Genomic DNA, 112,068 nt, shown 5'->3' with positions numbered 1-112,068 from the left:
GCTGTCCGTCAGCCACTGCCGCGTCTGCGTTCGGCGGCCCAGCAAACCGCCCACGACGACGCCGAGCAGTGTCGTGACCACACCACCCGCCGATGAAACCGCCAACGCCCACGGAGCACTGTCCATCGCGGCTCCCCTGTGCGCCGCAACCGAACGTTCCACTGAACATGTTCACCCGAATGGGGATTGCTCGGCCGACCTGCCGGTAGCGTGATCGACATGACGGCTGAGGGCGAGACGGCAGAGGGCGCGGCCCTGGTCGGCGGCATGGTGAACGTGGGCGCGGTCTTCCGCCACGGTGCCCTGGTGGAACGCCCGGCGCCGCGCACCGCGCGCGCACTCCATGCCCATCTCCTCGCGCTCGAAGCGCACGGGTTCGGCGCGGCTCCGAGGCCGGTCGGTCTCACCGCGAGCGGCCGCGAGCAACTGACCTTCATCCCCGGCGACGTTGCTCTGCCGCCGTTCCCGCGCTGGGCCATGACCGAGACCGCGCTGAGATCAGTGGGAAAACTGCTGCGGCGCCTGCACGACGCCAGCTCGGCCATCGCGGTCGACACATGCGTCGAGTGGCCCCGATCCCTGGCCGACCCAGCTGGGGGAACGATGCTGTGCCACAACGATGTGTGCCCGGAGAACGTCGTCTTCCGCGACGGCCGTGCCGTGGCCCTGATCGATTTCGACATGGCGGCCCCCGGCCGAGCAGTGTGGGACGTCGCCATGACCGCCCGCTACTGGGTACCCATGCTCGATCCCACGTCCGCGGCAGTTCTCCATCCCACGGGACTGGACGCCCCGACGCGACTGCGGATCCTCGCCGACGGCTACGGCCTCTCCCCACAGGACCGCGCTGAACTGCCCGGCGTCATCGAACAGGCCACCGCATCCTGCCGGGCCTTCGTCGCCGACCGAGTGGCCGACGGCGACCCCGTCTACACCCAGGCGCTGTCGGAACACGGTGGTTGGCAACGTTGGGACCGCATCCAGGGGTGGCTGGCGGCACACCACGAGGTGTTCACAGCTGCCTTGTTGGACTGACGAGGCCTGCGCCCATGGTCAAACACCCGGCCGAATAGCTCACATAGCGGGGGGCAACAGGTCAGAGCGTGTATTGATCCTGGCCAGCTTCGTGAACCGAGTCGGCAACGGGCTCTTCAATACGGTGTCGGCGCTCTACTTCACGTTGGTCGTGGATCTACCGGCAGTGCAGGTGGGTGCCGCCCTCACAGTCGCCGGCTTGATCGGCCTGCTCGCGGGGATACCGGGAGGTCACCTGGCCGATCGACGTGGGCCGCGCACGATCATGATGCTCGCTTTGACGGTTCAAGCAGTGGCGATGTCTGCTCTCGTGCTTGTCGAGAGCTGGGCTGCCCTCACGGTCATCGCTACCGTTGACCAGCTTGCCGCAGCCGCTGGCGGCGCAGCCTGGGGAGCCCTCGTGGTCCGGGTCGGTACTGACCGCCCAGCGCTGTTCAGGGCAAAGCTCCGTGCTTACGTCAATTTGGGTGTCGTCCTGGGGACCGTGGGCGCCGGATTTGCGGTTACAGCGAATACCAGTACCGCCTACATCGTGCTGATTCTCGGCAACGCGGCCAGCTTTGCGCTGTGCGCTCTCCTCCTGTTCTTGCTCCCTCATTACAGGGCATTGGCGCCACCGGCGCAGCAGCGTCGCTGGATCGCTCTCACCGACCGTCCGTTCGTGACCTTCACAGCCCTCTATGGTGCGATGGGGCTGCAATACCCGACGGTGTCCCTGCTTCTGCCGATATGGATCTCGGAGCACACAAACGCACCGAGATGGACCGTGGCCGCGGTATCCGCGATCAATTCTGGAGTCTGTGCCCTTTTACAGGCCAGAATCGGATCCCGCATCGAAAGCCCTCATGATGGCGGCAAAGCGTTTCGCACGGCAGGACTGCTCTTCCTCCTCAGCTGTCCGATGATGGCCCTGACCGCGCGCGCTCCCGTGTGGGCGGCCGCCGGCCTCGCGGTCGCAGCGATCTTCGTCCACAGCCTCGGAGAGATATGGGAGTCCTCGGCCGGCTTCGCCCTTGGCTTCGGCCTGGCACCGGACCATGCCCAAGGCCAGTACCAAGGGCTTCTCGGGCTTGGCTTCAACGCGGGCCAGGCACTCGCCCCCGCCATCCTCACCACCGTCGTGCTCGGACTGGGCACGGCCGGCTGGCTGCTCCTCGGCGCGTTCTTCGCCGCTGTGGGCGCTGTCGGCCCATCACTTGAACGCTGGGGCACGCGAACCCGATCTCGGCAGGAAGCTGCAGCTGCGGGACCCAGCGGAGAACCAGACGAGGCGCACGCATAGCCGCACGGAGTTGGGTGTGGGTGGCGATCACGAGCCAGGTTTGCGGGCGTGTGCGATGAGAGGTCAGCTTCTGGACGGCTCATCGATGGCGGGCATCGGCTTTCCGCCCGGATGCCACCTGTTGAGGAAGCCGGCCTGCCTGCCGACGTCTACGAGTTCGATCCGTGCACCGATGCTGTCCATCTGGTGATAGGCGAACGGCCGGCCATAAGGACAGCCGGAGAAGTCCACAGGCATGCCTTCTTCCTCCAAACGCCGGGAACCGTGCCGCACATCGCTGGTCCAGAAGCCGATGTGATCGAACCTGGCTCCCTCGGACGCGTCCCAGGGGCTGCCCGACGGCCCTTCAATGAGCTCGATGAAGGGCGGCCCGCCTGTGGTGAAGACGATGCGGTAGTCCCACTCGCCAAGCCGGTCGGACACAGGATCACTCCACTCGACCCCGGCCGCACGCTGAAAGTCATGCATCGCCTGCTCGATGTCCGGGACCACGAAGCACACATGGTAAAAGGCAGTCATCCACCCATGATCGAGCACGTCATCCCAGAGGCCCAGGGATTAAAGGGAAAGGTGGGAACGGCGGCGTTATCGTGTCCTGGCTACGGCTACTTATGGGCTGCGGGCGCGAAGCCGGTGACCTTCTGCGGTGTGATCCGGACGATCAGGCGGACCACCTCGTCCGACTCGGGCGGCGGCTCCTCGCCGCGGTACTTCTGCGAGAGCCTGCTGGGCAGCGACTTGTCAGGGTCCTCGATCAGTTCGGCGGTGCCCCGGATGTCCACGGAGAGGTATGGGTTGCCGGTGTCGAAGACCGTGAGGCTGACCCTTGGGTCCCGGGCGAGGTTCCGGGCCTTCAGGCGTCCCGCTGTGGTGGAGAACAGCACCGTGTCCCCGTCTCTCGCTATCCAGACCACTGAGGTCTGCGGGCCGCCGTCCCGGTTGAGCGTGGCGACGGTGGCGAAGTTCTTCCCGTCCAGGAGCTTGCGTGTCGCGTCGTTGAACTCCACTGGCATGGCTTCGTCCTTCTGTCGGGATCATGAGTTCACTGCATGCGCAGAACACGGGGGAGGGCCGATGTCTTCCCGTCCTGCCGAAGCCGATCGGCCTGCGCGCGGGTGTGCGACCGTTCCCCGGATCGTGGGACGGTCGCGGTCAACGTGCCGTTCGTGCGCGCGAGTTCGCATAGCGTGCGAGAACGAAACGACCCCCAGCACCGGCTAGCGACCAGTGATGGGGGTCTGACACCACCAGAGTCAGGAGCTCCGGCGATGCTGCGCCACGTTATCCCACCCTCGGGCCGTTTCACGCAAGTGCCGAACGAGATCATCCGCCACCCCCGCCTCGGCTCCGACGCCGTACGCCTGCTGCTGTGGCTGCTTTCCCTGCCGGACGGCACGGACCTTTCGCTGTCCGCGGCGGCGGAAAGGGCAGGGATGAAGAACACCGCCTTTCAGCGCGCCAAGCGGGAGTTGACGGCGGAGGGATTCACCCACGAGTGGCGGCGGCAGGGGGAGCGCGGCCAGTGGTCTACCACTCAGCTGATCTCGAACGTACCGCTCACGCGGGACGAGGCGGCCGCGATCCGCGATGGCTTCCGGCCGAGTGCTGTGAAACCGACGGTCGGTGAACCGGCTATCCGGTCGGTCGGTCGTCACCCAGAAAAACACTCTGGAGAGAACACGAACCTCCCGCCCTCCCGACCCTCCCAACCGGAGGCCCCGCCTCATCCGTTGGCGGAGAAGGGTGCCCTGGCCCTGGCGGCGGTCACGCACTCCGAGCGGCAGTTGAGACTGACCGGATGTGAGGTACGGGGCCTCGCCCCGCTCGCGGGCGAATGGCTCCTGCGCGGTGCGTCCGTGCGCGATCTGCGCGAGGCGCTGACGCTCGGGCTGCCGCAGCCCGTCCACTGCGCGGCGGGGCTCGTACGCGACCGCCTCACCCGCAAGATGCCCGACGTCCCGCCGATCCAGCGGATCGTGTCGTCGCCCGCGCCGACTCCGCGGCCGCTGCGCTCGTGCGCAGGTGGCTGCGGGCGCGTGATCCGGCCCGTGGCGGACGAAACCCAGTGTCGGGACTGCCGGTTGGCTGCCTCAGCCGCGCAGGATGCCTCCGGCTCCGTCGATGCCACCCAGTGCGGCGCGGCGGCTGTGCGTGCCGCACTGGGTGGCATCGGGAGCCCCATGTGCGGTTAGTGGTCGAGCGCGACTTCCTTGTGCACGTTGCCGTCCTTCGTGCCGCCGTTGGCCTTGAGGATGGACGCGCCGAGGGTGCCCGGGTCGCCGACCTTGCCGTCGTGGCCCGTGATGGCCTTGAAGATCTGCTCGGACAGCTTCTTGTCGATGCCCGGGAAGGGGGAGATGCGCGTCTCGACCTGCCAGTCGAGGTGCTCGGCGGTGGCGATCTCCCAGGCGCGGCCCGCGAAGTTGGTGCAGTTCTGGTCGGGGGCGTACGCCTTGCCGCGCTGGGAGTCGACGAAGTCGAAGAACGCGGTCTTCCCCTGCTGGGTGATCGGCTTGCAGCGGCCGGTGCGCGTCTTGGTGGGGTGGTCCTCGTCGTGGGCGCCGATCGACTTCAGGTGGTCGGCGGGGGTGCCGCGGCTGAACTTGTCGGCGGCGTCACCGTTGGCGTCATTGCCCCAGTCGTCCGGGTAGTCGACCGCCAGGCCGCCGGGGAACTTGCTCTCGGTCCAGAACTTCGGGTTGTAGGCGAGGCCGTCCCAGGGGGACTGGAAGGAGTACGTACCGACCTTGCCGTCCGGGGCCGTGTAGACGGTCCAGGAGTGGCCCAGGTCGCCGCTGCCCATGATCTCGCCGGCGATGTCACCGATCCCCTTGGTGGGGTGCTTGAGCTTCTGCATCGCGATCTGCTTGACGATGCCCTTGACGTCGGCCGGTTCCTGCCGCTCGCTGAAGACGCAGAGCGCTCCGCCGTCCCCGAGCTTGAGGTTCTCGGGGCCCTTGATGGCGCCGACGCCGCCGTCCGTGACCACCCCGGCGGAGGGGGTGGCCGTGGCCGCGGAGGCGGTGGCGGCGGTGGTGAGGGTGAGCAGCAGCGCAGCACTAGCGCCTGCGGAGAGCCAGCCGTTCACGCGCACGGTGGTGTCCTGTTCTGTGGTGGTTCATGGGGGTCGAAAGCTCGCCTTTCGACCCTGTTTCATGATCACCCTACTGGCTGGTAAGCGGAAGCTTCCCTTCAGTTTTCAGCCTTCAGTCGATGTCGGTGCCCCGGCTGACCGTCTCCCATGCCTTCGCCTCCGCGAGGGAGGTGTCGAGGTGGGCGAAGATCGCGTCGGCGGCGTCGTTGCCCAACGCCAGCCGCAGCGGCGTCCGTTCGGCGTCGAGCGCGGCGAGGATCGCGGCGGCGGCCTTGCCGGGGTCGCCGGGCTGCTTGCCGTCCGAGCCGGAGAGCCCGGTGCGGACGGGGCCGACCGTGTCCTCGTACGCCGCGAGGGGCGCCGACTGCTGCAGCGCCCCGCCCCCGGCGAACCCCGTGCGGAACGCGCCTGGTTCGACGATCAGCACCTTGATGCCGTGCGGCGCGACCTCGGCGGCGAGCGCCTCGGAGAGGCCTTCCAGTGCGAACTTGGTCGCCGAGTACGCGCCCACCCCCGCGAAGGACAGCCGGCCGCCCATGCTGCTCATCTGCACGACGGCGCCGGAACCCTGGCGCCGCATGTGCGGCAGCACGGCCCGGGTGAGCGCGGCGGGGCCGAAGACATGCAGATCCATCAGGTCGCGCAACTCGCGGTCGGTGGTCTCCTCGACGGCCCCGACCAGCCCGCGGCCCGCGTTGTTGACCAGCACGTCGATGCGCCCGTACCGCTGCACCACTTCGGTCACGGCATCGGCGATCCGCGCCTGGTCGGTGACGTCCAGGGCTACGGGCGTCAGCCGGCCGGGGTGCTCGGCAGCGAGGTCGTCCAGAGACTCCGGGCGGCGGGCCGCGGCGACCACGGTGTCGCCCGCGGCGAGGGCGGCCTGGGCGATCGCCTGGCCGAAGCCGGAGTTGGCACCGGTGATCAGCCAGACGCGGCCCTCTGTGGTGGGGGCGGAGGAAGGGGTGATGCTCATCTTCCGTTTCTCCTGGGGTGGTTGGGGCTGGAGAGTTGATCGCCTCAGTTATCGCAGGAGCAGTCCGTGGCGTCCAGCACGAATTCGCGTGGGTCATAGAGGAGATGAGCCCGGTGGCACGGCATCACCGGGTGCTATGAGGCCGGTTCGGCGATCAGTGCGGTACCGATGCGGCGGAAGCCCGCCCGGGCGTAGATCCGGGCGACGTCGTCGTCGCCCGCCGACAGGAAGACGGTTTCCGCGCCCCGGCGTGACCGCGCGTCCGCCACCAGCGCCGCGGTGACCGCGAGACCGAGGCCGCGCCGCCGCGCGGCCGGCAGGGTGCCGACACCGGCGATCTCGCTGACGGATCCCACGGGTTGGTGCTGTCCGGAGCACAGCACCGCGCCGTCGTCGTCCAGGGCGGCGACGAGCACCGACAGCCCGTCCCGGATGCGCGCGGCCAGGCGTGCCACCGAGCCGTCCTCCGTGAGGGCACGCGCCTTCCCGGGCAGGTGCGCAGGGCCTGCCGTACCGATACGGGTGCCCGGCTCGGCGAAGGCGAGGTGGGCGGCGGCGAGGGCGTCGGGCAGGGCCGGGTCGTCCGGGCCCACGGTGCGTACCGTCACACCGCTGGCCGTGACGGGCGGGGGAGGGGCGTCCGCGGCGAGCACCATCAACGGGTGCTCGTGCACGGCGAGTCCCGCCGCCTCGGCGGCGGCCCGGAGGGAGGGGGTCGTCTCGGCGACCCACTCGAAGCTCTCGGGCACCCCGAGTTCCCGCTGCCGCGCGCGGACGCGGGCCACGTCCTCGGGGCGGACCGCGCCGGACCGCCCGAGCGCGGGGCGGGCGTAGTACGGCCAACTGCCCCGGCCCTCCTGCACGAACAGGGTCAGCGGACCGAAGTCCTCGGCCCGGGCGCCGGAGCGCGGGACCGCGTCGTAGTAGGCCTCGAGCCGGTCGAGGTGGTCGGAGGTCACGGCGGTATCCAAGCAGGCACGAATGTCACGTGCCAGTGGATTTCACGGAATTCCGGGCGCCACCGTCGGCAGCGCGAAGGCCTCGCCCACCATCGCGGACGAGGCCTCGCACACCCGCCCCTCAGGGCACCTGGCGCGCCCGGTCGACCACCGCTCGCTCCAGGACCGCCCTGGCCGAGACCAGGTCGCCCGCCTTGCCCCACTCGCTGGTCCTGGTGAGGTAGGTGCGCTGGCCGAGGAACGTCAGGGCCTGCTTGTCGAAGACCCACTCGGTGCGCTGGGCGAGTTGACGGTCCTCGCGGGCGATGCCGACGCCGTGCCGGCCGTCCGCGTCGACGGCGTCCCGCATCTCCACCACACCCGGGATCTTCGCCGCGGCCTTGTAGAGGGCGGCCTCGGTCCTGGCCGGCATGACGCCCTGCGACAGGAGCCAGCCGAAGGAGTCGAAGACGGTCTGGTCGAAGTCCTGGCCGTTGATCGGCTGCGTCTCCTTGCGGATCCGCTGGTACAGGGCGTCGGGGTCGGTGGGCAGGGAGGCCAGCCACTTGTAGGTGGGCCGGCGGACGCCCGCCGGAACCTTGTCGCCGCCGTGAATGGGCACGAACTCCCCGTCGCTGCGGAAGACCCCGAGGTCATCCGTCGGACGCGGATCCTGCGGCAACCAGTCCTCCCGTTCCTTGAGCCCTCCCGCCTTGACCGGCTTGATGTGCACGGTCTCGGTGAACACGCTGCGGAGGTAGACGTACTGGTCGTCCCGCACCGGCCGGGTGCTGGTCTTCAGGGCCACGGCGGCGATCCGGTCCAGCAGCACCACCGCCCCTCGCGTCGTGCCGGCCTCGGCCAGCGGGACGCGCGGAGCGGCGGGGGCGTTCTCATGGCCCCCGGGCAGCACGGTGATCACCAGGGCGGCCGCGGCGGCGGTCGCGGCGGCGGGCAGGACGAAGGCGGGGCGCGTCAGCCGACGGCGCGAGCGGCGCCGGTCGTCGTCGATGGTGCGCAGCAGCAGCTCCTTGTGGTGCCGGTGGCGGCCCGGCGGCAGGTCCCGCTCGGGCGGAGCGGGCAGCAGCTGGGCGAGCTCCTGGTGCTCAGAGGTCTTCATCGGGCTTCCTCCTGGACTGCCAGGGCCGCCGGGGCGACCGTGCTTGCTCCCACTGCGCCGAGCTGTTCGTCGGTCAGCCGACGGAGGCGGGTGCGGGCGCGGGAGAGGCGGGAACGCACCGTGCCCACCGGGACGCCCAGGGCCTGTCCGGCCTGGGCGTAGTCGAGGCCGGACCACACGCACAGCGCCAACACCTCCCGTTCCGGGCGGCGCAGTGCCGTCAACGCTTGGCGTACGGCGGCCAGTTCGCGGCTGTCGTCGATGCGCGAGACGGACTCGTCCGCGAAGTCCGCGACCGAGTCCGCCACCGGGCGGCGGGCCAGGAAGGCCAGTCGGCGGAGCGCACCCCGGTTGATGTTGCGCGCCTTGTTGGTGGCGATGCCCAGCAGCCACGGCAGCAGCGAACCGCCTTCCTGCTCCACCTTCGCGCGGCCGCGCCACGCCTCGAGGAAGGTGTCGGACATCACCTCCTCCGCCGTCGACCAGTCGCCGGTCAGCCGGAAGGCGTGGTTGTAGACCTTTCTCGCGTGCTCCTCGTAGAGCTCGGCGAACGCGTCGCGATCACCGGTTCGTATGCGGTCGCGCATGCACGCCCCTCGATCCGTTTCCGTTCATGTCCAGTCCTCTCCGCGGACCGGGGACGGTTCCGGTGATGCGCGTCACATGCGGCGGGGTTGTTGCGGGTGCGATGCCCGATTCACCCGGGAATGGTAACCAGTCCTTCCGGCGGACCGGTGCGGACCGGTGCGGATCAGGCGGCCGGGGCCGGGCCGACCGGGCGGGAGTCGAAGTGCCGCAGCGTGGGCTCCCGGTCGAAGAACCGCTCGATGGCGTCGGCGAACCGGCCGGCCTGCTCGCTCTTGGGGAACTTCTCCACGTGGTCCTCCAGGCTGTCCCAGCCCACCCGCAGGAGATAGGAACCGCCGGTCTCCACGTCGCGGTACAGGTCGACGGACCGGCAGCCCTCGGCGGACTTCAGGATCGGGCTCGCGGTGAGCAGGGCCTGCTCGAACTCGTCCTCACGGCCGGGGGTGATGTAGAGGTAGGCGTACTCGTAGATCATGAAATCCTCCGAGGGAGTAGGTGGTTACCGCACTGTCCTGATCCGGGTCACGGTGAGGGCCCCCGCGAGGCCGACGACCATCGTGAAGAGGTACAGAGCGGTGTAGTTGCGGCCCGAGCCCAGGGCGAGCAGGAGCGGTGCGAGGGCCGGGCCGATGGACTGGGGGAGGACGTCGGCGCTGTTGATGACGCCGAGGTCCTTGCCGATGTCGGCGGAGCTGGGCAGCACTTCGGTCGCCAGCGCCATGTCCACGGCGAAGTAGAAGCCGGAGCCGACGCCCAGCAGCGCCTGGGCCACGCAGACCCAGGGCATCGAGGTCGCGGTGGCCAGGATGCCGAGGCCGGCCGCGAGGACGAGGGCGGACGCGGTCACGAACGGTTTGCGGCGGCCCATCCGGTCGGACAGCCACCCGCACACGGCCGATGTGACCGCGCTGAGCCCGTAGTTGAGCGTGGTCAGCAGCGCCACCGTCCCGGCCACCGAACTCCCGGACACGTGCAGCCGGGAGCCGAGGTAGTACGCGAGGTACGGGACGGGGGCGACGGACGCGAAGTACGTCAGGAACCGGGTCAGCCACACCCAGCCGAAGTCGGGATGGATGCGCGGATCGGTCCAGAAGCTGCCCAGGAACTCCCGGACGGAGAACGGCGGTTGGTCGGCCGACCCCCGGGTGTCGCGCAGCGGGACGGCGAACAGCACGATGACCGCCACCGCCACCGCGGCCGGTATCAGGAACCCGGCGGCACCCGCCGAGAACACGGCGGCCCCGGCCATGCCGAGCGGTACGGCCAGGCGCTGGCTGAAACCGACGACGCCGGAAACCGTTCCGCGCTGCCGCACCGGAACCTGTTCCGGCACGGTGGCGGCCAGGGCGGCGATCGTGGCGTTGAAGGACAGCTGGGCCAGACACCACCCGGCCGCGACCGCGGGCACGGACGGGACCAGGGCCACCACCGCCAGCCCCGCCGTGCCGCCGAGCACTCCGCCGATCAGCCATGGCCGCCGCCGCCCGAACCGCGACGTGGTGCGGTCGGACAGCCTGCCCGCCAGCGGATTGGCCAGGAGGGCGACCAGGGCACCGAGGCTCGAGACGACCGCCAGGCTCGTCTCCTTGTGCCGCGGGTCGATGTCCTCGATGCGCAGCGCCAGCGTCACCAGGGCCACGGACAGCACCGCACCGTACAGGCCGAGATAGCCCAGCCCCAGCCGGACCACGAAGGAACGTTCCACCCGTGGTCCGGCCGCCCCGGCGGCGGAAGTGGCCGCCGACACCGTGGGCTTGGCCTCAGGCAAGACGGGCCAGCGACTGCTCGACACTCTCGAGCAGCGACTTCCAGGAGCTTTCGAAGGCACTGACGCCTTCGTCCTCCAGCACCTGGACGACGTCGTCGTAGTCGATGCCCGCCTCGGCCAGAGCGGCGAAGACCTCGGCGGCGTGCCCGTAACGGGTACGGACCGTGTCGCCGGTGATCTCACCGTGGTCGGCCACGGCGTCCAACGTGGCTTCCGGGAGGGTGTTGACCGTTCCCGCGGTCACCAGGCCGGTGACGTAGCAGGTGTCGGGGTAGGCGGGGTTCTTCGTGCTCGTCGAGGTCCACAGGAGCCGCTGCGGATTGGCCCCGGCGGCCTCGAGGGCGCGCCACCGCGGAGAGCCGGCGATCTCCTCGTACACCTGGTGCGCCAGACGGGAGTTGGCCAGGCCCGCGGTGCCCCGCAGCGCGAGGGCCCCGGGGCTTCCCGCCTTCTCCAGGCGCCGGTCGGTCTCCGTGTCCAGCCGGGAGACGAAGAAGGAGGCGACCGACTCGATGCGGGACAGGTCCAGCCCGGCCACACGGGCCTGTTCCAGTCCGGCGAGGTAGGCGTCCGCGACGGCCCGGTACCGCTCGATGGAGAAGATCAGCGTCACATTGACGCTGATGCCTTCGGCGATGCACCGGGTGATCGCCGGAAGGCCCGCCCGGGTGGCGGGAATCTTGATCAGGACGTTCGGCCGGTCCACCATCCACCACAGCTGCCGGGCCTCGGCGACCGTGGCCTCCGTCCGGTGGGCGAGCCGCGGATCCACCTCGAGGGAGATCCGTCCGTCGCGCCCTGCCGTACGGTCGAAGACCGGGCGCAGGATGTCGGCGGCCTCGCGGACGTCCGCGGTGGTCAGTTCGCGTACGGCTTCCGCCGCGCTCACGCCGCGCAGGGCGAGGTCGCGCAGTTGTGCCTCGTACGCGGACCCCGTTCCGCCGGCGATGGCCCGGTGGAAGATGGACGGGTTGGTGGTGACGCCCACCACCCCCTTGTCCCGGACGACGGCGGCGAGACTGCCCGAGGAGATACGGTCGCGGCTGAGATCGTCCAGCCAGATCGACACGCCCGCCGCGGCGAGTTGTCGCAAGGGCTCCACCATGACGTGAAGTCTCCCTTCTTCCCGAGGCCGTTCAGGCCTTGATCGCGGCACCGGCGTCCACCGGCAGGGTCGCGCCGGTGACGTAGCGGGCCTCGTCGGACGCCAGCCACAGGACGGCGTTGCTGATGTCGACGGACTCCACCCACGGCACGGGGATGACGCTGAGCTCGGCGGCGGCCGCGGCGAACTCCTCGCGGGTCGGGTTCTCCACGTCCGGCAGGAGCAGCTTGCGGCCGGTCACGTTCTGGACCATGTCGGTGTCCACGTTGCCCGGGTGGATGCTGTTGACCCTGATGTAGTAGGGGGCCAGTTCGTTGGCCAACGACCGCATGAGGCCGACCAGTCCGTGCTTGGACGCGGCGTAGTGCGCCATGTTGGGCCGCCCGAGCGTGCCGGCGACCGAGTTGGTGAAGATGATCGAACCCCCGCGCCCGGCTTCGATCATGTGCGGGATCACGGCCTTGACGGTGTTCCACGCACCGGTCAGGTTGACGTCGATCATGTCGTGCCACTGCTTCTCGGACAGCTCCCAGGCACGTCCGAGCGAGCCGATCCCGGCGTTGGCGCACACCACGTCGATGTGCCCGAACTCCGCCAGACCGGCCGCGACCGCCGCCTTCAGCTGCTCCGGCTCCCGTACGTCGGCGTTGACAGTGAGAATCCTGCCGCCCGCCTTCTCGACGAGCCGCCTGGTCTCCTCCAGGTCACTGCTCGTGGCGAGCGTGTAGTGCGTACTGCCGATCTCCTGGCAGATGTCGGAGGCGATGATGTGCGCCCCCTCCTGCGCCAGCCGGACGGCGTGTGAACGCCCCTGCCCGCGGGCGGCTCCGGTGATCAGCGCGACCTTGCCCTCGACACGTCCCATCGCATGCATCCTTCTCGTCAAGTGGTGGGGAAACGGCGGCGGTTCAGCGGTGGTTCAGCACGCCTCGGCCTGCACCGGCCGTGCCGCCATCGCCTTGGCGCGCAGCGCGCGCACGGCGGCCGCGGGGTCGGCGGCGGCGTACACCGCGGAACCCGCCACGAAGGAGTCCGCGCCCGCCTCGGCGCACCGCGCGATCGTGCTCTCGTTGACGCCGCCGTCGACCTGGAGCCACAGCGGGATGTCACGGCCCGTCAGACGACGGAGCGCGTCGATGGCCTCGCGGGCCTGCCGGACCTTGTCCAGGGTGAAGTCGAGGAACTGCTGGCCCCCCAAGCCCGGTTCGACGGTCATCACCAGGAGGGTGTCCGCCTCCGCGAGCAGTCCCTCATAGGGGAGAAGGGGGGTGGCGGGGCTGAGGGCCAGGCCCGCCTGCGCCCCGGCCGCGCGGATGGCGCGCAGGGTACGGACCGGCGCATGGGTGGCCTCGGCGTGGATCGTCACGCTTCCCGCGCCCGCCTCGGCGTACACAGGGGCCCAGCGGTCGGGGTCGGCGACGCCGAGATGAAGGTCGAGGGGCAGCCGGACGTTCTTCGCCAGCGACTCGACCACGGGAAGCCCGACCGTGAGGTTGGGCACGAAGTGGTTGTCCATCACATCGACATGGAGCAGGTCGGCCGCGTCCGCGACCGCCTCAGCCTCGTCGGCAAGGCGGGTGAAATCCGCCGCGAGAATGCTGGGGGATATCCGTAAGCTCATAACTGAACTCCTGGAATGGTGAGGGAGATTCCGTCCTCGCGTGCTTCGAATACGAACGAACCGACGCCGTCGGCCACGGCGTGCGCATCCTGCAATTCGCCGTCGTCGTGCCGGAACCGCACCGCGACGACCGTCATGCCGGCGTCCTTGGCGGCGTGCACCCCGATGGGGGAGTCGTCGACTCCGATGCAACGCGCGGGATCGGCGCCGAGCTTGCCGGCGGCGAGGAGGAAGCCTTCCGGATGCGGCTTGGGGTGGACCACGTCGTCCGCGCTGACCAGCACGTCGGGGACAGGAAGACCCGCGGCGCGCAGCCGTGCCTTCGCCACCTCGGTGTCGTTCGACGTGACGATTCCCCAGCGCTCGGGGGGAAGCGATCCGAGCACCTCCGCCACACCGGGCAGCGCCACCACCTTGGAGACGCGGGCCCGTTCGGCGAGTCTGACCCGCTCGGCGTGGTCCAGGATTTCCTGCTCGGACAGATGGGGAAGGAGAGTGCGGACGATATCGCTGCGCTTCTGCCCGTAGAACCGCGACAGATCGAAGACGTCGCCCACACCGACGGACTCCGCCCATTCGCCCCAGCAGTCCTCGGCGTCACCGTAGGAATCGACCAGGGTGCCGTCCAGATCGAAAAGCACCGCGCTGATGTGCATGTTGCTCATGTACGCCCTTCCGCGGAAGGAGATATTCCAAAGGCATTTGCACTCTACGGTGGCCCTCGCGGTAACCCGGCGAGGGGAATCAGCCGTTCCGCTTGGGCTGTTGCGCGCCGCCCGCCTGCGCGGGGGCCCTGCACGTGGGACGTGTGTTCGGATTTGGCCCGCCTTGGGCGATGGCCGGGAATCGCCGCTCGGGCGGGCGGGCCGTGAGGCTGTTGTGAATGAAGTGACGTTATTTCAGCCGCACTTGAAGCCTTGAAACTTTGAAGGCTTGAAGGCTTGGGAGAAGGCGTCGGCTGTCGCGCGGGCTGCGCGACAGCCGAGCGTGCTCAGCTGTACGTGTAGAACCCGGCGCCCGTCTTGCGGCCGAGGCGGCCCGCGTCGACCATGCGCTGCAGCAGCGGGGGAGCGGCGTAGAGCGGCTCCTTGTACTCGGCGTACATGCTGTCCGCCACCGACGCCACCGTGTCGAGGCCGATGAGGTCGGAGAGCTTGAGCGGGCCCATCGGGTGGGCGCAGCCGAGCTCCATGCCGTTGTCGATGTCCTCGCGGCTGGCGATGCCCGACTCGAACATCCGGATCGCGGACAGCAGATACGGGATCAGGAGGGCGTTGACGACGAAGCCCGAGCGGTCCTGGGCGCGGATCGCGTGCTTGCCCAGGATCTGGCCGACCAGGCTGTCGGCGCGCTTGATCGTCTCCTCGGAGGTGGTCAGCGCCGGGATCAGCTCGACGAGGTTCTGGACCGGGGCCGGGTTGAAGAAGTGGATGCCGATGACCCGGTCGGGGCGCGAGGTCGCCACGGCCAGCTTCACCAGCGGAATGGAGGAGGTGTTGGAGGCCAGGATGGCGTCGGCGCGGGTGACGACCTGGTCGAGAACCTGGAAGATCTCCGTCTTGACCTGCTCGTTCTCGACGACGGCCTCGATCACCAGATCGCGGTCGGCGAACTCGCCCAGGTCCGTGGTGAAGCTCAGGCGGGCCAGTGTCTCGTCCCGCTCCTCCTCGGTGATCTTGCCGCGCTCGGCGGCCTTGCCGAGGGAGTTGGTCAGCCGGGTGCGGCCCAGCTCCAGGGCCTCGCCCGTGGTCTCGGCGACCTTGACGTCCAGGCCGGCCCTGGCACATACCTCCGCGATGCCCGCGCCCATCTGGCCGCAGCCGACCACTCCGACGCGTTCGATATCGCTCACAACGTGCCTTTCCCTGATCTTCTGCTGCTCTTCGGACCGGCGGGTGCCCGGGGCGCCCCGCCGTGGTGAAACCGTACTCCGCGGCATGCGGTGCCGAAGGCGCCGGGGAGGGCATGCTGGGCCCGGACAGTGTGACGCATCCGACAAGGAGTGAGCGGCATATGGGGCGTATGACGCGAAGAGGGTTCACTGTGACCGCCGGTGGCGCGGTGGCGGCGATGGCGCTGGACGGAACACCGGCCCGGGCCGCCGCCGACGCCCACCGGAAGAGGGAGTTCCGGGGCATGTGGACGGCGACCGTGGTCAATCTCGACTGGCCCTCGAAAGCCGGCCTGCCGCCCTCCCGCCAGCGGGCCGAACTGCTCGCCCTCTACGAGGCCGCCCTCGAGCGCAAGTTGAACGTCGTCATCCTCCAGATCCGCCCCACCGCGGACGCGTTCTGGCCGTCGCGTCACGAGCCCTGGTCGGAGTACCTGACCGGCACCCAGGGCAGGGACCCGGGCTGGGACCCGCTGGAGTTCGCGGTGCGCGAGGCGCACCGGCGCGGCCTGGACCTGCACGGCTGGTTCAACCCCTACCGGATCGCCAACCACACGGACCCCGGACGGCTCGTCCCGTACCACCCGGCCCGTGTGCACCCCAACTGGGCGGTGGCGTACGGCGGAAAGCTCTACTACAACCCCGGCCTGCCCGAGGTGCGGCACTTCGTCGAGGACGCGATGCTGGACGCGGTCCGGCGCTACGACCTCGACGGCGTCCACTTCGACGACTACTTCTACCCCTATCCGGTGGCGGGGAAGGAGTTCGACGACGCGGCCGCCTACCGTCGCCACGGTGCGGGGTTCCCCAGCCGGGCCGCCTGGCGGCGCCACAACATCGACCGCCTGGTGTACGAGACGGGGGAGCGCATCAGACACCTCAAGCCCCATGTGCGGTTCGGCATCAGCCCGTTCGCGGTCTGGCGCAACAGAAGCACGGACCCGCGCGGCTCGGACACCCGGGCCGGGGTGCAGACCTACGACGACCTGTACGCCGACACCCGCGGCTGGGTCCGCAAGGGCTGGATCGACTACATCGTCCCGCAGATCTACTGGCACATCGGCAACCCCGCGGCCGACTACGCCAAGCTCGTGCCGTGGTGGGCCGAGGCCGTACGCGGCACGCACGTGAACCTCTACATCGGTGAGGCGCTCTACCGCCAGGGCGACCCCTCCCAGCCCGCGCCCTGGCAGGACCCCGCCGAACTCTCCCGCCACCTCACCCTGGGCCACCGCTTCCGCGAGGTGCGCGGCAACGTCTACTTCTCCGCGAAGCAGGTGGTGGCCGACCCGGTCGGGGCGATGGCGCGCGTGGTGAGGGACCACTACCCCCACCGCGCGCGCCCGCCGCGCTGAGCGCTACTTGGTGTCGGCGGCCCTGCGGTGGTCCACCACGCTGTCGGGGCCCGGCGACATGATCGTCTCGTGTCCCTTGTCGTCGCGGACGCGATACGGCGGTGTGCCATCGCGACCCAGAACCTCCACGATCTCCACGGTGTGGTCTTGCTGTCCGACGACCCTGCCGTGCACGACCAACCGGTCGCCCTTGCTCGCATGCATCGAGGAGCCCCTTTCGTTCGCGTTGCGTTCGAGGCCGGACACGTGCTGTGCGGAATGTCCCAAGTCTAGGGTCGTGGCACCCGTTCCGGCTCGGGTTACGGCGCAATCGGGGTGCGGACGGGGTGCGGACCGGAGGTGGACGCTCAGGACCTCTGGGTCACCGCGATGCACACCAGGACTGTCACGGCGGCGAGCGGCGCGACGGGGGAGAGGGTCTCGCCGAGCAGCGCCACCGACCAGAACAGGGTGAGCAGCGGCTGCGCGAGCTGGAGCTGGCTGGCCTTGGCGACCCCGATCGAGGCCATGCCCCGGTACCAGACCCACATGCCCACGAACGTCGAACTCGCCAGCCACAGCATGCCGGTGACCATCTTGCCGGTGAAGTGGACGGGCTCGGCCTGCAGTGCGACGGCCGCACCGACCACGGCAGGCGGCAGGGACAGGACGAGCGCCCAGCCGATGACCTGCCACCCCGGCATCTCACGTGCCAGCCTGCCGCCCTCGGCGTAGCCCGCCGCGCACACCACCAGGGCGGCGAACAGATACAGATCGCCCGTGGACGGGCTGCCGCCGCTCTGCTGGAGCGCGAACGCGATGACCACGGCGGCCCCCGTCAGCGCCGCCGCCCAGAACATCCGGGAGTGCCGGGCCCCGGTCCGCAGGGTCGAGTACGTCGCCGTGGTCACCGGCAGCAGGCCCACGACCACCGCCGCGTGCGAGGTCGACGAGGACTGCAGGGCGAGCGTGGTGAGCAGCGGGAAGCCGAAGACGCACCCGAGGGACACCGCGGCCAGCCCGGCCCAGTGGTGGCGCGCGGGAAGACGTGCGCGCCCCGCGAGCAGACAGGCCCCCGCGATCAGCGCCGCCAGGGCCGTCCGGCAGGTGACCACCGACCAGGGGCCGAGCCCGTCCAGGGCCCAGACGGTCGCGGGGAACGTCAGCGAGAACATCAGGACGCCGAGGCCGGCGAGAAGCGTTCCGCTGCTCACTGCTATCGAAGTCGGGCGAGTAGCGCTATCTTGTGCTGTCATGCATGAGCGTAGCAGCGTCGCTGAACTGGCAAGTGTCCTGCGGGGAGAACTGAACCGCTACTCTCCTGGTGAGAAGCTGCCGTCCAGCCGTACCCTCGTCGACCGGTTCCGCGTCAGCCCCGTCACCGTCTCGCGGGCACTGGCGGCCCTGACCGCCGAGGGCCTGGTCGTCACCCGGCCCGGCGCCGGTGCCTTCCGCGCCCAGGCGCGCGGCCCCCGCACCCGCCCCGGGGACACCTCCTGGCAGCAGATCGCCCTCAGCGCCGAGGCGGGCGAGGAGGGCGTACCCCGGTCCGTGGACGCCACCGGCGTGCTCTCCACCCTCGCCGAACCCCCCGCCGGCGTCATCGAACTCAGCGGCGGCTACCTGCACTCCACGCTCCAGCCCGAACGCCCCCTCGCCGCCGCCCTCGCCCGCGCCGGACGGCGTCCCGGCGCCTGGGGGCGCCCGCCGCTCGAGGGCATCGGCGAACTGCGCGCCTGGTTCGCCCGGGAGATCGGCGGCCCGCACGGCACACTCGCCGCCTCCGACATCCTCATCACCGCCGGCGGCCAGAGCGCGCTCACCACCGCCCTGCGCGCCCTCGCCCCGCCCGGTGCGCCCGTGCTCCTCGAATCCCCCACCTACCCCGGCCTGCTCACCGCGGCCCGCGCCTCCGGGCTGCGCCCCGTACCCGTCCCGGTGGACGCGCACGGCGTCCGCACCGACCTGCTGGCCGAGGCGTTCCGGGCGAGCCGCGCGCGGGTGTTCGTCTGCCAGCCGCTGTACCAGAACCCGACCGGAACGGTCCTCGGCGAGGACCGGCGGCGCGAGGTGCTGCGCATCGCCCGCGAGGCCGGGGCCTTCGTCGTCGAGGACGACTTCGCGCGCCGCCTCGTCCACGAGGACGCCCCGCCGCTGCCCGCCACGCTCGCCGCCGAGGACCCGGACGGGGTCGTGGTGCACGTGTGCTCGCTGACCAAGTTCACCTCGCCCAGCCTGCGGGTGGGCGCGCTCGCCGCCCGCGGGCCGGTCCTCGAGCGGCTGCGCGCCATCCAGGTCGTCGACAGCTTCTTCGTGCCCCGCCCGCTCCAGGAGGCGGCGCTCGAACTGGTCGGCTCGCCCGCGTGGGCCCGCCACGCGCGGACGGTCGCGGCCTCCCTGCGCACCCGCAGGGAGGCTCTCGTCTCCGCGCTGCGGCGGGAACTGCCCGGGATGGACGTGGAGTTCGTGCCCTCCGGCGGCTTCCACCTGTGGCTGCGGCTGCCCCGCGGAACCGACGACGTGGCCCTGGCCGCGGCAGCCCTGCGGGCCGGTGTCTCCGTCGCGTCCGGCCGTCCGTACTACTCGGCGGAGCCGCCCGCGCCACATGTGCGGTTGTGCTTCGCGGCGGCCGCGGGGGTGGCCGAACTCGCGGAGGGAGTGGCGCGGTTGCGGGCGGTATGCCCCGAAGATGCCTGATCTGCCGCGATGCGGGCCAGTGTTGCCCGTAGCCACCGGTGCACCGGATCCGTGTCATGGCGCGCGTGCCAGGCCATGGCGGTGGGGACCGGGGGGAGGGGCAGCGGAATGTCCTGGACGGCCAGCGCCATCGCGCGGGCCGTACGGTCGGCCAGGGGGCGCGGCAGCAGGGCCAGGGCGTCCGACTCCAGCACCAGGAAGCACGCCGCGGTGTGGCTCGGTACGGTCGCCAGCACCCGCCGGGTCAGCCCGAGTTCACCGAGCAGGTCGTCCACGACGTTGTGGAACCGGCCCCGGCGGGACCACTGGACGTGCGGGACGGCGGCGAAACGTTCCGGGGTGAGCGGGGCGGCCGTGTGAGGAGCCCCGGGGCGGGAGACGGCCACGTAGTCGTGGTCGGCGAGCGGGCTGCTGCGGATGTCGCGCGGAAGTTCGGGCAGCACGCTGATGTCGAGGTCGACGCGGTCGCGCAGGTCGGCGGGGTCCTCGTCGCCCTCGGGCAGGATGCGCAGCTGGATGCCGGGTGCCTCGGCGGCGATCCGGGCGGCCAGCGCCGGGCCGAGGACGATGGCGTGGGAGTCGTTCATGCGGAGCGTGAACTGCCGCTCCACGCCCGTGACGTCCACCGGCTGCGCGGGCCGCAGCGCGGCCAGCGCGTCGGTCAGGGCCGCCTCGGCCAGGGGGCGCAGCTCCAGCGCGCGCGGGGTGAGCACCATGCCGCGGCCGGCCGGGACCAGCAGCGGATCGCCCACCACACGGCGCAGCCGCCCCAGGGTGCGGCTCATCGCGGAGACCGACACCCGCATCTCGGCGGCGGCGCCGGTCACGCTGCCCTCCCGCAGCAGGGCGCCGAGCGCGGGGAGCAGGTTCAGATCGGGCAGTTGCATGGGAGTCAACTCTAGCTGAACCACTGGGAACTTGTGGTCAACAGTTGTGCGGGACACGATGGGCGCATACCGAGAAAGCGATGGTCACGATGATCGACACCACACGGCGCAACACCGCACTCCTGGTGGCGGGTTGCTTCTTCATGGAGATGCTGGACGGCACCATCGTGTCGACCGCGGCCCCGCGGATGGGCGCCTCCCTCGGGGTCGCCCCGACGGCGATCGGCCTGGTCGTCACCGCGTATCTGGTGACTCTGGCGGCCCTCATACCGCTCAGCGGCTGGCTGGCCGCCCGCTTCGGGGCCCGGCGCGTCTTCCTCGCCGCCATCGTCGTGTTCACCCTGGCCTCCCTGGCCTGCGCGCTGAGCGACGGCCTCGGCGAACTCGTGGCCATGCGCGTGCTCCAAGGCGCCGGCGGCGCCCTGATGGTGCCGGTCGGCCGGCTGATGGTCATGTCCGGCGCGGCCAAGCCGGACATACCGAAGCTCGTCAACTACGTGGTGTGGCCCGGTCTGCTCGCCCCGGTGCTGGCGCCGCTGCTGGGCGGTCTGATCACCACGTACACGAGCTGGCGCTGGATGTTCCTCGTCAACATCCCGCTCGGCATCGTGGCGTTCGCCGTCGCCGCCCGCGTGCTGCCCGTCGTGCCGCCCGCCGCCGCTCCGCCACGCCTGGACCTGGCGGGCGTCCTCCTCACCTGCACCGGCCTCGGCGCGCTCACCTGGACCGCGCACCTGCTGTCCGAAACCGGCGCGGCCTGGCCCGAGGTGACCGCCGCCGCTGCCCTCGGCGCGCTGCTGCTGGCAGGTGCCGTATGGCATCTGCGGCGTACGCCCGAGCCGTTGATCGACCTGCGGACGCTGCGGATCGCCACCTTCCGGGCGTCGGTCGGCGGAGGGTCGCTGTTCTGGATCGCCGTCGGCGCGATGCCCTTCCTGCTGCCGCTGCTGTTCCAGGAGGTGTTCGGCTGGAGCGCCGTGGAATCCGGGGCGGTGGTGCTGTGCGTCTTCGTGGGCAACGTCGGGGCCAAGACCGTCACCACACCGCTGCTGAACCGTTTCGGCTTCCGGCCGCTCCTGCTGGTCTCCACTGTCGGCCTCGCCGTGACCACGGCCGCCTGCGCGCTCCTCACCGCCGCGACGCCGATCGTGTTCACCGTCGTCCTCACCGTGGCCTGCGGGGCCGCCCGTTCCCTCGGCCTGACCTGCTACCAGGTCATCGCCTTCGCCGACATGCCCCAGGAGCGGATCGGCCACGCCAACACCCTGCAGTCCACCGCGCAGCAAGCGGCGGCGGGCCTCGGCGTCGCCGCCGCCACGGTCGCCCTGCGCGCCGGAGGCCCGATCGGTGAGTGGCTGCCCGGCCACGCCACGCCCGCGACCGCCTACGGCGTCGCCTTCTGCCTGCTCGGCCTGACCGCGCTCGGCGCGGTCGCCGGCGCCCTGCGGCTGCGCCCGGGAGCGGGCGACGCCGTCCGCCGGACCGCTGCCCCGCGCCCCGAACCGGTACGGGCCGGTACGAAGTAGGCTCCGCTGTCGGTAGAGCCCCGCCCTCAGCCGCGGGCGGGGCTCTGCTGCACGGCCCAGCGGTTGCCGTCGGGGTCGCTGAAGAAGACGAACGAGTTCCACTCGCCGCCCGGCCCCGAGGCCGGAACGCCGTGTTCCATGTGCTGGATCCCGCTGACCTCCACCCCCCGCTCCAGCAGCTGCGCCCGCGCGGCCCCGAGGTCGTCGACGACCAGCTGGAGTCCGGGGACCGAACCCGGCACGCCCTCGGCGATCCCCGTCCCCACGACGATCGAGCAGGAGGAACCGGGCGGGGTCAGCTGCACGACGCGCACCTTCTCGCTGACCTGGGTGTCGTGGTCGACGGTGAAACCGATCTGCTCGCTGTAGAAGCGTTTCGCCCGGTCCACGTCGGAGACGGGGAGCACCACCACTTCGAGCTTCCAGTCCATGCCCGCCGTCCTCTCGCCCGGACCAGTATCGGCCGGGACCCCGGCCGCCGCCGTGCGGTGGGCGCCCGTACGGCGGAACCGCCGCGCCGCTCAGGCTCCTTCAGGCCCCTTCCGGCAATGCCCGCTCCAGTGCGTCGAAGGTGCGGTCCACCAGGGCCCGGTGATCCTCCAGGACGGTGCGCTCCTGCTCACCGGCGACGATCCGGGCGAGGGAGCCCGTGGCGACGGTGCGGTAGGCCGCGATGGCGAGCGCGGCCGTCAGCCGGGGCCGGACATCGCGGGCACCGGCGCCCGTCGTCTCGGCGATCGTGGCGGCGAGCGCCGTCTCCAGCTCCTCCAGCGCCTCGCGCCCCCGGGCCCGCAGTGCGGGCGAATCGCGCACGACCTGCCAGAAGGGAAGGAAGCGCTGCCTGACGCCTGTCAACGGGTGGCCCTGGTCGAGGAGTTCGAGAGCGACGCGGCGCAGGGCGGCCAGCGGGGTCTCGTCGCCGCGGCGGTACCGCACGGCGCCCGTGAACAGCTCGACGGCCTCGGGGATCCGGTCCAGGAAGAGGTCTTCCTTGCGCGGGAAGTGGTTGAAGACCGTCATCGTCGACACGTCGGCGGCCTTGGCGACCTCGGCGACCGTCACGTTGTCGAAGCCGTGCTCCAGGAACAGCGCCGACGCGATGTCGGAGATGCGGCGGCGCGTCTGCTGCTTCTTCCGCTGGCGCAGCGGCAGTTCGTGTCCCTCGGGTTCCTCGCTCATGTGACCAATAATATATCGACCATAAATTTTTAGTCGCTACAGTGAACTCATGAAGAGCGACGAAAGCATCCACAGCATCGACAGCTACGACGTGGTGGTGGCCGGGGGCGGGCCCGTGGGTCTCCTCCTCGCCTGCGAACTCGCCCTGGCGGGGGTGGAGGTGCTCGTCCTCGAGCGCCTCACCGAGCCGGATCTGACCATCAAAGCGGGCGCCATCAACTCGCCCAGCTCCGAGGCCCTCTACCGGCGGGGGATGCTGCCGGAGCTGGCGGAGGCGCAGCAGCGCTCGTACGAGAGGTTCAGCTCGTTCGTGACCGCGCGCCAGGCGCAGGGGGCGGACAGCGTGAAGACGGCGCCGAAGTTCGCCGGCCACTTCGCCGGCATCATGCTGCGCGCCGACCGCCTCGACGCGTCCGACCCCGACTTCGGCGACAAGGGCCCGGCGGCGGACGTCGGGCTCGTGCCGCAGCAGGACGTCGAGCGCCTGCTCGCCGAGCGCGCGGAGAAGCTCGGCGTCGACCTGCGCCGCGGCGTCGAACTCACCGGCTTCGACGCGGACGACGACGGTGTGACCGTCCATACGGCCACGGGGCCGGTCCGCGCCGGCTGGCTGGTGGGGTGCGACGGCGGACGCAGCACGGTCCGCAAGCTCAGCGGCATCGCCTTCCCCGGCACGGACCCGGAGACCACCGGCCACCAGGCCATCGTGGAGATGGAGGGCGCGGAGAAGCTGGGCTCCGGCTGGATCGCCACGGAGTACGGCCAGTACGTGCACGGTCCGTTCCCCGGCCGGATCCTCACCGTCGAGTTCGACGGCCCGCCCGCCGACCGCGACGCGCCCATCACCGCCGAGGAGTTGCAGAAGAGCCTGCGCACCGTCTCCGGCGTGGACGTCACCGTCACCAAGGTGCACTCCGCCACCCGCTTCACCGACAACACCCGCCAGGCCGTCACCTATCGCGAAGGGCGGGTGCTGCTGGCGGGCGACGCGGCCCACGTGCACCCGCCGTTCGGCGGCCAGGGGCTCAACCTCGGCATCGGCGACGCGATGAACCTCGGCTGGAAACTCGCCGCCACGATCAAGGGCCGGGCACCCGAGGACCTGCTCGACACCTACACCGCCGAGCGGCACCCCATCGGCGCCTGGGTGATGGACTGGACGCGGGCCCAGATAGCCCTGATGCGCCCGCAGCCGCGCGAACGCGCCCTGCGCGGCGTGGTCGCCGAACTGATGGAGACGACCGCGGTCACCACACATCTGGTCAAGAAGATCTCCGGCGTGTGGCAGGAGTACGACATCCCCGGCGACCACCCCCTGACCGGCCGCAGCGCCCCGGACCTCGAACTCGCCGACGGCACACGGCTGGCCGACCACCTGCACGCCGGCCGCGCGGTGCTCTTCGACCTGCACGACGACCCGGCCCTGCGGGCGTGCGCCGAGGGGTACGACGGACGGGTGGACGTCGTCACCACCGCCGCGCCGGACCGCCCCGGGCTCGCCGGGCTGCTGGTCCGCCCCGATGGGATCACCGCGTGGGCGGCGGACGCGGCCGGTGACACAGAGGCCCTGGGCACGGCGCTGAGGCGGTGGTTCGGGCTCAGTTCATGTGGCGGATGAAGACGTCCGGCACAGTGCACCGGTCAAGGGCGGGTCGGCGCCAGACCCGTCTCCCAGGCCCACGCGGCGATGCCCACCCGGTTGCGGACCCGCAACTTGGCCTGGATGTTGGCGAGATGGGTCTTCGCCGTCCCCGGGGAGATGAACAGCTCGGCGCCGATCTCGGCGTTGGTGCAGCCGCGGGCGACCAGCCGGACGATCTCCCGTTCGCGGTCGGTGAGCGGGTCGGTGAGCGGGTCGGTGAGCGGATCCGGGACCGGGCGGGAGGGCTGCTGCGGCGGAGTGGACAGCCCGCGCAGCAGCCGTACGGTGATCTGCGGGCTGATCAGCGCGTCACCGGCCATCGCCGCCCGGACACCCTCGATCAGCAGCGCCGGCCCGGAACGTTTCAGCAGGAAGCCGCAGGCACCGTTGCGCAGCGCCGTGTGCACATAGTCGTCGAGGTCGAAGGTCGTGACCACGACCACCCGGATCGGAGGACCCGACGCGTCCCCGGCCAGCAGGCGGGTGAGCTCCAGGCCGTCGAGCCGCGGCATGCGGATGTCCGCCAGCACGACGTCCGGCCGCAGCCGGCGGGCCAGTTCGAGCGCCGTGGCACCGTCGGCGGCCTCGCCGACGACGGTCATGTCCGGCTGGGAGTCGAGGACGAGCCGGAAGCCGCTGCGGATGTCGTCCTGGTCGTCGGCCAGCAGCACCCGGATCGGCCCGCCGCTCACGACGCCCGCCCCGCGGGCTCCGGCGCCTGCGGCAGGACGGCCACCACGCGCCAGCCGCCGGCGTGCGGCCCGTACGACAGGGTGCCGCCCGTCGCGCGTACCCGCTCGTGCATGCCGCTCAGGCCGCGCCCGCCGTGCCCGTCGCGCTCGCGCCGGACGGCCGTACGGGCGGATGCGCCGCCGTCGTCGGCCACTGTGACCTCGATGCCTGTACGGGTGCGGGTGACGGTCACGTCGACACGGCGGGCCCCGGGGGCGTGGCGGCGGACGTTGGTGAGCGCTTCGACGACGACCCGGTAGGCCGTCGAACCGGCGTCGCGGGACATGGCGTCCGCCGCGCCGGAAGTCATGTGCAGACGTGCCTCGGCGGTCCCGGCGGACGTGAAGCGCTCGACGAGGCCGGGGAGTTGCTCCGGTCCCGGCAGGGGCTCGACGTCGTCCGGCCGCGGTGTGCCGTCGCCGTCCGCCTCGTGCAGCATGCTCACCATGCGGTCCATCGACGCGAGCGCGTTCAGCCCCGCCTCCTCGATGCGTTCCAGGGCCACCACGGCCCGGCCGGGGTCGGAGGCGGCGACGAACCGGGCGGCCTGCGCCTGCACCACGATGCCGCTGACGTCGTGCGCGACGAAGTCGTGCAGATCGCGGGCGAGTTCGAGCCGCTGGGCGCGCCGGATCCCGGCGACCAGCTGCCGCCTGCGGTGCTCCACCAGCCGCGGATAGCCGCCGACGGCCGCCGCGCCCAGCACGGGCAGCGACCAGAACGCGGCAGCACCGGCCAGTGTCAGCGGTGAGGGAGCCGGGAGCAGCGGCAGCGTCCATGTCGCGACCGCCGTGCCCGCCGCCGCGCCCGCTCCGCCCGCCTGTCGCAGCGGCGCCCGGTGGACCACGAGTGCCAGCAGCACCAGCAGCGCCGCCATCTCGGCGAGCCGCCACCGTGACCCGGCGGACGTCGTCGGCGGGTCGGCGATGACCGTGACGGCCAGGGAGAGCAACCCCGCCAGTGCGACGGGGAGCGCCAGCCGCTCCCGTGAACGCGGCCGGCAGGCAAGGGCCCACAGCAGCAGTGCGACGGCGGCGACCGCCGGCACGGTTCCGTACGGGGCCGTGAACGTGCCGCCGGTGACGACGCCCGCGGCCGTAACGCCCGCCCCGGCGGCGATCACGGCCAGGACCGTGTCACGACGTTCCACGCCGCCCCCCCCTTGTTCCGCGTGCTCGTGATGATCTTACGGAGGGCTTGGTGCGGTGTCCTCTGCCGAACGGCAGAGACGGTGGTGCGGCGACATCGCCGGATCGGCAGATGGTCGTGGAACCCGGCTCCGGGCGAGAGTTGCGGATGTCAGCACAACACACCCACCGATCAAGGGAGTCCGACATGCCGGGCATCATCTCCACCTCTCGTCGCAGGACCACGGCCGCGGCCGTCGCCACAGCGGGCGTATTCGCCGTGCTGGCCGGATTCCTCGCTCCGGGCTCGTCCCAGGCCGCCGTCGCGGATCCCGCGGCGGCGGCGAAGAAACCGGCCGGTGTGGCCCGGGTGAGCGGGCAGGGACGTATCTTCTACGCCTACTCGTCACACGACGACATCCGTTTCTCCGTCGATGCCCAGGGCGCGCCCTTCACGCGGCCCATCCCCGGGATGAAGCTGGGGATGCCCACCGACGCCCGGGGCAAGGTGACGTGGTCCCACTGGGTGGCGGAGACGAAGGAGACCCGGCGTGCGGAGGCCGCGGTGGACTGCCTGGTCACCGCGGGCGATACCGCGACGTTCACCGCCGTCGTCACCAAGTCCCAGGACCCGAAGGAGATCGGGCAGCGGAAGGGGTTCAGCGTCAGGACCGGCGGACCGGACAAGGGCCGGTTCGGGTTCCACTGGGGCGTCAGCGACGTCGACGTCGTCAAGGGCCAGGCCGTACCGGCGCCCGTCGGCACCTGTATGGCCCCCGCCCCCTTCGCGCCGGTGACGAAGGGCGGCTTCACCGTCCAGCACGCGGACCTGCCCGCACTGCCGCCCGGGTGGCCGAACGGGGTGGCCGGCGGCCGCTGATCCGGCCGTGACACTTCCTTGACGCCGCTCGGGGGAATGAGTCACGGCCTCCGGAGGAAAAGCAAGTACATGGACCATCTCCCCCATTTCCACCGGGAAGTACGGGACTTCGAGGCCGCTGTGCGCCGGGCGGTGGGCGCCGGCGGGGCGCCCCTGGTCCCGTCCTGCCCCGACTGGTCGGTGTCCGACCTGGTCGCGCACCTGGGCTGGGTGCACCGCTATGTGGCCCGCATCGTCGGGGAGCGGCTCGCACAGCCTCCGGACGCCGAGGACGTCGGCTTCCTCGGTCTCCCCGAGGACCGCGAGGGCTGGCCGGACCTCAGGGAGGCGACGCCGCACCGCGGACCGGTGCCGAAGACCCTGGTCGACTGGTTCGCCGACGGGGCCCGTGCGCTGGAAGCGCTGTTCGGGACCCATGACCCGGGCGAGCGGGTGTGGACGTGGGCGCCCGAGCAGACCACCGGGTTCTGGCTGCGGATGCAGACCATCGAGGCGGCGGTGCACCGCTGGGACGCCGAGAACGCGGTCGGAACGCCCGCGCCTGTCGATGCCTCCCTCGCGGCGGACACCGTCGCCCTGAACTTGGAGGTCCTGGCACCGGCCTGGCGCTCGCGGCAGGACGCGCCGGCCGGGGCGGGCGAGCGGTTCCGGTTCCGGCGGACCGACGGCACGGACTGCTGGACGGTCGGCTTCGAGGGCGACGACGTCCGGCTCACCGGGAACACCGGCCCCTGCGACGTGGAACTGGCCGGTAAGGCATCGGACTTGATGCTGTTCCTCTGGCACCGCGTCCCCGCCGCCCGGCTCGACGCGGTGACGGGCTCCCGGGAGGTGCTGGACCGCTACTTCACGCTGGTCCCGCCTGTGTGAGCCGTGAGTCCCGGGGCAGGGGTGAACACGAGGGAGGCGTTGTGACCGCCGAAGCCGAAGGAGTTCGTCAGGGCGGCCGTCAGTTCGCCGTGCCGGGGCGCGCCCGTCACCACGTCGAGCTTCACCTCCGGGTCGAGCGTCTCGAGGTTGAGGGTCGGCGGGATGACGCGGTCGCGCACCGCGAGGATCGCGGCGAGCGCGCCGACCGCCCCGGCCGCGCCGAAGAGGTGACCGGTCATCGACTTGGTCGCGGTGACGGCCGGATGGGTGCCGATGGCCTCGGCGACGGACTGGGCCTCGATGAGGTCGCCCTTGGGCGTGGAGGTCGCGTGGGCGTGGACGTGCCCGATCTCGCGCGGGGACAGCCCGGCGGAGGCGAGGGCCAGGCGCATGGCGCGGATCTGCCCGTCCGGGTGCGACGCGGTGATGTGGTGCGCGTCCGAGGTGACTCCGGCACCGGCGAGCGTCGCGTGGGCGCGGGCCGCCCGGGCGGCGGCGAAACCGGCACGCTCGAGGACGACCACGGCCGCTCCCTCGCCGATGACGAAGCCGTCGCGGCCGGTGTCGAAGGGCCGGGAGGCCGCCTCGGGCGCGTCGTTGCGCCGCGAATGGGCCTTGGCCTGCGCGAACCCGGCGAGCGTCAGCGGGCAGATGCAGGCTTCGGTGCCGCCCGCCACGACCACGTCGGCCCGGCCGAGGCGGATCAGGTCCAGGCCCGTCGCGATCGCCTCGGCGCCGGACGCGCAGGCGCTGACCGGGGTGTGGGCGCCGCCGCGGGCCCCGAGGTCGATGCTGACCCAGGCCGCCGGACCGTTCGCCATCAGCATGGGGACCGTGTGGGGCGACACGCGCCGCACCCCGGAGGCCTCGAGCACGTCGTCCTGGCCGAGCGTGGTCAGGACGCCCCCGGTGCCCGTACCGATCACCACGGCCAGCCGCTCGGGATCGACGCCGGGGCGGCCCGCGTCGGCCCACGCCTCGCGGGCGGCGACGAGCGCGATCTGCTCGCACCGGTCCATGCGGCGGGCCTGTACCCGGTCGAGAACCTCGCCCGGCTCGGCCTTGAGCCTGCCCGCGATCCTGACGGGCAGCTCCGCCGCCCAGTCCTCCTCGATCGCGCCGATCCCGGACCGACCGGCCAGCATGGCCGACCACGTCGAGGAGACGTCCCCGCCGAGCGGCGTGGTGGCCCCGAGGCCCGTGACGACGACGCCGTCGATGTCCGTGTTCACCAAAACCCCCTTTGTAGTGGTGTTACAACTCGCCCCGCCCAGAAACTGCGGGGGAGGAGTGCTTCACGAGCCACCCTGCCACGGGAAATACGGTCGATTGTGTGCCGCCATCGACGGAGTGCGGCGCCGAGGATTTGTGGGATTCCGGCATTCCCAAGAAGAGCATTGCATAAAAGTGCCACTCACCGTATAGTCATGCCATCACTGAGGAGGGCCGATGACCATACGTGCGGCAGTCGCCGGAGCGAGCGGATACGCGGGCGGGGAAATACTCCGCCTGCTGCTCGGCCACCCCGAGATCGCCATCGGCACCCTGACCGCGAACTCCAGCGCCGGACAGCGGCTCGGGACCCTGCAGCCGCACCTGCCGCCGCTCGCCGACCGCGTCCTGGAGCCGACCACGCCCGAGGCACTCGCCGGGCATGACGTCGTCTTCCTCGCGCTGCCGCACGGACAGTCCGCGGCGATAGCCGGTCAGTTGGGCGCGGACACGCTCGTCGTCGACTGTGGCGCGGACTTCCGGCTGGAGGACGCGGGCGCATGGGAGCGGTTCTACGGCTCGCCGCACGCGGGGACCTGGCCGTACGGCCTGCCGGAACTGCCCGGCGCGCGCGAGGCGTTGCGCGGCAGCAGGCGGATCGCCGTCCCCGGGTGCTACCCGACGGCCGTCTCGCTCGCGCTCTTCCCGGCGTACGCCGCGGGGCTCGCCGAACCCGAGGCGGTGATCGTCGCCGCGTCCGGCACCTCCGGCGCGGGCAAGGCGGCGAAGCCGCACCTGCTCGGCAGCGAGGTCATGGGCTCGATGAGCCCGTACGGGGTCGGGGGCGGCCACCGGCACACGCCGGAGATGGCACAGAACCTCTCCGCCGCCGCGGGCGAGCCGGTCACCGTCTCGTTCACCCCGACCCTGGCGCCCATGCCCCGCGGCATCCTCGCGACGTGCAGCGCCACGGCCCGGCCGGGCGTCACGGCCGAGGGCCTGCGGGCCGCGTACGAAAAGGCCCTGCGCGACGAGCCGTTCGCCCGGCTGCTCCCCGAAGGACAGTGGCCCGCCACCGCCTCCGTATACGGCTCCAACACCGCGCTGATCCAGGTCGCCCTCGACGCCGCCGCCCACCGCGTCGTCGCGGTCAGCGCCATCGACAACCTCGCCAAGGGCACCGCGGGCGGCGCGGTGCAGAGCATGAACATCGCCCTCGGGCTCCCCGAGGAAACCGGACTTCCGGTTACCGGAGTGGCGCCGTGAACCCGGGCCCTTCGCAGAAACCCGCACCGGACCAGAAACCCGCACCGGACCAGGAATCCGCACCGGACAAGGAGAAAACAGCGTGAGCGTCACCGCACCGAAGGGTTTCACCGCGGCGGGCATAGCCGCGGGAATCAAGCAGAACGGCACCCCCGACCTCGCGCTGGTCGTCAACCAGGGCCCCCGCCTGGCCGCCGCCGGCGTCTTCACGGCCAACCGCGTCAAGGCCGCGCCCGTCCTGTGGTCCCAGCAGGTCCTCAAGGGCGGACGGGTCTCCGCCGTCGTCCTCAACTCCGGCGGCGCCAACGCCTGCACGGGACCGCTCGGCTTCCAGGACGCCCACGCCACCGCCGAGAAGGCGGCCGAGGCGCTCGGGGCGGAGGCGGCCGAGATCGCGGTCGCCTCCACCGGCCTCATCGGCCTCCGGCTGCCGATGGACAAGGTGCTGCCCGGCATCGAGAAGGCGGCCGGCGAACTCTCCGCGCACGGCGGCGAGAAGGCCGCCATCGCCATCAAGACCACCGACGCCGTGCACAAGACCGCCATCGCCCAGGGCGAGGGATGGACCGTCGGCGGCATGGCCAAGGGCGCGGGCATGCTCGCCCCCGGCCTCGCCACCATGCTGGTCGTCCTCACCACCGACGCCGACGTCGACGCGCAGACGCTCGACGGCGCCCTGCGCTCCGCCACCCGCACCACCTTCGACCGGGTCGACTCCGACGGCTGCATGTCCACCAATGACACCGTGCTGCTCCTCGCCTCCGGGGCCTCCGGCGTCACCCCCGCCACGGACGACTTCGCCGAGGCCGTACGGGCCGTCTGCGACGACCTCGCCCGCCAGCTCATCGGCGACGCCGAGGGGGCCAGCAAGGACATCCGCATCGAGGTCGTGGGCGCGGCCACCGAGGACGACGCCGTCGAGGTGGGCCGGTCCATAGCCCGCAACAACCTGCTCAAGTGCGCCATCCACGGCGAGGACCCCAACTGGGGCCGGGTGCTCTCCGCCATCGGCACCACCTCCGCCGCCTTCGACCCCGACAAGCTCAACGTCGCCATCAACGACATCTGGGTCTGCAAGAACGGCTCCTTCGGCGAGGACCGCGACCTGGTCGACATGCGCTACCGGGAGGTCCGCATCACCGCCGACCTCTCCGCCGGCTCCGAGACCGCCGTCATCTGGGCCAACGACCTCACCGCCGACTACGTCCACGAGAACAGCGCCTACGCCTCATGAGCCACGTGAGCACCCGGAAAAACACCGCCCTGCCCAAGGCCCGCACCCTCGTCGAGGCACTGCCCTGGCTGACCCGCCATCACGGCAGGACCGTCGTCATCAAGTTCGGCGGCAACGCCATGGTCGACCAGGACCTCAAGGCCGCCTTCGCCCAGGACGTCGTCTTCCTGCGCCACGCCGGGCTGCACCCCGTCGTCGTGCACGGGGGAGGGCCGCAGATCAGCGCGCACCTCGAACGCATGGGCCTGGAGAGCGAGTTCAAGGCCGGGCTGCGGGTCACCTCGCCCGAGGCGATGGACGCCGTACGGATGGTCCTCGCCGGGCAGGTGCAGCGAGAACTCGTCGGGCTGCTCAACCAGCACGGCCCGCTCGCCGTCGGCATGACGGGCGAGGACGCGCACACCATGACCGCCACCAAGCACTACGCGGAGGTCGACGGCGAGCGCGTCGACATAGGCCGCGTCGGCGAGATCATCTCGACCGACACCGGCGCGATCCGGGCCCTCCTCGCCGACGGGCGCATCCCCGTCGTCTCCTCCATCGCCCGCAGCGCCGACGACGGCCACGTCTACAACGTCAACGCCGACACCGCGGCCGCCGCCCTCGCCGCCGCCCTCGGCGCGGAGACGCTGATGGTCCTCACCGACGTCGAGGGCCTCTACGCCGACTGGCCGCACAGTGACGACGTCATCAGCCGCCTCACGGCGAGCGAGCTCGAGGAGCTGCTGCCCGAGCTGGCCAGCGGCATGGTCCCCAAGATGGAGGGATGCCTGTACGCCGTGCGCAACGGCGTCGCCACGGCCCGGGTGATCGACGGGCGGGTGCAGCACTCGATCCTGCTGGAGATCTTCACCGACGAGGGCATCGGCACGATGGTCGTGCCCGACAAGGCTGTTCCCGAGGGGGAGTCGTGACCAACGCGGAACTGACCAGGCGCTGGCAGGGCGCGCTGATGGACAACTACGGCACGCCCCGCATCCCGCTCGTGCGCGGCAAGGGCAGCACGGTCTGGGACGCGGACGGCAGGGCGTACCTCGACTTCGTCGGCGGCATCGCCGTCAACGCCCTCGGCCATGCGCACCCCGCCGTGGTGCGGGCGGTGTCGGACCAGATCGCCACGCTCGGCCATGTCTCCAACCTCTTCACCGCCGAGCCCACGGTCGAACTCGCCGAGCGGCTGCTGCGGCTCGCCGGCCGCCCCGGGCGCGTCTACTTCGGCAACTCCGGTGCGGAGGCGGTCGAGGCGGCCGTCAAGATCGGACGGCGCACGGGCCGCCGCCACATGGTCTCCGCCGCCGGCGGCTTCCACGGCCGCACCATGGGCGCCCTCGCCCTCACCGGCCAGCCCGCCAAGCAGGAGCCCTTCCGGCCGCTGCCCGGCGACGTCACCCACGTCCCGTACGGGGACGCCGACGCGCTGCGTGCCGTGGTCACCACCGACACCGCGCTGGTCGTCCTGGAACCGGTGCAGGGCGAGAACGGCGTCATCGTGCCGCCCGCCGGCTATCTGGCCGCCGCCCGCGAGATCACCAGGGCCACCGGGACGCTCCTCGTCCTGGACGAGATCCAGACAGGAATCGGCCGCACCGGACACTGGTTCGAGCACCAGGCGCACGGCATCGAACCCGATGTCGTCACCCTCGCCAAGGGCCTCGGCGGCGGACTGCCGATCGGCGCGACGCTCGCCTTCGGCACCGCCGCCGACCTGCTGACGCCAGGTCAGCACGGGTCCACCTTCGGCGGCAACCCGGTCGCGTGCGCGGCCGCACTGGCCGTTCTGGACACCCTCGAGGCCGATGGCATCCTTGAACAGGTGGGACGCACGGGTGCCCTGTTGCATGACGGGATCGCTGCGCTCGGCCATCCCCTCCTGGACCACGTCCGTGGTGCGGGCCTGCTGCTGGGTATTGTCCTTGCCGAGCCTCTCGCGCCGAAGGTGCAGCAGGCGGCGCAGGACGCCGGGCTCCTGGTGAACGCGGTCGCGCCCGACGTGGTGCGGCTGGCCCCTCCGCTGATCATCACGGAAGATGAGGTGGAGACGTTCCTCCAGGTGCTCCCCGGTGTCCTCGACGCCGTCGCGGCCTAGGCGGGGGCACAGCAGGCCGACCAGGCCGGCGGGGTACGACGATCCGGAGACTGACAAGACGATGACCGAGGCGCAGGAGACCGAACCGCCGCACGGCGGACAGGCCGTGCCGCAGACCCGTACCGCACGGCACCGGAGGATCGTGGACATCCTCGGCCGGCACGCCGTCCGGTCGCAGAGCCAGCTCGCCAGGCTGCTCGCGGACGACGGTCTCTCGGTCACCCAGGCCACGCTCTCGCGCGACCTCGACGAACTGGGTGCCGTCAAGATCCGCAACACGGGCGGTGAGCTGATCTACGCCGTCCCGTCCGAGGGCGGCGACCGTACGCCCCGGGCCCCGCTCGGCGAATCGGCGACCGAGGCCCGCATGGGCCGGCTCGCCGCCGAACTGCTGATCTCGGCGGAGGCCTCGGCCAACCTCGTGGTGCTGCGCACCCCGCCGGGCGCCGCCCAGTTCTTCGCGTCGGCGATCGACCAGGCGGGGGTGCACGAGATCATCGGCACCATCGCGGGCGACGACACGGTGCTGCTCATCAGCCGTGACCCGGGCGGCGGCCAGGCACTCGCCGACCATCTGTTGCGGCTGGCGCAGAAGGAACGCTGAGCCCGTGGACAGCAGCCCCCTGCCGCCGGTCCGGCGGCAGGGGGCTTGTTCCTGTCGGCAGTTGAACGACAAGGCGGTTGAACTCGGCAGTTGAACGACAAAGGGCCGGTTGTCCGCGATCTCTCGCGGACAACCGGCCCTTACGTCACCGTCGGGACGGCGGGATTTGAACCCACGACCCCTTGACCCCCAGTCAAGTGCGCTACCAAGCTGCGCCACGTCCCGGTGCCGTTTCCCCCCGGGGCGTTCTTCCCGGTGGGGCGTGCAGAAAGAAAATAACCTGTTTCGCCTCGTGATCCAAAATCGGGCCCCCGGACCGGTCTCGTGGGGCATTGACGAAACATACGGCATGCTGCATAGTTATACCCATCAGCGCATGCACAGTAAGGAGAATCCCGTGACCGAGCGCGTCGTACTCGCCTATTCGGGCGGCCTGGACACCTCCGTCGCCATCGGCTGGATCGCCGAGGAGACGGGCGCCGAGGTCATCGCCGTCGCCGTGGATGTCGGCCAGGGCGGCGAGGACCTGGACGTCATCCGCAAGCGCGCGCTCGCCTGTGGTGCCGTCGAGGCGGAGGTCGCGGACGCCAAGGACGAGTTCGCCGAGGAGTACTGCCTCCCCGCGATCAAGGCCAATGCCCTCTACATGGACCGCTACCCGCTGGTCTCGGCGCTCTCCCGGCCGACGATCGTCAAGCACCTCGTCGCCGCCGCGCAGAAGCACGGGGCGGACACGGTCGCCCACGGCTGCACCGGCAAGGGCAACGACCAGGTGCGGTTCGAGGCGGGCATCTCCTCGCTCGCGCCGGACCTCAAGTGCATCGCCCCGGTGCGGGACTACGCGATGACCCGGGACAAGGCGATCGCCTTCTGCGAGGCCAAGGGCCTGCCGATCGCGACCACCAAGAAGTCCCCGTACTCCATCGACCAGAACGTCTTCGGCCGGGCCGTGGAGACGGGCTTCCTCGAGGACATCTGGAACGCGCCGATCGAGGACGTCTACGACTACACCGCCAACCCGGCCACCCCCCGGGACCCCGACGAGGTGGTCATCACCTTCGAGAAGGGTGTCCCGGTCGCGATCGACGGCCAGGCGGTCACCCCGCTCCAGGCGATCCAGCAGCTCAACGAGCGGGCCGGCGCGCAGGGCGTGGGCCGGATCGACATGGTCGAGGACCGGCTGGTCGGCATCAAGTCCCGCGAGGTCTACGAGGCGCCCGGCGCGATCGCGCTGATCACCGCGCACCAGGAGCTGGAGAACGTCACCGTCGAGCGCGAACTCGCCCGCTACAAGCGGCAGGTCGAGCAGCGCTGGGGCGAGCTCGTGTACGACGGCCTGTGGTTCTCCCCGCTCAAGCGGGCCCTGGACGGCTTCATCGCCGAGGCCAACGAGCACGTCTCCGGCGACATCCGGATGACGCTGCACGGCGGCCGGGCCGTGGTCACCGGGCGGAAGTCCGCGCAGTCGCTGTACGACTTCAACCTCGCCACCTATGACACCGGTGACTCCTTCGACCAGTCCATGTCGAAGGGCTTCATCGAGATCTTCGGGATGTCGAGCAAGCTCGCGGCCCAGCGGGACCTCGTCCAGTAGCCTGCGGCCGCACCGACGACCGACCATCCCCGCCCGGACGCCGGGCGGGGGTCATCCGCCCGGCGCCGGACGATCCGCGCGCCGGGCAGACGAGGAGCAACCCGATGACCACCGGATCGCAGGAACCCGCCGGAGGCGTACGGCTCTGGGGCGGCCGGTTCGCCGACGGACCGGCCGAGGCCCTGGCCCGGCTGTCGGCCTCCGTCCACTTCGACTGGCGGCTCGCCCCGTACGACATCGCGGGCTCCCGAGCCCACGCGCGGGTGCTGCACAAGGCGGGGCTCCTGACGGACGGCGAGCTGCGGCAGATGCTCGACGGCCTCGGCCTGCTCGAGGCCGACGTCGCGGCCGGCACCTTCACCGGCACCATCGCGGACGAGGACGTGCACACCGCCCTCGAGCGCGGGCTGCTGGAGCGGCTCGGCCCCGAGCTGGGCGGCAAGCTGCGGGCCGGACGGTCCCGCAACGACCAGGTGGCCACGCTGTTCCGGATGTACCTGCGCGACCACGCGCGGATCATCGGCGGCCTGCTCACGGACCTCCAGGAGGCCCTCGTCGCGCTGGCGGAGGAGCACGCGGACGTCGCCATGCCCGGCCGTACGCACCTCCAGCACGCCCAGCCCGTCCTGTTCGCGCACCACGTCCTCGCCCATGTGCAGGCGCTGTCCCGTGACGCGGAGCGGCTGCGGCAGTGGGACGAGCGCACCGCGGTCTCCCCGTACGGCTCGGGGGCGCTCGCCGGGTCCTCGCTCGGGCTCGACCCGGAGGCGGTCGCCGCCGACCTCGGCTTCGAGCGCGGCTCGGCGGGCAACTCGATCGACGGCACGGCCTCGCGCGACTTCGTCGCCGAGTTCGCCTTCATCACGGCGATGACCGGCATCGACCTGTCGCGGATCGCCGAGGAGGTCATCATCTGGAACACGAAGGAGTTCTCCTTCGTGACCCTCCACGACGCCTTCTCCACCGGCTCGTCGATCATGCCGCAGAAGAAGAACCCCGACATCGCCGAGCTGGCGCGCGGCAAGTCGGGGCGGCTGATCGGCAATCTGACCGGACTGCTGGCCACGCTCAAGGCGCTGCCGCTCGCGTACAACCGCGATCTCCAGGAGGACAAGGAGCCCGTCTTCGACTCCTGCGACCAGCTGGAGGTCCTGCTCCCCGCCTTCACCGGGATGATGGCGACCCTCACCGTCAACCGGGCCCGGATGGCGGAACTGGCTCCCGCCGGTTTCTCGCTGGCGACCGACATCGCCGAGTGGCTCGTCCGCCAGGGCGTGCCGTTCCGGGTCGCGCACGAGGTCGCGGGGGAGTGCGTCAAGGAGTGCGAGAAGCACGGCATCGAGCTGGACGAGCTGACCGACGAGCAGTTCGCCGCGATCTCGCCGCACCTGACCCCCGAGGTGCGCACCGTCCTCGACGTCCCCGGCGCGCTCGCCGCCCGTAACGGTCGCGGCGGTACGGCACCTTCGGCGGTCGCCGTGCAGCTGGGCGAACTGAAGGAGGACCTGGCCGTCCAGCGCCGGTGGGCGGAGGCGAAGCAGGGCTGACTCGTCCGAGACGTCGGCGCCTGAGACATCGGCAGCCCGGATGAGACATCAATGTCTCATCCGGGTTATCGTCGTCTCATGAGTGTCGACCGCGAACAGGTACTGGGAGCAGCAGCGGCCCTGCTCACCCGCAAGGCGACCGCCTCCATGGACGAGATCGCCAAGGCCGCCGGCATCAGCCGTGCCACCCTCCACCGCCACTTCGCGGGGCGCGACGCGCTCGTCCGGGCCCTGGAGGAACTCGGCATCCGGCAGTTCGAGCACGCCCTCGACACGGCCCGGCCGGAGGAGGGCGACGCGGCGGAGGCCGTACGGCGGCTGATCGCGAACTCCGAGCCGGTCTCGGGCATCCTCGCCTTCCTCTTCACCGAGAACCAGCTCTACGAGGGCGGGTGCAACGAGGGCTGGGACCGGCTCGACGCCCGGGTCCACGCCCTCTTCCGGCGCGGGCAGGAGGAGGGCGTCTTCCGCCTGGACCTGTCCGCCGCGTGGCTCACCGAGGCGCTCTACGGGCTGATCGGCACCGGCGCGTGGGCCGTGCACGACGGGCGGGTGGCCGCGAAGGACCACACCCGCATGGTCTCCGAGCTGCTGCTCGGCGGCGCCCGGCGGAGGATGGAGCGATGAGCGGCGAGACGATCACCCCGCTGCCGGGCGCGCGGGAGAAGGCGGAGCTGCCGCGCCCGGGACGCTGGCTGGCGCTGGGCGTGCTGGTGCTGGCCGTGCTGCTCGTCGCGGTCGACGCGACCGTGCTGGGCCTCGCCACGCCGTTCCTGAGCGAGGACCTGCGGCCCTCCGGCGCCCAGCTGCTGTGGATCGGCGACGTCTACTCCTTCGTCATCGCCGGACTCCTGGTTTCCATGGGAAGCCTCGGCGACCGCATCGGCCGCAAGAAGCTCCTGCTGACCGGGGCGCTGGCGTTCGGCGCCGTCTCGGTGCTCAACGCCTACGCGACCAGCCCGGAGATGATGATCGCCGCCCGGGCGCTGCTCGGTGTGGCGGGCGCGACGCTGATGCCGTCCACCCTGGCGCTGATCCGCAATCTCTTCCACGACCCGGGGGAGCGCAGCCTCGCCATCGGCATCTGGGGCGCGATGGCGTCGGCCGGCGCGGCGGTGGGCCCGGTCGTCGGCGGCTTCCTGCTGGAGAACTTCTGGTGGGGGTCGGTCTTCCTGATCAACCTCCCGGTGATGGCCGTCCTCGTCCTCGTCGGTGCCCGGCTGCTGCCCGAGTCGCGCGACCCCGCGCCGGGGCCGTGGGACCTGCTCAGCGTGGTCCTGTCGATGGTGGGCATCGTGGCGGTCGTCTTCGCGATCAAGGAGGGGGCGACGCACGGCTTCGGCGTGCGGACCGTGATGGCCGCCGTCGTGGGCGTGGTGGCGCTCGTGTGGTTCGTACGGCGTCAGCTCAGGCTGCCCGCGCCGCTGTTGAACATGCGGCTGTTCCACAACCGGGGCTTCTCGGCGGCCGTCCTGGCGGATCTGCTGACCGTGCTCGGTCTGTCGGGGCTGGTGTTCTTCCTGTCGCAGTTCCTGCAACTGGTGCAGAACCGCGATCCGTTGGAGGCAGGCCTCGCCGAACTGCCCTCCGCCATCGGCGCGGTGACGGCCGGACTGCTCGCCGGCCGGGCGGCCCGCCGCTGGTCGGTGCGGTCGGTGGTGGCCGCCGGGCTCGCGGCGATCGGTGCCGCTCTCGCGGTGCTGGTCTGGCTCGGTACGGAAACCGCGTATCCGGTTCTCGGCGCCGTCCTGCTGGTCGTCGGGATCGGCGCGGGCCTGTCGTTCACCGTCACCGCCGACGTGATCCTCTCCAGCGTGCCCAAGGAGCAGGCGGGCGCCGCCTCGGCGGTCTCCGAGACGGCGTACGAACTCGGGGCGGCACTCGGCATCGCCCTGCTCGGCTCGATCGTCACCGGCGTCTACCGGGGCTTCGACGTGCCGCCCGGCGTCACGGGCGACACGGCCGCCCAGGCGCACGAGTCCCTGGGCGGCGCGCTCGAGGCGGCGGTCGCCCTGCCCGCGGACCGCGGGGAAGCGCTGCTGTCCGCGGCGCAGCACGCCTTCGTCGACGGGCTGCGGATCGCCTCGGGCCTCGCCTCGGTCGTCCTGCTGGGCACGGCGGTCGCGGCCTGGTTCCTGCTGCGCGGCCAGCGGCTCGAGGACGGCGGGCAAAGCGGGCACTGACCCGCGCGGGCCGAGGGGCATCCACAGCGCACACACACGGGCCGGGGCGGCAAGCCCCGGCCCGTGTGACATATGCCGGTGAAATTTTCTCTTGACTGGATCCTTACGTTCCTGCGTACATTTTCAGCCAACGGTCGGCATTGCCGAACGGCTGTCGGACGAGAGTCCTTGTGCAAAGGAACCCCCCATGCGTCTGCACATCACCCTCAGAACCCTGGTCATGGCCGCGGCCGCCGCGGCCCTCGCCTTCACGGGCCTGTCCGCCCCGGCCTCCGCGTCGGTCCTCGACACCGCGCCCAAGGGCGCCAACGACTGGTCCTGCAAGCCGGATTCGGCCCACCCCCGGCCGGTCGTGCTGGTCAACGGGACGTTCAAGCTGATGGCCGAGAACTGGGCCGCGCTCTCCCCGAAGCTCAAGGAGGCGGGCTACTGCGTCTTCGCCTTCAACTACGGGAACATGGAGACCGCCCCCATACCGCAGGCGGCGGCCGAGCTCCGTGACTTCGTCGAGAAGGTCCGCGGCGCGACAGGCGCGGCCAAGGTCGACATCGTCGGCCACAGCCAGGGCGGCATGATGCCGCGCTACTACGTGAAGTTCCTCGGCGGCGCGGACAAGGTCGGGGACCTCGTCGGCATCGTGCCCTCCAACCACGGCACGAAGAACCCCCTCGCGATCCCCCTCGGCTACACCGTCTGCCCGGCCTGCCTCGACCAGCGCGCCGGCTCGGACCTGCTGGCCAAGCTCAACGCGGGCACCGAGACCCCGGCCGGGCCCGACTACACGGTCATCACGACCAAGTACGACGAGGTCGTCATCCCCTACACCAGCGCCCTGCTGACCGGTCCCGCCGAGCACCTCACCAACGTCGTCCTCCAGGACAAGTGCCCGCTCGACCCGTTCATGCACGACCAGGCGACCAAGGACCCGGTCGTCGCCCAGTGGGTGCTGAACGCACTGGGCCGCAAGGGCCCCGCCGATCCGTCCTTCCAGCCGCGCTGCTCCGGCTGAGCACCTGAGCACCGGAGCACGACAACAGCGGAGGGGGCCGGCGAACCGGCCCCCTCCGCATCGGCGCGTACGGCCGTCAAGCGGCCTTGTCCTGCCGGGCCTTGGTGGCGTAGACGTCCACGTACTCCTGCCCCGACAGGCGCATGACCTCGCTCATCACCTCGTCCGTGACGGCCCGCAGCACATAGCGGTCGCGGTCCATGCCCTCGTACCGCGAGAAGTCCAGCACCTCGCCGAAGCGCACCGTCACCGGGCTGATGCGCGGCAGGCCCTTGCCGCTCGGCTGCACCTTCTCGGTGCCGATCATCCCGAACGGCACCACCGGCGCACCCGTCATCAGCGCCAGCCGCGCGACGCCCGTACGCCCGCGGTACAGACGGCCGTCGGGGGAGCGGGTGCCCTCCGGGTAGATGGCGAAGATGTTGCCCTCCTCCAGGACCCGGCGCCCGGTCATCAGCGCGGCCACACCGCCGCGACCGCCGTCGCGGTCCACCGGGATCATGCCCGACGCCCCGAAGAACCAGGCCATCAGCCGCCCCTTGACGCCCTTGCCCGTGACGTACTCGTCCTTGCCGATGAAGAACACCTGCCGCTTGACGATCAGCGCCAGGAACAGGGAGTCGATGAACGTGACGTGGTTCCCGGCGAGGATCACCGGCCCCTCGCCGGGGATGCGCTCGGCTCCCTCCACCTTCGGGCGGTACAGGACGCGCATGAGGAATCCGAGGAACGCCTTGAGCAGGATGCGGGACAACGGGTCCTCCGGGTCGGGTGACGGACGATGCGCATGCCTGCGCAGGGCAGGACGATACTCGCGGGTAGAGCGAATATGCACGCGGGGTTCATCACGTCGGTACGCAGTGTTGACGTGAGTTATCCCTCCGTTTGAGCTCAGTCCTTCTGTACGAAAGTCGCCCGTGTCTACGATCTTGCGCGTCCGGCGGCTGCCGGACACGTCTCGGTGCACGGAGCGAAGGAGCGTACATGCAGCAGGAGCAGCGGCCGGGCAGGCGGACGGTGCTGGGGGCCGCGGCGGCCCTCGGGGCGGGCACGGTCGTGTTCGGCGGCGCCGGAACGGCCGCGGCGGCGCCGGGCACCGGGCATGACGAGCGCGCGGCGAACCGGCACCGGCAGCCGTACCACGACCTGCCGGTACCCACCATCATCGGACACCGCGGCGCCTGCGGCTACCGGCCCGAACACACGCTGGGCTCCTACGAGTACGCGCTCGCCAACGGCGCGGACGTGATCGAGCAGGACGTCGTGCCCACCAAGGACGGCCACCTGGTGTGCCGGCACGAGAACGACATCACCGCCACCACCGATGTCTCCTCGCACCCGGAGTTCGCCTCCCGCAAGACCACCAAGACCGTCGACGGCGAGTCCCACACCGGCTGGTTCACCGAGGACTTCACCCTCGCCGAGCTCAAGACGCTGCGCGCCAAGGAGCGCATCCCGGGCAACCGGCAGCACAACACCCTCTACGACGGCCGCTGGCAGGTGCCCACCTTCGAGGAGGTCCTCAAGTGGGCCGACGCGCAGGGCCGCAAGCGGGGCCGCCGCATCTGGCTGCACGTCGAGACCAAGCACCCCACCTACTTCCGGGGCATAGGCCTGGGCCTGGAGGAGCGCCTGGCCCGGCTGCTGCGCCGCTACGGGCGCGCGGGCCGCGACGGGCACACCTTCCTGCAGTCCTTCGAGCCCAGCAGCCTGCAGCGGCTGGGGAAGCTCGGCGTGGACGGGCCGAAGATCCTGCTGCTGGACGATCTGCCCACCCGCCCCTGGGACTTCACCGTCGCCAAGGACCCGCGCACGGTCGCCGACCTCATCACCCCCAAGGGCCTGAAGTGGGTCTCCGGCTTCGCGCAGGGCATCGGCCCCTGGTTGAACCTGATCATCCCCCGGGACAAGAACGAGAAGCTCACCAAGCCCACCACGCTCGTGCGTGACGCCCATGCCGCCGGGCTGGTCCTGCACCCGTACACCATGCGCAACGAGAACTCCTTCCTGCCCGCCGACTTCCGGCGCGGCAGCGACCCGAACGCCTACGGCGACGCCTTCGGCGCGTTCAAGACCTACTTCGCCACCGGCATCGACGGCATCTTCTCCGACAACTGCGACACCGCGATGCTGGCGCGAGAAGCCCTTCGATGAATCGCGACGCCGACACGGACGGGTGACTGCCGCCCGTGCCGGCAACCGGCGGGACGCACGGCCACGTCCCGCCGGTCATGACGCCGAACGATCTCCTGACCTCGCTGCGCCCCCTGCTGGCCGCGGAGTGCGCGGCCGAGGCCCCGGCGGCGGGTGTCGACGCCGCCGACCTCGAACAGGCCGTCTGGGTGCGGCTGCTGAGCGACGGCAGCGCCTGCCACGGCGCACGGCATCGCACGGCCGAGTCCGCGGTGCGGCTGCGCGCCGCGGTACGGGCCGAGGCACGCGCCGCACGCCGCCGGGCCCGTCGCGAGGTGCCGTACGACCCGACCGTCACCGACCCCTCGGACGGCCAGGAATCCGGTGTGGAACGGGCGGTGCTGGCCGCGGAGTCGGGCCGGGAGCTGCGCGCGGCCGTCCGGCGGCTGCCCGGCCGCTGCCCCGGCCTGCTGAGCGCCCTGCTCTCCGCGGGTGATCCGACCTACCGCGAAATCGCAGGGGAGTTGGGAATCTCACAAGGATCTTTGGGGCCGGTCCGTTCCCGCTGCCTGGGATGCCTGCGCAGAATGCTCACGGCGGCGATTGCGGCTCCTGGGCTCGGGGGAAAGGAGCGTTAGACGACCGGCGCTGCGAAGACGGCGTGCACTGCGGCGCCTTTCGTCGGTGTGGACCGGAACGGGCCGAACAGGGGAGGCATGCGGACATGGGCATGAGCGTGACCATCGCGGCGGCGGGCGAGGACGATGCCGAGCAGATCCTCAAGCTCCAGTACCTCTGCTATCAGAGCGAGGCCGAACTCTACGGCGACTACTCCCTCGAGCCGCTGACCCAGAGCCTCGCGGCGCTGCGGGCCGAACTGGCCGGAGGCCGGGTGCTGGCGGCCCGGCTCGGTACCGAGGTCGTCGGCTCGGTGCGGGGCGCGGTGGGCCCGGACGGCACGGCCGTCATCGCGGGGCTCATCGTCCACCCCCGCCTGCAGCGGCACGGCCTGGGCGGGCGGCTGCTCGCCGCGGTCGAGGAGCAGCTGGCGGAGGAGTCCGCGAAGCGCTACCGGCTCGCCGTCGGCCGGCGCAGCGAAGGGACCCTGCGTCTGTGCCGCGAGGCGGGATACGTCCCGACAGGCGGCACCGAGCAGATCACGAGCGCCTTCACCCAGGTGACCCTGGAGAAGGCCGCCGCGGTGCCCGCTCTCGCGGCCGGCCGTTAGCAGCTGGCCGTCAGCGCTGGTCCTGGGCCTTCCGCAGCCAGAACATCGCGGTCACCGGCAGGATCACGGGGATGAACAGGTACCCCATGCCGTAGTCCGACCACACCGTCGCGTCGGGGAAGGCGGACGGCTCGGCGAGCGTCCAGGTGCCCACGACGAGAACGCCGGCCAGCTCCGCGGCACAGCACACCAGTGCCGCCCGGCGAGCCGTCTCGCCGCCGCGGACCAGGGAGTACGTGATGAACGCGTACACCACCGCGGCGGCCGCCGACAGCGAGTAGGCGAGCGGGGCATGGCCGAAGTGCAGGATCGTCTGGACGATCGAGCGGGATGCCGCCGCGACGGTGAACACCCCGTACAGCCACACCAGCAGCCGGCCGGGGCCCTGCCCCAGATCGAAGCCGGACTTCGCCGGTCGGTCGGTGTCCGTGGACTGTGTCATCGTCAGCCTCCCCAGATGTCGTACAGCCGCACTTCGAGCACGGCGAGGATCACGGCGCCCGCCGACACCGTGGCCGAGCCCCAACGGGTGCGCTCGGCGAGGGACATGAAGCCCGCGGCCGGTACCGCCGCCGCGGCGCCGATCAGATAGGCCACGAAGATCGCCGTGCCCTGGGAGGGCTTGTCGCCGCCCGCGAGCCGTACCACGCCGATGACGAGCTGGACGAGCGCGAGCACGCAGACCACGGCCATGCCGATGAAGTGCCAGTCCTTGGTGGACTGGTCGCGGGAGAAGGCGATACCGCACCAGGCGGCGAGCGCGAGGGCGGCCACGCCGACCGCGAGTGTCAGCGCGTCGATCACCGTGACCGCCGGACGGCACCGGTGTGCGGATGGGGCATGACAGGCATGGGACGACTTTAGAGGGCGCCTCCCGCCCCACCGCACGCGCCCCTGCGCGGCGGCGGGGTGTCCACGGGATGATCAGGCTTGTCCGCTATTCGGACAGGCTTGGCTCAATCGCACCGGTGTCTGTTTTACTGGCTCGCATGACCACGACGAGCAGCCGCACCTTTGCGACCGAGGCGATGACGACGCCCGGTGCTCGTTGCATGTGTCGAATGTGTGACCGCTGAGGGCCCCTGTTCTGAGCCTCGCGCCCCGAAGCGAGACCCGTCGAGCCCGAGTCCCCCCGAGGACCCGGACCGCTCCGCCCCGCGTCACGAGAAACCCCGAAGCCGCGCACCCGCGCCCCGCCGGGGCTCTCCCTGCCGCGTTCCGCAATGAATGCCCGTGCGCCGGCGCATCCCTGCCGCGCACTCGACAGTGACGGAATCCCCTGTGATCACCACTACGGGCCTGACAAAGGTCTACCGCTCACGCGGCCGCGAGGTCACCGCCCTCGACGGCGTCGATCTGCACGTACGCGAAGGCGAGGTGTACGGCGTCCTGGGCCGGAGCGGTGCCGGGAAATCGACCCTCATCCGCTGCGTCAACCTCCTCGAGCGCCCCAGCTCCGGCACGGTCACCGTGGCAGGCCGGGACCTCACCGCGCTCGCCGGCCGGGGCCAGCGCGCGAACGCCGCGCTGCGCGAGGCACGCAGCCGCATCGGCATGGTCTTCCAGCACTTCAACCTGCTCTCCTCGCGCACCGTGCAGGCCAACGTCGAGCTGCCGCTCGAGATCCTCGGCCTCTCCGGCACGGAGCGCAGCCGCAAGGCCCTCGAGCTCCTCGACCTCGTCGGCCTCGCCGACAAGGCCAAGGCCTACCCCGCCCAGCTCTCCGGCGGCCAGAAGCAGCGCGTCGGCATCGCCCGGGCGCTCGCCGGCGACCCCAAGGTGCTGCTCTCCGACGAGTCGACCTCCGCGCTCGACCCGGAGACCACCCGCTCGATCCTCCAGCTGCTGCGCGACCTCAACCGGCAGCTCGGCCTGACGATCCTCCTCATCACCCACGAGATGGACGTCGTCAAGACCATCTGCGACTCCGCGGCCCTGATGAAGGCCGGCCGCATCGTGGAGTCCGGCACCGTCTCCGAGCTCCTCGCCACCCCCGGCTCGGAGCTGGCGGCCGAGCTCTTCCCCGTCGGCGGAGAGCCCTCCGGCCCCGACCGCACAGTCGTGGACGTCACCTTCCACGGCGAGGCGGCGACCCAGCCCGTCATCTCGCAGCTGTCCCGCACGTACAACATCGACATCTCGATCCTGGGCGCCGCGATGGACACCGTCGCGGGCAGGCAGGTCGGCCGGATGCGCATCGAACTGCCGGGCCGCTTCGAGGAGAACGTCGTCCCGATCGGCTTCCTGCGCGAGCAGGGTCTCCAGGTCGAGGTGGCCGACGTCAGTCTCCCGGCGCCCGCGGGCGCGCTCCTGAAGGATGGTGCCAAGTGACCTGGTCCGAGATGCAGCCACTGCTGCGCGACGCGTGTCTCGACACCCTCTTCATGGTGTGGTGGTCCGCGGTCTGGACCGTCCTCGGCGGCCTGCCGCTGGGCGTCCTGCTCTACCTCACCGACCGCGGCGGGCTGCTCCAGAACGTCGTCGTCAACAAGGTCGTCGGCGCGGTGGTCAACATCGGCCGCTCCGTGCCCTTCATCATCCTGATCGTCTGGCTGATCCCCTTCACCCGCCTGGTGATCCAGACCTCGATCGGCCCGAGCGCCGCCGTGGTCGCCCTGACCATCGGCGCGATCCCGTTCTTCGCCCGCCTGGTGGAGACCTCGCTGCGCGAGGTCGACCACGGCCTGATCGAGGCCGTGCAGGCGATGGGCGGCGGCACCTGGACCGTGATCTTCAAGGTGCTGCTCCCGCAGGCCCTCGCCTCGCTCGTCGCGGGCCTGACCACCACCGTGATCGCCCTCATCGGCTACTCCGCCATGGCCGGCGCGGTCGGCGGCGGCGGACTCGGCCAGGTCGCCATCAACTGGGGCTACCAGCGCCAGGAACACGGCCTGATGAACATCACCATCGTGCTGCTGGTCGTCATCGTCACGGCCGTCCAGCTCGCCGGCGACCTCGCCGTACGCCGCCTCGCACGGCGCACCGGCCGCCAGGCGGCACCCGCCGGCCTCCGCCGCCTGTGGAGCTCGCCCGCCCGCCGGCAGGTCCCCGCCACGGCCGAACCCGCCGAGGCGGCCGAAACCACCTGACCCCCGGGGCCCCGCCCCGGTGAACCACGAGCCCGGACCCTTTGCCGGGTGGCAACACCTCGTGAAACAGAAAGAGGCACTCTTCGTGCGTACCACCGTCAAGCTCACCGCCGCCGTCGCGGCAGCCGCCGCCCTCACCCTCGGCCTCAGCGCCTGCAGCGCCCCCTCCGACGCCTCCTCGAGCGGCAGATCGGAACAGAAGGGCAAGGACGCCGACCCGAACGCGACCCTCGTCATCGCCGCCAGCCCCACCCCGCACGGCGACATCCTCAACTTCGTCCGGGACCACCTCGCCGAGAAGGCCGGGCTGAAGCTGAAGGTGAAGGAGCTCAACGACTACAACCTGCCCAACACCGCCACCCAGAGCGGCGACGTCGACGGCAACTTCTTCCAGCACAAGCCCTACCTCGACGACTTCAACAAGAAGAACAAGACCGACATCGTCCCGGTCGTCAACGTCGAGATCGAGCCGCTCGGCCTCTACTCCAAGAAGGTCCAGAAGGTCTCCGACCTCACCTCCGGTTCCACCGTCGCCGTGCCCAACGACGCCACCAACGAGGGCCGCGCCCTCAAGCTCCTGGCCGACCACAAGGTCATCGAGCTCAAGGACGGCGTCGGCAGCGGCGCCACCCTCGCCGACGTCAAGGACAACAAGGGCATCAAGTTCACCGAGCTCGAGGCCTCCCAGATCCCGGCCCGCCTGGCCGACGTCGACGCCGCGGTCATCAACGGCAACTTCGCCATCAGCGCCAAGCTCAACCCCGCCAAGGACTCCCTCGCCCTGGAGAAGGCCGACGGCAACCCGTACGCCAACTTCCTGGCCGTCAAGAAGGGCAACGAGGACGACCCGCGGATCGTAAAGCTCGCCAAGCTCCTCAACTCCGACGAGGTCAAGAAGTTCATCGAGCAGAAGTTCAGCAACGGCGCCGTCATCCCCGCCTTCGGCTCCGTCAAGAACTGACCCCCGCGCCGCGGCCCCGGCGCCCGGCGTCGCACGTCTGGCCGAATCGACTGGCCGACAAGGGCGCCCGGACCGGCAACGCGGGAGGAACGCCGGTAATCTCAGCCGTCCCGGCGGCCGCAGGCCCCGCACACGCACCGCGTGCGCGGGGCCGCCGCGCTTGGCACACCCGCATACAGATGCTGCATGCTGGTGCACCCGAGCCACCCCGACCGGACCACCGAGAGCACCCGAGTCCACCCCCGGCGTTGGAGCAGCGCATGACATCCACCTTTCCGGACATCTCCATCAGTACGGACCGGCTGGTGCTGCGCCCGTTCGACGCCACGGACGTGCCCGCGCTCGCCGAGATGATGAACGACGAGCTCATCACCGCCTGGACCTCCGCGCCCCACCCCTACACCACCGCCGACGCCCGCGACTGGGCCCTGCACCGCGCCCCCGAGGAACGCACCTCCGGGCGCGGAATCGTCTTTGCGGTCACCGAGTTCCTCACCCACCGCCTCGTCGGCATCGTGCACCTCCACCGCACCGACTGGCGCACCCTCTCCGCCGAGGTCGGCTATGTCACCGCGCCCTGGGCCCGCGGCGAGGGCTACGCCTGCGAATCCGTCCTCGCCGTCGCCGAATGGCTCTTCCGCGACCAGAAGTTCGAACGCCTCGAACTGCGCACCGCCGCCGACAACACCGCCTCCCAGCAGGTCGCCCAGAAGATCGGCTGCATCAGCGAGGGCGTCCTGCGCAACGCCTGGATAGCGCGCAGCCGTACGGAGGACGGCGGCTGGACGGACATTCGCACCGACCTCATCGTCTGGAGCCTGCTCCCCGAGGACCTCGAAGAGGTGCGCGAGCAGCACACAGGCGGCGGCCCCGGATACGCCGCAGCCTTCCCCGGCTGGCGCTGACCGCCGTTTGCGCCGGTCAGCGGTACGGACCTGCCGGGGTACGCTCATTGCCGCCCGCACGCGCCGCGGGCACCCCGACCCGAGACAAGCCCAGGAGACAGACGACGATGGCCGACCGGGTCACGGTGATCGGTTGGGACGGCTCACCGCTGACGGCAGCGGCCCGCTCCGCCGTGGCCGCCGCCACCCTCGTGGCCGGAGCCGCGCACCACTTGGCGCTGCCCGAGATACCGCCCGGTGCCGAACGCATCAGGCTCGGCAGCGTCGGCCTGGCCGCCCGCCGCATCGCCCGCCACCGCGGCACCGCCGTCGTGTTCGCGGACGGCGACCCCGGCTTCTTCGGCGTCGTCCGCACCCTGCGCGCACCCGAACACGGCCTGGAGGTCGAGGTGGTGCCCGCCGTCTCCTCGGTCGCGGCCGCCTTCGCCCGGGCCGGCATGCCCTGGGACGACGCCCGGATCGTCGTCGCCAACAGCCGTGAACTGCGCCGGGCCGTCAACGTCTGCCGCGCGTACCCCAAGGTCGCCGTCCTCACCTCGCCCGGCGCCGGACCGGCCGAACTCGCCCTCCTCCTCGGCCCCGTCCACCGCACCTTCGTCATCTGCGAGGAACTGGGCACCGACCGCGAACGGGTCACCGTCCTGACCTCCGACAAGGCGGCCGACCACGCCTGGCGCGACCCCAACGTCGTCATCGTCATCGGCGGTTCCGGCACGGCCGAGGCGGCGGCGGACCCGAGGCAGCGGACGACGGGCGGCTGGATCGCCGGCCGCGACCCCGGCCACGCGGGCGTGCGCGGCTGGGCGCTGCCCGCCGACGCCTACGGCGCCGCGCCCGCCGAGGGAGAGGCCACCGAACTGCGCGCCGCCCAACTCGCCCGGCTCGGGCCGCGCGTGGGCGACCTCGTGTGGGACATCGGCTCGGGCAGTGGCGCCGCCGCGGCCGAGGCCGCCCGGTTCGGCGCGGCCGTCATCGCCGTCGACCGCGACGCGGACGCCTGCGGGCGTGCCGCCGCCGTCGCCCGCCGCTTCGGCGTCCAGATCCAGGTCGTCCACGGCACCGCGCCCCAGATCCTCGAGGACCTGCCCCAGCCCGACGTGGTCCGCGTCGGGGCCGGCGGCGCCCCGGTCGTCGCCGCCTGTGCCGACCGACGCCCCGAGCGCATCGTCGCCCACGCCGCCACCCGCGACGAGGCCGAGGCCATCGGCAGGGCGCTCGCCGAGGGCGGGTACGCCGTGGAGTGCGTCCTGCTGCAGGCCGTGGAGTTGGACACAAGCGCGTGGACGGAGCGCGAGCGCGCCGTAGCCTTCCTGCTGAGCGGGCGTCGTACGCACCCGTGATCGCGGCGCGCCGGGCGGAGGGTAGGCTGGCGGACCGTTGTACGACCGCCCGGTGTCCGACACCACAGTCACCAATGTCCCGAACGTGTCTCCGTATTGACGGTGCGCACGGCAGGGTGGCTCGGGCGGTGCACAACGTGCCGCGAGACTTGGACGCTCGTTCTTGACTATGGGCGTGAGCGGTTGGAAGGAGCACTACCGATGGGCGAGGGGTACGCATGACCGACACCGGCCGGTTCCCGGGTGAGGGACAGCCGGAGAACGCAGGCGCAACGCCCGGGCACCCGCATCCCGCGGATCCCACGGCTCCTGCCGACACCGGACTCCGTCCTTCCACGTACAGCTTCCTCGACCCGGCGGACGCCGGGGACGAGGACGACCTGCTGCTGATGCCGGGCGCCCAGGGCGCCTGGATGGAACAGCCCCCGGTCCAGGGCCACGACGGGGCGCACACGCCCGCCGCGCCCCCTGCGGCCCCCGCCGCCCCCCGGCGCCCGCTGCACATGGGCCCGCCCGTGCCGGACAACTCGAACGGCGTCGTACGCTCCCTCGCCGACCGCGGTCCGGCCACCTCGCCGCAGCCCGTCGGCACGCCGGTCCGTCAGCCCGCCGCACCGGCGCCCGAATACCTCGATGTCCCGCAGCCCGTCGCCGAGCCCGCACCGGCACCCGCACCGGCTGCGGTGCCCGAAACCCCGGCGCAGCCGGGCATATGGGACACCCAGCCGCAGCAGGCCCCGGTCGCGGAGGCACCCGCTCCGGCACCCGTGGTCTCCGCGCAGGAGCAGGCGCCCGAGCCCGTGGCCCCGGCTGTCCCCGAACCCGCTGTCGCGTTCGTCCCGGCGCAGATGGCGCAGAACACGGGCGACGCGCCCGCCGTCGCCGAACCGGCGGCGGAGAACGCGGAGAGTGCCGCCGTTGCCGCGGCGCCGGTTGACGGTGCGTCGGTCGCTCCGGCCGAGGCCGCGCCGGAGGCGGTTCACGCGACCGTGCCCCCGGCGCGCGCCGCGGAGCAGGAGGCCACGGAGCAGCAGGCAGCCGCCCCGGTGGAGCAGCCCGCCGAGCCCGTCGTCGCCGAGCCTGCCGTCGCTGCCGAGCCGGTCGTTGCCACAGAGCCGGTCGTTGCCGCAGAGCCCGTTGCCGCCGCCGAGCCCGTCGTGGCCGAGGCCGTGCCCGCAGCACCGGCCGTCCCGCAGGCCGGCGAGCAAGCCGCCGCGGTGACGGAGCCGGAGCCCGCCCCCGACCACGTGCCGGCCGCCGACGCCGTTCCCGCGACCCCTGTCCAGGCCCCGGCCGCCCAGGTTGCCGCCGAGCCCGCTCCGCAGGAGCAGGCCGCCGCTCCTGTGGTCCCGGAGCCGCCTGTCGTCGCCGAACCGGCCCTGCCCGAGGCCGCACCGCAGCCGGAGGCCCCCGCCGCCGTCGCGGACGTCCCGGCGGCTCCCTCCGAGCCCCAGCCGCAGGGCCCCGTCATGGTGCCGCCGGCCGAGCCTGTCCAGGCACAGGCCGAGGTGGCGCAGCCCGAGGCGGCACAGCCTGTTCCGGCACAGCCCGAGCCGTCGCAGCCCGAGCCGGCCGAAGCCCAACTGCCCGAAGCCCAGCTGCCCGAGGCTCCGCAGCCCGAGGCGGCCCCGCCCGTCCTCGTGCAGGACGCACCGGCGCCGCCCCCCGCGCCCGCCGCCGAGCAGCCGCAGCCGGCCGAGGCCGCCGCCGCTCCGGAAGCACAGCCGGAGACGGCCCAGCCCGAGGCCGCCCCGGCCGCGGAGGCCGTCGTCTCCGCGCCGCCGCAGGAGCAGGACGCCGAACCCGCCTTCGAGTTCGTCCGGCAGGAGGAGCCCCAGCCGGACGCCGCCCCGGCGGATGCCGTCCTGGAGAACGCCGCCCCGGAGCCGGAGGCCGAGCCCGCCGACGTCCCCGAGCCCCTCGGCCCCCCGGCCGGCGGGTACGAGGACGCCGAGCGGGACGCCGTCCACCGGGTGATGCGCGAACGGCGCGACATCCGCAACGGCTTCCGCCCCGACCCCATCCCGCACGACGTGCTGCTGCGCGTCCTCGAGGCCGCGCACACCGCGCCCAGCGTCGGGCACTCGCAGCCCTGGGACTTCGTCGTCATCCGCTCCGCCGAAACCCGGCGGACGGTGCACGAACTGGCGGCACGCCAGCGCCAGGCGTACGCGGACTCGCTGCCCAAGGCACGGGCCAAGCAGTTCAAGGAACTGAAGATCGAGGCGATCCTCGACACGCCCGTCAACATCGTCGTCACCGCCGACCCGACCCGCGGCGGGCGCCACACCCTCGGCCGGCACAGCCAGCCGCAGATGGCCCCGTACTCCTCCGCGCTCGCCGTCGAGAACCTCTGGCTCGCGGCCCGCGCCGAAGGACTCGGCGTCGGCTGGGTCAGCTTCTTCGACGAGCGCGAGCTCGTACGCGAACTCGGCCTGCCCGACCACCTCGAGATCGTCGCCTACCTGTGCGTCGGCTACGTCGACGAGTTCCCCGACGAGCCCGAACTGATGCAGGCGGGCTGGTCCAAGCGCCGGCCGCTGTCCTGGGTCGTGCACGAGGAGACGTACGGCCGCCGGGCCCTGCCCGGCGAGGACCCGCACGACCTGCTCGCCGAGACCCTGCGCGGCATCCGCCCGCTGGACGCCAAGGCGCTCGGCGAGGCATGGGAGCGCCAGAAGCGCATGACCAAGCCGTCCGGCGCCCTCGGCATGCTCGAGATCATCTCCGCGCAGCTGTGCGGCCTGTCCCGCAAGTGCCCGCCGCCCATCCCGGAGCCGGCCGCGGTCGCGATCTTCGCGGGCGACCACGGCGTGCACGCCCAGGGCGTCACGCCCTGGCCGCAGGAGGTCACCTCGCAGATGGTCGCCAACTTCCTGGGCGGCGGCGCGGTGTGCAACGCCTTCGCCAACCAGGTCGGCGCGGAGGTCTGCATCGTGGACGTCGGCGTCGCGGCCGACCTCCCTGCCACCCCCGGCCTGGTGCCCCGCAAGGTCCGCCCCGGCACCGACGACTTCACCGCCGGCCCCGCGATGACCCGTGAGGAGGCGCTGCGCGCCGTCGAGGTCGGCATCGAGACCGCGCGCGACCTCGTCACGGCGGGCAACAAGGCCCTGCTGACGGGCGAGATGGGCATCGCCAACACCACCGTGTCCGCCGCCCTGATCTCCGTCTACACGGGGGCCGACCCCGCCGAGGTCACCGGCCGCGGCACGGGCATCAACGACGAGATGCACGCCCGCAAGATCGACGTCGTGCGCCGCGCCCTCGAACTGCACCGGCTGGATCCGGAGGACCCGATCGGTGTCCTCGCCGCCGTCGGCGGGCTCGAACACGCCGCGCTCGTCGGGCTGATCCTGGGCGGAGCCTCGCTGCGCACTCCCGTGATCCTCGACGGTGTGAGCGCCGGAGCCGCGGCGCTCGTCGCCCGCGCCATCGCCCCCGAAGCGCTCGCCGCCTGCATCGCGGGCCACCGCAGCGCCGAACCGGGCCATGTCGCGGCGCTCACCAAGCTGGGACTGCGTCCGCTGGTCGACCTCGACCTGCGGCTGGGCGAGGGCACGGGTGCCCTGCTGGCCCTGCCGGTGGTGCAGAGCGCGGCCCGCGCCATGCACGAGGTCGCGACGTTCGACACCGCGGGCGTCACCGAGAAGAGCTGACCCGAGCGGGTACGGGGCGGTACGGACCCGGCGAGGTCCGTACCGCCCCGTACCCGCCCGTCCGGACCCGTCCCCTGGCTAGGGTGTTCCCGGGGCCGCACCCCGTATTCGAACCGCCGCTCCACCGCAGCAGCGGCAAGCGCAGCATTCGCACGAGGAGAGCCGCACCGCCATGGCCGAGCACGCCGAGCACGCCGACACCGCCGCGTCCCCGGAACGGCCCGCCTACCCCGTGGGCCTGCGCCTCGCGGGCCGCCGCGTCGTGGTCCTCGGCGCGGGCCAGGTCGCGCAGCGCCGCCTGCCCGCGCTGCTCGCGGCGGGTGCCGACGTCGTGCTGATCTCGCCGTCCGCCACCCCGTCCGTCGAGGCGATGGCCGAGACCGGCGAACTGCGCTGGGAGCGCCGCCGCTACCGCGACGGCGACCTGGACGGTGCCTGGTACGCCCTGATCACCACCGACGATCCCGCCGCCAACGAGGCCGCCTCCGCCGAGGCCGAGGCCCGCCGCGTGTGGGCCGTCCGCAGCGACGACGCCGCTGCCGCCTCCGCCTGGACCCCGGCCACCGGCCGCAGCGAGGGCGTGACCGTCGCGGTGCTGACCGGGCAGGACCCCCGCCGTTCCGCCGCCGTGCGGGACGCCATCGTCGAGGGCCTGCGCGACGGTTCGCTCGCGGCACCGCACTACCGGGTGCGTCCGGCCGCGGGCAGCGTCGCGCTCGTCGGCGGCGGTCCGGGCGACCCGGACCTGATCACCGTGCGGGGCCGCAGGCTCCTCGCCGAGGCCGACGTCGTCATCGCCGACCGGCTCGGTCCGCGCGACCTGCTCGACGAGCTTCCGCCGCACGTCGAGGTGATCGACGCGGCGAAGATCCCGTACGGCCGGTTCATGGCCCAGGAAGCCATCAACAACGCCCTCGTCGAACACGCCCGGGCCGGCAAGGCGGTCGTGCGGCTCAAGGGCGGTGACCCCTTCGTCTTCGGCCGGGGCATGGAGGAGGCGCAGGCACTGGCCGAGCACGGCATCCCGTGCACCGTCGTGCCCGGCATCTCCAGTTCCATCAGCGTGCCGGGCGCCGCCGGAATCCCCGTCACCCACCGTGGCGTGGCGCACGAGTTCACGGTCGTCAGCGGGCACGTCGCTCCCGACGACCCGCGCTCGCTCGTCGACTGGGCCGCGATCGCCGGGCTCCGCGGCACACTCGTCCTGCTGATGTCCGTGGAGAACATCGGTTCCATCGCCGCGGCGCTCATCCGCCACGGACGTCCCGCCGGCACCCCCGTCGCAGTGGTGCAGGAGGGCACCACCGCGGCCCAGCGCCGGGTGGACGCCACCCTGGAGAGCGTGGGGGAGCGGGTCAGGGACGAGGGCATACGGCCGCCGGCCGTCATCGTGATCGGCGCCGTCGTGGCGGTCGGACCGGAAACCGGCCGCTGACGGCTTCAGTTGGCACCCGTACCAAGGCAAGGCAGCAATCCCGTGGCCGAACTCATCACCATCGACGACCCCGAAGACCCGCGTCTGCACGACTACACCGGTCTCACCGACGTGGAGCTGCGGCGGCGCCGCGAACCCGCCGAAGGGCTCTTCATCGCGGAGGGCGAGAAGGTCATCCGCCGTGCCCGGCAGTCCGGGTACGCGATGCGCTCGATGCTGCTCACCCCCAAGTGGGCCGACACCATGCGCGACGTCATCGACGAGGCCCCCGCCCCGGTCTACACGGTGAGCCCGGACCTCGCCGAGCGGGTGACGGGCTATCACGTGCACCGCGGGGCACTGGCCTCCATGCAGCGCAAGCCGCTTCCGGAGGCCGCCGAGCTCCTGCGCACGGCCCGGCGCGTCGCCGTGATGGAGGCCGTGAACGATCACACCAACATCGGGGCCATCTTCCGGAGCGCCGCGGCGCTCGGCATGGACGCCGTCCTGCTGTCCCCGGACTGCGCGGACCCGCTCTACCGGCGGTCGGTGAAGGTCTCCATGGGAGCGGTCTTCTCCGTTCCGTACGCCCGGCTCGAGACCTGGCCCCGTGACCTGGAGACCGTCCGCGCGGCCGGGTTCAAGGTGCTCGCCCTCACCCCGGACGAGAAGGCCGTGCCCATGGACGTCGCCGCGCCGCACCGGCTGGACCGGGTCGCGCTCATGCTCGGCGCGGAGGGCGAGGGCCTGTCCGTACGCGCGCTGAGGGCGGCCGACGAGTGGGTACGCATCCCCATGGCCCACGGGATCGACTCGCTCAACGTGGGAGCCGCGGCGGCCGTGGCGTTCTACGCGGTCGCGTCGGGCCGTCCGCAGGACTGAGACTGGACGGCGGCGGGGCAGGAAAGCCCGAGCCCCGCCTTCTTCTTGGGGCCGTCGCACCCCTGGGCCGCCGCGATGCCCAGGGCCACCAGCAGCGTCACCACGACGAACACGATCAGCCGCTGGCGCAGCAGCCGCCCGTCCGGCCCCCGGCGGCGGGGGGCGGGAGCCGTGCCCCCGCGGGGTCCCTTGCGCGCAGCGGGACGAGCCCCGCCCTGCCCCACGGGCCGCTTCTGCCCCCGGGGCCGCGCGGACGCGGACGGCCGGGAGGAGGACGAGCCGGAGTACCGCGGTTCGGTGCGCTGCGCCGCGTACTCCTCGGCACGCTCGCCCGACGGCCGCTCGGGCGCACGACGGGCCGGCACCCGGCGGTCCGCCAGCCCGTGCGCCTCGCGTGCCGCGATCTCCTTGAGGCGCAGCGAGAGCTGGAGGGTGCTGGGCCGCTCCTCGGGATCCTTGGCCAGGCAGGCGTACACCAGCGGCGCCAGCGCGTCGGGCACGCCCATCAGCTGCGGCTCCTCGTGCACCACGCGGTAGAGCATGACCTCCGAACTGCCCTGCCCGAAGGGGGAGTCCGCGGTCGAGGCGTACGCGAGGGTCGCTCCCAGCGCGAAGACGTCCGTCGCAGGCGTCACCGCGGCACCGCGCACCTGTTCGGGCGCGAGGAAGCCGGGGGAGCCGACAGCCGTCCCCACATGCGTCAGTGTGCTCGCCCCTGTCGCCCAGGCGATGCCGAAGTCGATGATGCGGGGGCCCTTGGGGGAGAGCAGGATGTTCGACGGCTTGAGGTCACGGTGGACCACTCCGGCGTCGTGCACCGCCAGCAGCCCCTCGGCCAACGCCGCCCCGATGGAGGCGGTCTGAGCCGCCGACAGGGGCCCTTCCTCGGTGACTTTGTCGTGCAGCGAGGGACCCGGAACGTACTGGGTGGCGAACCACGGCCGGTCGGCGTCGAGATCGGCGGCCACCAGCCGCGCCGTGCAGCCGCCGCGGATCCGCCGGGCTGCCGATACCTCCCGCGCGAAGCGGGAACGGAACTCCTGATCCTCCGCCAGATCCGGCCGGATCACCTTCAGCGCCACCCGCTGGCCACGCCGGTCGGAGCCCAGGTACACCACGCCCATGCCGCCCGCACCGAGCCGGCGGTGAAGCCGGAACGAGCCGACGACACGCGGGTCCTCGCGCCGGAGCCGCATCATCGTCATCTTCATCCCCGCTGCCGGTCCATCTGACGTGCCACAGCTTACGGACTGACAGCCGGGTGCGCTGCGAGGCCGCGCATGCGTCGGCGACCGGATTGTCAGTGCCCGGTGGGATGCTCGGAAAACGATGTCGGGGCGCCCGAACCGGGCCCCCGGCAGGGACGTGCTGCCTCAAAGGGCCGCCGAGGGAGGGGGATTGACGCCATGAAGGGTGACCGGGTGGAGATTGTCGTGGATGCCGGAGCCACGACTCGAACGTATGAAGTGATGGCAGACAAGGCAGGCCGGAGAGTGGAGGCGGCGGTCCGCTGCGGAGTGGTGGAAGTGAGCGAAGTCACGAGAGCGGGAACGGTCGTGCGCACCGCGCGGTTCATGGCCGGCCGGGTGCTGGCGCTGGTCGAGCACCCGGCCGGCAGGTCCCCGGGCCGGAGCGGGAGGCGGACGCACGCCCCCTCCGGGATGTCCCCGGGAGCTGCGGCCCCGGTCTCCACCCAGGGGAGTAGCCGCCCCCGTCCGGCGTCATCCTCGGGGAGGCCGCACAAGCGGTACGCGGGCATGACGCCAGGCTGCGCGGTGGCCCCTAACGTTGAGTCCAAGCGGCGGGCGTACCACTCGTCCCCCGAGGTCAGACGTCCGCCGCTGCCGGACGTGGCAGTGCCGGACACGGCAGAGGAGGGCCCAACAGGGCCGGGCACGGCGGGAGAAGCACGATGGCGCAGGAGCCACCACGGGCGGTCCGTACGCCCGGCCGGGCACACGGTTCCCGGACCGTGGACGGTCTCGGTCATGTGCCGGACACGCGTCATCCGCTGGTCGCCCTGGCGATCGTGCTCCCCTTCGCGGTCTTCCTCGCCGTGTCCTGCGGCGGCTGGGATGCCGTCGTCACTCAAGCGTCGTCCGTGGCCGGCTTGCTGGGGCGCTGAGCGCTCCGGGCCCGGGAGAGCGGCCCGGGCCGGGGACGAACCGGCCATCAGCCCCGTGGGGACGGGGGTGCGGCGGACGGCACGCCCGGCCGGGCACCTGGAAGGGTGCCCGGCCGGTGCCACGTGCCCGCTCGGGCGCGGACGGCAAAAGGCCGGGGGCCGGAGCTCAACGCCCCGGCCCCCGGCCAGACATGTGCGCGATACTGGGATTGAACCAGTGACCTCTTCCGTGTCAGGGAAGCGCTCTCCCGCTGAGCTAATCGCGCGGGAGGATCTGTGAAGACCCTGGTGGACGATACTGGGATTGAACCAGTGACCTCTTCCGTGTCAGGGAAGCGCTCTCCCGCTGAGCTAATCGTCCGGGATGCTGCGTGCGCGATACTGGGATTGAACCAGTGACCTCTTCCGTGTCAGGGAAGCGCTCTCCCGCTGAGCTAATCGCGCGGGAGGGTCCGTGAAGACCCTGGTGGACGATACTGGGATTGAACCAGTGACCTCTTCCGTGTCAGGGAAGCGCTCTCCCGCTGAGCTAATCGTCCTTGGAGGTGGAGACGGGATTTGAACCCGTGTAGACGGCTTTGCAGGCCGTTGCCTCGCCTCTCGGCCACTCCACCAACGGAGCGGGGGTTCGGGAAGATCCCCCACAGAGCGGACGACGAGATTCGAACTCGCGACCCTCACCTTGGCAAGGTGATGCTCTACCAGCTGAGCCACGTCCGCATGACTCCCCCGGACCAGGTCCGAGAGGTGTCCTCGCCGTTTCGCTTCCGCGTCCCGGCGACGTGTTGAACTCTAGCGGATTCCAGCGCCAGCTCAAATTCCGTTTCCGCAGCGTGCTGCCCTGTTCCCCGGCCCGGCCCGCCCTCGGCACCCTCGCCATAGACTCGTTGACGTGCACCCTCTTCCTCCGATGGCCCGCTTCGGCGGCCTCCTGGCCACCGATCTTCGCGATGTCACCAGCGACCCGGCAGCCCTCGAGTCGAAGGGATGGTGGGCCGTTGTCGCGGACTTCGAGGGAGGTCTCAGATGCGCCCGCTTCGGCGACGTGCGGCCCGCCCCGCCCGCGGCGGCCTCCGGCTGGCGCGGGCCTGACCCCGACGCCTGGACCAGCTCCCTCGACCACGCCGCCTACACGGCCGGCGTGCGGCGCATACGCGAGCACATAGCGGCCGGCGAGGTCTACCAGGCCAATCTCTGCCGGGTGCTGAACGCGTCCCTGCCGGACCCGGATGCCGCCGACGTGGACGCCCTCACCGCCCTGCTCGCCGAGGGCAACCCCGCGCCCTACGCAGGAACGGTTCGGCTGCCCGCTCACGGTGTGGAGGTCGCCACGGCCTCTCCCGAGCTCTACCTGCGCCGCACCGGCAGCACCGTGGAGTCCGGTCCGATCAAGGGCACCGGACGCACCGCCGCGGACCTGCTGGAGAAGGACCATGCCGAGAACGTGATGATCGTGGACCTGGTCCGCAACGACCTCGGCCGGGTCTGTGCCACCGGCTCCGTGACCGTTCCGGAACTCTGTGCGGTCGAGCAGCACCCCGGCCTGGTCCACCTCGTCTCCACCGTGCGGGGCGAGATGGCCGACGGCGCCGGTTGGGCGGAGCTGTTCGCCGCGACCTTCCCGCCGGGATCGGTGACGGGAGCCCCCAAGGCCAGCGCACTGCAGATCATCGAATCCCTGGAGACCGCGCCCCGCGGCCCCTACTGCGGCGGAATCGGCTGGGTGGATGCCGACCGGGGGACGGGTGAGCTCGCGGTGGGCATCCGCACCTTCTGGATCGACCGCACGACACCCGGCGGTGTTTCACTGAGATTCGGCACCGGAGCGGGCATCACCTGGGGCTCGGACCCGGAACGCGAGTGGGCCGAGACGGAACTCAAGGCGGCCCGGCTGCTCGCGATAGCGTCAGGCACACATCGGCCGCTGGGAGGAATGAGACGGTGACCAGAATCTGGTTCAACGGCGCGCTCCGCGACGCGAGCGAGGCACAGGTTTCGGTGTTCGACCACGGGCTCACGGTCGGCGACGGGGTCTTCGAGACCGTCAAGGCGGTCGACGGCCGGCCCTTCGCCCTGACCCGCCACCTCCACCGGCTCGCCCGCTCCGCCCGGGGCCTCGGACTGCCCGAGCCCGACCTCGACGAGGTGCGCCGGGCCTGCACGGCGGTTCTCGAGGCCCGTCCCACGCACCTCGGCCGCCTGCGGATCACCTACACCGGCGGGATCTCCCCGCTCGGATCCGACCGTGGCACCACCGGCCCCACCCTCCTCGTCGCCCTTGGCGAGGACTCCCGCCGCTCCGACACCACGGCCGTCGTCACCGTCCCCTGGACCCGCAACGAACGCGGCGCCCTCGTCGGGATCAAGTCCACCTCGTACGCCGAGAACGTCCTCGCCCTCGCCAGGGCGAAGGAACAGGGCGCCACCGAGGCGCTGTTCGCCAACACCGGCGGCGCGCTCTGCGAAGGCACGGGTTCCAACGTCTTCGTCGTCCTCGACGGCGAATTGCACACGCCGCCGATCGCCTCCGGCTGTCTGCCCGGCATCACCCGCGCCCTCGTCGTCGAATGGACGGGGGCCAAGGAGACCGACCTGCCGATGGACGTCCTGGAGCGGGCCGACGAGGTCTTCCTGACGTCCACCCTCCGTGACGTCCAGGCCGTGCACACCATCGACGGCCGCCGCCTGCCGGGCGCGCCGGGCCCGGTGACCCTGAAGGCCATGCGGATCTTCGAGGAACGCGCCGCCGCCGACCCCGACCCGCAACCCTGATCCGTCAAAGCCCGGGACGCGGGCCCCGCCCGGCAGGTACAACACCAACGTGACCACCACCCTGCGACCCACCGCACCCGAGCAGCGCACCGACGACGGCAGCAGGTCCCGCTCCTACGACATCTGCGTCAACGGCAGGCCCGTCGGCGGCATCGACCTCGCCGTGGACGCCCGCTTCGGGCCGCACGCCGGCCGGATAACCCGGCTCGCCGTCGACGAGCGGGACCGGCACCGCGGGCGCGGGACGGTCGCCGCCCTCGCCGCCGAGGAAGTGCTGCGCGGCTGGGGCTGCCGACGGGTCGACGTGGCTGTCCCGGCAGGCGCCGGGACAGCGCTCGCGCTTGCCGCCGCCCTCGGCTACCGCGAGAACAGCCGCGACATGGCCAAGCCGCTCACCACCCCGCCCGGCCTGCCCCCGGGCAGCGTCGTACGGCCCATGGACCGGGCCGAGTACCCGGCCTGGTGCACTGTGGCAAAAGAAGCGGGCGTACAGGCCCTGGTGAGGCTCGGCGTGCCCCGGCACAGCGCCGAGGCCGCGACGGAGCGGGACCACACCGCCCGGCTGCCGCACGGCCCGGACACCGCCGGAACCGCCCTGCGCGTCCTGGCCCACGACGGCGTCGACGTCGGCACACTCTGGGCGGAGCAGCAGGAAGCGGGCGGCTACGTCGTGTACGTCGAAGTCACCCCCGGGCACCGGGGTCGCGGACACGGCCGCACGCTGATGCTCGTCGCCGAACGCGAGACCCTGGCGGCCGGCGCGCACACGCTCGCGCTCCACGTCTCCACCGCCAACGCACCGGCCCTGCGGCTGTACACGTCACTCGGCTACGAGCCGCTGCGCTTCCATCTCTCCAAGGAACTGCTCTAGCCGGCCAGCAGCCGGTCGGCGATCTTCTCGATGCGTTCGCGCAGCCCCTCCTGGCTCTTCCCGCCGTCGAGCCGCTCGCCGCCGATGACGTACGTGGGCGTGCCGGTCACACCGATCGCCTTGCCCTCGGCCTGATCCGCGTCGACGATCAGCAGGTGCCGCCCGTCGATCAGCGCGGTGTCCACCTCCTCGGCGTCCAGCCCGAGCTCGCCCGCCACGTCGACGAGGAACCGCTCGCCCCGGGTGCCCAGCTCCTCGGTGCGGGCCAGAACCGCCTCGACGTACGGCCATCCCTGCCCCTGCACCGCGGCCTCCTCGGCGGCCTGTGCGGCGGCGTACGCATGCTTGTGCCGCTCCAGCGGGAAGTGCCGCAGCCGGATCTCCAACTGTTCGCCGTAGCGGGCGCGCAGCGCGCGGAGGTCGTCGAGGGCCGTACGGCAGTCGGGGCACTGCAGCTCGCACCAGACGTCGAGGACGGCGCGGGAGGTGGTGGTGTCGCTCATGGGGCCAGTCTCCCAGTCCGCGCGGAGGAGCGGGATCTCGGCCCTGAGGAGGAGATCACCCCCAAGGCGATCCCGGAGTTCTCCCTGAGCTTTCTCCTGATCATGGCATGCACGGCACCGGCCGGTGCAGGATGGATGAGGGAACTTCACACCGGCAGGAGGACGGGATGCTGACCGAGACCGTATGCGCCGCGGTGTCCGCGGGCGGCCTGGGCATCGCCCTGCTGACGGCGTACCGCAAGCGCTTTCTCGCCGCGACCCGGATCGCGGCCTACTCCCTCATCCCCGTCGGGCTGGTCATGACGGGGCTCGTCAAGTGGGCCACCAAACTGGTCTTCGACCCGATGGTCTGGGTGGGCTTCTGCGTTCTCGGGTTCTCCTTCCTGCTGTTCATGGCGAGCAGGATCGCCGAGCGCCGCGGTGCCGGAGCACGGGGAGGAGCCGGGGAGCCCGCCGCCGTCGCCCGCCGCGACGCCGTGGCGCCGGCCGCCAACGCGCCTTCCCCGGCCGCCGTCCGGGCGCCGGAACGCCCGAAGAGCAAGGCCAAGCCCAAGTCCGGCAGCGAGGACTTCTCGGACATCGAGGCCATCCTCAAGAAGCACGGGATCTGACGAACTCCCGCGCACAGCTGGCGTGTTGGTGATGCGGGCGGGTTCCTCTGCGCCATCATCTGCCGGAGATGAACAACGAACCACCGGACACGACCGAGGAACCCCGCGGCTGTTTATTCGCCTTGTCCCAACCGCCGTTGATGTTCTTCCTCACCTTCGTGGCCACGCTGATCCTGCTGACCGCCGTCCACGACCTCTACCGCTGGTGAGGCCCCTCAGCTCGCGGCTTCCCTCCGGCGCGCCCGGTACGCGGCGACATGGAGCCGGTTGCCGCAGGTACGGCCGTCGCAGTAGCGGCGCGAACGATTACGGGACAGATCGACGAAGGCGCGCCCGCAGCCCGGCGCTCCGCAGCGCCGCAGCCGCTCGCGCTCGCCCGCGACGAGCAGGAACGCGAGCGCCATGCCGCCGTCCGCCGCGAGGTGCTCGGCGAGGGAGGCGCCGGGCGCGAAGTAGTGCACGTGCCAGTCGTAACCGTCGTGATCGGTCAGCTGTGGTGTGGTCCCGGCCTCCGCGACCAGGGCGTTGAGCATTTCGGCGGCGGCCGGGGTGGTGTCCGCGCCGAGTACCTGGGCGAAGCGTCCCCGGACGGCCCGCACCGCGATCAGGTCCTCCGGCCGGAGGTCGTCGACACCGCTGATGGCGTTGCGCTCGGCGAACGCGTGCAGCGCGGCGAGATCCATGAGGCTGTCGCCGGCGGGATCACCCGGCGCCCGGGATGTGCCGGGCGCGGTGTTCAGAAGGTCGACGACGGCGTTGAGCGCGCACCGGATGTCGTGGTTGATCAGCACGGTTCGTTCGCTCCCTGACCGGACGGATGGGGCGGCAATTGTTCGACTGCGGGCCATCGACCTTACTGGCTCCGCTGCCGCCGCAACGCGACGGTGCCGTCGTCGCGATGCTTTCCGCGACGACGGCACCGGTGGGATGCCCTATGCGAAACGAATGTGCGTGCTGTGCGCGCCGCCTCCCCGAGTGGGCGGCGCGCTGTGTACCGGCTCCGCCCGGCCTCAGCTCTCGGCCAGAATGTGCGAGAGCTCGGTATCCAGGTCGAAATGCCGGTGCTCGGTGCCCGGTGGCACGGCCGCGTCGGTCCGCTTCAGGAACGACTCCAGGGCTCGCGCCGGAGCCTCCAGCAGGGCCTCGCCCTCGGGGGAACTGAGAGCGATGCACACGACGCCCTGGCCGTGACTGCGGGACGGCCATACGCGGACGTCGCCGGTGCCGGTGGGCCGGTGCAGGCCCTCCGCGAGCAGGTCCCGGGCGAAGACCCACTCGACCGTTTCCTCGGCTCCGGTGTGGAAGGTGGCGTGCACGGCATACGGATCGGAAGTGTCGTACCGCAGACCTGCGGGTACAGGCAGTGACGATTCGCTCGACACAACGAGGCGCAGGTGCAGCTCGCAGCTGACCGTGGTGTTCATAAGCGCCAGGGCCTTTCGCTCAGTGTGCGCTCGGGGGTTCGCACGTCGGCGAAATCGACATGCCACCTACGGTGCCGTTGTAAACCCCTCTGACCGTTTTGAGGCCCTTCGTATACCTCGGACGGTCGATCGCTTCTGTCGCGCATGCACCCATTCCGGTGAGATCTCACGCTTTCGGTGCTCGCGAATCGCGCGGACACGGAGAGTGATGACGGTGGTGGTGCGCCCAGGGGTGCGCACGGTTCTGGGCATGGCCTGACATGCGGTAATGTTTGCGGTGCGCCCGGGCGATTAGCTCAGCGGGAGAGCGCTTCGTTCACACCGAAGAGGTCACTGGTTCGATCCCAGTATCGCCCACAGCAATGGACCGAGGGTCCGCAAGGCCAACCCCCTTGCGGACCCTCGGTTTTTGGTATGCGCTGGCAGGCATGGCCCGACGCCCGAGGCTCGCGCTCAACCACTACCGCTTCCGCGACGACTGGCTCCTCGACGCATCGCCCGGCGCCGTCTACGAGGTGCTCGAGGACGCGCACAACTACCCCTCCTGGTGGCCGCAGATCCGGGAAGTGGTCCAGATCGACGAGAAGAGCGGCACCGTCCGCTTCCGCTCCTTCCTGCCCTACGAGCTCGCCGTCACCGCCCGCGAGAGCCGCCACGACCTGCGCGCCCGCATCCTCGAGATCACCATGCGCGGCGATCTCGAGGGCTGGGTGCGCTGGACGCTGCTGCCGCACGGCACCGCGGGCACGCTGGCCCGCTTCGAACAGGAAGTGGACGTCCGCAAGCCGCTGATGCGGCTGCTGGCGCTCCCGGGCCGGCCGTTCTTCGTCGCCAACCACGCCTGGATGATGCGGGCCGGGCGGCGCGGGCTGCGGGCCCGGCTGGAACGCCGTCGGGCCGGAATTTGATGGGGAGCCGCCGCGACCTGTATTGTTCAGTGCGTTGCCGGGGGAAACCCCGGGAAGCTCCCGGGCGATTAGCTCAGCGGGAGAGCGCTTCGTTCACACCGAAGAGGTCACTGGTTCGATCCCAGTATCGCCCACACTGTAAGACCGGTCCGTCAACTGACGGGCCGGTCTTGTGCGTTGTCGTCCTTCACGCGGCGGCGGGCAGGCGCGGCCTCAGCGGCCAGGCCGGATCGCACTCCTCATCCGAACCGTTCCGTGCGAACCACGCCTGCAGGCCGCGTGCCTGCGCCGCGTGCCACACCGTCTGCCGCGCATGCAGCTCTGCCGGGCTCAGCCGCTCCAGGCGTGACGCGAACCGGCGTCCTATGGCCCGTACGACCTCCAGGGCCGCCGCCGCGTCGGCGCCCGCGTCGTGCGCGCCCGTCAGCTCCACGCCGTAGTGCGCGCACAGGTCCGTCAGTGTGCGGTGGCCCTTGCGGTAGCGGTCCAGATGCTTGTCGAGCACCCAGGGATCCAGGACGTACAGCGGCGTCTCCCCGAGGTACCCGGTGATCGCCTGGGCCCGGTGGCGCCGCAACTCCCGGTCCAGCAGGGTCAGATCGAACGGCGCGTTCATCACGACCAGCGGGATGTGCCCCGTGGCCTGCTCGGCTATCGCCCGGGCCACCTCCTCCATCACCGGCGCCGGCCAGCGCCCGTACTGGTGGAGATGGGTGTCGGTCAGCCCGTGTATCGCGGTCGCCCCTTCGGGCACGGGCACACCCGGATCGACCAGCCAGCGGGTGGCCATCGGCGAGGCCCCCGCCTGTGACTGCACCACGAGGGCTGCCGAAACGATCCGGTCGTGCTCCACGTCGACACCGGTCGTCTCGGTGTCGAAGGCGGCGAGTGGCCCCTCGAACCAGCACGGCATGTCACAACTCCTCGCGCTTGTCCGGCAAATGGCGTGTTTCCCCCTCCCGCGAGGTGATACCCGGTCATCCGGCAGCCCGAACCGTCGTCGTTTGCCGGGGAGTTCGTCTGGAGACAACACACTTGTACGGACCAAAGGACCGGTGAGCCCGGAAGGTGTTTCGGACATGGCGCTCGCGCAGCCCGACCCGGCCGCGCCGGCGAGGAGGCTGCCGACCGGGCGGCCCGCACCACGGCGCGGCACCATCGCCACCACCGCCTGCATGGAGACCCTGCAGATCGGCTACTTGCATGCGGTCGCCGCGGCAGCGGGCTGCTCCCTGGCACAGCCCTTTCCCGACTACGGCATCGACTGGCACGTCAGCCACAGCGCCCCCGGCCATGCCACGGACGACGAAGTCACCATCAAGGTGCAGCTCAAGTGCACCTATCAACTGGCCCCCCGGATGCCCGGCCCGACGTTCCCCTTCACGCTCGACAACGACCACCTCGCCAAGCTGGCCCGCACCCCGGTGTCGGTGCACAAGATCCTCGTGGTGATGGTGGTGCCGCGTACCCGGGACGAGTGGCTGCTCGCCGGACACGACCGGCTCGAGCTGCGCCACTGCTGCTACTGGGTCAACCTCGCCGGACATCCGGTCACCGGCAGGCGCAGAACCACCGTGCGCATATCCACCTCGCACGTCTTCGACGACCACGCCCTCTGCGAGATCATGACGCGGGTGGGGGCGGGAGGGAGACCCTGATGCAACGGCCCGCCGCCACCCCCGCCGATCCCGCTGTCCTGGGTGCCCTGCTCGCCCGCCACGGCTGGCGGCGGCGCGGGGGAGCGGCCGGGCACTACAGCCGCTGGACGCCGCCCGAAGGCGTCGGCACCAGCGTGCTCGTCCCCGACAGCCGCGCTTTTCCCGACAGCGCGGACCTGCTCGCCGAGGCCGTCACGGCCCTGGAACGCAGCGCCTCCCCGTCCGCGCGCCACGTCCTCGTCGCGCTGCGCGTGCCCAGCGACGAGATCCACTGGCACCGGGACATCCCCGAGCCCCAGGCCCCGGCCGCCGCCTGGACCGCGCAGGAGCGGCTGCGGTCCGGGGCCCGGGCGATGCTGCTCGCCGGGGCCCTGGCCGCCGGGGGCCGGGCCGGCTACCACGGCGCCCGCCACCGCGGCAGGGCCGAGGCCGTGCTGGACCGGCTGCTGCTGGGCCCCGTGCGTTCCGGCCGGGAGCTGGCCGTCTTCGTGCCGGTCGGGCCCGACGACCCGTACGGGCGCCCGGCCGTCACCGCTCTGCTGCGCGCACTGCACGCGGCCCGCGACGCGACCGACTACCAGCGGGCCACCGGCCGCACGGACGCTTTCGACACGGCGGTGGAGGCAGGGGTGTGCCAGGAACTGACCGAGGCCGTCGCCGCCCTGGTCGGTGGTTCCGCGGGCATACGGGTCCGGGTGGACTGGGCTCCGGCGGCAGGTCCCCCGGAGGGGTTCGCCGAGCGGCCCGAGCCGGTGGAGTTCTCCCCGGGCGACCTCCAGGCCCTGCGGGAGGCCGGCGCGCGGTACATACGGGACGAGCCATCGGTGCCGGTGCAGCTCACGGGGACCGTGGTGCGGCTGTGGCGCGAGGCCCCGTGCGGCGCCGGAGTGGTGCGGTTGCGGGTGCTCGCGGGGGCGGAGGTGGCCGAGGTACGCATGGAACTGGAGGAGGACGACTACCGCGTCGCGGGCCAGGCCCATCTGGCGGGGGTGCCCGTCAGGGCCACCGGCCGGCTGGAGAGCCGGGGCGGTTTCCGGCGGCTCACCGGCGCGAGCGGTGTGGCGCCCGCCCAGGTCGACGAGGCGGAGCGGGACCGGCTGCTCAAGTCGCTGCACGCGAGCCTCGACGTCTTCGGCGACAAGGACGGTGAGGCATAACCGTTTCGCGACCACGGGGCAGGGCTCGGTACGATTCAGGCGCACAGCGTCCGCTGTTGCGTCCCCTGAGTCAGGAGAGTCCGGTGTCAGACGTCCGTGTGATCATCCAACGCGATTCCGAGCGGGAAGAGCGCGTGGTGACGACGGGCACTACGGCCGCCGATCTCTTCGCCGGGGAGCGCACCATCGTCGCCGCGCGCGTGGCGGGCGAGCTGAAGGACCTCGCGTACGCGCTCGCGGACGGCGACGAGGTCGAGCCCGTCGAGGTCTCCTCCGAGGACGGTCTCAACATCCTGCGGCACTCGACCGCGCACGTCATGGCCCAGGCCGTGCAGCAGCTGTTCCCCGAGGCCAAGCTGGGCATCGGCCCGCCGGTCAAGGACGGTTTCTACTACGACTTCGACGTCGAGAAGCCCTTCCACCCCGATGACCTCAAGCTCATCGAGAAGAAGATGCAGGAGATCATCAAGCGAGGGCAGAAGTTCTCCCGCCGCGTGGTCACCGACGAGGCCGCCCGCGAGGAGCTCGCGGACGAGCCGTACAAGCTCGAACTGATCGGCCTCAAGGGCTCGGCAGCGCAGGAAGAGGGCGCCAACGTCGAGGTCGGCGCCGGCGAGCTCACCATCTACGACAACCTGGACGCCAAGTCCGGCGAGCTGTGCTGGAAGGACCTGTGCCGGGGCCCGCACCTGCCGACGACCCGGGTGATCCCGGCGTTCAAGCTGATGCGCGTGGCGGCGGCGTACTGGCGCGGCAGCGAGAAGAACCCGCAGCTCCAGCGCATCTACGGCACCGCGTGGCCGACCAAGGACGAGCTGAAGGCCCACCTGGAGTTCCTGGTCGAGGCCGAGAAGCGCGACCACCGCAAGCTCGGTGCCGAGCTGGACCTGTTCTCCATCCCGGAGGAGCTCGGTTCCGGTCTCGCGGTCTTCCACCCCAAGGGCGGCGTCGTCCGCCGGGTCATGGAGGACTACGCCCGCCGGAAGCACGAGCAGGGCCGCTACGAGTTCGTCAACACCCCGCACATCTCGAAGGAACAGCTCTTCGTGACCTCGGGGCACCTGCCGAACTACTCCGAGGCGATGTTCCCGCCGGTGGAGTTCGAGGGCCAGAACTACCGCCTCAAGGCGATGAACTGCCCCATGCACAACCTGATCTTCAAGGCGCGCGGCCGTTCGTACCGTGAGCTGCCGCTGCGGCTGTTCGAGTTCGGCACGGTCTACCGCTACGAGAAGTCCGGTGTGGTGCACGGCCTCACCCGGGCCCGTGGGTTCACCCAGGACGATTCGCACATCTACTGCACCAAGGAGCAGATGGCGGACGAGCTGGACAACCTGCTCACCTTCGTCCTGGACCTGCTCCGCGACTACGGCATGAGCGACTTCGAGCTGGAGCTGTCCACCCGGGACCCCCAGTCCGACAAGTTCATGGGCGAGGACGAGGAGTGGGAGGAGGCCACCGAGGCGCTGCGCAAGGCGGCCGAGAAGCAGGGGCTCCCGCTGGTCCCGGACCCGGGCGGCGCGGCCTTCTACGGCCCGAAGATCTCCGTCCAGGCGAAGGACGCCATCGGCCGCAGCTGGCAGATGTCGACGCTGCAGGTGGACTTCCAGCAGCCGAAGCGCTTCGGCCTGGAGTACACGGCGGCGGACGGTTCCAAGCAGCAGCCGGTGATGATCCACCGGGCGCTGTTCGGCTCGATCGAGCGGTTCTTCGCGGTGCTGCTGGAGCACTACGCGGGCGCGTTCCCGGCGTGGCTCGCTCCGGTGCAGGCGATCGGCATCCCGGTCGGCGACGCGCACGTGCCGTACCTGGAGGAGTTCGCGGCGGAGGCCCGGGCGAAGGGCCTGCGGGTCGAGGTCGACGCTTCGGCGGACCGGATGCAGAAGAAGATCCGCAATGCGCAGAAGTCGAAGATCCCGTTCATGATCATCGTCGGTGACGACGACATGAACGCGGGCACGGTGTCGTTCCGCTACCGCGACGGCTCGCAGGAGAACGGCATCGCGCGTGACGAGGCGCTGGCGAAGCTTCTCGATGTCGTGGAGCGCCGCGTACAGATGTGACCTGCTCCCCGTGTGAGCGGGGAGAGAAGGGGCGGCCCCGACCAGGGCCGCCCCTTCTCGCATCCCGGCCACGGAATATGCTGCTCAACATGACGAGTGAGCCGGAACAGCAGATCGGAGTCGGGTCCCCGGACGCCTTCCAGCGCCTGTGGACGCCCCATCGGATGGCGTACATCCAGGGGGAGAACAAGCCGACCGGCCCGGGCGCGGGCGACGGTTGCCCGTTCTGCTCGATCCCGGAGAAGTCGGACGAGGACGGGCTCATCATCGCGCGGGGGCGGAGCGTGTACGCGGTGCTCAACCTCTACCCCTACAACGGCGGCCACCTCATGGTCGTCCCGTTCCGGCATGTGGCCGACTACACCGACCTCGATGATGCCGAGACCGTCGAGCTCGCGGAGTTCACCAAGAAGGCCATGACCGCCCTGCGGGTGGCCTCGGGAGCGCACGGATTCAACATTGGCATGAACCAGGGCACCGTCGCCGGCGCCGGTATCGCCGCCCACCTGCACCAGCACGTCGTGCCCCGTTGGGGCGGCGACACCAACTTCATGCCCGTCGTGGGCCACACGAAGGTGCTGCCCCAACTGCTCGCGGACACGCGGAAGATGCTGGCCGACGCCTGGCCGGCGGAGTAGTCCCGCCGTACGGTCGACGAGGGACACGAATCACCTTCAAAGTGAAGAATTAGCTCAAAAACCAGACATAAACGCTCTAATGGTGCGGTGACCTTTCTTCACCGTCGCACCGTCCTGCGCGCAGCCGCGAGCGGTGTCCTCGCCGGAGCGGCGGGGGCACCGCTCGCGGGCTGTGACGACGAGCGGAAGGCCCTGCCGCCCGTACAGTCGCCGCACGCGTCCGCGCATGGTCCGTCCGTACCGGCGGTGCCAGTGCCGCCGCGGCTGCCGCCGTTGCCCGCCGGGCTGCCCGTGCAGATCGACCACGGCCCCCGGCGGGGCCATGCGGTGGCGCTCACCTTCCACGGCCGCGGGGACGCCAAGTCGGCCACCAGTCTGCTGGCGGAGGCCGAACGGGCCGGGGCGCACATCACCGTGCTGGCCGTCGGGGACTGGCTCGACGCACAGCCGCAGCTGGCGCGCCGCGTTCTCGACGGCGGGCACGAGCTGGGCAACCACACGATGCGCCATCTCGACATCTGCTCGATGAGCGCCAAGGCGGCCTATGCCGAGATCACCCAGTGCGCCGACCGGCTGCGCAGGCTCACGGGCGGCATCGGGCGCTGGTTCCGTCCTTCGCGCGCGCGGCGTGCCACCGATCTGGTGGTGGGGCTGGCGCACAAGGCCGGTTACCCCCATGTCCTGTCGTACGACGTGGACTCCCTCGACTTCACCGACCCGGGCGCGGCAGCCGTCCGGCATGCCGTGCTGGACGCGGTACGCCCGGGGTCGGTCGTGAGTCTGCACTTCGGGCACGTCGGCACGGTGGCCGCGCTGCCCGCGATCCTCGACGGCCTGCACCGCCGCGGTCTGCGCGCGGTGACGACTACGGAGCTGCTGACCCGATGATCCAGTTCTCGCACGTCCGTCCCCGTCCCCGAGTGCGTGGAGTCCGCGGGGCCGCGCTGCTGGCCGTTGTCTGTGCGCTGGTGGCGGTCGCCGGCTGCGGCGGTCGCGACGACGACTCCGAGGCAGCCGACCGGCAGCCGCAGCAGCACAGCAGCCAGGGGGCGGCCCGGGGCCTTCCGCTGGGGCTGCCGGGGATGCCGCCGCTGCTCGATCCGAACGACCTGTACGCGGCGGACCGGCCCAACATGCTGTCGCCGGTGGTCAGGGACTTCCCGTCGAGGGTCTATGTGCCCAACACCGAGTCGGACACGGTCAGTGTCATCGATCCCAGGACGTACAAGGTGATCGAGACGATTCCGGTGGGCAATCAGCCTCAGCACGTGGTGCCGTCGTGGGACCTGAAGACGCTGTGGGTCAACAACGACCGTGGGCACACGCTCACTCCGATCGATCCGGCAACCGGCAAGGCGGGCAAGCCGGTCGACGTGCACGACCCGTACAACCTCTACTTCACCCCGGACGGCAAGTACGCGGTGGTGATGGCCTCGATGGACCGCGAGCTGGTGTTCCGGGACGCGCACACCATGGAGCGGAAGAAGACCGAGCCGGTGAGCTGTCTGGGGGTGAATCACGCGGACTTCTCGCCGGACGGGCGGTACTTCATCGTCTCCTGTGAGTTCTCGGGGGAGTTGCTCAAGGTCGACACGGCGAAGATGAAGGTCGTCGGCCAGCAGAAGCTGCCGTTCGAGGGGGCGATGCCGCAGGATGTGAAGATCGCCTCGGACGGGAAGACCTGGTACGTCGCCGACATGATGGCCGACGGGGTGTGGGTGCTGGACGGGGACAGGTTCACCAAGCCGTGGCTGATGCCGACCGGCAAGGGGGCGCACGGTCTCTATGTGAGCCGGGACTCGAAGTCGATGTACATCTCCAACCGGGGCGAGGGCTCGATCTCCGTACTCGACCTGGCCAGCCGCAAGTTGGTGCACAAGTGGGAGCTGCCCGACGGCGGGAGCCCGGACATGGGCGGGGTGTCGGCGGACGGCAAGGAGCTGTGGCTGTCGGGCCGTTACAACAGCGAGGTATATGTGATCGACACCAGGGACGGGCATCAGATCGCCAGGATCCCGGTCGGCGCGGGGCCGCACGGGCTCGCCGTCTACCCGCAGCCGGGCCGCTATTCGCTGGGCCACACCGGAATCTTCCGGTGAGGCCCAGCGGGCGGGTCATGCGTTGTAGACGTCGGCCTGACGCGGTGTCGGGTCCTGGACGGCGCCGCTGAGGAAGTTGGCCCGGTTGCCGAACCGGTCGGTGTTCACACCGTGGTCGGCGAGCACGCGCAGCGCCGCCTCGTGCACCACGCGCAGGACGGGCGTGGCGGCGCGCAGCGCGTCGTCGGCCATGAACCGGTGCCGCCAGGGCTTGTCGGCCCAGGCATGGCGGAGTCCGAAGGGTTCGGGGAGGACGAGCTTGCCTCCCCAGTACTCGAGCAGGGGCGGATACCAGGTGAGGGGGGCGCGTGCGGCGAGGCGGACGACTTCGCGGGCCTCGACGACGGGAAGGGTGCGCTCCCATGTCTCCCAGAACTTGATGCCCTTCCTGAAGGACCTGGTGCGGCTCTTGGGCTTTCCGTTGAAGACGGGGTGGATGGGGCCGAGGGCGTGGCCGGTGACCTCGATGCGCAGGGTCTTGTGGAGGACAGTCACATTGATGAGCAGGGTGATGACCAACTGGCCGTCCCAGAGCACGAACTGGACGCCCAGGTAGTGGCGGTCACCACTGCCGAAGTGCTGTTCGTTGCAGATCTTCTGGAGTTCGCTGCCGCGTATCTGGTAGGAACCCTCCTCGGCACCGGCCGGACGGGAGACGGCGCCCGCGCCCTCGCCGATGGGGGAGACCACCCAGTGCTCGACGAACGGAGCAGTCAGGCCACCGGTGTTGACGGGGGTGCGCTCCAGCAGGCGCAGCTGGTCGTGGACGGCGCGCATGATGTCCCAGCTGCGGAAGGGGTGGATCTCCTTCTCGGGGTCGGCGGGGACCAGTTCCTCGGCGAGTTGCCAGCTGCCCCAGCGGGTGCCCATGCCGAGTATGCCTTTGGGGCCGGCGTAGAAGACGACGTTGCTCTTCTGTTCGGCGGAGAGCCGTTCCAGGCTCTGGCGCAGCTGCTCGGCGGCGCTCTCGCCGGGGGTCTGGGGCACGGCTTCGGGGATCTGCGCGGCGACGCCGCCGCCCGCGAGCAGACCGGTCCAGCGTTCGCGCAGGTCCTTGGCGGTGCGTTCGCAGATGACCTTGGCCCAGGCCCAGCCGATGACGGGGGCGACGAGCATGGCGCGCAGGTAGATGCCGAGGAAGCCGGTCAGCGGCAGCTTGACCATGAAGACCACGGCGAGGATCGCGAGGAGGGCGAGGAGCCCCATGCCGAGTGCGCCGACCCGTTTGTTCTGGGATCCCGCGATCCAGCGGCGCAGTTGGAAGGCGGCGAGCCACAGGGAGACGCCGGGCAGGAAGAGGATGCCGAACACGACCATGAGCAGGGTGAGTCGGACGTCGCGCAGTTTGCGGATGCGGTTGGCGGCGAGGCAGTGCTCGACGATGACCTGGGGTTCGGTGCCGAAGGACTGGATGAGGGGCTTGCGGCCGCTGCCGAGCATACGGGCGTGGACGGCGCGGGAGAACGCCTCGCCCAGGTTGGGTTCGAAGAGCGATATGCGGGGTTTCTTGACCTCGGAGGCGGTCCACTCGGAGTTGGCCTTGAGCAGCTCGTCCACGGGCCCGTCGCGATAGGCGGCCGAGGCGAGCGCCAGGGTTGCCGCGGTCTGTCCGGCGCCGCCCGCGATGGGGACCTGCGCGCCCGGGCTGAACTCGAAACCGTCTGCCACTGCTGCCCCCACAATGCCGCGCGCACCCCTTGCGGCGGCGTGCTCCCGTCCACGTCCGCGGCTGGTGCCGCGGGCCGCCTGCTCAGCGTAATGGTGCGGGCCGTCACCTGTCGTCGGAGATCGGAAAGCCGCCCGCTTCCGTTCGTCCGGGGCGGGCGGCTTGTGAACTATGCGCCGTTCTCTGCCTGTTCGCGGATCCGGTCGGCGAGCTGGGGCGGCATCGGCTCGTGCCGGGCGTACGAGCGGCTGAACCGCCCGGTGCCGTGCGACAGGGAGCGCAGGTCCACCGTGTACCGCTCGATCTCGATCTCCGGGACCTCGGCCCGTACGAGGGTGCGGCCGCCGGGGGACTGCTCGGTGCCGACGACCCGGCCGCGCCGTCCGGACAGGTCGCTCATGACCGGGCCGACGTACTCGTCGGACACCAACACCTGGACGTCGGCGACCGGTTCGAGGAGATGGATGCGGGTCTCGGCGGCGGCTTCGCGCAGGGCGAGGGCGCCGGCGGTCTGGAAGGCCGCGTCCGAGGAGTCCACCGAGTGCGCCTTGCCGTCGAGGAGGGTGACGCGTACGTCGACCAGGGGGTAGCCGGCGGCGACTCCGCGGGCCGCCTGGGCGCGTACGCCCTTCTCTACGGAGGGGATGAACTGGCGTGGTACCGCTCCGCCGACGACCTTGTCGACGAATTCGATGCCGGTTCCGCCGGGCAGTGGCTCGACCTCGATCTCGCAGATGGCGTACTGGCCGTGGCCGCCCGACTGTTTGACGTGGCGTCCGCGCCCGCTCGCCCTGGAGCCGAACGTCTCGCGGAGGGAGACCAGATGGGGCACCACGTCGACCTGGACGCCGTAGCGGGTGCGCAGTCGCTCGAGGGCCACCTCCCGGTGGGCCTCGCCGAGGCACCACAGGACCACTTGGTGGGTGTACTGGTTGTGCTCGAGCCGCATGGTGGGGTCCTCGGCGACGAGCCGGGCGAGACCCTGCGAGAGCTTGTCCTCGTCGGCCTTGCTGTGGGCCTGGATGGCGACGGGCAGCAGCGGGTCGGGCATGATCCAGGGTTCCATGAGCAGCGGGTCGCCGGTGGCGGACAGGGTGTCGCCCGTCTCGGCCTGGCCGAGCTTGGCGACGCACGCGATGTCGCCGGCGACGGCCTGGCCCAGGAGCCGCTGGTGCTTGCCGAAGGGCGAGGACAGGGCGCCGACGCGCTCGACGACGTCGTGGCTCTCGTGGCCGCGGTCCTCCAGGCCGTGGCCGGAGACGTGCACGGCCTCGTCGGGACGCAGGGTGCCGGAGAAGACGCGGACGAGGGAGATCCGGCCCACGTACGGGTCGGACGAGGTCTTGATCACCTCGGCGGCGAGCGGGCCCGCGGGGTCGCAGGACAGCGGGGCGCGGGGGGCGCCGCCGGGGGTGGTGACGTCGGGGATCTCGCGCTCGGTCGGGGTGGGGAAGCCGCCGGTGACGAGCTCGAGCAGCTCGACGGTGCCCAGACCCTGCCGGGTGCCCTCGGGGGCGGGCGCGGCGGCCAGCACGGGGTGGAAGGAGCCGCGTGCGACGGCGCGTTCGAGATCCTCGATCAGGGTCTTGACATCGATCTCCTCCCCGCCGAGGTAACGGTCCATCAGGGTCTCGTCCTCGCTCTCGGCGATGATGCCCTCGATGAGCCGGTTGCGGGCCTCCTCGATCAGCGGGACGTGCTCGTCGGAGGGCGCGGTCTCGGTCCGCTCGCCCGGGGAGTAGTCGAAGACCCGCTGGGAGAGCAGGCCGATGAGGCCGGTGACGGGCCGGTGGCCGTCGGGGCCCTCCGGGCCGTGCAGGGGGAGGTAGAGCGGCAGCACGCTGTCGGCGGAGTCGCCGCCGAAGGCCGCACGGCAGGTCTCCGTCATCTGCTCGAAGTCCGCCCGTGCCGCCTCCAGGTGCGTCACCACGATCGCGCGGGGCATGCCCACGGCCGCGCACTCCTCCCAGAGCATGCGCGTGGCGCCGGTGACGCCTTCCGCGCCCTCCGCCGCCGAGACGACGAAGAGCGCGGCGTCCGCCGCGCGCAGCCCGGCCCTCAGCTCGCCGACGAAGTCGGCGTAGCCGGGGGTGTCCAGCAGGTTGATCTTGATGCCCGCCCACTCCACGGGGACCACGGCGAGCTGGACCGAGCGCTGCTGGCGATGCTCGATCTCGTCGTAGTCGGACAGCGCGCCGCCGTCCTCGACGCGGCCCGCCCGGTTCACCGCGCCGGTGGCCAGCGCCAGTGCTTCGACCAGGGTCGTCTTGCCGGATCCGCTGTGGCCGACCAGCACCACGTTCCGTATGCTGCCGGGCCGGTCGGCCGCCACTGCTCTGCCGGCGGCCCCTGGGTGGACAGTCGTCTTCTCGCCCATGTGCCTCGCCTTCCGGTTGACACCTGCGGTCCTTCGAGCTTTCCACCGTGGTCACGCTGCGTCCATACGTCGCACACGGAGGCGCAACCATCCGCCCCCGGCGTGAGCTGGCGGCGTCCCTCTCCGCCCGGCGGGGCCATTCGCGTGAGCCGCATCGTGGCGCGGGGGCGCGGAGTGTGCGCGGAGCGCCGCGGCGGCCTGGCTACGATGGGCCAGCCGGTGGTCCTTCGGCCATCCGGCCCGCACACGACCCTCCGGGAAGGCCATGCTGAACAAGTACGCGCGTGCTTTCTTCACGCGTGTTCTCACGCCGTTCGCCGCCCTGCTCATCCGACTCGGCATCAGCCCCGACACGGTGACCCTCATCGGCACCGGCGGTGTGGTGGCGGGCGCGCTGGCCTTCTACCCCCGGGGCGAGTTCTTCTGGGGCACGATCGTCATCACCCTGTTCGTGTTCTCGGACCTGGTCGACGGCAACATGGCCCGCCAGCTCGGCCGCTCCAGCCGGTGGGGGGCGTTCCTCGACTCCACCCTCGACCGGGTCGCCGACTCGGCGATCTTCGGCGGGCTCGCCCTCTGGTACGCGGGCCGCGGTGACAGCATGGCGCTGTGCGCGGTGGCGATCTTCTGTCTCGCCAGTGGCCAGGTGGTCTCGTACACCAAGGCGCGCGGCGAGAGCATCGGGCTGCCCGTGAAGGTCAACGGACTGGTGGAACGAGCCGAGCGACTGGTGATCTCGCTGGTGGCCTGCGGCCTCTCCGGGCTGCACAAGTTCGGCGTGCCGGGCGTCCAGGTGCTGCTGCCCATCGCGCTGTGGATCGTGGCCGTCGGCAGCCTCGTCACCCTGATCCAGCGCGTGGTGACGGTGCGCCGCGAGGCCGCCGAGGCGGACGCGGACGCGGCCGCGGAGGGAGACCCCGCGTGAGGGAGGGGCTGACCGATGCGCTGTACGGGCTGGGCTGGGGGACGGTCAAGGCACTGCCCGAGCCGGCGGCGAACGGACTGGGCCGGCTGATTGCCGACATGGTCTGGAAGCAGCGCGGCAAGGGTGTCCTGCAGCTCGAGGCCAATCTCGCCCGGGTGGTCCCCGATGCTGGCCCAAAGGCCCTCGCGGAGTTGTCCAGGGCCGGCATGCGCTCGTACATGCGCTACTGGATCGAGTCCTTCCGGCTGCCCGTCTGGAGCAAGGAGCGCATCCGCGGGTGTTTCGCGCCGCAGGACGTGCATCACCTGGTGGACGGTCTGGCGAGCGGGCGCGGCGTCGTGCTGGCCCTGCCGCACATGGCCAACTACGACGCGGCCGGGGCCTGGGTCACCACCGAACTCGGGGTGCCTTTCACGACGGTGGCCGAGCGGCTGAAGCCCGAGACGCTCTACGACCGGTTCGTGGCCTATCGCGAGGGGCTGGGCATGGAGGTCCTGCCGCACACGGGCGGCAGCGCCTTCGGCACGCTCTCCCGGCGGCTGCGGGCCGGCGGGCTGGTCTGCCTGGTCGCCGACCGCGATCTGTCGGCCTCCGGGGTGGAGGTCGAGTTCTTCGGCGAGGCCACGAAGATGCCCGCCGGCCCTGCCCGGCTCGCCCTGCAGACGGGTGCGCTGCTGCTGCCGGTGACCATCTGGTACGACCGGTCCCCGGTGCTGCAGGGGCGTGTCCATCCGCCGGTCGAGGTTCCGGAGAGCGGTACCCGCGCGGAGAAGGCCGCGGTGATGACCCAGCGGGTGGCCGACGCCTTCGCCTCGGGCATCGCCGAGCACCCGCAGGACTGGCACATGCTCCAGCGGCTCTGGCTCGCCGACCTCGGGCCGGGTACCGGGCGCCGCCCCGACGAGAGCTCCGGAACGGAGAAGCCTTGAGGATCGGGATCGTCTGTCCGTACTCGTGGGACGTCCCCGGGGGCGTCCAGTTCCACATCAGGGACCTCGCCGAGCACCTCATCCGGTGGGGTCACGAGGTGTCGGTGCTGGCCCCGGCGGACGACGAGACGCCGCTGCCGCCCTTCGTCGTCTCGGCGGGGCGGGCCGTGCCCGTGCCGTACAACGGCTCGGTGGCCCGGCTCAACTTCGGTTTCCTGTCGGCCGCGCGCGTCAGGCGCTGGCTGCACGAGGGCGACTTCGACGTCATCCACATCCACGAGCCCACCTCGCCCTCGCTCGGACTGCTGTCGTGCTGGGCGGCCCAGGGGCCGATCGTCGCGACCTTCCACACCTCCAACCCCCGCTCCCGGGCCATGATCGCGGCCTATCCGATCCTCCAGCCCGCGCTGGAGAAGATCAGCGCCCGGATCGCGGTGAGCGAATACGCGCGGCGGACCCTGGTCGAGCACCTGGGGGGCGACGCGGTCGTCATCCCCAACGGCGTCGACGTGGAGTTCTTCGCCGGGGCCGAGTCCAGGCACGAGTGGACGGGTCTGGGGGGCGCCGGTGCGGACGACGGGGGAGCGGCCGGGGAGCGGCCGGGGACGATCGGCTTCATCGGCCGGATCGACGAGCCGCGCAAGGGCCTGCCCGTGCTGATGCGGGCCCTGCCGAAGATCCTCGCGGAACGCCCCGGAACCCGGCTGCTGGTCGCCGGGCGGGGTGACGAGGAGGAGGCCGTCGCCGCGCTGCCCGTGGACATGCGCTCCAGTGTCGAGTTCCTCGGCATGGTCAGCGACGAGGACAAGGCGCGGCTGCTGCGCAGCGTCGACGTCTATGTGGCCCCCAACACCGGAGGGGAGTCCTTCGGCATCATCCTGGTCGAGGCGATGTCGGCGGGCGCGCCGGTGCTCGCCAGCGACCTGGACGCGTTCGCCCAGGTCCTCGACCAGGGGGCGGCGGGCGAGCTGTTCGCCAACGAGGACGCCGACGCGCTCGCGGCGGCCGCCGTACGGCTGCTCGGCGACCCCGCGCGCCGGGCCGAGCTCAGCGAGCGGGGCAGCAGGCACGTACGCCGCTTCGACTGGTCCACGGTGGGTGCCGACATCCTCGCCGTCTACGAGACGGTGACGGCCGGTGCGGCTTCGGTCGCGGCCGACGAACGCACCAGCCTGCTCGCCCGTCTGGGGCTCACCCGCGACTGAGCCCTGTCCGGCGGATTTTCGCCGTGGAGGCGGCCGGTGTGGCGCCGCCGGACGGGGGCCTAGACCTGTCCGGCTGTCTTCTCCGGCTGCTGTTCGGCGTGCCGTGTGCCGAACAGGGATATCCCGTGCAGGTCGTGGAAGCGCCTGGACCGGCGCACGGTGATCACGACCACCGCGGTCACGATCGCTATCGACTGGAACCGGCCGAGGGCCGGGACCGTGTCGACGGGCAGGGCCAGCGCCTCGACGGTGCTCAGCGCCGCGTCGAGGAACTGCCCGCAGGCCGCGAGCACGGTGATCGACCGCAGCGCCTCCCGGTACTCCGGCGAGGTGAGCCACTGATGTGCCGCCGCCTCCTCGGCCTCCGCGGACCGGAGCTGGCGGCCGAACTGGTAGGCGAGCGGCCGCGGGGCGAGCAGGGTGCCCGCCATCCACAGCCCCAGCACGGCGGGGAGCGCCGCGTCCTTCAGCAGCAGGACCCGGGGATCGCCGCTGACCGCGGAGGTCGCGGCCGACACCACGAGCAGCACCAGGACGAGAAGGTCGAAGAACTCGGCACGGCGCCGGACGAGGGCGCCGGCCACCGCGTGCACCGCGGGCGGCACGCTGCTCAGCAGCAGGGCCTGCCACTGCGGGACGCCCTGCCCGCGGAGCACGTAGTACAGCGTCAGCGGGAGCGCGAGGTTGACGGTCAGTGAGATGAGGAGGGGGCGAAGGGCACCCGACCGGTGCCTTTCGCGGTTGGCTTGGTTCCGCATGGGCCGATTCCCTTGCCTGCGTGAATCCGGCGTCTTGCCGCAGTCGGCGTCTTGCGCACTTAACGCTAGATACCGGGAGGGTGCAGACGGATCGGAGCCAGGGTCGATTCCTGCGGGCACCGCTCCACCCCGCTCTCCACCTCCGGGTGGAGCGGCCCCCGGAAACCGGCCCGGTACTGTGACCCGGCGTGACTGGTTCTCTCCCCGGCCTCATCTGGATCGTGGCCGCCCTCGTCGTCATCGGCGTCTACCTGAGCTGGACCGCGGGCCGCCTGGACCGGCTGCACAGCCGCATCGACGCGGCCCGCGCGGCACTCGACGCCCAGCTGCTGCGGCGCGCCTCGGTGGCCCAGGAGCTCGCCACCGCCGGCGTGCTCGACCCCGCCGCGTCGATCGTGCTCTACCAGGCCGCGCACGCCGCCCGCCAGGCCGAGGAGGAACAGCGCGAGGTGGCCGAGAGCGAGCTGAGCCAGGCCCTGCGCGCGGTGTTCGCGGAACTGCCGCAGGTCGAGGCCGTACGGCAGGCGCCGGGCGGCGAGGAGTCGCTGGGCGAGCTGAACCAGGCCGTGCGAAGGGTGCCCATGGCCCGGCGGTTCCACAACGACGCGGTGCGCGCGGCGCGGGCCGTGCGCACCCACCGTGTCGTGCGCTGGTTCCGGCTCGCGGGCCACGCACCGTTCCCGCTGGCCTTCGAGATGGACGACGAACCCCCGGTGGCCTTCGCCGACGCGGCGAACCACTGACGGCGAACGCCTGACGGCGAGCCGGTGGTGACAAGCAGGTGGTGACAAGCCACTGACCTCGAATTGGCCCTTTCCTCCGCCCTCGCGCGCCGGGTTCGATGACGCTGCAGCTTCAGAGCCCCGATAGCGAGGTCCCATCGTGTCCACTCCCACCACCCCGGCCCCCGAGACCGGCACGGCGCGCGTCAAGCGCGGCATGGCCGAGCAGCTCAAGGGCGGCGTGATCATGGACGTCGTCACGCCCGAGCAGGCCAAGATCGCCGAGGACGCCGGCGCGGTCGCGGTGATGGCCCTGGAGCGGGTGCCCGCCGACATCCGCAAGGACGGCGGCGTGGCCCGCATGTCCGACCCGGACATGATCGAGGGCATCATCGACGCCGTCTCCATCCCGGTGATGGCCAAGTCCCGCATCGGCCACTTCGTCGAGGCCCAGGTCCTGCAGTCCCTCGGTGTCGACTACATCGACGAGTCCGAGGTCCTCACCCCGGCCGACGAGGTCAACCACAGCGACAAGTGGTCCTTCACCACCCCGTTCGTCTGCGGTGCCACCAACCTGGGCGAGGCGCTCCGCCGCATCGCCGAGGGCGCGGCCATGATCCGTTCCAAGGGCGAGGCCGGCACCGGCAATGTCGTCGAGGCCGTCCGCCACCTGCGCCAGATCAAGGGCGACATCGCCCGCCTGCGCGGCCTGGACAACCACGAGCTCTACGCCGCGGCCAAGGAGCTGCGCGCCCCGTACGAGCTGGTGAAGGAGGTCGCCGAGCTCGGCAAGCTGCCGGTCGTGCTGTTCTCCGCGGGCGGCGTCGCCACTCCCGCCGACGCCGCGCTGATGCGCCAGCTCGGCGCCGAGGGCGTCTTCGTCGGCTCCGGCATCTTCAAGTCCGGCGACCCGGCCAAGCGCGCCGCCGCCATCGTGAAGGCCACCACCTTCTACGACGACCCGAAGATCATCGCCGACGCGTCCCGCAACCTGGGCGAGGCCATGGTCGGCATCAACTGCGACACCCTCCCCGAGACGGAGCGCTACGCCAACCGCGGCTGGTGACGTAACGCCCCGCACAGCAGTCCCGGTGGGCGGTCCGCGGTGTCCGCGGGCCGCCCACCGGCCGTAGAGCCGTAGATCCGAGAGGCAGTTCTTCCGTGTCCACCCCCACCATCGGTGTCCTCGCCCTCCAGGGCGACGTCCGCGAGCACCTCGTCGCCCTCGCCGCGGCCGATGCGACGGCCCGTCCGGTCCGCCGCCCCGAGGAACTCGCCGAGATCGACGGACTGGTGATCCCCGGTGGCGAGTCCACCACCATGTCCAAGCTCGCGGTCGCCTTCGGGATGCTGGAACCGCTGCGCGAGCGCATCCGGGCCGGCATACCGGTCTACGGGACCTGCGCCGGCATGATCATGCTGGCGGACAAGCTGCTGGACGGCCGGGAGGACCAGGAGACGCTCGGCGGCATCGACATGATCGTGCGCCGCAACGCCTTCGGCCGCCAGAACGAGTCCTTCGAGGCGTCCGTCGAGATGACCGGCGTCGAAGGGGGGCCGGTCGAGGGCATCTTCATCCGCGCCCCCTGGGTCGAGTCCACCGGCGCCCGGGCCGAGGTGCTGGCCGTCCACGACGGTCACACGGTCGCCGTGCGGCAGGGGAACGTGCTGGCCACGTCCTTCCATCCGGAGCTCACGGGCGACCACCGGGTGCACGGGCTGTTCGTCGAGATGGTGCGCGCCGCGCAGTAGCCGGATCCCGGTAGGATCACAGCGTTCGTACAGAAACTTGGTTACGCGAAGGAGACAGGCGGATGTCCGGCCACTCTAAATGGGCTACGACGAAGCACAAGAAGGCCGTGATCGATGCCAAGCGCGGCAAGCTCTTCGCGAAGCTGATCAAGAACATCGAGGTCGCGGCCCGCATGGGCGGTGTCGACATCGAGGGCAACCCGACGCTCTACGACGCCATCCAGAAGGCGAAGAAGCAGTCGGTTCCGAACAAGAACATCGACTCCGCGGTCAAGCGTGGCGGTGGTCTCGAGGCCGGCGGCGCCGACTACGAGACGATCATGTACGAGGGCTACGGCCCCAACGGCGTCGCGGTGCTCATCGAGTGCCTCACCGACAACCGCAACCGCGCCGCCGGTGACGTCCGCGTCGCCATGACCCGCAACGGCGGCTCGATGGCCGACCCGGGCTCGGTGTCGTACCTCTTCAACCGCAAGGGTGTCATCATCGTCCCCAAGGGCGAGCTGACCGAGGATGACGTCCTCGGTGCGGTCCTCGACGCCGGTGCCGAGGAGGTCAACGACCTCGGCGAGAACTTCGAGGTCATCAGTGAGGCCACCGACCTGGTCGTGGTCCGCACCGCGCTCCAGGAGGCGGGCATCGACTACGAGTCGGCCGAGGCCAACTTCGTGCCCACCATGCAGGTCCAGCTGGACGAGGAGGGCGCGCGCAAGATCTTCAAGCTGATCGACGCGCTCGAGGACAGCGACGACGTGCAGAACGTCTTCGCCAACTTCGACGTCTCCGACGAGGTCATGGAGAAGGTCGACGCCTGAGGCGTGACAAACGACGCGAACGGACCGGCGGGTTGCCGGTTCGTTCGCGTTTTGGCAGGCGGACGGTATGCGGCAAAGCGGCAGAGAAAAGCGGCCCGCCGGAAACCGGCGGGCCGCAATAGAAGTTCGACCCTCAATAATTCAGGCCTCAATAAAAGGCGTGGAGGTCACTGGGAAATGGACTTCACGGTGCCCGCGTGCTTGATGTTCCCGCTGCCGTCCGGGCCGGCCGTCACCTTGCGCATGACGTCGACACTGCCGTCCCGCCACCAGATGTACAGGCTCTGGGTGGAGTTGCAGGTGTTGTGGTAGTAGACGGTGGCGCTGACGTTCCCATCGGCCCACGACCAGTTGAAACAGCCACTGGTGCCGCGGTGCATGCTGTTCGCCCCGGTGGTCGCGGCCTGCGCGGGGGCTGCGAGCCCCAGCGTGGCGGCGGCGAGAGAGAAGGCGACGGCGGCCTTGGCTATGCGACGCAATGTATTCCTCTATCTCTGAAAAAGCCAACGCGGACAATTGTCCGTTCGGGCGCACTTTTTCCCGTGTGCGACCTTTCGGATTCACCGTACAGGTATAGAGATTTCCAAGGCAAGCAAAAATGTCGAGCTCTTTATTGGGGTTAATTCCTTTATGGGGTAAGTGTCCAATTTATTGTCGGCGGTGCCCGGAAGAAGGTCCGGACCTGCCGGTTGCCGGCGGGCTCCGGCTGCGCCGCCTTGTCAGTGGCAACCGATAGCCTGCACAAACAGGCGACCGGCCGAAGGGAGGGGCGCAATGCGCGTGCTGGGAGTGGACCCGGGGCTGACCCGTTGCGGAGTGGGAGTGGTGGAAGGCGTGCCCGGCCGCCCGCTGCGCATGATCGCCGCCGGTGTCGTACGGACCCCGGCGGAGGCCGACATCGCCGAGCGACTCCTCCTCGTCGAGCGCGGGCTGGAGCGGTGGCTCGACGAGTATCGGCCCGAACGGGTCGCCGTGGAGCGGGTGTTCAGCCAGCACAATGTGCGTACGGTCATGGGCACCGCCCAGGCCAGCGCCGTCGCCATGCTCTGCGCCGCCCGCCGTGGTCTGTCCGTCGCCCTGCACACCCCCAGTGAGGTCAAGGCCGCCGTGACCGGCTCCGGCAGGGCCGACAAGGACCAGGTCGGTGCCATGGTCACCCGCGTACTGCGGCTCGACGCCCCGCCCAAGCCCGCGGACGCCGCCGACGCCCTCGCCCTCGCGATCTGTCACATCTGGCGGGCTCCGGCCACCAATCGGTTGCAGGAGGCGGTCGCGGCCCATCGCCGTACCACCGCTCCCGCACGACTCCCGAAGGGCACTCGATGATCGCCTTTGTCTCCGGCCCCGTAGCGGCCCTTGCCCCCGACACCGCTGTGGTCGAGGTCGGCGGCGTCGGCATGGCCGTCCAGTGCACGCCCGCCACGCTTGCCGGGCTCAGGGTCGGACAGCCGGCCAGGCTTGCCACCTCTCTTGTCGTGCGTGAGGACTCCCTGACGCTCTACGGCTTCGCCGACGACGACGAGCGCCAGACCTTCGAGCTGCTCCAGACCGCGAGCGGCGTCGGCCCCCGCCTCGCGCAGGCCATGCTGGCGGTGCACTCTCCCGACGCCCTGCGCCGTGCCTTCGCCGCCAGTGACGAGAAGGCACTCACCGCAGTGCCCGGCATCGGCAAGAAGGGCGCCCAGAAGCTGCTCCTGGAGCTGAAGGACCGCCTCGGCGCACCGGCCGCCGCGGCCCCGGGGGTGCCCCGGCCCGCCTCGGGCCCCGCCTCCTGGCGCGACCAGCTCCATGCCGCTCTCGTGGGGCTGGGCTACGCGGCCCGCGAGGCGGACGAGGCGGTGGAGGCCGTGGCACCCCAGGCCGAGGCCGCCGGCGGCACGCCGCAGGTGGGGCAGCTGCTCCGGGCCGCGCTGCAGAGCCTGAACCGGGCGCACTGAGCAGCGCGCCAGCCACCAGCCCGACCGCCACGAAGCACGAGGACATGACCCGTGAACTGGGATGAAGGATCCGCCCCCGCCGCTCATCCGGGCGACCGCGTCGTCAGCGGCATCGCCGACGGTGACGACCAGGCCGTCGAGGCCGCGCTCCGGCCCAAGGACCTCGGCGAGTTCGTCGGCCAGGAGCGGGTCCGCGAACAGCTCGACCTGGTGCTGCGCGCCGCCCGGGGCCGCGGGGCCACCGCCGACCACGTTCTGCTGTCCGGCGCGCCCGGCCTGGGCAAGACCACCCTCTCGATGATCATCGCCGCCGAGATGGGCGCCCCCATCCGCATCACCTCCGGGCCCGCCATCCAGCACGCCGGAGACCTGGCAGCGATCCTCTCCTCGCTCACCGAGGGCGAGGTCCTCTTCCTCGACGAGATCCACCGCATGTCCCGGCCCGCCGAGGAGATGCTCTACATGGCGATGGAGGACTTCCGGGTCGACGTCGTCGTCGGCAAGGGTCCCGGCGCCACGGCGATCCCCCTGGAGCTGCCGCCGTTCACGCTCGTCGGCGCCACCACCCGCGCCGGCCTGCTGCCGCCCCCGCTGCGCGACCGGTTCGGCTTCACCGGGCACATGGAGTTCTACAGCCCCGCCGAACTCGAGCGCGTGATCCACCGCTCGGCCCGGCTGCTGGACGTCGTGATAGCGGACGACGGTGCGGCCGAGATCGCCGGCCGCTCCCGCGGCACCCCGCGCATCGCCAACCGCCTGCTGCGCCGCGTCCGTGACTACGCCCAGGTCAAGGCCGACGGCATGATCAGCCGCGACGTCGCCGCCCGTGCGCTCGAGGTGTACGAGGTGGACGGCCGCGGCCTCGACCGGCTGGACCGCGCCGTGCTGACGGCCCTGCTCAAGCTCTTCGGCGGCGGTCCCGTCGGCCTGTCCACCCTCGCCGTCGCCGTCGGCGAGGAGCGCGAGACGGTCGAGGAGGTCGCCGAGCCCTTCCTGGTACGGGAGGGGCTGCTGGCGCGTACGCCCCGGGGCCGCATCGCCACTCCGGCGGCCTGGTCCCACCTCGGCCTCGTGCCGCCCCAGCAGGTCACGGGCGCTTCCGGCCAGCGGGAGCTGTTCGACGAGTGACGGCGCGGGGGCTGGTCGGCCCAGGAACCCGGGTGCCATGCTGGGCGTTGTTCCATAGGTGCGGACTCGCTTAGACTCCGCCGATGCCGTCCCTGTAGCGGTGCGGCATACCACCCCCGTAGTCCAGACCGCGCCCCCGCGGTCATGTGAAGGAAACCCCGTCCCGTGACACTCATGAGTCTTCTGCCGTTCATCGTGCTTATCGGGGCTATGTTCCTGATGACTCGGTCGGCCAAGAACAAGCAGCGTCAGGCTGCTCAGATGCGCGACCAGATGCAGCCCGGCACCGGTGTGCGGACGATCGGCGGCATGTACGCCACCGTCAAGGAGGTCAGCGAGGACTCCGTGCTCCTCGAGGTGGCCCCCGGCGTTCACGCGATCTACGCCAAGAACTCCATCGGCGCCGTCCTGCCGGACGACGAGTACAACCGCATCATTCACGGGATCGAGGCCGCGGAGGCCGGTACGCCGGTCGTCCCGGACGACGTCTCCTCGCTGACCGAGGCGGGCGAGCAGGCCGACGCCGAGGACAAGAAGATCGACCTCGGCAAGGACGCCGCCGACAAGACCGGCGAGGCGGAGCCGAAGGACGACAAGGGCACCAAGGACACCAAGGGCGACGACACCGGCGCCAAGTAGCACCATCCAGGAACCGCGGCGCGCCCACCGCTCTGCGCGCCGCGGTTCCCTGACGGTCTAGGCTCCGGCGGGGGCAGGTCCCCACAAATTTCGTGGCCGCCCGGCGAACACACCCGACGCCCGGCGGTTGGACAGGGAGAAACGACAAGGTGGCAGCACCGAAGAAGGGCCGTAGGTCCCCGGGCGGCCAGGGCAGGCCGGGCAGAGTCCTGGCGCTGATCCTGATCGCGATGGTGGCGCTCACCGGGGGGATGTTCGCCTCCGGGCACACCACACCGCGGTTGGGCATCGACCTCGCGGGTGGCACGAGCTTCACGCTCCAGGCCAAGAACCAGCCGGGCAAGCCCAACGCGATCAACGCGACCAACATGAACACCGCGGTTGGCATCATCAACCAGCGTGTCAACGGTCTCGGCGTGGCCGAGACCGAGGTCCAGACGCAGGGCCGGGACCACATCATCGTGAACATCCCCAAGGGGACGAACGCGGACCAGGCACGCCAGCAGGTCGGTACCACCGCCCAGCTGTCGTTCCGGCCGGTGCTGGCCTCGGCTCCCGGCGCCAAGACGCCCGAGCCCACGCCCACGCCGAGTGCGTCGGCGGGCGACAAGGGCGACAAGAGCAAGAAGGACGACAAGAACGGCAAGAACAAGCCGTCCGGCACGCCCACGGCGACGCCGCCCGGTTCGTCCTCCCCGCAGGGCCGTGCCGTCACCGACGCGCTGAAGGCGCCCCAGGCGCCCAAGCCCACCCCGACGCCCTCCGGCGGCGCCTCCGACGACCTGCAGAAGCAGTTCGCGGCCCTCGACTGTTCCACCCCCAAGGCACGTGCCGACGCTGCCAAGCAGGCCGCCCTCGCCAAGACGACCGACAACGTGGTCGCGTGCGAGAAGGACGGCCGGGAGAAGCTGCTGCTCGGACCGGTCGGTCTCGAGGGCACCAGCGTCACCGACGCCAAGGCCGTCCTCGACACCCAGCGTGCCGCCGGCTGGATGGTCACGCTGAAGTTCAACAGCAGCGGCGGCAAGAAGTTCGCCGACATCACCGGCAAGCTCGCCGCGAAGGCCCCGCCGCAGAACCGCTTCGCGATCGTTCTCGACGGCGAGTCGGTCTCCTCGCCCCAGCTGAGCTCCGCCATCCCCGGCGGCAGCGCCGAGATCAGCGGCAACTTCACCCAGTCCAGCGCCGAGGACCTGGCGAACGTCCTGGCCTACGGTGCCCTGCCGCTGTCGTTCGACATCGTCAACGAGACCACCGTCAGCGCCGCCCTCGGCGGCGAGCAGCTGCACGCGGGCCTGATCGCCGGTGCCATCGGCCTCGCCCTCGTGGTCATCTACCTGGTCGCGTACTACCGGGGCCTCGCGCTCGTCGCCCTCGCCAGCCTTGTGTGCTCGGCGATCCTCACATACACGATCATGGTCCTGCTCGGCCCGGCCATCGGTTTCGCGCTGAACCTCCCGGCCGTCTGCGGTGCCATCGTGGCGATCGGCATCACCGCCGACTCGTTCATCGTCTACTTCGAACGCATCCGGGACGAGATCCGCGAGGGCCGCACACTGCGTCCCGCCGTGGAGAGGGGCTGGCCGCGCGCCCGCCGTACGATCCTCGTCTCCGACTTCGTGTCCTTCCTGGCGGCCGCGGTGCTCTTCATCGTCACCGTCGGCAAGGTGCAGGGCTTCGCGTTCACCCTCGGCCTGACCACGCTCCTCGACGTCGTCGTGGTCTTCCTCTTCACCAAGCCGCTCATGACGATCCTCGCCCGCCGCAAGTTCTTCGCCAGCGGCCATCCGTGGTCGGGTCTCGACCCCAAGCGGCTGGGCGTCAAGCCCCCGCTGCGGGCCTCCCGCCGCCGTCCCTCCGCCACTGTCGACCCGAAGGAGGCGTGAGATGTCGCGACTCGGCACTCTCGGCGCCCGGCTCTACCGCGGCGAGGTCGGCTATGACTTCGTCGGCAAGCGGAAGATCTGGTACGGCATCTCGATCCTCATCACCATCACGGCCATCGTCGGCCTGGCGGTGCGCGGCCTCAACATGGGCATCGAGTTCTCCGGCGGCGCGGTCTTCCAGACGCCCAAGACGTCCGTCACCTCGGACCAGGCCAAGAACGTGGCCCAGGATGTCTCGGGCCACACCGCCATGGCCCAGAAGCTGGGCAACGGCACCCTCCGGGTCCAGGTCAGCGAGGTGACCACCGAGCAGTCGCGCAAGACCCAGAAGGCCCTGGCCGACAAGCTCGGTGTCCCGACGAACAAGATCAACACCGATATCGTCGGCCCCAGCTGGGGTGACGAGATCGCCAACAAGGCCTGGACCGGCCTGGTGATCTTCATGATCCTGGTGGTGATCTACCTAGCCATCGCCTTCGAATGGCGCATGGCGCTCGCCGCCCTGGTCGCCCTGATCCATGACCTCACCATCACCGTCGGCATCTACGCGCTGGTCGGCTTCGAGGTCACCCCGGGCACGGTCATCGGTCTGCTGACGATCCTCGGTTACTCGCTCTACGACACCGTCGTCGTCTTCGACGGTCTCAAGGAGGGCGGCAAGGACCTCACCAAGCAGACCCGCTGGACCTACAGCGAGATGGCCAACCGCAGCCTCAACGGCACCCTGGTGCGCTCCATCAACACCACGGTCGTGGCGCTGCTCCCCGTGGCCGGTCTGCTGTTCATCGGCGGCGGTTTCCTCGGCGCCGGCATGCTGAACGACATCTCCCTCGCGCTGTTCGTCGGCCTCGCGGCCGGCGCCTACTCCTCGATCTTCATCGCCACACCGCTGGTCGCCGACCTCAAGGAGCGCGACCCGAAGATGAAGGCTCTCGCCAAGCGGGTGCAGGCCCGGCGTGCCGCCCAGGCGGCCAAGGCCGACTCCGCGGCGGACGCCGACGCGAACGACGAGCTGCCGGACGCCGAAGGCGACGACGAGCCGGAGGACGCGTCCCCGGCCGGGGTCGTCGGTCAGCGGCAGTCGACCGCCCGCGGGCGTGGTGGCCGCGGCCGTACCCAGGGGAAGCGCCGATGAGCATCCAGAGCACCGACCCGGCCCTGCGTGACCTGCTGCTCAGCCGGATCCATGACGTGCCGGACTACCCGAAGCCGGGCGTGGTGTTCAAGGACATCACCCCGCTGCTCGCCGACGCCGACGCGTTCGGCGCGCTCACCGAGGCCCTCGCCGGGCTGTGCGAGCGATTCCGTGTGGACAAGATCGTGGGCCTGGAGGCCCGCGGCTTCATCCTGGCGGCGCCGGTGGCCGTTCACGCCGGGGTCGGGTTCGTACCCGTGCGCAAGGCCGGCAAGCTCCCGGGTGCGACGCTGGCCCAGTCGTACGAGCTCGAGTACGGCACGGCCGAGATAGAGATCCACGCCGAGGCGCTGGGCGCGGGCGAGCGCGTGCTCGTCATCGACGACGTCCTGGCCACGGGCGGTACGGCCGAGGCCGCGCTGAAGCTGATCCGCCGGGCCGGCGCCGAGGTCGCGGGCGTCGCGGTGCTGATGGAGCTCGGCTTCCTCGACGGCCGCGAGCGGCTGGAACCGGTCCTCGACGGAGCACCGCTGGAGGCGCTGCTCACGGTCTGACCGGCACCAAGGAACGCATGAGGCGGGCCCCGGGGAGAACCCCGGGGCCCGCCTCATGCGTCCTTACCGGTTGGCGGGCAGGCAGCAGTCCTGTGGCCGGGATCGATACCATGGTTGTCCGGACCTGATCGGGGGGCCGGACGCCGCATGAGGAGTGCTCTTGCCAGACAAGGCCCAGCCGCTCACCGCCGCACAGCCGGAAAAGCCCACGTCGGAAGCCGCGGCGGCCGCAGGCACGCCCGGACGGGGCGAGCCGCAGGGCACGCACGCCGCCGGAGCGGCCCCCGCGGCCGCACCGCAGGACCGGCCCGTTCCCCAGCCGCCCGCCTCGAACGCCCCGGCCCGGCCCGCACCGTCGGGCACCTCGTCCCGCTCCGGTTCCTCCAGCCGGGTACGGGCCCGCCTGGCCCGGCTGGGCGTGCAGCGCCAGAGCCCGTACAACCCGGTGCTCGAGCCGCTGCTGCGCATCGTCCGGGGCAACGACCCGAAGGCCGACGCCACGACTCTGCGCCAGATCGAGCGGGCCTACCAGGTCGCCGAGCGCTGGCACCGGGGGCAGCGGCGCAAGAGCGGCGACCCGTACATCACGCATCCCCTCGCCGTCACCACGATCCTCGCCGAGCTCGGCATGGACCCGGCGACGCTGATGGCCGGGCTGCTGCACGACACCGTCGAGGACACCGAGTACGGCCTCGACGACCTGCGCCGTGACTTCGGCGACCAGGTCGCGCTCCTGGTGGACGGCGTCACCAAGCTCGACAAGGTCAAGTTCGGCGAGGCCGCGCAGGCCGAGACCGTGCGCAAGATGGTCGTCGCCATGGCCAAGGACCCCCGGGTCCTGGTCATCAAGCTCGCCGACCGGCTGCACAACATGCGCACCATGCGCTACCTCAAGCGGGAGAAGCAGGAGAAGAAGGCCCGCGAGACCCTCGAGATCTACGCCCCGCTGGCGCACCGGCTGGGCATGAACACCATCAAGTGGGAGCTGGAGGACCTCGCCTTCGCGATCCTCTACCCCAAGATGTACGACGAGATCGTGCGTCTCGTCGCCGAGCGTGCCCCCAAGCGCGACGAGTACCTGGCCATCGTCACCGACGAGGTCCAGGCCGATCTGCGCGCCGCCCGGATCAAGGCCACGGTCACCGGCCGGCCGAAGCACTACTACAGCGTCTACCAGAAGATGATCGTGCGGGGCCGCGACTTCGCCGAGATCTACGACCTGGTGGGCATCCGCGTCCTCGTCGACACCGTCCGCGACTGCTATGCGGCGCTCGGCACCGTCCACGCCCGGTGGAACCCGGTGCCGGGGCGGTTCAAGGACTACATCGCGATGCCCAAGTTCAACATGTACCAGTCGCTGCACACGACGGTCATAGGGCCCAGCGGCAAGCCTGTCGAGCTGCAGATCCGCACCTTCGACATGCACCGCCGCGCCGAGTACGGCATCGCCGCGCACTGGAAGTACAAGCAGGAGGCCGTGGCCGGTGCCTCCAAGATCCGTACGGACGTGCCGAAGAACGCCGGCAAGAACCAGGACACCGTCAACGACATGGCCTGGCTGCGGCAGTTGCTCGACTGGCAGAAGGAGACGGAGGACCCGGGCGAGTTCCTGGAGTCGCTGCGCTTCGACCTCTCGCGCAACGAGGTCTTCGTCTTCACGCCCAAGGGCGATGTCATAGCGCTCCCGGCCGGCGCCACCCCGGTCGACTTCGCCTACGCGGTGCACACCGAGGTCGGCCACCGCACCATAGGCGCCCGGGTCAACGGACGGCTCGTGCCGCTCGAATCGACCCTGGACAACGGCGACTTGGTCGAGGTCTTCACCTCCAAGGCACCCGGCGCCGCACCTTCCCGGGACTGGCTGGGCTTCGTCAAGTCGCCCCGTGCGCGCAACAAGATCCGTGCCTGGTTCTCCAAGGAGCGCCGCGACGAGGCCATCGAGCAGGGCAAGGACGCCATCGCCCGGGCGATGCGCAAGCAGAACCTGCCGATCCAGCGGATTCTGACGGGCGATTCGCTCGTCACCCTCGCACACGAGATGCGCTACCCCGACATCTCCTCGCTCTACGCGGCCATCGGCGAGGGCCATGTCGCGGCCCAGGGCGTGGTGCAGAAGCTGGTGCAGGCCCTCGGCGGCGAGGACGCGGCGACCGAGGACATCGAGGAGACCGCCCCGATCCGGACCCGCTCCAAGCGGCGTTCGAGCGCCGACCCCGGCGTGGTCGTCAAGGGCGTGGACGACGTCTGGGTCAAGCTGGCCCGCTGCTGTACGCCCGTCCCCGGCGACCCCATCATCGGCTTCGTCACCCGCGGCAACGGCATCTCCGTGCACCGGGCCGACTGCGTCAACGTGGACTCGCTCTCGCAGCAGCCCGAGCGGATCATCGACGTCGAGTGGGCGCCCACCCAGTCGTCCGTCTTCCTGGTCGCCATCCAGGTCGAGGCCCTGGACCGTTCCCGGCTGCTCTCGGACGTCACCCGCGTGCTGTCGGACCAGCACGTCAACATCCTGTCCGCCGCGGTGCAGACCTCCCGCGACCGGGTCGCCACCTCGCGCTTCACCTTCGAGATGGGGGACCCCAAGCACCTGGGCCATGTCCTCAAGGCGGTGCGCGGCGTGGAGGGCGTGTACGACGTCTACCGCGTCACCTCGGCCCGCAGACCGTAACGGGCGTATGAGTAAGGGGCGTCGGCCATGGCCGACGCCCCTTACTCATACGCTATGTGTCAGCCGCCGAACTCCTCGAGGCCCTTCAGCGCCTGGTCCAGCAGCGCCTTGCGGCCCTCCAGCTCCTTGGTGAGCTTCTCGGCCTTGGCGGTGTTGCCCGCGGCACGCGCCTTGTCTGCCTGCTCCTGGAGCTTGTCGACCGCGGCCTGGAGCTGCCCGGTCAGACCGGCCGCACGGGCACGGGCCTCCGGGTTCGTCCGCCGCCACTCGGACTCCTCGGCCTCCTGGATGGCGCGCTCGACCGAGTGCATCCGGCTCTCGATCTTCGGCCGGGCGTCCCTCGGCACATGACCGATGGCCTCCCAGCGCTCGTTGATCGACCGGAACGCCGCCCGCGCCGCCTTCAGATCGGTGACCGGGAGCAGCTTCTCGGCCTCGACGACCAGCTCCTCCTTGAGCGTGAGGTTGCCCTGCTGCTCGGCGTCGCGCTCGGCGAACACCTCGCTGCGCGCCTGGAAGAAGACGTCCTGGGCACCGCGGAAGCGGGTCCACAGCTCGTCCTCCGCCTCGCGCTGGGCGCGCCCGGCGGCCTTCCACTCGGTCATCAGATCGCGGTAACGGGCCGCCGTCGCGCCCCAGTCCGTCGAACCGGACAGCGCCTCGGCCTCGGCGACCAGCTTCTCCTTGACCTTGCGGGCGTCCTCGCGCTGCGCGTCGAGCGAGGCGAAGTGCGCCTTGCGCCGCTTGGAGAACGCCGAGCGGGCATGCGAGAAGCGGTGCCACAGCTCGTCGTCGGCCTTGCGGTCCAGCCGGGGCAGGCCCTTCCAGGTGTCGACCAGAGCGCGCAGCCGCTCACCGGCCGACCGCCACTGCTCGCTGGCGGCCAGTTCCTCGGCCTCGGCGACCAGGGACTCCTTGGCCGTACGGGCCTCCTCGGCCTGCTTCGCCTTCGCGGCCTTGCGCTCCTCGCGGCGCGAATCGACCACGGCGACGAGCTTGTCCAGCCGCTGCCGCAGCGCGTCCAGGTCGCCGACCGCGTGATGCTCGTCGACCTGGACGCGCAGGTGATCGATCGCGGTCGTCGCGTCCTTGGCGGACAGGTCGGTCGTCCTGATCCGGCGCTCGAGGAGGCCGATCTCGACGACCAGGCCCTCATACTTGCGCTCGAAGTAAGCGAGAGCTTCCTCGGGAGTTCCCGCCTGCCACGAGCCGACGACCTTCTCGCCGTCGGCGGTACGCACGTACACGGTCCCCGTCTCGTCGACGCGGCCCCATGGGTCGCTGCTCACAGCGCCTCCTCCACATGATGCCGGGGCCGGTTCACGGCCCGCGCGCATCGTCCACAGTTGTCCCGGCAGGGCCGCGCCCTGGCCGGTCCGGCGGCTTGATCAATTGAGTACTGAATCGAGTGCTGACCGGGTGCCATCAGCCGTCGGAGCAGGCACCCTGCACAACGCCAACATAGGCGACCGGTGGCCCGGCTGTCCGTATCCCGCGCGACCGAAATTTCGCCGCGCGGGGATCCGGGCGCCGGGCCTACGACTTGGCGACGGTCGCCTTGTCGATCACTGCGGTCGCGTTGGGCGCACCGTCACCGGTGTCCCCCTGCACACCCGCGCCGGCGATCTTCTTCAACGTCTTGATGCCCTCGGCGCCGATGGTGCCGAAGGGCGTGTACGACGCCGGCAGCGTGCTGTCCTCGTAGACGAGGAAGAACTGGCTTCCCCCGGTGTTCTTACCGGCGTTGGCCATCGCGACGGTGCCCTTCGGATACGTCTTCAGAGGCTGCCCGTCGGGGGTCTTCTCGCCCGTGTCCTTGAGCCGTGCGTCGTTGAGGTTCTCGTCCGGGAGCGAGTACCCGGGACCGCCCTTGCCGCTGCCCGTGGGGTCGCCGCACTGCAGGACGCTCAGGCCGCCGGAGGTGAGCCGGTGGCACTTGCTGTGGTCCAGGAAGCCCTGTGCCGCAAGGAAGTTGAAGGAGTTGACCGTGTGCGGTGCGGCCTTCGGGTCGAGCTTGAGGTCGATGGTGCCGCAGGTGGTCTGCAGGTTCATCGCGTACGAGGCCGAGGTGTCGATGTCCATCGACGGCTCGGACTTCCACGTCTTCGTGGAGGGTGAGCCCGGCGCGGGCTTCTTGCAGGGGTCCGGCGCCTTGGTCGGGGTGTCGCCCGCCGCGTCGGCGCTGTCCTTCGTGTCCTTGCCGTCCCCGCCCAGCGCTCCGGTGGCATAGGCCGTCGCGCCGCCCGCGAGCACCACGGCGAGAGCGGCGGCGATCACCGCGTTGCGGCGGCGGGCCTTGCGCTGCGCGGCCTCCCGGCGCTGCTGCTGCCGCTCGAACTTCTCGCGGGCGAGCTGGCGCCGCCGCTGCTCGTTACTGACCACCGGGTCGTCTCCTCGTACCGTCTCGTTCGTCACGGGCCCGTGTTGCGCGTGTGCCCGTACCGTATACGGGTTCGCGGCGGCGGGACCGCCGCCGGTAGGCTCTGATTCCGGCCGGGGCCGCCATGACGGACCCGGCCCGCCGATACCGGACCGATCATTAAGGACGAACGTGCTCATTGCAGGGTTCCCCGCCGGGGCCTGGGGCACCAATTGCTATCTGGTCGCCCCCGCCGCGGGCGAGGAGTGCGTGATCATCGACCCGGGCCACCAGGCCGCCCAGGGCGTCGAGGAAACACTCAGGAAGCATCGGCTCAAGCCCGTCGCCGTCGTCCTCACCCACGGCCACCTCGACCATGTCGCCTCGGTCGTCCCGGTGTGCGGCGCCCATGACGTCCCCGCCTGGATCCACCCCGCCGACCGCTACATGATGAGCGACCCGGAGAAGGCCCTCGGCCGCTCCATCGGCGCGCAGCTGCTGGGCGATCTCACGATCGGGGAGCCCGACGACGTCAAGGAGCTCACGGACGGCAGCACGCTGGCGCTCGCCGGGATGGAGTTCACCGTCGCGCATGCGCCCGGCCATACCAAGGGGTCGGTGACCTTCCGGATGCCCGAGAACCCCGACATCCCGTCGGTCTTCTTCTCGGGCGACCTGTTGTTCGCCGGCTCCATCGGACGCACCGATCTGCCCGGCGGTGACCACGCCGAGATACTCGAGTCGCTGGCCCGTGTGTGCCTGCCGCTCGACGACTCCACCGTGGTGCTGTCCGGCCACGGCCCCCAGACCAGCATCGGCCGCGAACGCGCCACCAACCCCTACCTGCGGGAAGTGGCCCAGCGCGGCTCCGGGGGCGGCACCGCCGCCCCGCGACGAGGAATGTGACGAGAGAACTCCCAGTGAGCACCTTCAAGGCCCCCAAGGGCACGTACGACCTGATCCCGCCGGACTCCGCGACCGTCCTCGCGGTGCGCGAGGCCATCGCCGCGCCCCTGCGGCGCGCCGGGTACGGCTATGTCGAGACGCCCGGTTTCGAGCAGGTCGAGCTGTTCTCCCGCGGCGTCGGCGAGTCCACCGACATCGTGACCAAGGAGATGTACACCCTCACCACGCGCGGCGGCGACGAGCTCGCGCTGCGCCCCGAGGGCACCGCCTCCGTGCTGCGCGCCGCGCTCGAGGCCAACCTCCACAAGGCCGGCAACCTGCCGGTCAAGCTCTGGTACTCCGGCTCGTACTACCGCTACGAGCGCCCGCAGGCCGGCCGGTACCGTCACTTCTCCCAGGTCGGTGCCGAGGCCATCGGCGCCGAGGACCCGGTGCTGGACGCCGAGTTGATCATCCTGGCCGTCGACGCCTACAAGTCGCTGGGCCTGAAGAACTTCCGTCTGCTCCTCAACTCGCTGGGCGACAAGGAGTGCCGCCCCGCCTACCGGGCCGCCCTGCAGGACTTCCTGCGCGGGCTCGACCTCGACGAGGACACCCGCCGCCGGATCGAGATCAACCCGCTGCGCGTGCTCGACGACAAGCGCGAGGCGGTCCAGAAGCAGCTCGTCGGCGCCCCGATGCTCCGTGACCACCTCTGCGAGGCGTGCAAGGAGTACCACGAGCAGGTGCGCGAGCTGCTGACGGCGGCCGGCGTCGAGTTCCAGGACGACGAGAAGCTCGTGCGCGGCCTGGACTACTACACGCGGACCACCTTCGAGTTCGTCCACGACGGCCTGGGCTCGCAGTCCGCGGTCGGCGGCGGCGGCCGTTACGACGGCCTGTCCGAGATGATCGGCGGCCCGGTCCTGCCGTCCGTCGGCTGGGCGCTGGGCGTGGACCGTACGGTGCTGGCGCTGAAGGCCGAGGGCATCGAGCTCGAACTCCCCGCGCCGACCCAGGTCTTCGCGGTGCCGATGGGCGACGAGGCGCGCCGGGTGCTGTTCGGCCTGGTGACGCAGCTGCGCCGGGCGGGCGTCGCGACGGACTTCGCGTTCGGCGGCAAGAGCGTGAAGAACGCCATGAAATCGGCCAACCGCTCGGGTGCCCGCTTCGCGATCGTCGCGGGCGAACGCGACCTGGCCGACGGAGTGGTGCAGCTCAAGGACCTGGAGAGCGGCGAGCAGACACCTGTGGCACTCGACGCCGTGGTGAGTGAAGTGCTCGCCAAGCAGGGCTGATCACCAGGGCGTTGGTGCAGAATGGGCGGCACCGGACCGACTGATGGGATCCACGGCACTATGACCACTTCGGCAGTTGACCGTTCCGATACCGACGGCGCGGAGCGTGACGGGCCAGTCACGGGTGCCGTGGGCGGCAGCAGGGCGTTCGCCCTGCTGCTGGTGATCACCGGTGCGGCGGGGGTGCTGGCCTCCTGGGTCATCACGCTCGACAAGTTCAAGCTGCTCGAGAACCCGAGCTTCGTGCCGGGCTGCAGCCTGAACCCCATCGTCTCCTGCGGCAACATCATGAAGAGCGAGCAGGCCCACGCCTTCGGGTTCCCCAACCCGATGCTGGGCCTGGCCACCTACAGCGTGATCATCGCGATCGGGCTGGCGCTGCTCGGCGGCTCCCGCTTCCCGCGCTGGTACTGGCTCGGCATGGAGGCCGGCTGCCTCTTCGGCGTCGGCTTCGTCACCTGGCTCCAGTACCAGTCGCTGTACGTCATCGGCTCGCTGTGCCTGTGGTGCTGCCTGGCCTGGGTCGCCACGATCCTCATGTTCTGGTACGTGACGGTGCAGAACATCCGCCACCGGTTCATCCGCGTGCCGGACGGGCTGCGCTCCGTCGTGCTCGAGTTCCACTGGGTGGTGCCCGTGCTGTGGGTCGGCGTGATCGGCATGCTGATCCTCACCAGGTGGTGGTCCTTCTGGACCGGAGGGACCGCCTGACCTCCGTCGTCGCGGCTTGATCCATGCCGCCGGGCTCCATGGCCCGGCGGCATTGTCATAGGGGTGACATAGGGTTTCCTCCGTGGAGCCCGACCTGTTCACCGCCGCAGCAGAGGACCGCCAGGAGAAGGATCCGGCAGGCAGTCCGCTGGCCGTCCGTATGCGCCCGCGCACCCTCGACGAGGTCGTGGGCCAGGGGCATCTGCTGAAGCAGGGCTCTCCGCTGCGCCGTCTGGTGGGGGAGGGGAGCGGCGGCCCCGCGGGCCCGTCCTCGGTGATCCTGTGGGGCCCGCCCGGCATCGGGAAGACGACGCTGGCGTACGTCGTCAGCCAGGCCACCAAGAAGCGCTTCGTCGAGCTGTCCGCCATCACCGCCGGGGTGAAGGAGGTGCGGGCCGTCATCGACGGCGCCCGTCGTTCGACGGGGGCGTACGGCAAGGAGACCGTGCTCTTCCTCGACGAGATCCACCGCTTCAGCAAGGCCCAGCAGGACTCCCTGCTGCCCGCCGTCGAGAACCGCTGGGTCACCCTCATCGCGGCCACCACCGAGAACCCCTATTTCTCGGTCATCTCCCCGCTGATGTCCCGCTCCCTCCTGCTGACCCTCCAGGCGCTGACCGACGACGACCTGCGCGGCCTGCTGCGGCGCGCGCTCACCGACGAGCGCGGGCTCGGCGGCGCGGTGATCCTGGCGGCGGACGCGGAGGCCCACCTGCTGCGCATCGCCGGCGGTGACGCCCGGCGTGCCCTGACCGCCCTGGAGGCGGGGGCCGGGTCGGCGATCGCCAAGGGCGAGCCCGAGATCACCCTGGAGACCCTCGAGGCCGCCGTCGACCGCGCGGCCGTGCGCTACGACCGTGACGGCGACCAGCATTACGACGTGGCGAGCGCGCTCATCAAGTCGATCCGAGGGTCGGACGTGGACGCCGCGTTGCACTATCTCGCCCGCATGATCGAGGCGGGGGAGGACCCGCGGTTCATCGCGCGGCGCCTGATGATCTCGGCGAGCGAGGACATCGGCATGGCCGACCCGACGGCTCTGCAGACGGCGGTCGCCGGGGCCCAGGCCGTCGCCCTGATCGGCTTCCCGGAGGCCCGGATCGCGCTGGGCCAGGTGGTCGTGGCCCTCGCCCTCGCCCCCAAGTCCAACGCCGCCTACCTGGCGATCGACGCCGCCCTCGCGGACGTACGGGCGGGGCTGGCCGGCCCCGTGCCGCCGCACCTGCGCGACGGGCATTACAAGGGCGCGGAGAAGCTGGGGCACGGCCAGGGCTACCTCTACCCCCATGACCTCCCCGGCGGTATCGCCGCCCAGCAGTACGCGCCGGACGCGGTCCACGGCAAGCGGTACTACGAGCCGACGCGCTACGGCGCGGAGGCGCGGTACGCGGACGTGGCGGAGCGGGTGCGGGCCCGCCTGCGCGGTGAGCAGCCGTCGGCGGACTGATCCGCCTAATCCGCAGCGGCGTCGAACAGCCGGTGCATCGCCCTGCGCAGCTGCGCGAGGTCCCGCACCGGCTCCGGGAACTCGAAGCGCGCGTCGAAGGACCGGTCCGCCGGCGAGCCGCCGCCCTGTCCCCGGGTGAAGCGCACCCGCAGTCCGTAGCGGTCCAGCGCCAGCGGCACCGCCCGGTCGGCCGCGTCCCGTACGCCGTTCCCATGGCCGCCCAGCAGTCCCCACAGGGTGCGCATCTGGTCGTCGTGGCCGGAGTGCAGGTGCTGGAGCAGTTCCGTCTCGTACTCCGCGAAAGGGTCGGGGTCCGCGTGCGCGAAGTCGGCGGGCTCGACGTGCTCCGCTCCCCACAGGTCGTCCACGCTCGCCTCGCCGAGCTCGAGGCGCAGCATCATGCGGCCGGGCTCGGCCGCGCCGGGTACGCAGGTCAGCCAGCCGGAGAGCCAGGCCCGGCCCCGGACGCGGCCGGGCACGGAGACCGGCGCGACATCGGCGAGCTCCAGGACGGCGGGCACCTCGTCGTCCTGCGCGTGCGTGGCCGCGCGGACGGCGGGGGAGTCCGCGGGGAACGCCAGGAACACATCGCCGTCCGGCCCCACGCTGCGGGCCTCGGGGACCAGCTGCTGCCCGGGGCGGCCCAGGCCGGGGATCAGCAGCACCGCGGAGCATGTACTCTGTACGAGAGTTCGTGTGCGTTCGGCTGCTGACGGCATCCGCGCGATATCAAGCCCGCTGGGACGCGGCTGACCACGATCTGATCGGACCTCCGTCGAATCGACGCCTTGTGCTGCGTCGACGCTGTCTGTGACGTGCGTGGTGTTCCCAGAGCGAGACATGCGATCTCCTTGAGTAAGGTGAGCCTAACCTAACCTATTTCGGAGGTCTGGAGAACGTGCCTAACCAGTCGCGTCCCAAGGTCAAGAAGTCTCGTGCGCTCGGCATTGCCCTGACGCCGAAGGCCGTCAAGTACTTCGAGGCCCGTCCCTACCCGCCGGGCGAGCACGGCCGCGGCCGCAAGCAGAACTCGGACTACAAGGTCCGTCTGCTCGAGAAGCAGCGTCTGCGCGCCCAGTACGACATCAGCGAGCGCCAGATGGCCCGCGCCTACGACCGCGCCAAGAAGGCCGAGGGCAAGACGGGTGAGGCCCTGGTGGTCGAGCTCGAGCGCCGCCTCGACGCCCTGGTCCTGCGTTCGGGCATCGCCCGCACCATCTACCAGGCCCGCCAGATGGTCGTCCACGGCCACATCGAGGTCAACGGCGGCAAGGTCGACAAGCCGTCCTTCCGTGTCCGTCCCGACGACGTCGTGATGGTCCGCGAGCGCAGCCGCAGCAAGGCCCTCTTCGAGGTCGCCCGCGCCGGTGGCTTCGCCGCCGATGGCGAGACCCCGCGCTACCTCCAGGTCAACCTGGCCGCGCTGGCCTTCCGCCTGGACCGGGACCCGAACCGCAAGGAAATCCCGGTGATCTGCGACGAGCAGCTCGTCGTCGAGTACTACGCCCGCTAAGCCGGAGCCGTAACGCTCTTTGCCCAGCCCGTCGTCTCCCCGGCCCCCGTGGCCGGGAAGCCGGCGGGCTTGTGCGTTCCCGGACACCCGGAGCCGGACACCCGGAGGACGCGCGAAACGCGGTACAGGCGCCCACGTCAGGCGCGATAAGGTCGGTATCCGACGTCCGTACGACCAGCGACGATCAGCAGGGAGCGGTGCAACGTGTCCGGTGGAGAGGTGGCCGGGATCCTCGTGGCCGTCTTCTGGGCGATCCTGGTGTCCTTCATCGCCCTGGTGCTGGTCCGGCTCGCGCAGACGCTGAAGGCGGCCACCAAGCTGGTCGCCGACGTCACCGAGCAGGCCGTACCGCTCCTCGCCGACGCCTCCGCGACCGTCCGCTCGGCCAACACCCAGCTCGCCCGCGTCGACTCGATCGCCTCGGACGTGCAGGAGGTGACGGCCAACGCCTCGGCGCTCTCCTCGACCGTCTCGTCCGCCTTCGGCGGGCCGCTGGTCAAGGTCGCGGCGTTCGGCTACGGCGTGCGGCGCGCGATCGGCCGCAGGTCGGAGCCCGCCGAGAGCCGTACCGTCATCGTCGGCAAGAGACTGCCGTCCGCCCGGCGCGGCAGCCGCCGGACCCGTGGGAAGGGCTGACCCAGAAATGTTCCGCCGCGCTTTTTGGTTCACCTCCGGTGTGGCAGCCGGTGTCTGGGCCACCACCAAGGTCAACCGCAAGCTGGCCAAGCTCGCTCCGGAGAGCCTGGCCCTCCAGGCGGCGGACCGGGCGGTGCTCGCGGGCCGCCGCGTCAAGCTCTTCGCGCTCGACGTCCGCGACGGCATGGCGCACCGGGAGGCGGCGCTCAAGGACGCGCTCGGCCTCGGTCCCGTGCAGGAGGACGGGCGCCGGGAGCTCCCCGAGCAGCGTCGGCTGATCGCACTCGAACAACAGCACCCCTACCACTCGCTCACCCGGAAAGAGGACCACTGATGGAGTCGGCTGAAATCCGCCGCCGCTGGCTGCGCTTCTTCGAGGAGCGCGGACACACCGTCGTTCCCTCGGCGTCGGTCATCGCGGACGACCCGACCCTGCTGCTGGTCAACGCCGGCATGGTGCCCTTCAAGCCGTACTTCCTCGGCGAGGTCAAGCCGTCCTTCACGCGCGCCACCAGCGTGCAGAAGTGCATCCGCACGCCCGACATCGAAGAGGTCGGCAAGACCACCCGCCACGGCACGTTCTTCCAGATGTGCGGCAACTTCTCGTTCGGCGACTACTTCAAGGAAGGCGCCATCAAGTACGCCTGGGAGCTGCTGACGGCTCCCGTGGCGGACGGCGGCTACGGCCTGGAGCCCGAGAAGCTCTGGATCACCGTCTACCAGGACGACGACGAGGCCGAGCAGATCTGGCGCGACGTCGTCGGCGTCCCCGCCGAGCGCATCCAGCGGCTGGGCAAGAAGGACAACTTCTGGTCCATGGGCGTCCCCGGCCCCTGCGGCCCGTGCTCCGAGATCAACTACGACCGCGGCCCCGAGTTCGGCGCCGAGGGCGGCCCGGCCGTCAACGACGAGCGGTACGTGGAGATCTGGAACCTGGTCTTCATGCAGTACGAGCGCGGCGCCGGCGAGGGCAAGGAGGACTTCCCGATCCTCGGCGACCTGCCCGCCAAGAACATCGACACCGGTCTCGGCCTCGAGCGCCTGGCGATGATCCTGCAGGGCGTGCGGAACATGTACGAGACCGACACCCTGCGCGTCGTCATCGACAAGGCCACCGAGCTCACCGGCGTCCGCTACGGCGCCGCCCACGCCAGCGACGTCTCCCTGCGCGTGGTCGCCGACCACATGCGCACCTCCGTCATGCTCATCGGCGACGGCGTCACCCCCGGCAACGAGGGCCGTGGCTACGTCCTGCGCCGCATCATGCGCCGCGCCATCCGCAACATGCGCATGCTGGGCGCCACCGGCCCGGTCGTCGGCGAGCTGCTCGACGTCGTCATCAAGAAGATGGGCCAGCAGTACTCGGAGCTGGAGACGGACCGCAAGCGCGTCGAGACCGTCGCGCTCGCCGAGGAGGCCGCCTTCCTCAAGACCCTGAAGGCCGGCACCAACATCCTCGACACGGCCGTCACCGAGACCAAGGCCTCCGGTGGCTCCGTCCTCGCCGGCGAGAAGGCGTTCCTGCTCCACGACACCTGGGGCTTCCCGATCGACCTCACCCTCGAGATGGCCGCCGAGCAGGGGCTGTCCGTGGACGAGGACGGCTTCCGCCGCCTGATGAAGGAGCAGCGGGAGCGGGCCAAGGCCGACGCCAAGTCCAAGAAGACCGGCCACGCCGACCTGTCCGCCTACCGCGAGGTGGCCGACTCGGCCGGTGCCACCGAGTTCACCGGCTACACCCACACCGAGAACGAGGCCACCGTCGTCGGCCTGCTCGTCGACGGCGTGCCCTCGCCCGCCGCCTCCGAGGGCGATGAGGTCGAGATCGTCCTGGACCGTACGCCGTTCTACGCCGAGGGCGGCGGCCAGCTCGCCGACCAGGGGCGCATCCGGTTCGACAACGGCGCCGTGGTCGAGATCCGCGACGTGCAGAAGCCGGTGCCGGGCGTCAACGTCCACAAGGGCGTCGTCCAGGTCGGTGAAGTGACCGTGGGCGCCCCGGCCTACGCCGTCATCGACGTCAGGCGCCGCCGGGCCATCGCCCGTGCCCACAGCGCCACCCACCTCACCCACCAGGCGCTGCGCGACGCCCTGGGCCCGACGGCCGCCCAGGCCGGTTCGGAGAACTCGCCGGGCCGCTTCCGCTTCGACTTCGGCTCGCCGGCCGCCGTGCCCGGCTCGGTGCTCACCGACGTCGAGCAGCGGATCAATGAGGTCCTCTCGCGCGAGCTCGACGTCACCGCCGAGGTCATGAGCCTGGACGAGGCCAAGAAGGCCGGTGCCATCGCCGAGTTCGGCGAGAAGTACGGCGAGCGGGTGCGCGTCGTGACCATCGGCGACTTCTCCAAGGAGCTGTGCGGCGGTACGCACGTCGCCAACACCGCCCAGCTGGGTCTGGTGAAGCTGCTCGGCGAGTCCTCGATCGGCTCCGGCGTGCGCCGTGTCGAGGCCCTCGTCGGTGCCGACGCCTACAACTTCCTGGCCAGGGAGCACACGGTCGTCGCCCAGCTCACCGAGCTGGTCAAGGGCCGTCCGGAGGAGCTGCCGGAGAAGATCGCCGGCGTGCTCGCCAAGCTCAAGGACGCCGAGAAGGAGATCGAGAAGTTCCGCGCCGAGAAGGTGCTCCAGGCGGCCGCCGGTCTCGCCGAGAACGCCCAGGACATCAAGGGCGTGGCCCTGGCCATCGGTCAGGTGCCGGACGGCACCACCGCGGACGACCTGCGCAAGCTCGTCCTCGACGTGCGGGGCCGCCTGGCCGCCCGCCCGGCCGTGGTCGCGCTGTTCAGCGTCGTGGGCGGCCGGCCGCTGACCGTCATCGCCACCAACGAGGCCGCGCGCGAGCGCGGGCTCAAGGCCGGTGACCTGGTCCGTACGGCCGCCAAGACCCTCGGCGGCGGAGGCGGCGGCAAGCCGGACGTCGCCCAGGGCGGCGGCCAGAACCCGGACGCCGTCGGCGACGCCATCGCCGCCGTCGAACGCCTCGTCGTGGAAGCGGTCTGACCGTGCGACGAGGCAGGCGCATCGCCGTCGACGTCGGGGACGCCCGGATCGGGGTCGCCTCGTGCGACCCCGACGGGGTCCTCGCCACCCCGGTCGAGACCGTGCCCGGCCGGGACATCCCCGCGGCGCACAAGCGACTGGCGGCGATCGTCGGGGAGTACGAGCCGATCGAGGTCGTCGTCGGCCTGCCCCGTTCGCTCAGCGGGCGGGAGGGCCCGGCGGCCACCAAGGCGCGGACCTTCGCCAAGGAGATGGCCCGGCGCGTCGCCCCCGTGCCGGTCCGGCTGGTGGACGAGCGGATGACAACCGTCACAGCGGCCCAGGGCCTGCGGGCCTCCGGCGTCAGCTCCAAGAAGGGCCGTTCGGTCGTCGATCAGGCGGCAGCAGTGGTCATTCTGCAGAACGCTCTGGAGACCGAACGCGGCTCGGGGCGTCCTCCGGGCGAAGCCGTCGAAGTGGTCATCTAATCGCGATACGGTAGCCTTCCGCGCGACATGGCAGCTGTTCGACGCCATCCGAACAGGACCTGACGATCGGACCCGCGCCCCTCGGGGTGCCCACCGGCTGCCGCTGTGCGGCTCTAGGGGATAGATGACTGAGTATGGCCGGGGCTCCGGCTCCGAACCGTGGCATTCCGGCGACCCGCACTACGGGGAGCACGGATACGACGGGCAACCGTACCCCCAGCAGCAGCCGCAGCAGCCTTACTACGGTCAGCAGCAGTACGGCTGGGGTCCCGCACAAGGCGCGGGACCCCAGCCGTACGGCGCGCCCGGCGGACAGTACGCCGGGGGCGCCGACCCGTATGCGGGCGGTTCGCCCGACTACTACGGCCAGCAGCCGGGCGCATACCCGCCGCCTCAGCAGCAGCCTCAGCACCCGCAGCAGCACCCCCAGCACCTTCAGCAGCACTCGCAGCACCCCCAGCAACAGCAGCAGGTGCCCCACCCGCCGCAGGAGCAGCAGTGGCAGGCCGCGCCGGAACCCGGTGACACCGGCGAACTCTCCTTCTTCGACGGCCTGTCCGGCAGCGAGGAGCCCAGGACCGCTCCCGCCCCCGAGGACAACGCCCCTGCCGAGGACGCCCCCCGCGAGCGGCGCGGCAAGAACAAGAAGAACAAGCGCCGCAGCGGCACCGCCTGCCTCGTGGTCGCCGTGGTGCTGCTCGGCACCGTGGGCGGTGGCGGCTACCTCGCCTACGACTACTGGCAGACCCACTACGGCCCCGCTCCCGACTACGAGGGCGAGGGCTCCGGCCAGGTGCAGGTCGATGTCCCGAAGGGCGCGGGCCTCACCCAGATCGGTGATCTCCTCCAGAAGAACGGCGTGGTCAAGAGCGCCCGTGCCTTCTCCGAGGCCGCGGACGGCAAGAGCATCCAGCCCGGCACGTACACGCTGCACAAGGAGATGTCCGGCGCGTCCGCGGTCGCGCTGATGACCAACGCCGGCAACTTCCTCACCCTCCGCGAGGGCATCCGCAACTCCGAGGTCTACGCCGCGATCGACAAGAAGCTCGGCCTCGCGCAGGGCACCACCAAGGACGTCGCCAAGAACCAGGCGAAGAACCTCGGCCTGCCCGACTGGGCGAACACCGACCCGAACATCAAGGACCCCCTGGAGGGCTTCCTCTTCCCGTCGCAGTACGGCGCGGGCAAGGGCACCAAGCCGGAGGACCTGCTGCGGCAGATGGTCACCCGGGCCAAGGAGACCTACGCCCAGCAGGACCTGGAGGGCAAGGCCAAGGAGCTGGGCCTGAAGTCCCCGCTCCAGCTGATCACCGTCGCCAGCCTGGTCCAGGCCGAGGGCCGGTACAAGCACGACTTCGACAAGATCTCCCGCGTGATCTACAACCGGCTCAAGCCGGACAACAAGGAGACGTACGGCCTGCTCGACTTCGACTCGACGGTCAACTACGCGAAGAACCAGAGCACCCTGAACACCGGCGCCGTCAACGACCTGCGCAAGTTCAACGACCCGTACAACACCTACAAGGTCAAGGGCCTGCCGCCCGGCCCGATCGGCAACCCCGGCACGGACGCGCTCAAGTCGGCGCTCGAACCCACGCCCGGCCCCTGGTACTACTTCGTCTCGATCAACGAGAACGAGACGCTCTTCGCGGTGACGAACGAGGAGCACAACAAGAACCGCCAGAAGTACGAGCAGGAGAACAAGAAGGGCGGCCAGTGACCACGCGCCACCGGGCGGCCGTGCTGGGCAAGCCGATCGTCCACTCGCTCTCCCCGGTCCTGCACCGGGCCGCCTACGCCGAACTGGGCCTGGCGGACTGGACGTACGACCGCTTCGAGGTGGACGAGGCAGGGCTGGCCGGCTTCCTCGACGGGCTCGACGCGAGCTGGGCGGGGCTCTCCCTGACCATGCCGCTCAAGCGTGCGGTCATCCCGCTGCTGGACGAGGTCAGCGCCACCGCGGCGTCGGTCGAGGCCGTCAACACCGTCGTCCTCACCGACGACGGGCGGCGCGTCGGCGACAACACCGACATCCCGGGCCTGGTCGCGGCGCTGCGCGAGCGCGGCGTCGGGACGGTCGCCTCGGCGGCCGTGCTCGGTGCCGGGGCCACCGCCTCCTCGGCGCTCGCCGCGCTCGCCCAGGTCTGCACCGGCGAGGTCACCACCTACGTCCGCAGCGCCGAGCGCGCCGCCGAGATGCGCCACTGGGGCGAGCGGCTCGGCGTCGCCGTGCGCACCGCCGACTGGGCGCGGGCCGCCGAGGCCCTCGACGCGCCGCTCGTCATCGCCACCACCCCGGCGGGGGCCGCGGACGCGCTGGCGACGGCCGTACCGGACCGCCCGGGCACGCTCTTCGACGTGCTGTACGAGCCCTGGCCGACCCCGCTCGCCGCCGCCTGGGCGGCTCGCGGCGGCGTGGTGCTGGGCGGCCTCGACCTGCTGGTGCACCAGGCGGTGCTCCAGGCCGAGCAGATGACGGGCCGTGTCCCCGGCCCGCTCGCCGCGATGCGCGCGGCGGGGGAGGCCGCCCTCGCGGCCCGCGCGCACTGATCACGCGCGACTGATCACGCGCGACTGATCACGCGTGTACTGATTTACGACGTGAGACGACAGGTCCACCACCCGGACCGGCCGCCGGGAAACCCCCGGGGTCGTGGGAGGATCGGGGGTGGCGGGCCGCGCCGCGCGTCCGGCCCCGCCGCCGCACGACCGCACGCGCGAACAAGAGGAGTCCCGTTGAGCAGGTTGCGCTGGCTGACGGCCGGGGAATCGCACGGTCCCGCCCTGGTGGCGACGCTGGAAGGCCTTCCGGCCGGCGTGCCGGTCACCACGGAGATGGTGGCGGACCACCTGGCCCGGCGGCGCCTCGGCTATGGACGCGGCGCGCGGATGAAGTTCGAGCGCGACGAGGTCACCTTCCTCGGCGGTGTGCGCCACGGTCTGACGATGGGCTCCCCGGTCGCGGTCATGGTGGGCAACACCGAGTGGCCCAAGTGGGAGCAGGTCATGGCCGCCGACCCGGTCGACCCGGAGGTACTGGCCGGCCTGGCCCGCAACGCCCCGCTGACCCGGCCCCGCCCCGGCCACGCCGACCTGGCGGGCATGCAGAAGTACGGCTTCGACGAGGCCCGTCCGGTGCTCGAGCGGGCCAGCGCCCGCGAGACCGCGGCCCGGGTGGCGCTCGGCGCGGTGGCGCGGTCCTTCATCAAGGAGGCCGCCGGCATCGAGATCGTCTCCCACGTGGTGGAGCTGGCGGCCGCCAAGGCCCCGTACGGCGTCTACCCGACCCCCTCCGACGTCGAGCGCCTCGACGCCGACCCGGTGCGCTGTCTCGACGAGGCCGCGAGCAAGGCGATGGTCGCCGAGATCGACCAGGCGCACAAGGACGGCGACACCCTCGGCGGCGTGGTCGAGGTCCTCGCCTACGGCGTGCCCGTCGGCCTGGGCTCGCACGTGCACTGGGACCGGCGGCTGGACGCCCGGCTGGCCGCGGCCCTGATGGGCATTCAGGCCATCAAGGGCGTCGAGGTCGGCGACGGCTTCGAGCTGGCCCGGGTGCCGGGGTCCCGGGCGCACGACGAGATCGTGCCCTCCGAGGACGGCATCCGCCGCTCCTCCGGCCGCTCCGGCGGCACCGAGGGCGGCCTGACCACCGGTGAACTCCTGCGCGTACGTGCCGCGATGAAGCCGATCGCCACCGTGCCCCGCGCGCTGGCGACCGTCGACGTCGTCACCGGCGAGCCGGCCCAGGCGCACCACCAGCGCTCGGACGTGTGCGCCGTGCCGGCCGCGGGCATCGTGGCCGAGGCCATGGTGGCGCTCGTGCTCGCCGACGCGGTCGTCGAGAAGTTCGGCGGCGACAGCGTCGAGGAGACGCGCCGCAACGTCCGCGGCTACCTCGAGAACCTGGCCATCAGGTGACCGGCCCCCGCGTGGTGCTGGTGGGCCCGCCGGGAGCCGGCAAGTCCACCATCGGTGCCCTGCTCGCCCGGCGGCTGGGCACCGGCTACCGGGACACCGACGCCGACATCGAGCGCACCGCGGGCAAGCCCATCCCGGAGATCTTCTTCGACGACGGCGAGCCGCACTTCCGCGAGCTCGAGCGGCAGGCCGTGCGCGACGCCGTGGCGGAACACGACGGCGTGCTCGCGCTCGGCGGCGGCGCGGTGATGGACGCCTCGACCCGCGCCCTGCTCGGCGGGCTGCCGGTGGTCTTCCTCGAGGTCGAACTCGCCGACGCCGTGCGCCGGGTGGGCCTGGACCGGCCCCGCCCGCTGCTCGCGGTGAACCCGCGGCAGCGGTGGCGGGAGCTGATGGAGGCCCGCCGCCCGCTCTACACCGAGGTCGCCCGCGCCACCGTGGCGACCGGCGGCCGTACCCCGGCCCAGGTCGCCGACGCCGTGATCGAGGCACTGGGCCTGGGCCGTACCCGAGAGACCACGCAGTGAGGAACGCATGACCGACGCCCCCACCCGCATCCACGTCGCAGGCAGCGCGGGCACCGCGCCGTACGAGGTCCTGGTCGGCCGGCAACTGCTCGGCGAACTGCCCGGCCTCATCGGCCGGGCCGCGCAGCGGGTGGCCGTGGTGCACCCCGAGGCGCTCGCCGCGACCGGCGAGGCACTGTGCGAGGACCTGGCCGCGCAGGGCTACGAGGCCATCGCGATCCAGGTGCCCAACGCCGAGGAGGCCAAGACCGCCGAGGTCGCGGCGTACTGCTGGAAGGCACTGGGCCAGAGCAACTTCACCCGCACCGACGCGATCGTCGGGGTCGGCGGGGGGGCCACCACGGACCTCGCGGGCTTCGTCGCCGCCACCTGGCTGCGCGGCGTGCGCTGGGTCGCGGTGCCCACCACCGTGCTGGGCATGGTCGACGCGGCGGTCGGCGGCAAGACGGGCATCAACACCGCCGAGGGCAAGAACCTCGTCGGCGCCTTCCACCCGCCGGCCGGGGTGCTGTGCGACCTGGCGGCGCTGGACTCGCTGCCCGTCAACGACTACGTCAGCGGCCTCGCCGAGGTCATCAAGGCCGGCTTCATCTCCGACCCCGCCATCCTGGATCTCATCGAGGCGGACCCCGAGGCGGCCCGCATTCCGAACGGCCCGCACACCGCCGAGCTGATCGGCCGGGCGATCCGGGTCAAGGCCGAGGTCGTCTCGCAGGACCTGAAGGAGTCGGGCCTGCGCGA

110 protein-coding genes, 9 tRNA genes and 1 pseudogene (2 of these 120 running past the window's edge) are annotated in these 112,068 nt (G+C 71.3%); 75 read left to right on the top strand and 45 right to left on the bottom strand.

The annotated features are described in order from the left end of the window. Positions 1–126: the 5' end (the start) of a hypothetical protein gene (locus tag ACV530_RS01305; RefSeq protein ID WP_494330291.1), read on the bottom strand. The gene continues 354 nt to the left of window position 1, outside the view; the window shows 126 of its 480 coding nt (coding positions 1–126); its start codon is at positions 124–126; its stop codon lies off the left edge, out of view. Between the two features lie 93 nt (positions 127–219). Between ACV530_RS01305 and ACV530_RS01300 the strand changes: the two genes are divergently transcribed. Then, positions 220–1,035, top strand: a complete 816-nt coding sequence (locus ACV530_RS01300; protein ID WP_494330290.1) for a phosphotransferase — start codon at positions 220–222, stop codon at positions 1,033–1,035. A 73-nt stretch (positions 1,036–1,108) separates the two neighbouring features. After that, positions 1,109–2,317, top strand: coding sequence for an MFS transporter (locus tag ACV530_RS01295; protein WP_494330289.1), 1,209 nt, complete (start codon positions 1,109–1,111; stop codon positions 2,315–2,317). A 63-nt stretch (positions 2,318–2,380) separates the two neighbouring features. Here ACV530_RS01295 and ACV530_RS01290 read toward each other — a convergent pair whose 3' ends face one another. Next, positions 2,381–2,836, bottom strand: coding sequence for a VOC family protein (locus ACV530_RS01290; protein WP_494330288.1), 456 nt, complete (start codon positions 2,834–2,836; stop codon positions 2,381–2,383). Between the two features lie 86 nt (positions 2,837–2,922). Continuing rightward, complete coding sequence (locus tag ACV530_RS01285) at positions 2,923–3,330, bottom strand: PPOX class F420-dependent oxidoreductase (RefSeq protein WP_494330287.1); 408 nt, start codon at positions 3,328–3,330, stop codon at positions 2,923–2,925. A 255-nt stretch (positions 3,331–3,585) separates the two neighbouring features. Between ACV530_RS01285 and ACV530_RS01280 the strand changes: the two genes are divergently transcribed. Further along, a complete protein-coding gene (locus ACV530_RS01280; RefSeq protein WP_494330286.1) occupies positions 3,586–4,509 on the top strand; it encodes a hypothetical protein in 924 nt (307 codons plus the stop codon). Here ACV530_RS01280 and ACV530_RS01275 read toward each other — a convergent pair. From ACV530_RS01275 to ACV530_RS01220, 12 genes are all read right to left on the bottom strand, one after another. Then, positions 4,506–5,411: a hypothetical protein gene (locus ACV530_RS01275; RefSeq protein ID WP_494330285.1), complete on the bottom strand. Its 906-nt coding sequence runs from the start codon at positions 5,409–5,411 to the stop codon at positions 4,506–4,508. The genes ACV530_RS01280 and ACV530_RS01275 overlap by 4 nt on opposite strands. A gap of 112 nt (positions 5,412–5,523) precedes the next feature. After that, complete coding sequence (locus tag ACV530_RS01270) at positions 5,524–6,387, bottom strand: oxidoreductase (RefSeq protein ID WP_494330284.1); 864 nt, start codon at positions 6,385–6,387, stop codon at positions 5,524–5,526. Positions 6,388–6,521: 134 nt separating this feature from the next. Continuing rightward, positions 6,522–7,346, bottom strand: coding sequence for a GNAT family N-acetyltransferase (locus ACV530_RS01265; RefSeq protein WP_494330283.1), 825 nt, complete (start codon positions 7,344–7,346; stop codon positions 6,522–6,524). Positions 7,347–7,467: 121 nt separating this feature from the next. Then, complete coding sequence (locus tag ACV530_RS01260) at positions 7,468–8,445, bottom strand: CU044_5270 family protein (protein ID WP_494330282.1); 978 nt, start codon at positions 8,443–8,445, stop codon at positions 7,468–7,470. Further along, the gene (locus tag ACV530_RS01255; RefSeq protein WP_494330281.1) at positions 8,442–9,032 is read right to left on the bottom strand and encodes an RNA polymerase sigma factor; all 591 of its coding nucleotides are present in this window, start codon (positions 9,030–9,032) and stop codon (positions 8,442–8,444) included. The genes ACV530_RS01260 and ACV530_RS01255 overlap by 4 nt, the downstream gene beginning before the upstream one ends. A gap of 164 nt (positions 9,033–9,196) precedes the next feature. Then, on the bottom strand, positions 9,197–9,508 hold the full coding sequence (locus tag ACV530_RS01250; RefSeq protein ID WP_494330280.1) for an antibiotic biosynthesis monooxygenase family protein: 312 nt from the start codon (positions 9,506–9,508) through the stop codon (positions 9,197–9,199). Positions 9,509–9,532: 24 nt separating this feature from the next. Next, positions 9,533–10,801 carry an MFS transporter gene (locus tag ACV530_RS01245; protein WP_494330279.1) on the bottom strand — a complete coding sequence of 423 codons (1,269 nt, stop codon included), beginning with the start codon at positions 10,799–10,801 and terminating at the stop codon, positions 9,533–9,535. Beyond that, positions 10,794–11,906 (bottom strand): transaldolase, encoded by a 1,113-nt coding sequence (tal, locus tag ACV530_RS01240; RefSeq protein ID WP_494330278.1) that lies wholly within the window; start codon positions 11,904–11,906, stop codon positions 10,794–10,796. The genes ACV530_RS01245 and tal overlap by 8 nt, the downstream gene beginning before the upstream one ends. Before the next feature lie 31 nt (positions 11,907–11,937). Then, positions 11,938–12,771: a mycofactocin-coupled SDR family oxidoreductase gene (locus tag ACV530_RS01235; protein ID WP_494330277.1), complete on the bottom strand. Its 834-nt coding sequence runs from the start codon at positions 12,769–12,771 to the stop codon at positions 11,938–11,940. A gap of 54 nt (positions 12,772–12,825) precedes the next feature. Further along, on the bottom strand, positions 12,826–13,527 hold the full coding sequence (gene rpe, locus ACV530_RS01230) for a ribulose-phosphate 3-epimerase (protein ID WP_494330276.1): 702 nt from the start codon (positions 13,525–13,527) through the stop codon (positions 12,826–12,828). After that, positions 13,524–14,183 carry an HAD family hydrolase gene (locus ACV530_RS01225; RefSeq protein WP_494330275.1) on the bottom strand — a complete coding sequence of 220 codons (660 nt, stop codon included), beginning with the start codon at positions 14,181–14,183 and terminating at the stop codon, positions 13,524–13,526. The genes rpe and ACV530_RS01225 overlap by 4 nt, the downstream gene beginning before the upstream one ends. Positions 14,184–14,518: 335 nt before the next feature. Further along, positions 14,519–15,379, bottom strand: coding sequence for a 3-hydroxybutyryl-CoA dehydrogenase (locus ACV530_RS01220; protein ID WP_494330274.1), 861 nt, complete (start codon positions 15,377–15,379; stop codon positions 14,519–14,521). Positions 15,380–15,597: 218 nt separating this feature from the next. On the opposite strand from ACV530_RS01220, the gene ACV530_RS01215 reads away from it, so the two are divergent. Then, a complete protein-coding gene (locus ACV530_RS01215; protein WP_494330530.1) occupies positions 15,598–16,773 on the top strand; it encodes a glycoside hydrolase family 10-like protein in 1,176 nt (391 codons plus the stop codon). Positions 16,774–16,776: 3 nt separating this feature from the next. Here ACV530_RS01215 and ACV530_RS01210 read toward each other — a convergent pair whose 3' ends face one another. Together ACV530_RS01210 and ACV530_RS01205 are read right to left on the bottom strand one after the other, a co-directional pair. Beyond that, positions 16,777–16,977: a DUF1918 domain-containing protein gene (locus ACV530_RS01210; RefSeq protein WP_494330273.1), complete on the bottom strand. Its 201-nt coding sequence runs from the start codon at positions 16,975–16,977 to the stop codon at positions 16,777–16,779. A gap of 143 nt (positions 16,978–17,120) precedes the next feature. Continuing rightward, positions 17,121–18,008 (bottom strand): DMT family transporter, encoded by an 888-nt coding sequence (locus ACV530_RS01205; protein ID WP_494330272.1) that lies wholly within the window; start codon positions 18,006–18,008, stop codon positions 17,121–17,123. Between ACV530_RS01205 and ACV530_RS01200 the strand changes: the two genes are divergently transcribed. After that, on the top strand, positions 18,007–19,449 hold the full coding sequence (locus tag ACV530_RS01200) for an aminotransferase-like domain-containing protein (RefSeq protein ID WP_494330271.1): 1,443 nt from the start codon (positions 18,007–18,009) through the stop codon (positions 19,447–19,449). The genes ACV530_RS01205 and ACV530_RS01200 overlap by 2 nt on opposite strands. Here ACV530_RS01200 and ACV530_RS01195 read toward each other — a convergent pair. Continuing rightward, on the bottom strand, positions 19,332–20,336 hold the full coding sequence (locus ACV530_RS01195; RefSeq protein ID WP_494330270.1) for a LysR family transcriptional regulator: 1,005 nt from the start codon (positions 20,334–20,336) through the stop codon (positions 19,332–19,334). The two genes, ACV530_RS01200 and ACV530_RS01195, sit on opposite strands and share 118 nt — an antisense overlap. A gap of 80 nt (positions 20,337–20,416) precedes the next feature. Here ACV530_RS01195 and ACV530_RS01190 point away from each other — a divergent pair, with 80 nt between their 5' ends. Then, complete coding sequence (locus ACV530_RS01190; protein WP_494330269.1) at positions 20,417–21,862, top strand: MFS transporter; 1,446 nt, start codon at positions 20,417–20,419, stop codon at positions 21,860–21,862. A gap of 26 nt (positions 21,863–21,888) precedes the next feature. On the opposite strand, the gene ACV530_RS01185 is transcribed toward ACV530_RS01190, so the two are convergent. Both ACV530_RS01185 and ACV530_RS01180 read right to left on the bottom strand, forming a co-directional pair. Further along, positions 21,889–22,293 carry a VOC family protein gene (locus ACV530_RS01185; RefSeq protein ID WP_494330268.1) on the bottom strand — a complete coding sequence of 135 codons (405 nt, stop codon included), beginning with the start codon at positions 22,291–22,293 and terminating at the stop codon, positions 21,889–21,891. Positions 22,294–22,393: 100 nt separating this feature from the next. Continuing rightward, positions 22,394–23,041, bottom strand: a complete 648-nt coding sequence (locus ACV530_RS01180; RefSeq protein WP_494330267.1) for a TetR/AcrR family transcriptional regulator — start codon at positions 23,039–23,041, stop codon at positions 22,394–22,396. A 49-nt stretch (positions 23,042–23,090) separates the two neighbouring features. Here ACV530_RS01180 and ACV530_RS01175 point away from each other — a divergent pair, with 49 nt between their 5' ends. Next, a complete protein-coding gene (locus tag ACV530_RS01175; protein WP_494330266.1) occupies positions 23,091–24,659 on the top strand; it encodes an FAD-dependent oxidoreductase in 1,569 nt (522 codons plus the stop codon). A 23-nt stretch (positions 24,660–24,682) separates the two neighbouring features. Here ACV530_RS01175 and ACV530_RS01170 read toward each other — a convergent pair whose 3' ends face one another. Both ACV530_RS01170 and ACV530_RS01165 read right to left on the bottom strand, forming a co-directional pair. Next, positions 24,683–25,375, bottom strand: a complete 693-nt coding sequence (locus ACV530_RS01170) for a response regulator (RefSeq protein WP_494330265.1) — start codon at positions 25,373–25,375, stop codon at positions 24,683–24,685. After that, a complete protein-coding gene (locus tag ACV530_RS01165) occupies positions 25,372–26,565 on the bottom strand; it encodes a sensor histidine kinase (RefSeq protein WP_494330264.1) in 1,194 nt (397 codons plus the stop codon). The genes ACV530_RS01170 and ACV530_RS01165 overlap by 4 nt, the downstream gene beginning before the upstream one ends. Positions 26,566–26,750: 185 nt before the next feature. Between ACV530_RS01165 and ACV530_RS01160 the strand changes: the two genes are divergently transcribed. Together ACV530_RS01160 and ACV530_RS01155 are read left to right on the top strand one after the other, a co-directional pair. Further along, positions 26,751–27,422, top strand: a complete 672-nt coding sequence (locus tag ACV530_RS01160; RefSeq protein WP_494330263.1) for a hypothetical protein — start codon at positions 26,751–26,753, stop codon at positions 27,420–27,422. A 69-nt stretch (positions 27,423–27,491) separates the two neighbouring features. Then, a complete protein-coding gene (locus ACV530_RS01155; RefSeq protein WP_494330262.1) occupies positions 27,492–28,292 on the top strand; it encodes a maleylpyruvate isomerase family mycothiol-dependent enzyme in 801 nt (266 codons plus the stop codon). Here the strand turns inward: ACV530_RS01155 and ACV530_RS01150 are convergent. Then, positions 28,265–29,524 (bottom strand): beta-ketoacyl-[acyl-carrier-protein] synthase family protein, encoded by a 1,260-nt coding sequence (locus tag ACV530_RS01150; protein WP_494330261.1) that lies wholly within the window; start codon positions 29,522–29,524, stop codon positions 28,265–28,267. The genes ACV530_RS01155 and ACV530_RS01150 overlap by 28 nt on opposite strands. Positions 29,525–29,741: 217 nt before the next feature. Here ACV530_RS01150 and argC point away from each other — a divergent pair, with 217 nt between their 5' ends. The 5 genes from argC to ACV530_RS01125 all read left to right on the top strand — a co-directional run bounded on the left by argC (position 29,742) and on the right by ACV530_RS01125 (position 34,694). After that, positions 29,742–30,770 carry an N-acetyl-gamma-glutamyl-phosphate reductase gene (gene argC / locus ACV530_RS01145; protein ID WP_494330260.1) on the top strand — a complete coding sequence of 343 codons (1,029 nt, stop codon included), beginning with the start codon at positions 29,742–29,744 and terminating at the stop codon, positions 30,768–30,770. 82 nt (positions 30,771–30,852) lie between these two features. Then, entirely contained in the window at positions 30,853–32,004 is a 1,152-nt protein-coding gene (gene argJ, locus ACV530_RS01140) for a bifunctional glutamate N-acetyltransferase/amino-acid acetyltransferase ArgJ (RefSeq protein WP_494330259.1), read from the top strand. Next, positions 32,001–32,918 (top strand): acetylglutamate kinase, encoded by a 918-nt coding sequence (argB, locus tag ACV530_RS01135; RefSeq protein ID WP_494330258.1) that lies wholly within the window; start codon positions 32,001–32,003, stop codon positions 32,916–32,918. Before argJ ends, argB begins: the two co-directional genes overlap by 4 nt. Then, positions 32,915–34,090 carry an acetylornithine transaminase gene (locus ACV530_RS01130; RefSeq protein ID WP_494330257.1) on the top strand — a complete coding sequence of 392 codons (1,176 nt, stop codon included), beginning with the start codon at positions 32,915–32,917 and terminating at the stop codon, positions 34,088–34,090. Before argB ends, ACV530_RS01130 begins: the two co-directional genes overlap by 4 nt. Positions 34,091–34,151: 61 nt before the next feature. Further along, positions 34,152–34,694 carry an arginine repressor gene (locus ACV530_RS01125; protein ID WP_494330256.1) on the top strand — a complete coding sequence of 181 codons (543 nt, stop codon included), beginning with the start codon at positions 34,152–34,154 and terminating at the stop codon, positions 34,692–34,694. A gap of 151 nt (positions 34,695–34,845) precedes the next feature. On the opposite strand, the gene ACV530_RS01120 is transcribed toward ACV530_RS01125, so the two are convergent. Continuing rightward, positions 34,846–34,919, bottom strand: a tRNA-Pro gene (locus ACV530_RS01120). Between the two features lie 172 nt (positions 34,920–35,091). On the opposite strand from ACV530_RS01120, the gene ACV530_RS01115 reads away from it, so the two are divergent. The 5 genes from ACV530_RS01115 to ACV530_RS01095 all read left to right on the top strand — a co-directional run bounded on the left by ACV530_RS01115 (position 35,092) and on the right by ACV530_RS01095 (position 41,027). Then, entirely contained in the window at positions 35,092–36,288 is a 1,197-nt protein-coding gene (locus ACV530_RS01115) for an argininosuccinate synthase (protein WP_494330255.1), read from the top strand. Positions 36,289–36,392: 104 nt separating this feature from the next. Further along, positions 36,393–37,835, top strand: coding sequence for an argininosuccinate lyase (gene argH, locus ACV530_RS01110; protein ID WP_494330254.1), 1,443 nt, complete (start codon positions 36,393–36,395; stop codon positions 37,833–37,835). Between the two features lie 78 nt (positions 37,836–37,913). Continuing rightward, positions 37,914–38,462 (top strand): TetR/AcrR family transcriptional regulator, encoded by a 549-nt coding sequence (locus tag ACV530_RS01105; protein ID WP_494330253.1) that lies wholly within the window; start codon positions 37,914–37,916, stop codon positions 38,460–38,462. Further along, positions 38,459–40,018, top strand: coding sequence for an MFS transporter (locus tag ACV530_RS01100; protein WP_494330252.1), 1,560 nt, complete (start codon positions 38,459–38,461; stop codon positions 40,016–40,018). Before ACV530_RS01105 ends, ACV530_RS01100 begins: the two co-directional genes overlap by 4 nt. Positions 40,019–40,205: 187 nt before the next feature. Continuing rightward, complete coding sequence (locus ACV530_RS01095; protein WP_494330251.1) at positions 40,206–41,027, top strand: alpha/beta fold hydrolase; 822 nt, start codon at positions 40,206–40,208, stop codon at positions 41,025–41,027. A gap of 76 nt (positions 41,028–41,103) precedes the next feature. Here ACV530_RS01095 and ACV530_RS01090 read toward each other — a convergent pair whose 3' ends face one another. Beyond that, on the bottom strand, positions 41,104–41,781 hold the full coding sequence (locus tag ACV530_RS01090) for a lysophospholipid acyltransferase family protein (RefSeq protein WP_494330250.1): 678 nt from the start codon (positions 41,779–41,781) through the stop codon (positions 41,104–41,106). Positions 41,782–42,011: 230 nt separating this feature from the next. On the opposite strand from ACV530_RS01090, the gene ACV530_RS01085 reads away from it, so the two are divergent. From ACV530_RS01085 to ACV530_RS01075, 3 genes are all read left to right on the top strand, one after another. Next, positions 42,012–43,181 (top strand): glycerophosphodiester phosphodiesterase, encoded by a 1,170-nt coding sequence (locus ACV530_RS01085; protein ID WP_494330249.1) that lies wholly within the window; start codon positions 42,012–42,014, stop codon positions 43,179–43,181. Between the two features lie 77 nt (positions 43,182–43,258). Continuing rightward, positions 43,259–43,798: an RNA polymerase sigma factor gene (locus tag ACV530_RS01080; RefSeq protein WP_494330529.1), complete on the top strand. Its 540-nt coding sequence runs from the start codon at positions 43,259–43,261 to the stop codon at positions 43,796–43,798. Between the two features lie 86 nt (positions 43,799–43,884). Next, positions 43,885–44,388 (top strand): GNAT family N-acetyltransferase, encoded by a 504-nt coding sequence (locus ACV530_RS01075; protein WP_494330248.1) that lies wholly within the window; start codon positions 43,885–43,887, stop codon positions 44,386–44,388. A gap of 10 nt (positions 44,389–44,398) precedes the next feature. Here the strand turns inward: ACV530_RS01075 and ACV530_RS01070 are convergent, their stop codons facing one another. Next, positions 44,399–44,830 carry a hypothetical protein gene (locus tag ACV530_RS01070; RefSeq protein WP_494330247.1) on the bottom strand — a complete coding sequence of 144 codons (432 nt, stop codon included), beginning with the start codon at positions 44,828–44,830 and terminating at the stop codon, positions 44,399–44,401. Between the two features lie 2 nt (positions 44,831–44,832). After that, positions 44,833–45,192 (bottom strand): hypothetical protein, encoded by a 360-nt coding sequence (locus ACV530_RS01065; protein WP_494330246.1) that lies wholly within the window; start codon positions 45,190–45,192, stop codon positions 44,833–44,835. Between the two features lie 423 nt (positions 45,193–45,615). Here ACV530_RS01065 and ACV530_RS01060 point away from each other — a divergent pair, with 423 nt between their 5' ends. From ACV530_RS01060 to ACV530_RS01025, 8 genes are all read left to right on the top strand, one after another. Next, positions 45,616–46,719, top strand: a complete 1,104-nt coding sequence (locus ACV530_RS01060) for a methionine ABC transporter ATP-binding protein (protein WP_494330245.1) — start codon at positions 45,616–45,618, stop codon at positions 46,717–46,719. Then, positions 46,716–47,477 (top strand): methionine ABC transporter permease, encoded by a 762-nt coding sequence (locus ACV530_RS01055; protein WP_494330244.1) that lies wholly within the window; start codon positions 46,716–46,718, stop codon positions 47,475–47,477. The genes ACV530_RS01060 and ACV530_RS01055 overlap by 4 nt, the downstream gene beginning before the upstream one ends. Before the next feature lie 85 nt (positions 47,478–47,562). Then, positions 47,563–48,438, top strand: coding sequence for a MetQ/NlpA family ABC transporter substrate-binding protein (locus tag ACV530_RS01050; RefSeq protein ID WP_494330243.1), 876 nt, complete (start codon positions 47,563–47,565; stop codon positions 48,436–48,438). A 260-nt stretch (positions 48,439–48,698) separates the two neighbouring features. Then, a complete protein-coding gene (locus ACV530_RS01045; protein ID WP_494330242.1) occupies positions 48,699–49,343 on the top strand; it encodes a GNAT family N-acetyltransferase in 645 nt (214 codons plus the stop codon). 107 nt (positions 49,344–49,450) lie between these two features. Further along, positions 49,451–50,683, top strand: a complete 1,233-nt coding sequence (gene cbiE / locus ACV530_RS01040; protein WP_494330241.1) for a precorrin-6y C5,15-methyltransferase (decarboxylating) subunit CbiE — start codon at positions 49,451–49,453, stop codon at positions 50,681–50,683. 218 nt (positions 50,684–50,901) lie between these two features. Next, on the top strand, positions 50,902–54,342 hold the full coding sequence (gene cobT, locus ACV530_RS01035; RefSeq protein ID WP_494330240.1) for a nicotinate-nucleotide--dimethylbenzimidazole phosphoribosyltransferase: 3,441 nt from the start codon (positions 50,902–50,904) through the stop codon (positions 54,340–54,342). A gap of 172 nt (positions 54,343–54,514) precedes the next feature. Continuing rightward, positions 54,515–55,777, top strand: coding sequence for a uroporphyrinogen-III C-methyltransferase (gene cobA, locus ACV530_RS01030; RefSeq protein ID WP_494330239.1), 1,263 nt, complete (start codon positions 54,515–54,517; stop codon positions 55,775–55,777). Between the two features lie 42 nt (positions 55,778–55,819). After that, the gene (locus tag ACV530_RS01025; RefSeq protein WP_494330238.1) at positions 55,820–56,638 is read left to right on the top strand and encodes a TrmH family RNA methyltransferase; all 819 of its coding nucleotides are present in this window, start codon (positions 55,820–55,822) and stop codon (positions 56,636–56,638) included. On the opposite strand, the gene ACV530_RS01020 is transcribed toward ACV530_RS01025, so the two are convergent. Continuing rightward, positions 56,605–57,849 (bottom strand): serine/threonine-protein kinase, encoded by a 1,245-nt coding sequence (locus ACV530_RS01020; protein WP_494330237.1) that lies wholly within the window; start codon positions 57,847–57,849, stop codon positions 56,605–56,607. The genes ACV530_RS01025 and ACV530_RS01020 overlap by 34 nt on opposite strands. A 195-nt stretch (positions 57,850–58,044) precedes the next feature. Here ACV530_RS01020 and ACV530_RS01015 point away from each other — a divergent pair. Together ACV530_RS01015 and ACV530_RS01010 are read left to right on the top strand one after the other, a co-directional pair. Next, positions 58,045–58,278 (top strand): annotated as a pseudogene (locus ACV530_RS01015) (DUF8836 family protein); the annotation flags it as partial. Positions 58,279–58,550: 272 nt separating this feature from the next. Beyond that, on the top strand, positions 58,551–58,763 hold the full coding sequence (locus ACV530_RS01010) for a hypothetical protein (protein WP_494330236.1): 213 nt from the start codon (positions 58,551–58,553) through the stop codon (positions 58,761–58,763). 194 nt (positions 58,764–58,957) lie between these two features. Here ACV530_RS01010 and ACV530_RS01005 read toward each other — a convergent pair. The 6 genes from ACV530_RS01005 to ACV530_RS00980 form a co-directional block, all read right to left on the bottom strand. Then, positions 58,958–59,029: transfer RNA gene (locus tag ACV530_RS01005), tRNA-Val, on the bottom strand. Positions 59,030–59,049: 20 nt separating this feature from the next. Beyond that, positions 59,050–59,124: transfer RNA gene (locus tag ACV530_RS01000), tRNA-Val, on the bottom strand. A gap of 11 nt (positions 59,125–59,135) precedes the next feature. Further along, a tRNA-Val gene (locus ACV530_RS00995) sits at positions 59,136–59,207 on the bottom strand. Positions 59,208–59,227: 20 nt separating this feature from the next. Further along, positions 59,228–59,302: transfer RNA gene (locus ACV530_RS00990), tRNA-Val, on the bottom strand. Position 59,303: 1 nt separating this feature from the next. Next, positions 59,304–59,377 (bottom strand) — tRNA-Cys (locus ACV530_RS00985). A gap of 33 nt (positions 59,378–59,410) precedes the next feature. After that, positions 59,411–59,483: transfer RNA gene (locus ACV530_RS00980), tRNA-Gly, on the bottom strand. Between the two features lie 172 nt (positions 59,484–59,655). On the opposite strand from ACV530_RS00980, the gene ACV530_RS00975 reads away from it, so the two are divergent. Genes ACV530_RS00975 through ACV530_RS00965 form a run of 3 tightly spaced genes read left to right on the top strand, consistent with a single transcriptional unit; the run spans position 59,656 to position 62,406 of the window. Next, positions 59,656–60,708 carry a chorismate-binding protein gene (locus ACV530_RS00975; protein ID WP_494330235.1) on the top strand — a complete coding sequence of 351 codons (1,053 nt, stop codon included), beginning with the start codon at positions 59,656–59,658 and terminating at the stop codon, positions 60,706–60,708. Beyond that, complete coding sequence (locus ACV530_RS00970) at positions 60,705–61,535, top strand: aminotransferase class IV (protein ID WP_494330234.1); 831 nt, start codon at positions 60,705–60,707, stop codon at positions 61,533–61,535. Before ACV530_RS00975 ends, ACV530_RS00970 begins: the two co-directional genes overlap by 4 nt. 49 nt (positions 61,536–61,584) lie before the next feature. Further along, a complete protein-coding gene (locus ACV530_RS00965) occupies positions 61,585–62,406 on the top strand; it encodes a GNAT family N-acetyltransferase (protein ID WP_494330233.1) in 822 nt (273 codons plus the stop codon). Here the strand turns inward: ACV530_RS00965 and ACV530_RS00960 are convergent. Continuing rightward, entirely contained in the window at positions 62,403–62,909 is a 507-nt protein-coding gene (locus tag ACV530_RS00960) for a DsbA family protein (RefSeq protein ID WP_494330232.1), read from the bottom strand. The genes ACV530_RS00965 and ACV530_RS00960 overlap by 4 nt on opposite strands. A 167-nt stretch (positions 62,910–63,076) precedes the next feature. Here ACV530_RS00960 and ACV530_RS00955 point away from each other — a divergent pair, with 167 nt between their 5' ends. Both ACV530_RS00955 and ACV530_RS00950 read left to right on the top strand, forming a co-directional pair. Continuing rightward, the gene (locus tag ACV530_RS00955; RefSeq protein ID WP_494330231.1) at positions 63,077–63,520 is read left to right on the top strand and encodes a hypothetical protein; all 444 of its coding nucleotides are present in this window, start codon (positions 63,077–63,079) and stop codon (positions 63,518–63,520) included. Positions 63,521–63,588: 68 nt separating this feature from the next. After that, positions 63,589–63,729, top strand: a complete 141-nt coding sequence (locus ACV530_RS00950; RefSeq protein ID WP_494330230.1) for a hypothetical protein — start codon at positions 63,589–63,591, stop codon at positions 63,727–63,729. A gap of 6 nt (positions 63,730–63,735) precedes the next feature. Here ACV530_RS00950 and ACV530_RS00945 read toward each other — a convergent pair whose 3' ends face one another. Both ACV530_RS00945 and ACV530_RS00940 read right to left on the bottom strand, forming a co-directional pair. Then, positions 63,736–64,311: a CGNR zinc finger domain-containing protein gene (locus ACV530_RS00945; RefSeq protein WP_494330229.1), complete on the bottom strand. Its 576-nt coding sequence runs from the start codon at positions 64,309–64,311 to the stop codon at positions 63,736–63,738. A gap of 219 nt (positions 64,312–64,530) precedes the next feature. Further along, positions 64,531–64,944: an SsgA family sporulation/cell division regulator gene (locus tag ACV530_RS00940; RefSeq protein WP_004942301.1), complete on the bottom strand. Its 414-nt coding sequence runs from the start codon at positions 64,942–64,944 to the stop codon at positions 64,531–64,533. Between the two features lie 285 nt (positions 64,945–65,229). Between ACV530_RS00940 and ACV530_RS00935 the strand changes: the two genes are divergently transcribed. The 3 genes from ACV530_RS00935 (at position 65,230) to ACV530_RS00925 (ending at position 65,986) form a co-directional block, all read left to right on the top strand. Continuing rightward, positions 65,230–65,301 (top strand) — tRNA-Val (locus ACV530_RS00935). 71 nt (positions 65,302–65,372) lie between these two features. Further along, complete coding sequence (locus ACV530_RS00930) at positions 65,373–65,852, top strand: SRPBCC family protein (protein ID WP_494330228.1); 480 nt, start codon at positions 65,373–65,375, stop codon at positions 65,850–65,852. A 62-nt stretch (positions 65,853–65,914) separates the two neighbouring features. Beyond that, positions 65,915–65,986, top strand: a tRNA-Val gene (locus ACV530_RS00925). A gap of 53 nt (positions 65,987–66,039) precedes the next feature. Here the strand turns inward: ACV530_RS00925 and ACV530_RS00920 are convergent. Continuing rightward, the gene (locus ACV530_RS00920; protein ID WP_494330227.1) at positions 66,040–66,765 is read right to left on the bottom strand and encodes an exonuclease domain-containing protein; all 726 of its coding nucleotides are present in this window, start codon (positions 66,763–66,765) and stop codon (positions 66,040–66,042) included. 166 nt (positions 66,766–66,931) lie between these two features. Here ACV530_RS00920 and ACV530_RS00915 point away from each other — a divergent pair, with 166 nt between their 5' ends. The 6 genes from ACV530_RS00915 to ACV530_RS00890 all read left to right on the top strand — a co-directional run bounded on the left by ACV530_RS00915 (position 66,932) and on the right by ACV530_RS00890 (position 73,467). Next, complete coding sequence (locus ACV530_RS00915; protein ID WP_494330226.1) at positions 66,932–67,510, top strand: DUF4365 domain-containing protein; 579 nt, start codon at positions 66,932–66,934, stop codon at positions 67,508–67,510. Beyond that, positions 67,510–68,667, top strand: coding sequence for a hypothetical protein (locus ACV530_RS00910; RefSeq protein WP_494330225.1), 1,158 nt, complete (start codon positions 67,510–67,512; stop codon positions 68,665–68,667). Before ACV530_RS00915 ends, ACV530_RS00910 begins: the two co-directional genes overlap by 1 nt. Before the next feature lie 83 nt (positions 68,668–68,750). Further along, complete coding sequence (thrS, locus tag ACV530_RS00905) at positions 68,751–70,730, top strand: threonine--tRNA ligase (RefSeq protein ID WP_494330224.1); 1,980 nt, start codon at positions 68,751–68,753, stop codon at positions 70,728–70,730. A 77-nt stretch (positions 70,731–70,807) separates the two neighbouring features. Then, the gene (locus ACV530_RS00900; RefSeq protein ID WP_494330223.1) at positions 70,808–71,368 is read left to right on the top strand and encodes an HIT family protein; all 561 of its coding nucleotides are present in this window, start codon (positions 70,808–70,810) and stop codon (positions 71,366–71,368) included. Positions 71,369–71,455: 87 nt separating this feature from the next. Further along, positions 71,456–72,256, top strand: coding sequence for a polysaccharide deacetylase family protein (locus ACV530_RS00895; protein WP_494330222.1), 801 nt, complete (start codon positions 71,456–71,458; stop codon positions 72,254–72,256). A 32-nt stretch (positions 72,257–72,288) separates the two neighbouring features. Beyond that, a complete protein-coding gene (locus ACV530_RS00890) occupies positions 72,289–73,467 on the top strand; it encodes a YncE family protein (RefSeq protein WP_494330221.1) in 1,179 nt (392 codons plus the stop codon). 15 nt (positions 73,468–73,482) lie between these two features. Here ACV530_RS00890 and ACV530_RS00885 read toward each other — a convergent pair whose 3' ends face one another. Together ACV530_RS00885 and ACV530_RS00880 are read right to left on the bottom strand one after the other, a co-directional pair. Then, positions 73,483–75,135, bottom strand: coding sequence for an AbeC-like domain-containing protein (locus tag ACV530_RS00885; protein WP_494330220.1), 1,653 nt, complete (start codon positions 75,133–75,135; stop codon positions 73,483–73,485). A 167-nt stretch (positions 75,136–75,302) separates the two neighbouring features. Next, a complete protein-coding gene (locus ACV530_RS00880) occupies positions 75,303–77,510 on the bottom strand; it encodes an elongation factor G-like protein EF-G2 (RefSeq protein ID WP_494330219.1) in 2,208 nt (735 codons plus the stop codon). A gap of 265 nt (positions 77,511–77,775) precedes the next feature. Between ACV530_RS00880 and pgsA the strand changes: the two genes are divergently transcribed. From pgsA to ACV530_RS00865, 3 genes are read left to right on the top strand one after another with little or no spacing between them, the layout of a single operon-like run. Next, positions 77,776–78,435: a phosphatidylinositol phosphate synthase gene (gene pgsA, locus ACV530_RS00875; protein WP_494330218.1), complete on the top strand. Its 660-nt coding sequence runs from the start codon at positions 77,776–77,778 to the stop codon at positions 78,433–78,435. After that, positions 78,432–79,364: a phosphatidylinositol mannoside acyltransferase gene (locus ACV530_RS00870; RefSeq protein ID WP_494330217.1), complete on the top strand. Its 933-nt coding sequence runs from the start codon at positions 78,432–78,434 to the stop codon at positions 79,362–79,364. Before pgsA ends, ACV530_RS00870 begins: the two co-directional genes overlap by 4 nt. Beyond that, the gene (locus ACV530_RS00865) at positions 79,361–80,569 is read left to right on the top strand and encodes a glycosyltransferase family 4 protein (protein ID WP_494330216.1); all 1,209 of its coding nucleotides are present in this window, start codon (positions 79,361–79,363) and stop codon (positions 80,567–80,569) included. The genes ACV530_RS00870 and ACV530_RS00865 overlap by 4 nt, the downstream gene beginning before the upstream one ends. Before the next feature lie 59 nt (positions 80,570–80,628). Here ACV530_RS00865 and ACV530_RS00860 read toward each other — a convergent pair whose 3' ends face one another. After that, positions 80,629–81,327 carry a VC0807 family protein gene (locus tag ACV530_RS00860; protein ID WP_494330215.1) on the bottom strand — a complete coding sequence of 233 codons (699 nt, stop codon included), beginning with the start codon at positions 81,325–81,327 and terminating at the stop codon, positions 80,629–80,631. 188 nt (positions 81,328–81,515) lie between these two features. Here ACV530_RS00860 and ACV530_RS00855 point away from each other — a divergent pair, with 188 nt between their 5' ends. The 4 genes from ACV530_RS00855 (at position 81,516) to ACV530_RS00840 (ending at position 84,616) form a co-directional block, all read left to right on the top strand. Beyond that, positions 81,516–82,070: a LemA family protein gene (locus ACV530_RS00855; RefSeq protein WP_494330214.1), complete on the top strand. Its 555-nt coding sequence runs from the start codon at positions 81,516–81,518 to the stop codon at positions 82,068–82,070. Positions 82,071–82,206: 136 nt separating this feature from the next. After that, a complete protein-coding gene (pdxS, locus tag ACV530_RS00850) occupies positions 82,207–83,115 on the top strand; it encodes a pyridoxal 5'-phosphate synthase lyase subunit PdxS (protein ID WP_494330528.1) in 909 nt (302 codons plus the stop codon). 95 nt (positions 83,116–83,210) lie between these two features. Continuing rightward, positions 83,211–83,801, top strand: a complete 591-nt coding sequence (gene pdxT / locus ACV530_RS00845; protein WP_494330213.1) for a pyridoxal 5'-phosphate synthase glutaminase subunit PdxT — start codon at positions 83,211–83,213, stop codon at positions 83,799–83,801. Between the two features lie 62 nt (positions 83,802–83,863). Beyond that, positions 83,864–84,616, top strand: a complete 753-nt coding sequence (locus ACV530_RS00840; protein ID WP_494330212.1) for a YebC/PmpR family DNA-binding transcriptional regulator — start codon at positions 83,864–83,866, stop codon at positions 84,614–84,616. A 167-nt stretch (positions 84,617–84,783) separates the two neighbouring features. Here the strand turns inward: ACV530_RS00840 and ACV530_RS00835 are convergent, their stop codons facing one another. After that, the gene (locus ACV530_RS00835) at positions 84,784–85,095 is read right to left on the bottom strand and encodes a hypothetical protein (RefSeq protein WP_494330211.1); all 312 of its coding nucleotides are present in this window, start codon (positions 85,093–85,095) and stop codon (positions 84,784–84,786) included. A gap of 295 nt (positions 85,096–85,390) precedes the next feature. Here ACV530_RS00835 and ruvC point away from each other — a divergent pair, with 295 nt between their 5' ends. The 8 genes from ruvC to ACV530_RS00795 all read left to right on the top strand — a co-directional run bounded on the left by ruvC (position 85,391) and on the right by ACV530_RS00795 (position 94,563). Continuing rightward, on the top strand, positions 85,391–85,942 hold the full coding sequence (ruvC, locus tag ACV530_RS00830) for a crossover junction endodeoxyribonuclease RuvC (RefSeq protein ID WP_494330210.1): 552 nt from the start codon (positions 85,391–85,393) through the stop codon (positions 85,940–85,942). After that, complete coding sequence (ruvA, locus tag ACV530_RS00825) at positions 85,939–86,553, top strand: Holliday junction branch migration protein RuvA (protein ID WP_494330209.1); 615 nt, start codon at positions 85,939–85,941, stop codon at positions 86,551–86,553. Before ruvC ends, ruvA begins: the two co-directional genes overlap by 4 nt. Before the next feature lie 51 nt (positions 86,554–86,604). Continuing rightward, positions 86,605–87,681 carry a Holliday junction branch migration DNA helicase RuvB gene (ruvB, locus tag ACV530_RS00820; RefSeq protein WP_494330208.1) on the top strand — a complete coding sequence of 359 codons (1,077 nt, stop codon included), beginning with the start codon at positions 86,605–86,607 and terminating at the stop codon, positions 87,679–87,681. 165 nt (positions 87,682–87,846) lie between these two features. Continuing rightward, positions 87,847–88,320, top strand: coding sequence for a preprotein translocase subunit YajC (gene yajC / locus ACV530_RS00815; RefSeq protein ID WP_494330207.1), 474 nt, complete (start codon positions 87,847–87,849; stop codon positions 88,318–88,320). Between the two features lie 149 nt (positions 88,321–88,469). Continuing rightward, positions 88,470–90,206, top strand: a complete 1,737-nt coding sequence (gene secD / locus ACV530_RS00810) for a protein translocase subunit SecD (RefSeq protein WP_494330206.1) — start codon at positions 88,470–88,472, stop codon at positions 90,204–90,206. Between the two features lies 1 nt (position 90,207). Next, positions 90,208–91,341, top strand: a complete 1,134-nt coding sequence (gene secF / locus ACV530_RS00805) for a protein translocase subunit SecF (RefSeq protein ID WP_494330205.1) — start codon at positions 90,208–90,210, stop codon at positions 91,339–91,341. After that, positions 91,338–91,895, top strand: coding sequence for an adenine phosphoribosyltransferase (locus tag ACV530_RS00800; RefSeq protein ID WP_494330204.1), 558 nt, complete (start codon positions 91,338–91,340; stop codon positions 91,893–91,895). The genes secF and ACV530_RS00800 overlap by 4 nt, the downstream gene beginning before the upstream one ends. Positions 91,896–92,055: 160 nt before the next feature. After that, positions 92,056–94,563 (top strand): RelA/SpoT family protein, encoded by a 2,508-nt coding sequence (locus tag ACV530_RS00795; RefSeq protein ID WP_494330203.1) that lies wholly within the window; start codon positions 92,056–92,058, stop codon positions 94,561–94,563. Positions 94,564–94,622: 59 nt separating this feature from the next. Here the strand turns inward: ACV530_RS00795 and ACV530_RS00790 are convergent, their stop codons facing one another. Together ACV530_RS00790 and ACV530_RS00785 are read right to left on the bottom strand one after the other, a co-directional pair. Then, on the bottom strand, positions 94,623–95,852 hold the full coding sequence (locus ACV530_RS00790; RefSeq protein ID WP_494330202.1) for a DUF349 domain-containing protein: 1,230 nt from the start codon (positions 95,850–95,852) through the stop codon (positions 94,623–94,625). A 247-nt stretch (positions 95,853–96,099) separates the two neighbouring features. After that, positions 96,100–96,945, bottom strand: coding sequence for a peptidylprolyl isomerase (locus ACV530_RS00785; protein WP_494330527.1), 846 nt, complete (start codon positions 96,943–96,945; stop codon positions 96,100–96,102). A gap of 169 nt (positions 96,946–97,114) precedes the next feature. Between ACV530_RS00785 and ACV530_RS00780 the strand changes: the two genes are divergently transcribed. From ACV530_RS00780 to ACV530_RS00765, 4 genes are all read left to right on the top strand, one after another. Then, a complete protein-coding gene (locus ACV530_RS00780) occupies positions 97,115–97,828 on the top strand; it encodes an MBL fold metallo-hydrolase (protein WP_494330201.1) in 714 nt (237 codons plus the stop codon). Positions 97,829–97,842: 14 nt separating this feature from the next. Beyond that, positions 97,843–99,105 (top strand): histidine--tRNA ligase, encoded by a 1,263-nt coding sequence (hisS, locus tag ACV530_RS00775; protein WP_494330200.1) that lies wholly within the window; start codon positions 97,843–97,845, stop codon positions 99,103–99,105. 60 nt (positions 99,106–99,165) lie between these two features. Continuing rightward, on the top strand, positions 99,166–99,816 hold the full coding sequence (locus tag ACV530_RS00770; RefSeq protein ID WP_494330199.1) for a vitamin K epoxide reductase family protein: 651 nt from the start codon (positions 99,166–99,168) through the stop codon (positions 99,814–99,816). 82 nt (positions 99,817–99,898) lie between these two features. After that, positions 99,899–101,263 carry a replication-associated recombination protein A gene (locus ACV530_RS00765; protein WP_494330198.1) on the top strand — a complete coding sequence of 455 codons (1,365 nt, stop codon included), beginning with the start codon at positions 99,899–99,901 and terminating at the stop codon, positions 101,261–101,263. Between the two features lie 5 nt (positions 101,264–101,268). On the opposite strand, the gene ACV530_RS00760 is transcribed toward ACV530_RS00765, so the two are convergent. Beyond that, positions 101,269–101,982 carry a DUF2470 domain-containing protein gene (locus ACV530_RS00760; RefSeq protein WP_494330197.1) on the bottom strand — a complete coding sequence of 238 codons (714 nt, stop codon included), beginning with the start codon at positions 101,980–101,982 and terminating at the stop codon, positions 101,269–101,271. Positions 101,983–102,161: 179 nt separating this feature from the next. Between ACV530_RS00760 and rpsD the strand changes: the two genes are divergently transcribed. From rpsD to aroB, 10 genes are all read left to right on the top strand, one after another. Beyond that, positions 102,162–102,776: a 30S ribosomal protein S4 gene (gene rpsD, locus ACV530_RS00755; protein ID WP_494330196.1), complete on the top strand. Its 615-nt coding sequence runs from the start codon at positions 102,162–102,164 to the stop codon at positions 102,774–102,776. A 204-nt stretch (positions 102,777–102,980) separates the two neighbouring features. After that, positions 102,981–103,412, top strand: a complete 432-nt coding sequence (locus ACV530_RS00750; RefSeq protein WP_494330195.1) for a DUF948 domain-containing protein — start codon at positions 102,981–102,983, stop codon at positions 103,410–103,412. A gap of 7 nt (positions 103,413–103,419) precedes the next feature. Further along, entirely contained in the window at positions 103,420–103,746 is a 327-nt protein-coding gene (locus tag ACV530_RS00745) for a DUF6167 family protein (protein ID WP_494330194.1), read from the top strand. Further along, positions 103,746–106,412 (top strand): alanine--tRNA ligase, encoded by a 2,667-nt coding sequence (gene alaS, locus ACV530_RS00740; protein WP_494330193.1) that lies wholly within the window; start codon positions 103,746–103,748, stop codon positions 106,410–106,412. Before ACV530_RS00745 ends, alaS begins: the two co-directional genes overlap by 1 nt. After that, positions 106,409–106,879, top strand: coding sequence for a Holliday junction resolvase RuvX (gene ruvX / locus ACV530_RS00735; protein WP_494330526.1), 471 nt, complete (start codon positions 106,409–106,411; stop codon positions 106,877–106,879). The genes alaS and ruvX overlap by 4 nt, the downstream gene beginning before the upstream one ends. A 124-nt stretch (positions 106,880–107,003) precedes the next feature. Continuing rightward, positions 107,004–108,599 carry an endolytic transglycosylase MltG gene (gene mltG, locus ACV530_RS00730; RefSeq protein WP_494330192.1) on the top strand — a complete coding sequence of 532 codons (1,596 nt, stop codon included), beginning with the start codon at positions 107,004–107,006 and terminating at the stop codon, positions 108,597–108,599. Next, positions 108,596–109,429, top strand: coding sequence for a shikimate dehydrogenase (locus ACV530_RS00725; RefSeq protein ID WP_494330191.1), 834 nt, complete (start codon positions 108,596–108,598; stop codon positions 109,427–109,429). The genes mltG and ACV530_RS00725 overlap by 4 nt, the downstream gene beginning before the upstream one ends. 186 nt (positions 109,430–109,615) lie before the next feature. After that, positions 109,616–110,800 (top strand): chorismate synthase, encoded by a 1,185-nt coding sequence (gene aroC, locus ACV530_RS00720; RefSeq protein ID WP_494330190.1) that lies wholly within the window; start codon positions 109,616–109,618, stop codon positions 110,798–110,800. Continuing rightward, on the top strand, positions 110,797–111,327 hold the full coding sequence (locus tag ACV530_RS00715) for a shikimate kinase (protein ID WP_494330189.1): 531 nt from the start codon (positions 110,797–110,799) through the stop codon (positions 111,325–111,327). Before aroC ends, ACV530_RS00715 begins: the two co-directional genes overlap by 4 nt. A gap of 7 nt (positions 111,328–111,334) precedes the next feature. After that, positions 111,335–112,068: the 5' portion of a 3-dehydroquinate synthase gene (gene aroB / locus ACV530_RS00710; RefSeq protein ID WP_494330188.1), read on the top strand. The gene runs 358 nt beyond the window's last position; the window shows 734 of its 1,092 coding nt (coding positions 1–734); its start codon is at positions 111,335–111,337; its stop codon lies beyond the right edge, outside the window.

This window comes from Streptomyces sp. SX-6 (assembly GCF_059089585.1).
The sequence above is the reverse complement of the archived record's forward strand: the minus strand, read 5'-3'. Positions and strand labels throughout refer to the sequence as shown.

Excerpts from the sequence above, each read along its gene's own strand:
- ACV530_RS01300 (WP_494330290.1), top strand. The coding sequence starts at position 220 with ATGACGGCTGAGGGCGAGACGGCAGAGGGCGCGGCCCTGGTCGGCGGC.
- ACV530_RS01290 (WP_494330288.1), bottom strand. The coding sequence starts at position 2,836 with ATGACTGCCTTTTACCATGTGTGCTTCGTGGTCCCGGACATCGAGCAG.
- ACV530_RS01285 (WP_494330287.1), bottom strand. The coding sequence starts at position 3,330 with ATGCCAGTGGAGTTCAACGACGCGACACGCAAGCTCCTGGACGGGAAG.
- ACV530_RS01280 (WP_494330286.1), top strand. The coding sequence starts at position 3,586 with ATGCTGCGCCACGTTATCCCACCCTCGGGCCGTTTCACGCAAGTGCCG.
- ACV530_RS01270 (WP_494330284.1), bottom strand. The coding sequence starts at position 6,387 with ATGAGCATCACCCCTTCCTCCGCCCCCACCACAGAGGGCCGCGTCTGG.
- ACV530_RS01260 (WP_494330282.1), bottom strand. The coding sequence starts at position 8,445 with ATGAAGACCTCTGAGCACCAGGAGCTCGCCCAGCTGCTGCCCGCTCCG.
- ACV530_RS01255 (WP_494330281.1), bottom strand. The coding sequence starts at position 9,032 with ATGCGCGACCGCATACGAACCGGTGATCGCGACGCGTTCGCCGAGCTC.
- ACV530_RS01250 (WP_494330280.1), bottom strand. The coding sequence starts at position 9,508 with ATGATCTACGAGTACGCCTACCTCTACATCACCCCCGGCCGTGAGGAC.
- tal (WP_494330278.1), bottom strand. The coding sequence starts at position 11,906 with ATGGTGGAGCCCTTGCGACAACTCGCCGCGGCGGGCGTGTCGATCTGG.
- ACV530_RS01235 (WP_494330277.1), bottom strand. The coding sequence starts at position 12,771 with ATGGGACGTGTCGAGGGCAAGGTCGCGCTGATCACCGGAGCCGCCCGC.
- rpe (WP_494330276.1), bottom strand. The coding sequence starts at position 13,527 with ATGAGCTTACGGATATCCCCCAGCATTCTCGCGGCGGATTTCACCCGC.
- ACV530_RS01225 (WP_494330275.1), bottom strand. The coding sequence starts at position 14,183 with ATGCACATCAGCGCGGTGCTTTTCGATCTGGACGGCACCCTGGTCGAT.
- ACV530_RS01215 (WP_494330530.1), top strand. The coding sequence starts at position 15,598 with ATGGCGCTGGACGGAACACCGGCCCGGGCCGCCGCCGACGCCCACCGG.
- ACV530_RS01210 (WP_494330273.1), bottom strand. The coding sequence starts at position 16,977 with ATGCATGCGAGCAAGGGCGACCGGTTGGTCGTGCACGGCAGGGTCGTC.
- ACV530_RS01200 (WP_494330271.1), top strand. The coding sequence starts at position 18,007 with ATGCATGAGCGTAGCAGCGTCGCTGAACTGGCAAGTGTCCTGCGGGGA.
- ACV530_RS01205 (WP_494330272.1), bottom strand. The coding sequence starts at position 18,008 with ATGACAGCACAAGATAGCGCTACTCGCCCGACTTCGATAGCAGTGAGC.
- ACV530_RS01195 (WP_494330270.1), bottom strand. The coding sequence starts at position 20,336 with ATGCAACTGCCCGATCTGAACCTGCTCCCCGCGCTCGGCGCCCTGCTG.
- ACV530_RS01190 (WP_494330269.1), top strand. The coding sequence starts at position 20,417 with ATGGTCACGATGATCGACACCACACGGCGCAACACCGCACTCCTGGTG.
- ACV530_RS01185 (WP_494330268.1), bottom strand. The coding sequence starts at position 22,293 with ATGGACTGGAAGCTCGAAGTGGTGGTGCTCCCCGTCTCCGACGTGGAC.
- ACV530_RS01180 (WP_494330267.1), bottom strand. The coding sequence starts at position 23,041 with ATGAGCGAGGAACCCGAGGGACACGAACTGCCGCTGCGCCAGCGGAAG.
- ACV530_RS01175 (WP_494330266.1), top strand. The coding sequence starts at position 23,091 with ATGAAGAGCGACGAAAGCATCCACAGCATCGACAGCTACGACGTGGTG.
- ACV530_RS01160 (WP_494330263.1), top strand. The coding sequence starts at position 26,751 with ATGCCGGGCATCATCTCCACCTCTCGTCGCAGGACCACGGCCGCGGCC.
- ACV530_RS01155 (WP_494330262.1), top strand. The coding sequence starts at position 27,492 with ATGGACCATCTCCCCCATTTCCACCGGGAAGTACGGGACTTCGAGGCC.
- argC (WP_494330260.1), top strand. The coding sequence starts at position 29,742 with ATGACCATACGTGCGGCAGTCGCCGGAGCGAGCGGATACGCGGGCGGG.
- argB (WP_494330258.1), top strand. The coding sequence starts at position 32,001 with ATGAGCCACGTGAGCACCCGGAAAAACACCGCCCTGCCCAAGGCCCGC.
- ACV530_RS01125 (WP_494330256.1), top strand. The coding sequence starts at position 34,152 with ATGACCGAGGCGCAGGAGACCGAACCGCCGCACGGCGGACAGGCCGTG.
- argH (WP_494330254.1), top strand. The coding sequence starts at position 36,393 with ATGACCACCGGATCGCAGGAACCCGCCGGAGGCGTACGGCTCTGGGGC.
- ACV530_RS01105 (WP_494330253.1), top strand. The coding sequence starts at position 37,914 with ATGAGTGTCGACCGCGAACAGGTACTGGGAGCAGCAGCGGCCCTGCTC.
- ACV530_RS01100 (WP_494330252.1), top strand. The coding sequence starts at position 38,459 with ATGAGCGGCGAGACGATCACCCCGCTGCCGGGCGCGCGGGAGAAGGCG.
- ACV530_RS01095 (WP_494330251.1), top strand. The coding sequence starts at position 40,206 with ATGCGTCTGCACATCACCCTCAGAACCCTGGTCATGGCCGCGGCCGCC.
- ACV530_RS01085 (WP_494330249.1), top strand. The coding sequence starts at position 42,012 with ATGCAGCAGGAGCAGCGGCCGGGCAGGCGGACGGTGCTGGGGGCCGCG.
- ACV530_RS01080 (WP_494330529.1), top strand. The coding sequence starts at position 43,259 with ATGACGCCGAACGATCTCCTGACCTCGCTGCGCCCCCTGCTGGCCGCG.
- ACV530_RS01075 (WP_494330248.1), top strand. The coding sequence starts at position 43,885 with ATGGGCATGAGCGTGACCATCGCGGCGGCGGGCGAGGACGATGCCGAG.
- ACV530_RS01070 (WP_494330247.1), bottom strand. The coding sequence starts at position 44,830 with ATGACACAGTCCACGGACACCGACCGACCGGCGAAGTCCGGCTTCGAT.
- ACV530_RS01060 (WP_494330245.1), top strand. The coding sequence starts at position 45,616 with ATGCCCGTGCGCCGGCGCATCCCTGCCGCGCACTCGACAGTGACGGAA.
- ACV530_RS01045 (WP_494330242.1), top strand. The coding sequence starts at position 48,699 with ATGACATCCACCTTTCCGGACATCTCCATCAGTACGGACCGGCTGGTG.
- cbiE (WP_494330241.1), top strand. The coding sequence starts at position 49,451 with ATGGCCGACCGGGTCACGGTGATCGGTTGGGACGGCTCACCGCTGACG.
- cobT (WP_494330240.1), top strand. The coding sequence starts at position 50,902 with ATGACCGACACCGGCCGGTTCCCGGGTGAGGGACAGCCGGAGAACGCA.
- cobA (WP_494330239.1), top strand. The coding sequence starts at position 54,515 with ATGGCCGAGCACGCCGAGCACGCCGACACCGCCGCGTCCCCGGAACGG.
- ACV530_RS01020 (WP_494330237.1), bottom strand. The coding sequence starts at position 57,849 with ATGAAGATGACGATGATGCGGCTCCGGCGCGAGGACCCGCGTGTCGTC.
- ACV530_RS01010 (WP_494330236.1), top strand. The coding sequence starts at position 58,551 with ATGGCGCAGGAGCCACCACGGGCGGTCCGTACGCCCGGCCGGGCACAC.
- ACV530_RS00960 (WP_494330232.1), bottom strand. The coding sequence starts at position 62,909 with ATGAGCGACACCACCACCTCCCGCGCCGTCCTCGACGTCTGGTGCGAG.
- ACV530_RS00955 (WP_494330231.1), top strand. The coding sequence starts at position 63,077 with ATGCTGACCGAGACCGTATGCGCCGCGGTGTCCGCGGGCGGCCTGGGC.
- ACV530_RS00950 (WP_494330230.1), top strand. The coding sequence starts at position 63,589 with ATGAACAACGAACCACCGGACACGACCGAGGAACCCCGCGGCTGTTTA.
- ACV530_RS00940 (WP_004942301.1), bottom strand. The coding sequence starts at position 64,944 with ATGAACACCACGGTCAGCTGCGAGCTGCACCTGCGCCTCGTTGTGTCG.
- ACV530_RS00930 (WP_494330228.1), top strand. The coding sequence starts at position 65,373 with ATGGCCCGACGCCCGAGGCTCGCGCTCAACCACTACCGCTTCCGCGAC.
- ACV530_RS00920 (WP_494330227.1), bottom strand. The coding sequence starts at position 66,765 with ATGCCGTGCTGGTTCGAGGGGCCACTCGCCGCCTTCGACACCGAGACG.
- ACV530_RS00915 (WP_494330226.1), top strand. The coding sequence starts at position 66,932 with ATGGCGCTCGCGCAGCCCGACCCGGCCGCGCCGGCGAGGAGGCTGCCG.
- ACV530_RS00910 (WP_494330225.1), top strand. The coding sequence starts at position 67,510 with ATGCAACGGCCCGCCGCCACCCCCGCCGATCCCGCTGTCCTGGGTGCC.
- ACV530_RS00900 (WP_494330223.1), top strand. The coding sequence starts at position 70,808 with ATGCTGCTCAACATGACGAGTGAGCCGGAACAGCAGATCGGAGTCGGG.
- ACV530_RS00880 (WP_494330219.1), bottom strand. The coding sequence starts at position 77,510 with ATGGGCGAGAAGACGACTGTCCACCCAGGGGCCGCCGGCAGAGCAGTG.
- pgsA (WP_494330218.1), top strand. The coding sequence starts at position 77,776 with ATGCTGAACAAGTACGCGCGTGCTTTCTTCACGCGTGTTCTCACGCCG.
- ACV530_RS00860 (WP_494330215.1), bottom strand. The coding sequence starts at position 81,327 with ATGCGGAACCAAGCCAACCGCGAAAGGCACCGGTCGGGTGCCCTTCGC.
- ACV530_RS00840 (WP_494330212.1), top strand. The coding sequence starts at position 83,864 with ATGTCCGGCCACTCTAAATGGGCTACGACGAAGCACAAGAAGGCCGTG.
- ruvC (WP_494330210.1), top strand. The coding sequence starts at position 85,391 with ATGCGCGTGCTGGGAGTGGACCCGGGGCTGACCCGTTGCGGAGTGGGA.
- ruvA (WP_494330209.1), top strand. The coding sequence starts at position 85,939 with ATGATCGCCTTTGTCTCCGGCCCCGTAGCGGCCCTTGCCCCCGACACC.
- secF (WP_494330205.1), top strand. The coding sequence starts at position 90,208 with ATGTCGCGACTCGGCACTCTCGGCGCCCGGCTCTACCGCGGCGAGGTC.
- ACV530_RS00800 (WP_494330204.1), top strand. The coding sequence starts at position 91,338 with ATGAGCATCCAGAGCACCGACCCGGCCCTGCGTGACCTGCTGCTCAGC.
- ACV530_RS00770 (WP_494330199.1), top strand. The coding sequence starts at position 99,166 with ATGACCACTTCGGCAGTTGACCGTTCCGATACCGACGGCGCGGAGCGT.
- ACV530_RS00760 (WP_494330197.1), bottom strand. The coding sequence starts at position 101,982 with ATGCCGTCAGCAGCCGAACGCACACGAACTCTCGTACAGAGTACATGC.
- ACV530_RS00745 (WP_494330194.1), top strand. The coding sequence starts at position 103,420 with ATGTTCCGCCGCGCTTTTTGGTTCACCTCCGGTGTGGCAGCCGGTGTC.
- alaS (WP_494330193.1), top strand. The coding sequence starts at position 103,746 with ATGGAGTCGGCTGAAATCCGCCGCCGCTGGCTGCGCTTCTTCGAGGAG.
- mltG (WP_494330192.1), top strand. The coding sequence starts at position 107,004 with ATGACTGAGTATGGCCGGGGCTCCGGCTCCGAACCGTGGCATTCCGGC.